At 62.4% G+C, this 113,956-nt stretch carries 103 protein-coding genes (2 of these 103 cut by a window edge); 41 read left to right on the forward strand and 62 right to left on the reverse strand.

Translation table 11 applies throughout. The features are described 5' to 3' along the window. The 4 genes in view from hutI to hutU are tightly spaced (at most 2 nt apart) and all read left to right on the forward strand, a layout consistent with a single transcriptional unit that may run on beyond the window. Positions 1 to 1,112 carry the 3' portion of an imidazolonepropionase gene (gene hutI / locus LPJGGPFB_RS26830; protein ID WP_173422993.1) on the forward strand. Its footprint begins 133 nt before the window's first position, so the window shows 1,112 of its 1,245 coding nt (coding positions 134-1,245); its start codon lies beyond the left edge, outside the window; it ends in the stop codon at positions 1,110 to 1,112. Further along, positions 1,109 to 2,644: a histidine ammonia-lyase gene (gene hutH / locus LPJGGPFB_RS26835; RefSeq protein WP_173422994.1), complete on the forward strand. Its 1,536-nt coding sequence runs from the start codon at positions 1,109 to 1,111 to the stop codon at positions 2,642 to 2,644. Before hutI ends, hutH begins: the two co-directional genes overlap by 4 nt. A gap of 1 nt (position 2,645) precedes the next feature. Continuing rightward, a complete protein-coding gene (gene hutG / locus LPJGGPFB_RS26840) occupies positions 2,646 to 3,464 on the forward strand; it encodes an N-formylglutamate deformylase (RefSeq protein WP_173422995.1) in 819 nt (272 codons plus the stop codon). 2 nt (positions 3,465 to 3,466) lie between these two features. Further along, on the forward strand, positions 3,467 to 5,140 hold the full coding sequence (gene hutU / locus LPJGGPFB_RS26845; protein WP_057218298.1) for a urocanate hydratase: 1,674 nt from the start codon (positions 3,467 to 3,469) through the stop codon (positions 5,138 to 5,140). Between the two features lie 84 nt (positions 5,141 to 5,224). Here the strand turns inward: hutU and LPJGGPFB_RS26850 are convergent, their stop codons facing one another. The 6 genes from LPJGGPFB_RS26850 to LPJGGPFB_RS26875 all read right to left on the reverse strand — a co-directional run bounded on the left by LPJGGPFB_RS26850 (position 5,225) and on the right by LPJGGPFB_RS26875 (position 12,002). Continuing rightward, positions 5,225 to 6,439, reverse strand: coding sequence for an MFS transporter (locus LPJGGPFB_RS26850; protein ID WP_173422996.1), 1,215 nt, complete (start codon positions 6,437 to 6,439; stop codon positions 5,225 to 5,227). 87 nt (positions 6,440 to 6,526) lie between these two features. Continuing rightward, positions 6,527 to 7,969: a M81 family metallopeptidase gene (locus LPJGGPFB_RS26855; RefSeq protein WP_173422997.1), complete on the reverse strand. Its 1,443-nt coding sequence runs from the start codon at positions 7,967 to 7,969 to the stop codon at positions 6,527 to 6,529. Between the two features lie 11 nt (positions 7,970 to 7,980). Next, complete coding sequence (locus tag LPJGGPFB_RS26860; RefSeq protein ID WP_173422998.1) at positions 7,981 to 9,900, reverse strand: beta-N-acetylhexosaminidase; 1,920 nt, start codon at positions 9,898 to 9,900, stop codon at positions 7,981 to 7,983. 25 nt (positions 9,901 to 9,925) lie between these two features. Beyond that, positions 9,926 to 10,702, reverse strand: a complete 777-nt coding sequence (locus LPJGGPFB_RS26865) for an SDR family oxidoreductase (protein ID WP_173422999.1) — start codon at positions 10,700 to 10,702, stop codon at positions 9,926 to 9,928. Positions 10,703 to 10,723: 21 nt separating this feature from the next. After that, complete coding sequence (locus tag LPJGGPFB_RS26870) at positions 10,724 to 11,587, reverse strand: MurR/RpiR family transcriptional regulator (protein ID WP_077501810.1); 864 nt, start codon at positions 11,585 to 11,587, stop codon at positions 10,724 to 10,726. Between the two features lie 25 nt (positions 11,588 to 11,612). Further along, positions 11,613 to 12,002 carry a RidA family protein gene (locus tag LPJGGPFB_RS26875; protein ID WP_173423000.1) on the reverse strand — a complete coding sequence of 130 codons (390 nt, stop codon included), beginning with the start codon at positions 12,000 to 12,002 and terminating at the stop codon, positions 11,613 to 11,615. Between the two features lie 113 nt (positions 12,003 to 12,115). Here LPJGGPFB_RS26875 and LPJGGPFB_RS26880 point away from each other — a divergent pair, with 113 nt between their 5' ends. Next, positions 12,116 to 12,607 carry a hypothetical protein gene (locus tag LPJGGPFB_RS26880; RefSeq protein WP_173423001.1) on the forward strand — a complete coding sequence of 164 codons (492 nt, stop codon included), beginning with the start codon at positions 12,116 to 12,118 and terminating at the stop codon, positions 12,605 to 12,607. A 29-nt stretch (positions 12,608 to 12,636) separates the two neighbouring features. Then, positions 12,637 to 14,112, forward strand: coding sequence for a M81 family metallopeptidase (locus LPJGGPFB_RS26885; RefSeq protein WP_234903101.1), 1,476 nt, complete (start codon positions 12,637 to 12,639; stop codon positions 14,110 to 14,112). A gap of 129 nt (positions 14,113 to 14,241) precedes the next feature. Here LPJGGPFB_RS26885 and LPJGGPFB_RS26890 read toward each other — a convergent pair whose 3' ends face one another. The 9 genes from LPJGGPFB_RS26890 to osmF form a co-directional block, all read right to left on the reverse strand. Beyond that, positions 14,242 to 15,375 carry an ABC transporter ATP-binding protein gene (locus LPJGGPFB_RS26890; protein ID WP_173423003.1) on the reverse strand — a complete coding sequence of 378 codons (1,134 nt, stop codon included), beginning with the start codon at positions 15,373 to 15,375 and terminating at the stop codon, positions 14,242 to 14,244. A gap of 87 nt (positions 15,376 to 15,462) precedes the next feature. Then, positions 15,463 to 16,692: an ABC transporter substrate-binding protein gene (locus tag LPJGGPFB_RS26895; protein WP_173423004.1), complete on the reverse strand. Its 1,230-nt coding sequence runs from the start codon at positions 16,690 to 16,692 to the stop codon at positions 15,463 to 15,465. 35 nt (positions 16,693 to 16,727) lie between these two features. Next, the gene (locus LPJGGPFB_RS26900) at positions 16,728 to 17,585 is read right to left on the reverse strand and encodes a carbohydrate ABC transporter permease (protein WP_173423005.1); all 858 of its coding nucleotides are present in this window, start codon (positions 17,583 to 17,585) and stop codon (positions 16,728 to 16,730) included. After that, complete coding sequence (locus tag LPJGGPFB_RS26905) at positions 17,582 to 18,466, reverse strand: carbohydrate ABC transporter permease (protein ID WP_173423006.1); 885 nt, start codon at positions 18,464 to 18,466, stop codon at positions 17,582 to 17,584. The genes LPJGGPFB_RS26900 and LPJGGPFB_RS26905 overlap by 4 nt, the downstream gene beginning before the upstream one ends. 13 nt (positions 18,467 to 18,479) lie before the next feature. Beyond that, positions 18,480 to 19,637: a Gfo/Idh/MocA family protein gene (locus LPJGGPFB_RS26910; protein ID WP_173423007.1), complete on the reverse strand. Its 1,158-nt coding sequence runs from the start codon at positions 19,635 to 19,637 to the stop codon at positions 18,480 to 18,482. Between the two features lie 524 nt (positions 19,638 to 20,161). Then, on the reverse strand, positions 20,162 to 20,899 hold the full coding sequence (locus tag LPJGGPFB_RS26915) for an ABC transporter permease (RefSeq protein ID WP_173423008.1): 738 nt from the start codon (positions 20,897 to 20,899) through the stop codon (positions 20,162 to 20,164). Next, the gene (locus tag LPJGGPFB_RS26920; RefSeq protein ID WP_173423009.1) at positions 20,899 to 21,837 is read right to left on the reverse strand and encodes an ABC transporter ATP-binding protein; all 939 of its coding nucleotides are present in this window, start codon (positions 21,835 to 21,837) and stop codon (positions 20,899 to 20,901) included. The genes LPJGGPFB_RS26915 and LPJGGPFB_RS26920 overlap by 1 nt, the downstream gene beginning before the upstream one ends. Then, positions 21,834 to 23,000 carry an ABC transporter permease gene (locus LPJGGPFB_RS26925; protein WP_345791088.1) on the reverse strand — a complete coding sequence of 389 codons (1,167 nt, stop codon included), beginning with the start codon at positions 22,998 to 23,000 and terminating at the stop codon, positions 21,834 to 21,836. The genes LPJGGPFB_RS26920 and LPJGGPFB_RS26925 overlap by 4 nt, the downstream gene beginning before the upstream one ends. Before the next feature lie 115 nt (positions 23,001 to 23,115). Further along, positions 23,116 to 24,027: a glycine betaine ABC transporter substrate-binding protein OsmF gene (gene osmF, locus LPJGGPFB_RS26930; RefSeq protein WP_173423011.1), complete on the reverse strand. Its 912-nt coding sequence runs from the start codon at positions 24,025 to 24,027 to the stop codon at positions 23,116 to 23,118. Positions 24,028 to 24,361: 334 nt separating this feature from the next. Between osmF and LPJGGPFB_RS26935 the strand changes: the two genes are divergently transcribed. After that, positions 24,362 to 24,829: a DUF4126 domain-containing protein gene (locus LPJGGPFB_RS26935; protein WP_173423012.1), complete on the forward strand. Its 468-nt coding sequence runs from the start codon at positions 24,362 to 24,364 to the stop codon at positions 24,827 to 24,829. Beyond that, positions 24,826 to 26,202: an FAD-containing oxidoreductase gene (locus LPJGGPFB_RS26940; RefSeq protein WP_173423013.1), complete on the forward strand. Its 1,377-nt coding sequence runs from the start codon at positions 24,826 to 24,828 to the stop codon at positions 26,200 to 26,202. Before LPJGGPFB_RS26935 ends, LPJGGPFB_RS26940 begins: the two co-directional genes overlap by 4 nt. 30 nt (positions 26,203 to 26,232) lie before the next feature. Here LPJGGPFB_RS26940 and LPJGGPFB_RS26945 read toward each other — a convergent pair whose 3' ends face one another. From LPJGGPFB_RS26945 to LPJGGPFB_RS26980, 8 genes are all read right to left on the reverse strand, one after another. Beyond that, positions 26,233 to 27,384 (reverse strand): M20 aminoacylase family protein, encoded by a 1,152-nt coding sequence (locus tag LPJGGPFB_RS26945; RefSeq protein WP_173423014.1) that lies wholly within the window; start codon positions 27,382 to 27,384, stop codon positions 26,233 to 26,235. Positions 27,385 to 27,394: 10 nt separating this feature from the next. Continuing rightward, positions 27,395 to 28,159 (reverse strand): ABC transporter ATP-binding protein, encoded by a 765-nt coding sequence (locus LPJGGPFB_RS26950; protein WP_173423015.1) that lies wholly within the window; start codon positions 28,157 to 28,159, stop codon positions 27,395 to 27,397. Between the two features lie 37 nt (positions 28,160 to 28,196). Then, complete coding sequence (locus LPJGGPFB_RS26955) at positions 28,197 to 28,898, reverse strand: ABC transporter permease (RefSeq protein WP_173423016.1); 702 nt, start codon at positions 28,896 to 28,898, stop codon at positions 28,197 to 28,199. Next, complete coding sequence (locus LPJGGPFB_RS26960) at positions 28,898 to 29,611, reverse strand: ABC transporter permease (protein ID WP_077501832.1); 714 nt, start codon at positions 29,609 to 29,611, stop codon at positions 28,898 to 28,900. Before LPJGGPFB_RS26960 ends, LPJGGPFB_RS26955 begins: the two co-directional genes overlap by 1 nt. 119 nt (positions 29,612 to 29,730) lie before the next feature. Continuing rightward, the gene (locus LPJGGPFB_RS26965) at positions 29,731 to 30,531 is read right to left on the reverse strand and encodes a transporter substrate-binding domain-containing protein (protein WP_173423017.1); all 801 of its coding nucleotides are present in this window, start codon (positions 30,529 to 30,531) and stop codon (positions 29,731 to 29,733) included. Positions 30,532 to 30,560: 29 nt separating this feature from the next. Next, entirely contained in the window at positions 30,561 to 31,364 is an 804-nt protein-coding gene (locus LPJGGPFB_RS26970) for a dimethylarginine dimethylaminohydrolase family protein (protein ID WP_173423018.1), read from the reverse strand. 31 nt (positions 31,365 to 31,395) lie between these two features. Then, on the reverse strand, positions 31,396 to 32,367 hold the full coding sequence (ctlX, locus tag LPJGGPFB_RS26975; protein WP_173423019.1) for a citrulline utilization hydrolase CtlX: 972 nt from the start codon (positions 32,365 to 32,367) through the stop codon (positions 31,396 to 31,398). A gap of 1 nt (position 32,368) precedes the next feature. Next, positions 32,369 to 33,418: an ornithine cyclodeaminase gene (locus tag LPJGGPFB_RS26980; protein WP_209790272.1), complete on the reverse strand. Its 1,050-nt coding sequence runs from the start codon at positions 33,416 to 33,418 to the stop codon at positions 32,369 to 32,371. 124 nt (positions 33,419 to 33,542) lie between these two features. On the opposite strand from LPJGGPFB_RS26980, the gene LPJGGPFB_RS26985 reads away from it, so the two are divergent. Further along, positions 33,543 to 33,968 (forward strand): Lrp/AsnC family transcriptional regulator, encoded by a 426-nt coding sequence (locus LPJGGPFB_RS26985; protein ID WP_025428636.1) that lies wholly within the window; start codon positions 33,543 to 33,545, stop codon positions 33,966 to 33,968. A 40-nt stretch (positions 33,969 to 34,008) separates the two neighbouring features. Then, complete coding sequence (locus LPJGGPFB_RS26990; RefSeq protein WP_173423021.1) at positions 34,009 to 34,530, forward strand: hypothetical protein; 522 nt, start codon at positions 34,009 to 34,011, stop codon at positions 34,528 to 34,530. A gap of 44 nt (positions 34,531 to 34,574) precedes the next feature. On the opposite strand, the gene LPJGGPFB_RS26995 is transcribed toward LPJGGPFB_RS26990, so the two are convergent. The 3 genes from LPJGGPFB_RS26995 to LPJGGPFB_RS27005 all read right to left on the reverse strand — a co-directional run bounded on the left by LPJGGPFB_RS26995 (position 34,575) and on the right by LPJGGPFB_RS27005 (position 37,435). After that, positions 34,575 to 35,003: an OsmC family protein gene (locus LPJGGPFB_RS26995; protein WP_173423022.1), complete on the reverse strand. Its 429-nt coding sequence runs from the start codon at positions 35,001 to 35,003 to the stop codon at positions 34,575 to 34,577. Positions 35,004 to 35,148: 145 nt separating this feature from the next. Further along, positions 35,149 to 36,738 carry an ABC transporter substrate-binding protein gene (locus LPJGGPFB_RS27000; protein WP_173423023.1) on the reverse strand — a complete coding sequence of 530 codons (1,590 nt, stop codon included), beginning with the start codon at positions 36,736 to 36,738 and terminating at the stop codon, positions 35,149 to 35,151. A gap of 10 nt (positions 36,739 to 36,748) precedes the next feature. Further along, positions 36,749 to 37,435, reverse strand: a complete 687-nt coding sequence (locus LPJGGPFB_RS27005; protein ID WP_345791089.1) for a helix-turn-helix domain-containing protein — start codon at positions 37,433 to 37,435, stop codon at positions 36,749 to 36,751. 120 nt (positions 37,436 to 37,555) lie between these two features. On the opposite strand from LPJGGPFB_RS27005, the gene LPJGGPFB_RS27010 reads away from it, so the two are divergent. From LPJGGPFB_RS27010 to LPJGGPFB_RS27030, 5 genes are read left to right on the forward strand one after another with little or no spacing between them, the layout of a single operon-like run. Then, entirely contained in the window at positions 37,556 to 38,632 is a 1,077-nt protein-coding gene (locus LPJGGPFB_RS27010) for an ABC transporter permease (protein WP_173423024.1), read from the forward strand. Between the two features lie 12 nt (positions 38,633 to 38,644). Continuing rightward, entirely contained in the window at positions 38,645 to 39,550 is a 906-nt protein-coding gene (locus LPJGGPFB_RS27015) for an ABC transporter permease (protein WP_077501841.1), read from the forward strand. Then, positions 39,550 to 40,383 (forward strand): ABC transporter ATP-binding protein, encoded by an 834-nt coding sequence (locus LPJGGPFB_RS27020; RefSeq protein ID WP_077501842.1) that lies wholly within the window; start codon positions 39,550 to 39,552, stop codon positions 40,381 to 40,383. The genes LPJGGPFB_RS27015 and LPJGGPFB_RS27020 overlap by 1 nt, the downstream gene beginning before the upstream one ends. Then, the gene (locus LPJGGPFB_RS27025) at positions 40,380 to 41,120 is read left to right on the forward strand and encodes an ABC transporter ATP-binding protein (protein ID WP_173423025.1); all 741 of its coding nucleotides are present in this window, start codon (positions 40,380 to 40,382) and stop codon (positions 41,118 to 41,120) included. Before LPJGGPFB_RS27020 ends, LPJGGPFB_RS27025 begins: the two co-directional genes overlap by 4 nt. A 21-nt stretch (positions 41,121 to 41,141) precedes the next feature. Beyond that, positions 41,142 to 41,648 (forward strand): GAF domain-containing protein, encoded by a 507-nt coding sequence (locus LPJGGPFB_RS27030; RefSeq protein ID WP_173423026.1) that lies wholly within the window; start codon positions 41,142 to 41,144, stop codon positions 41,646 to 41,648. A gap of 47 nt (positions 41,649 to 41,695) precedes the next feature. Here the strand turns inward: LPJGGPFB_RS27030 and LPJGGPFB_RS27035 are convergent, their stop codons facing one another. The 15 genes from LPJGGPFB_RS27035 to LPJGGPFB_RS27105 all read right to left on the reverse strand — a co-directional run bounded on the left by LPJGGPFB_RS27035 (position 41,696) and on the right by LPJGGPFB_RS27105 (position 59,923). Further along, positions 41,696 to 42,787, reverse strand: coding sequence for an ABC transporter ATP-binding protein (locus tag LPJGGPFB_RS27035; RefSeq protein WP_173423430.1), 1,092 nt, complete (start codon positions 42,785 to 42,787; stop codon positions 41,696 to 41,698). A 229-nt stretch (positions 42,788 to 43,016) separates the two neighbouring features. After that, positions 43,017 to 44,471, reverse strand: coding sequence for an ABC transporter substrate-binding protein (locus tag LPJGGPFB_RS27040; RefSeq protein WP_173423027.1), 1,455 nt, complete (start codon positions 44,469 to 44,471; stop codon positions 43,017 to 43,019). Between the two features lie 41 nt (positions 44,472 to 44,512). Continuing rightward, positions 44,513 to 45,541 (reverse strand): carbohydrate ABC transporter permease, encoded by a 1,029-nt coding sequence (locus LPJGGPFB_RS27045; RefSeq protein WP_173423028.1) that lies wholly within the window; start codon positions 45,539 to 45,541, stop codon positions 44,513 to 44,515. Further along, positions 45,538 to 46,416, reverse strand: a complete 879-nt coding sequence (locus LPJGGPFB_RS27050) for a carbohydrate ABC transporter permease (RefSeq protein WP_173423029.1) — start codon at positions 46,414 to 46,416, stop codon at positions 45,538 to 45,540. Before LPJGGPFB_RS27050 ends, LPJGGPFB_RS27045 begins: the two co-directional genes overlap by 4 nt. Beyond that, positions 46,413 to 47,345, reverse strand: coding sequence for a ribokinase (gene rbsK / locus LPJGGPFB_RS27055; RefSeq protein WP_173423030.1), 933 nt, complete (start codon positions 47,343 to 47,345; stop codon positions 46,413 to 46,415). Before rbsK ends, LPJGGPFB_RS27050 begins: the two co-directional genes overlap by 4 nt. Positions 47,346 to 47,466: 121 nt before the next feature. Beyond that, positions 47,467 to 47,922, reverse strand: a complete 456-nt coding sequence (locus LPJGGPFB_RS27060) for an RbsD/FucU family protein (RefSeq protein ID WP_173423031.1) — start codon at positions 47,920 to 47,922, stop codon at positions 47,467 to 47,469. A gap of 154 nt (positions 47,923 to 48,076) precedes the next feature. Next, a complete protein-coding gene (locus LPJGGPFB_RS27065; RefSeq protein WP_173423032.1) occupies positions 48,077 to 50,461 on the reverse strand; it encodes an aldehyde dehydrogenase family protein in 2,385 nt (794 codons plus the stop codon). Positions 50,462 to 50,466: 5 nt separating this feature from the next. Then, positions 50,467 to 51,480, reverse strand: a complete 1,014-nt coding sequence (gene deoC, locus LPJGGPFB_RS27070; protein ID WP_173423033.1) for a deoxyribose-phosphate aldolase — start codon at positions 51,478 to 51,480, stop codon at positions 50,467 to 50,469. A 180-nt stretch (positions 51,481 to 51,660) separates the two neighbouring features. Then, positions 51,661 to 52,392, reverse strand: a complete 732-nt coding sequence (locus LPJGGPFB_RS27075; RefSeq protein ID WP_173423034.1) for a DeoR family transcriptional regulator — start codon at positions 52,390 to 52,392, stop codon at positions 51,661 to 51,663. Positions 52,393 to 52,616: 224 nt separating this feature from the next. Next, entirely contained in the window at positions 52,617 to 54,419 is a 1,803-nt protein-coding gene (locus tag LPJGGPFB_RS27080) for an aminopeptidase P family protein (protein WP_173423035.1), read from the reverse strand. Between the two features lie 28 nt (positions 54,420 to 54,447). Continuing rightward, entirely contained in the window at positions 54,448 to 55,461 is a 1,014-nt protein-coding gene (locus tag LPJGGPFB_RS27085; RefSeq protein WP_173423036.1) for an ABC transporter ATP-binding protein, read from the reverse strand. After that, the gene (locus tag LPJGGPFB_RS27090; RefSeq protein ID WP_173423037.1) at positions 55,458 to 56,471 is read right to left on the reverse strand and encodes an ABC transporter ATP-binding protein; all 1,014 of its coding nucleotides are present in this window, start codon (positions 56,469 to 56,471) and stop codon (positions 55,458 to 55,460) included. The genes LPJGGPFB_RS27085 and LPJGGPFB_RS27090 overlap by 4 nt, the downstream gene beginning before the upstream one ends. Position 56,472: 1 nt before the next feature. Continuing rightward, positions 56,473 to 57,342, reverse strand: coding sequence for an ABC transporter permease (locus LPJGGPFB_RS27095; RefSeq protein WP_173423038.1), 870 nt, complete (start codon positions 57,340 to 57,342; stop codon positions 56,473 to 56,475). After that, complete coding sequence (locus LPJGGPFB_RS27100; RefSeq protein ID WP_173423039.1) at positions 57,339 to 58,280, reverse strand: ABC transporter permease; 942 nt, start codon at positions 58,278 to 58,280, stop codon at positions 57,339 to 57,341. Before LPJGGPFB_RS27100 ends, LPJGGPFB_RS27095 begins: the two co-directional genes overlap by 4 nt. A 65-nt stretch (positions 58,281 to 58,345) precedes the next feature. Continuing rightward, on the reverse strand, positions 58,346 to 59,923 hold the full coding sequence (locus tag LPJGGPFB_RS27105; RefSeq protein WP_173423040.1) for an ABC transporter substrate-binding protein: 1,578 nt from the start codon (positions 59,921 to 59,923) through the stop codon (positions 58,346 to 58,348). 221 nt (positions 59,924 to 60,144) lie between these two features. Here LPJGGPFB_RS27105 and LPJGGPFB_RS27110 point away from each other — a divergent pair, with 221 nt between their 5' ends. Further along, positions 60,145 to 60,762, forward strand: a complete 618-nt coding sequence (locus tag LPJGGPFB_RS27110; RefSeq protein WP_173423041.1) for a helix-turn-helix domain-containing protein — start codon at positions 60,145 to 60,147, stop codon at positions 60,760 to 60,762. A 12-nt stretch (positions 60,763 to 60,774) separates the two neighbouring features. On the opposite strand, the gene LPJGGPFB_RS27115 is transcribed toward LPJGGPFB_RS27110, so the two are convergent. After that, the gene (locus LPJGGPFB_RS27115) at positions 60,775 to 61,806 is read right to left on the reverse strand and encodes a trans-3-hydroxy-L-proline dehydratase (protein WP_173423042.1); all 1,032 of its coding nucleotides are present in this window, start codon (positions 61,804 to 61,806) and stop codon (positions 60,775 to 60,777) included. Positions 61,807 to 62,093: 287 nt separating this feature from the next. On the opposite strand from LPJGGPFB_RS27115, the gene LPJGGPFB_RS27120 reads away from it, so the two are divergent. The 6 genes from LPJGGPFB_RS27120 (at position 62,094) to hpaH (ending at position 73,241) form a co-directional block, all read left to right on the forward strand. Continuing rightward, the gene (locus LPJGGPFB_RS27120) at positions 62,094 to 62,759 is read left to right on the forward strand and encodes a GntR family transcriptional regulator (RefSeq protein ID WP_173423043.1); all 666 of its coding nucleotides are present in this window, start codon (positions 62,094 to 62,096) and stop codon (positions 62,757 to 62,759) included. Positions 62,760 to 62,910: 151 nt separating this feature from the next. Then, the gene (locus tag LPJGGPFB_RS27125; RefSeq protein ID WP_210264620.1) at positions 62,911 to 68,367 is read left to right on the forward strand and encodes an alpha-2-macroglobulin family protein; all 5,457 of its coding nucleotides are present in this window, start codon (positions 62,911 to 62,913) and stop codon (positions 68,365 to 68,367) included. Positions 68,368 to 68,375: 8 nt separating this feature from the next. Beyond that, complete coding sequence (gene pbpC, locus LPJGGPFB_RS27130) at positions 68,376 to 70,457, forward strand: penicillin-binding protein 1C (RefSeq protein ID WP_173423044.1); 2,082 nt, start codon at positions 68,376 to 68,378, stop codon at positions 70,455 to 70,457. 279 nt (positions 70,458 to 70,736) lie between these two features. After that, positions 70,737 to 71,396, forward strand: coding sequence for a response regulator (locus tag LPJGGPFB_RS27135; RefSeq protein WP_173423045.1), 660 nt, complete (start codon positions 70,737 to 70,739; stop codon positions 71,394 to 71,396). Between the two features lie 209 nt (positions 71,397 to 71,605). Next, positions 71,606 to 72,220, forward strand: coding sequence for a LysE family translocator (locus LPJGGPFB_RS27140; protein ID WP_173423046.1), 615 nt, complete (start codon positions 71,606 to 71,608; stop codon positions 72,218 to 72,220). Between the two features lie 181 nt (positions 72,221 to 72,401). Further along, on the forward strand, positions 72,402 to 73,241 hold the full coding sequence (gene hpaH, locus LPJGGPFB_RS27145; protein ID WP_173423047.1) for a 2-oxo-hept-4-ene-1,7-dioate hydratase: 840 nt from the start codon (positions 72,402 to 72,404) through the stop codon (positions 73,239 to 73,241). Positions 73,242 to 73,259: 18 nt separating this feature from the next. Here hpaH and LPJGGPFB_RS27150 read toward each other — a convergent pair whose 3' ends face one another. From LPJGGPFB_RS27150 to gcl, 4 genes are all read right to left on the reverse strand, one after another. Continuing rightward, entirely contained in the window at positions 73,260 to 74,528 is a 1,269-nt protein-coding gene (locus tag LPJGGPFB_RS27150) for a glycerate kinase type-2 family protein (RefSeq protein WP_173423048.1), read from the reverse strand. 126 nt (positions 74,529 to 74,654) lie between these two features. Next, complete coding sequence (gene glxR / locus LPJGGPFB_RS27155; RefSeq protein WP_173423049.1) at positions 74,655 to 75,539, reverse strand: 2-hydroxy-3-oxopropionate reductase; 885 nt, start codon at positions 75,537 to 75,539, stop codon at positions 74,655 to 74,657. Positions 75,540 to 75,544: 5 nt separating this feature from the next. Continuing rightward, entirely contained in the window at positions 75,545 to 76,360 is an 816-nt protein-coding gene (gene hyi / locus LPJGGPFB_RS27160; protein ID WP_173423050.1) for a hydroxypyruvate isomerase, read from the reverse strand. Positions 76,361 to 76,387: 27 nt separating this feature from the next. Continuing rightward, on the reverse strand, positions 76,388 to 78,172 hold the full coding sequence (gene gcl, locus LPJGGPFB_RS27165) for a glyoxylate carboligase (protein WP_173423051.1): 1,785 nt from the start codon (positions 78,170 to 78,172) through the stop codon (positions 76,388 to 76,390). A gap of 172 nt (positions 78,173 to 78,344) precedes the next feature. Here gcl and LPJGGPFB_RS27170 point away from each other — a divergent pair, with 172 nt between their 5' ends. Beyond that, positions 78,345 to 79,166 carry an IclR family transcriptional regulator gene (locus LPJGGPFB_RS27170; protein ID WP_173423052.1) on the forward strand — a complete coding sequence of 274 codons (822 nt, stop codon included), beginning with the start codon at positions 78,345 to 78,347 and terminating at the stop codon, positions 79,164 to 79,166. A gap of 327 nt (positions 79,167 to 79,493) precedes the next feature. On the opposite strand, the gene guaD is transcribed toward LPJGGPFB_RS27170, so the two are convergent. Both guaD and LPJGGPFB_RS27180 read right to left on the reverse strand, forming a co-directional pair. After that, positions 79,494 to 80,849, reverse strand: a complete 1,356-nt coding sequence (gene guaD, locus LPJGGPFB_RS27175) for a guanine deaminase (protein WP_173423053.1) — start codon at positions 80,847 to 80,849, stop codon at positions 79,494 to 79,496. Beyond that, entirely contained in the window at positions 80,846 to 82,084 is a 1,239-nt protein-coding gene (locus LPJGGPFB_RS27180) for a urate hydroxylase PuuD (protein WP_173423054.1), read from the reverse strand. Before LPJGGPFB_RS27180 ends, guaD begins: the two co-directional genes overlap by 4 nt. 147 nt (positions 82,085 to 82,231) lie before the next feature. On the opposite strand from LPJGGPFB_RS27180, the gene LPJGGPFB_RS27185 reads away from it, so the two are divergent. Continuing rightward, complete coding sequence (locus LPJGGPFB_RS27185) at positions 82,232 to 83,146, forward strand: LysR family transcriptional regulator (RefSeq protein ID WP_173423055.1); 915 nt, start codon at positions 82,232 to 82,234, stop codon at positions 83,144 to 83,146. Between the two features lie 37 nt (positions 83,147 to 83,183). Here LPJGGPFB_RS27185 and LPJGGPFB_RS27190 read toward each other — a convergent pair whose 3' ends face one another. Beyond that, complete coding sequence (locus tag LPJGGPFB_RS27190; RefSeq protein WP_173423056.1) at positions 83,184 to 84,164, reverse strand: quinone oxidoreductase family protein; 981 nt, start codon at positions 84,162 to 84,164, stop codon at positions 83,184 to 83,186. Positions 84,165 to 84,263: 99 nt separating this feature from the next. Here LPJGGPFB_RS27190 and LPJGGPFB_RS27195 point away from each other — a divergent pair, with 99 nt between their 5' ends. Continuing rightward, on the forward strand, positions 84,264 to 84,641 hold the full coding sequence (locus tag LPJGGPFB_RS27195) for a winged helix-turn-helix transcriptional regulator (RefSeq protein WP_173423057.1): 378 nt from the start codon (positions 84,264 to 84,266) through the stop codon (positions 84,639 to 84,641). Positions 84,642 to 84,643: 2 nt separating this feature from the next. On the opposite strand, the gene xdhC is transcribed toward LPJGGPFB_RS27195, so the two are convergent. Genes xdhC through uraH form a run of 4 tightly spaced genes read right to left on the reverse strand, consistent with a single transcriptional unit; the run spans position 84,644 to position 89,736 of the window. Then, positions 84,644 to 85,507, reverse strand: coding sequence for a xanthine dehydrogenase accessory protein XdhC (xdhC, locus tag LPJGGPFB_RS27200; RefSeq protein ID WP_234903102.1), 864 nt, complete (start codon positions 85,505 to 85,507; stop codon positions 84,644 to 84,646). A gap of 5 nt (positions 85,508 to 85,512) precedes the next feature. Then, positions 85,513 to 87,864: a xanthine dehydrogenase molybdopterin binding subunit gene (xdhB, locus tag LPJGGPFB_RS27205; RefSeq protein ID WP_173423059.1), complete on the reverse strand. Its 2,352-nt coding sequence runs from the start codon at positions 87,862 to 87,864 to the stop codon at positions 85,513 to 85,515. A 12-nt stretch (positions 87,865 to 87,876) separates the two neighbouring features. Continuing rightward, on the reverse strand, positions 87,877 to 89,358 hold the full coding sequence (gene xdhA / locus LPJGGPFB_RS27210) for a xanthine dehydrogenase small subunit (RefSeq protein ID WP_173423060.1): 1,482 nt from the start codon (positions 89,356 to 89,358) through the stop codon (positions 87,877 to 87,879). 6 nt (positions 89,359 to 89,364) lie between these two features. Continuing rightward, complete coding sequence (gene uraH, locus LPJGGPFB_RS27215) at positions 89,365 to 89,736, reverse strand: hydroxyisourate hydrolase (protein WP_173423061.1); 372 nt, start codon at positions 89,734 to 89,736, stop codon at positions 89,365 to 89,367. Between the two features lie 171 nt (positions 89,737 to 89,907). On the opposite strand from uraH, the gene puuE reads away from it, so the two are divergent. From puuE to LPJGGPFB_RS27230, 3 genes are read left to right on the forward strand one after another with little or no spacing between them, the layout of a single operon-like run. Beyond that, the gene (gene puuE / locus LPJGGPFB_RS27220) at positions 89,908 to 91,323 is read left to right on the forward strand and encodes an allantoinase PuuE (RefSeq protein ID WP_173423062.1); all 1,416 of its coding nucleotides are present in this window, start codon (positions 89,908 to 89,910) and stop codon (positions 91,321 to 91,323) included. An 8-nt stretch (positions 91,324 to 91,331) separates the two neighbouring features. Next, the gene (gene alc / locus LPJGGPFB_RS27225; protein WP_173423063.1) at positions 91,332 to 92,354 is read left to right on the forward strand and encodes an allantoicase; all 1,023 of its coding nucleotides are present in this window, start codon (positions 91,332 to 91,334) and stop codon (positions 92,352 to 92,354) included. A gap of 29 nt (positions 92,355 to 92,383) precedes the next feature. After that, positions 92,384 to 92,869 carry an ureidoglycolate lyase gene (locus LPJGGPFB_RS27230; RefSeq protein ID WP_034799348.1) on the forward strand — a complete coding sequence of 162 codons (486 nt, stop codon included), beginning with the start codon at positions 92,384 to 92,386 and terminating at the stop codon, positions 92,867 to 92,869. An 84-nt stretch (positions 92,870 to 92,953) separates the two neighbouring features. On the opposite strand, the gene LPJGGPFB_RS27235 is transcribed toward LPJGGPFB_RS27230, so the two are convergent. Continuing rightward, positions 92,954 to 93,802 (reverse strand): helix-turn-helix transcriptional regulator, encoded by an 849-nt coding sequence (locus LPJGGPFB_RS27235; RefSeq protein WP_173423064.1) that lies wholly within the window; start codon positions 93,800 to 93,802, stop codon positions 92,954 to 92,956. Between the two features lie 111 nt (positions 93,803 to 93,913). Here LPJGGPFB_RS27235 and LPJGGPFB_RS27240 point away from each other — a divergent pair, with 111 nt between their 5' ends. Together LPJGGPFB_RS27240 and LPJGGPFB_RS27245 are read left to right on the forward strand one after the other, a co-directional pair. Next, positions 93,914 to 95,167 (forward strand): cytochrome P450, encoded by a 1,254-nt coding sequence (locus LPJGGPFB_RS27240; protein ID WP_173423065.1) that lies wholly within the window; start codon positions 93,914 to 93,916, stop codon positions 95,165 to 95,167. A 68-nt stretch (positions 95,168 to 95,235) separates the two neighbouring features. After that, positions 95,236 to 95,556 carry a 2Fe-2S iron-sulfur cluster-binding protein gene (locus LPJGGPFB_RS27245; RefSeq protein WP_173423066.1) on the forward strand — a complete coding sequence of 107 codons (321 nt, stop codon included), beginning with the start codon at positions 95,236 to 95,238 and terminating at the stop codon, positions 95,554 to 95,556. Positions 95,557 to 95,680: 124 nt separating this feature from the next. On the opposite strand, the gene LPJGGPFB_RS27250 is transcribed toward LPJGGPFB_RS27245, so the two are convergent. Next, positions 95,681 to 96,973: an NCS2 family permease gene (locus LPJGGPFB_RS27250; protein WP_173423067.1), complete on the reverse strand. Its 1,293-nt coding sequence runs from the start codon at positions 96,971 to 96,973 to the stop codon at positions 95,681 to 95,683. Between the two features lie 433 nt (positions 96,974 to 97,406). Here LPJGGPFB_RS27250 and LPJGGPFB_RS27255 point away from each other — a divergent pair, with 433 nt between their 5' ends. The 10 genes from LPJGGPFB_RS27255 to LPJGGPFB_RS27300 all read left to right on the forward strand — a co-directional run bounded on the left by LPJGGPFB_RS27255 (position 97,407) and on the right by LPJGGPFB_RS27300 (position 105,873). Beyond that, entirely contained in the window at positions 97,407 to 97,604 is a 198-nt protein-coding gene (locus LPJGGPFB_RS27255; RefSeq protein ID WP_173423068.1) for a heavy-metal-associated domain-containing protein, read from the forward strand. 198 nt (positions 97,605 to 97,802) lie between these two features. Next, positions 97,803 to 100,325, forward strand: coding sequence for a heavy metal translocating P-type ATPase (locus LPJGGPFB_RS27260; RefSeq protein WP_173423069.1), 2,523 nt, complete (start codon positions 97,803 to 97,805; stop codon positions 100,323 to 100,325). Between the two features lie 105 nt (positions 100,326 to 100,430). Further along, complete coding sequence (gene cueR / locus LPJGGPFB_RS27265) at positions 100,431 to 100,901, forward strand: Cu(I)-responsive transcriptional regulator (protein WP_173423070.1); 471 nt, start codon at positions 100,431 to 100,433, stop codon at positions 100,899 to 100,901. Between the two features lie 86 nt (positions 100,902 to 100,987). Then, positions 100,988 to 101,392 carry a hypothetical protein gene (locus tag LPJGGPFB_RS27270; protein ID WP_173423071.1) on the forward strand — a complete coding sequence of 135 codons (405 nt, stop codon included), beginning with the start codon at positions 100,988 to 100,990 and terminating at the stop codon, positions 101,390 to 101,392. 98 nt (positions 101,393 to 101,490) lie between these two features. Beyond that, positions 101,491 to 101,721 carry a hypothetical protein gene (locus LPJGGPFB_RS27275; protein ID WP_173423072.1) on the forward strand — a complete coding sequence of 77 codons (231 nt, stop codon included), beginning with the start codon at positions 101,491 to 101,493 and terminating at the stop codon, positions 101,719 to 101,721. After that, positions 101,718 to 103,142, forward strand: coding sequence for a TolC family protein (locus LPJGGPFB_RS27280; protein ID WP_173423073.1), 1,425 nt, complete (start codon positions 101,718 to 101,720; stop codon positions 103,140 to 103,142). Before LPJGGPFB_RS27275 ends, LPJGGPFB_RS27280 begins: the two co-directional genes overlap by 4 nt. Before the next feature lie 14 nt (positions 103,143 to 103,156). Beyond that, positions 103,157 to 104,506, forward strand: coding sequence for a multicopper oxidase family protein (locus LPJGGPFB_RS27285; protein ID WP_173423074.1), 1,350 nt, complete (start codon positions 103,157 to 103,159; stop codon positions 104,504 to 104,506). 38 nt (positions 104,507 to 104,544) lie between these two features. Continuing rightward, positions 104,545 to 105,030 carry a cupredoxin domain-containing protein gene (locus LPJGGPFB_RS27290; RefSeq protein ID WP_173423075.1) on the forward strand — a complete coding sequence of 162 codons (486 nt, stop codon included), beginning with the start codon at positions 104,545 to 104,547 and terminating at the stop codon, positions 105,028 to 105,030. A gap of 26 nt (positions 105,031 to 105,056) precedes the next feature. Continuing rightward, the gene (locus LPJGGPFB_RS27295; protein ID WP_173423076.1) at positions 105,057 to 105,329 is read left to right on the forward strand and encodes a copper-binding protein; all 273 of its coding nucleotides are present in this window, start codon (positions 105,057 to 105,059) and stop codon (positions 105,327 to 105,329) included. A 76-nt stretch (positions 105,330 to 105,405) separates the two neighbouring features. Continuing rightward, the gene (locus LPJGGPFB_RS27300; RefSeq protein ID WP_173423077.1) at positions 105,406 to 105,873 is read left to right on the forward strand and encodes a DUF411 domain-containing protein; all 468 of its coding nucleotides are present in this window, start codon (positions 105,406 to 105,408) and stop codon (positions 105,871 to 105,873) included. A 28-nt stretch (positions 105,874 to 105,901) separates the two neighbouring features. On the opposite strand, the gene LPJGGPFB_RS27305 is transcribed toward LPJGGPFB_RS27300, so the two are convergent. Continuing rightward, positions 105,902 to 106,582, reverse strand: a complete 681-nt coding sequence (locus tag LPJGGPFB_RS27305) for a phosphoribosyltransferase (RefSeq protein ID WP_173423078.1) — start codon at positions 106,580 to 106,582, stop codon at positions 105,902 to 105,904. 193 nt (positions 106,583 to 106,775) lie between these two features. Between LPJGGPFB_RS27305 and LPJGGPFB_RS27310 the strand changes: the two genes are divergently transcribed. Then, positions 106,776 to 107,957, forward strand: a complete 1,182-nt coding sequence (locus tag LPJGGPFB_RS27310) for a M20 aminoacylase family protein (protein WP_173423079.1) — start codon at positions 106,776 to 106,778, stop codon at positions 107,955 to 107,957. Positions 107,958 to 108,212: 255 nt separating this feature from the next. Here the strand turns inward: LPJGGPFB_RS27310 and LPJGGPFB_RS27315 are convergent, their stop codons facing one another. From LPJGGPFB_RS27315 to LPJGGPFB_RS27340, 6 genes are all read right to left on the reverse strand, one after another. Then, a complete protein-coding gene (locus LPJGGPFB_RS27315; RefSeq protein ID WP_210264635.1) occupies positions 108,213 to 109,973 on the reverse strand; it encodes an adenine deaminase in 1,761 nt (586 codons plus the stop codon). 17 nt (positions 109,974 to 109,990) lie between these two features. Beyond that, positions 109,991 to 110,914, reverse strand: a complete 924-nt coding sequence (locus LPJGGPFB_RS27320; protein ID WP_173423081.1) for a nucleoside hydrolase — start codon at positions 110,912 to 110,914, stop codon at positions 109,991 to 109,993. 6 nt (positions 110,915 to 110,920) lie between these two features. Then, a complete protein-coding gene (locus tag LPJGGPFB_RS27325) occupies positions 110,921 to 111,949 on the reverse strand; it encodes an ABC transporter ATP-binding protein (RefSeq protein ID WP_173423082.1) in 1,029 nt (342 codons plus the stop codon). After that, entirely contained in the window at positions 111,942 to 112,721 is a 780-nt protein-coding gene (locus tag LPJGGPFB_RS27330; RefSeq protein WP_173423083.1) for an ABC transporter permease, read from the reverse strand. Before LPJGGPFB_RS27330 ends, LPJGGPFB_RS27325 begins: the two co-directional genes overlap by 8 nt. After that, positions 112,718 to 113,545, reverse strand: coding sequence for an ABC transporter permease (locus LPJGGPFB_RS27335; protein WP_173423084.1), 828 nt, complete (start codon positions 113,543 to 113,545; stop codon positions 112,718 to 112,720). The genes LPJGGPFB_RS27330 and LPJGGPFB_RS27335 overlap by 4 nt, the downstream gene beginning before the upstream one ends. 107 nt (positions 113,546 to 113,652) lie before the next feature. After that, positions 113,653 to 113,956, reverse strand: partial view of an ABC transporter substrate-binding protein gene (locus LPJGGPFB_RS27340; protein WP_173423085.1) — the 3' portion only. It continues 719 nt past the right edge of the window; 304 of the gene's 1,023 nt are visible here — the last part of the coding sequence; its start codon lies beyond the right edge, outside the window — the gene reads right to left on this strand; it ends in the stop codon at positions 113,653 to 113,655.

A 113,956-nucleotide genomic window follows, 5' to 3' on the forward strand; every position in this document is an offset into this window, starting at 1 on the left:
CTTATGTAGGGCCGGAGAACGCACTGCCCGCCGAACTCGCACACAGCCTTGAAGCGACCGATTGCGAAGGCCGGGTAATGACGCCCGGCCTCATCGACTGCCACACCCATCTCGTCCATGGCGGCAACCGTGCCCGCGAGTTCCAGATGCGGCTCGAAGGCGCTACCTATGAAGATATTGCCCGCGCCGGCGGCGGCATCGTTTCGTCGGTGAAGGCTACCAATGCACTGACCGTCGATCAGCTGGTCGAAAGCGCCCTACCGCGCCTCGACACGCTGCTTGCTGAAGGCGTTTCGACCGTCGAGATCAAATCCGGTTACGGGCTGAACATTACGGCCGAACTCAATATGCTGCGCGCCGCCCGCAAGCTCGAAACGCTTCGACCGGTGCGCGTGGTCACCAGCTACCTCGCCGCCCATGCGACGCCGGCGGAATACAAGGGCTGCAACGGCGACTACATCACAGACGTGGTTCTGCCAGGCCTCGACGCGGCCCATGCCGAAGGTTTGGTCGACGCAGTGGATGGGTTCTGCGAAGGCATCGCGTTCTCGACCGCCGAGATCGCTCGTGTCTTCGATCGCGCCAGAGCACTCAGCCTGCCAGTCAAACTCCACGCCGAACAGCTTTCCAACCTCGGCGGCGCTAAGCTCGCGGCGTCATACGGTGCGATCTCCGCCGACCATCTCGAATATCTCGACGCCGAAGGTGCAGCAGCGCTTGCCAAGGCCGGAACGGTCGCCGTGCTTTTGCCCGGTGCTTTCTATGCGTTGCGTGAAGAGCGTCTGCCGCCGGTTCAGGCACTGCGCGACGCCGGTGCGCGCATCGCAATCGCCACCGACTGCAATCCGGGCACCTCGCCGCTCACCTCGCTGCTCCTCACCATGAACATGTCGGCGACCTTCTTCCGGCTGACCGTTGCCGAATGCCTCGCCGGTGTCACCCGCGAGGCGGCGCGTGCGCTCGGGCTTCTCGGCGAAACCGGCACCATAGAAGTCGGCAAGTCGGCCGACCTCGCACTCTGGAATATCGAAGACCCGGCCGAACTCGTCTACCGCATCGGCTTCAATCCACTTCATACGCGCATCTTTAGGGGCGAAAGGACCGGTCCATGACCATCATTCTGCATCCGGGCTCGGTTCCGCTTGAGGATCTCGAGACCATCTACTGGACCGGCGAACCTGCCCGCCTACATCCATCTTTCGACGCAGGCATCGAAAAGGCCGCCAGGCGCATCGCCGAGATCGTTGCCGGCAATGCGCCGGTCTATGGCATCAACACCGGCTTCGGCAAACTGGCTTCGATCAAGATCGATAGCGCCGACGTTGCCACCCTGCAGCGCAACCTGATCCTGTCGCACTGCTGCGGCGTCGGTCAACCGCTTGCCGAAAACATCGTCCGCCTGATCCTGTCGCTGAAGCTCGTCTCCCTCGGCCGCGGCGCGTCGGGCGTCCGGCTCGAACTGGTGCGTCTGATCGAGGCGATGCTCGAAAAGGGCGTGATCCCGGTGATACCGGAAAAGGGCTCGGTCGGTGCGTCCGGAGACCTGGCGCCGCTCGCCCATATGGCCGCCGTCATGATGGGCCATGGCGAGGCGTTCTTCGCCGGCACCCGCATGCAGGGCGCTGAGGCACTGAAGCAGGCCGGACTGACGCCGGTCGTGCTGGCCGCCAAAGAAGGGCTGGCGCTGATCAACGGCACCCAGACCTCCACCGCTCTGGCGCTTGCCGGCCTCTTCCGCGCCCACCGCGCCGCCCAGGCAGCCCTTGTTACAGGCGCCATGTCGACCGATGCGGCGATGGGATCTTCGGCCCCATTCCATCCCGATATTCACACACTTCGCGGCCATCAGGGCCAGATCGACACGGCCGCCGCCCTTCGCGCGCTCCTGTCGGGCTCGGCCATTCGCGAGAGCCATATCGAAGGCGACGAGCGGGTGCAGGATCCCTATTGCATCCGTTGCCAGCCGCAGGTGGATGGTGCCTGCCTCGACCTGTTGCGCTCGGTCGCGCGCGTGCTCGAAATCGAAGCCAATGCCGTCACCGACAACCCGCTGGTGCTTTCCGACAATTCCGTCGTCTCCGGCGGCAACTTCCATGCGGAGCCGGTGGCGTTTGCGGCAGACCAGATCGCGCTTGCCGTCTGCGAGATCGGCGCGATCTCGCAGCGGCGCATTGCGCTTCTTGTCGATCCGGCTTTGTCTTACGGCCTGCCGGCCTTTCTTGCCAAGAAGCCCGGCCTCAACTCCGGCCTGATGATCGCCGAGGTCACGTCGGCAGCATTGATGTCGGAAAACAAACAGCTGTCGCACCCGGCCTCGGTCGACTCCACGCCGACTTCAGCCAATCAGGAAGACCATGTGTCGATGGCCTGCCATGGCGCGCGCCGTCTGCTGCAGATGACCGACAACCTGTTCTCGATCATCGGCGTCGAGGCGCTGACGGCGGTGCAGGGCGTAGAGTTCCGCGCACCATTGGCGACAAGCCCCGAGCTTCAGAAGGCTGCCGCAGCCCTGCGTGCCGTCTCGGCGACGATCGAGGAAGACCGCTACCTGGCAGACGATCTGCAGGCTGCCGGCGAACTGGTCGCCTCTGGCACGCTGAATGCCGCGATTTCCAGCGGCATTCTGCCGAAACTGGGAGCCTGAGATGAGCGTCTTCGAAGTTCGTCAGGGCACCTCGCCGGTCATTCTCGGCTTTCCGCATACCGGCACGGATGTGCCGGCCGAGATCTGGGAGCGCCTCAACGACACCGGCCGCCTGCTCGCAGACACCGACTGGCACATTCACAAGCTCTACGAAGGGCTGCTGCCTGACGTCACCGTCGTGCGCGCCACCTTCCACCGCTATGTCATCGACGCCAATCGCGATCCAGAGAATGTCAGTCTCTATCCCGGGCAGAATACCACCGGGCTCATTCCCGAGACCGACTTTGACGGGTTGCCGATCTGGAAGGATGGCGCAGCCCCGACCGAGGCCGACACGGCAGAGCGGCTGCGCCAGTTCCATGCGCCCTATCACGCCGCGTTTCTGGCGGAGATCGAGCGGGTGAAGGCCATCCATGGCATCGCCATCGTCTACGACTGCCATTCCATCCGCTCGCATATCCCGTTCCTGTTCGACGGCAAGCTGCCGGACTTGAACATCGGCACGGATATGGGCCTCACTTGCGCGCCTGAAATCGAGAAGGCCGCCGTCGATATCGCCGCTTCGGCCGAGGGCTACACAAGCATTCTCAACGGTCGTTTCAAGGGCGGCTGGACCACCCGGCACTACGGGCGGCCCGAAACCGGCGTGCACGCCATCCAGATGGAACTGGCACAATCGACCCACCTTGCCGCCGAAGAGCCGCCGTTTGCGCTCGACGCGAGCAAAGCAGAACGCCTGCGTGTACCGCTTCGGGCCATCCTTCAACGCATCGAGAACACCGCATTCGACCTTAAAACGCTGACAGGGAGCGAGGCATGAACATGAACAATCCGCGCCACAACATTCGCGACGTGCGCGCTCCGCAGGGCACCACGCTCAACGCCAAGAGCTGGATGACCGAGGCGCCGCTGCGCATGCTGATGAACAACCTCGACCCGAACGTCGCGGAAAACCCGCACGAGCTGGTGGTCTATGGCGGCATCGGCCGCGCCGCCCGTACCTGGGCCGATTTCGACAAGATCGTCGAGACGCTGAAGGACCTGAATGAGGACGAGACACTGTTGGTCCAGTCCGGCAAGCCGGTCGGCGTCTTCCGCACTCACAAGGATGCGCCGCGCGTTCTGATCGCCAACTCCAACCTGGTGCCGCATTGGGCGACTTGGGACCACTTCAACGAGCTGGATAAGAAGGGCCTGGCGATGTATGGCCAGATGACCGCCGGCTCGTGGATCTATATCGGCACGCAGGGCATTGTCCAGGGCACCTATGAAACCTTCGTCGAGGCCGGCCGCCAGCATTATGGCGGCAGCCTGAAGGGCAAGTGGGTGCTGACAGGCGGTCTCGGCGGCATGGGCGGCGCACAGCCGCTGGCAGCCGTCATGGCCGGCGCCTCGTGCCTTGCCGTCGAGTGCAATCCTGATTCGATCGACTTCCGTCTGCGCACCCGCTACGTCGATGAAAAGGCGGAAACGCTCGACGAAGCGATGGAGATGATCGCTCGCTGGACGAAGAACGGCGAAGCCAAGTCCGTCGGCCTGCTCGGCAACACCGCAGAAATCCTGCCGGAAATGGTCCGCCGCGGCATCCGTCCTGACATGGTCACCGACCAGACCTCCGCGCACGATCCAGTTAACGGCTACCTGCCCAAGGGCTGGACCATGGCCGAATGGAAGGCCAAGCGCGAGAGCGATCCGAAGGCTGTCGAAAAAGCTGCGCGCGCTTCCATGCGCGAGCATGTGGAAGCCATGATCGCCTTCCAGGATATGGGCATCCCGACTTTCGACTACGGCAACAACATCCGCCAGGTCGCCAAGGAAGAAGGCCTCGAAAACGCCTTCGCCTTCCCCGGTTTCGTGCCGGCCTATATCCGCCCGCTGTTTTGCCGCGGCATCGGTCCGTTCCGCTGGGCGGCCCTCTCGGGTGACCCGGAAGACATCTACAAGACCGATGCCAAGGTCAAGGAACTGACCCCCGGCAACACCCATCTGCACAACTGGCTCGACATGGCGCGCGAGCGCATCTCGTTCCAGGGCCTGCCCGCGCGCATCTGCTGGGTCGGTCTCGGCGACCGCCATCGCCTCGGCCTCGCCTTCAACGAAATGGTCAGGAACGGCGAACTGAAGGCGCCAGTCGTCATCGGTCGCGACCATCTGGACTCCGGCTCGGTCGCCTCGCCGAACCGCGAAACCGAAGCGATGAAGGACGGCTCGGACGCCGTTTCTGACTGGCCGCTGCTCAACGCACTGCTCAACACTGCGTCGGGTGCCACCTGGGTGTCGCTGCACCATGGCGGCGGCGTCGGCATGGGCTTCTCGCAGCATTCGGGCGTGGTCATCTGCGCCGATGGCACCGACGATGCAGCCAAGCGGCTTGAACGCGTTCTCTGGAACGACCCGGCGACCGGCGTCATGCGCCACGCCGATGCCGGTTACGACATCGCGCTCGACTGCGCCAAGGACAAGGGCCTGCGCCTGCCGGGCATCCTCGGCAACTGACGAACGACAAGGGGCGCCCGAAAGGCGCCCCTTTCTTTTGAGCAAGATGAACTTTCAGCCATAGGCGGCTGAAATTTCGAAATTTTACGCCGCGGCGTTACCGGTCTTACGATTGCCGTCGAGCACCAGCAAAAGCGCCAGGCCGGCAAGTCCGGCGACACCGCCAAGCAGCGCAGTGCCCGAGTAATTGCTGATCCTCGTGCCCAGTGCAAAAAGTCCGGCGCAAAGCCCGCCGCTCAGGAAGATGTTCACAGCGATCAGAGAACTTCCCAGTCCCGGCCGGTCGGCAATCAACTCCTGAAGATAGCTGATCGGGATGGTAATCAATGCGGCGGCGCCGAAGGCGCTGATCAGACTGAGAGCGTAGATGTGCCACGTGGCCGTCGAGAATCCGAGCAACACCATATAGCCGATATAGATAACCGTCCCCAGCGCCAAAGCCTTGAACGGAGCAAGGTCCATCTGGATGCGCGCCCACACGAGGATGAAAACGACTTCGAGTAAGGCGACGATGCCGACGATGATGCCTATGTCGGTGACGCTTCCGCCGATCTCGTCGGTCATGATCAACGGCAGAACGGCGCCATTGACGTGAAGGGTCGATGTGATGGTTGACACGGCGATCACGCGCAGGAAAATGCGCGGCGCCAGGATCTCCCGGAACGACGTCCAATAGGAAAGCCGCTTGCCCAGCGCCGGATCGGCGCCGCCTTCATTGGGGAGCGAAAAGAAGACGATCAGCAGATTAACGGCACAGCCGAGACAGGCGAGCAGATAGGCGGGCAGCATGCTGTCTCCGCCGGCCAGCGCAAAACCGACCAGTCCGGGGACCAAAACCCATGCGAGCGAGATGGCGGCCCGCGCACCCGTCGTCAGTGATGCCGCATCGTGGCCGCTCATCCGCCGGGCGATGCTGCGCACATTGGCGAAAAGCAGCGTATAGACCGCGCCATAGATCGGCAGCAGCAACAGGACGCTGACGACAAAACTCGTCTGGTTCGGCATCGCATAGACAATGCCGTAGCCGACGACGCCGAACAGGATCGCCAACGACATCAGCAGCCGATAGTTGCCGACACGGTCGGCCAGGATGCCGATCGAGACACTGACCACGACATTCACCGTCGAGGCAACGAGGATCAGCAGCGAATAGAGCGCATCGCTGAGGCCAAGCTCGTTGATGCCGACCACCGACTGATAGGGCGAGGTCGCAGCACCGGCGAAACCGAACAGGAAGATCGCCAGCATGCTGACGCGCATGGCCGGGTTGCGCATGGCGCTGAGAAGCGTGGAAGTCATGATGATGCACGTCCGCGAAGGATGCGATTTCTGAAGGAGGGCTTGGCGCCGGCGGATCTCGCCGGCGATTGGATCATGGCAAACCGCTTAGACCGATTCCGCCCACCGCGCCGAGAGCTTTGCCTCGGGCGAAAACGCGAACTCCTCGTCGAAGGGAAAGACGGGGCGCTGACGGTGCAGGCTTGCAAGGCCAGCGATGTCCTGATTGACGACGCCATCGGTCAAGGCCATCAGGTTGGGATTGGCGATCGGGGCCAGTTCCGGTGAAAGATAGCCGGATTTGACCACCAGCAGCCGAACAGTGCCGGGGTCCAGCCCGAGACGGCTGAAATCGGCGATGTTGTGGTAGGGCCGACGTCGCGCTGAAAGCACCACGTCAATCGCGCCGACACGCACCACCGCCTGGCGCTCATTTTCCGGACCGGGGTCGTCAAGCCGCACGACTTCCACCAGCATTTCCGCAACCGGGCTTGCCGGGTCGAGGCTGCCGCCGATCTTCAGCATTAACGTTTCGCCGACACCGGCGGCAAAGCAGGCATCGACTGCGGGACGGTCGGCGATACCGGCGATGAGCGCGCCGCGCCAGCCGCGCGCAAGCAGGGCCTTCAGCACATCCGCCCTGTCACCAACGCCGCCACCGGTCGGGTTGTCGCCGGAGTCGGCAAGGATGATGGGGGTTGTCGTCGCCTTTTCTGCGATATCGAGCATAGCATCCAGCGGCCCCGTGACCGGACCGAAGCGGAAGTTGCGACGTTCCGCCCAGTAGGATGCTGCTATGTCAACGGCTGCCTGCTCCGCGGCGGCGTGGTCGGTCGCGGTAACCACGGCGCAGGCCGTTGCACGCGGCTCGTCCGCCCAGACATAGCCGACCATCAGGTTGGCATCGAGCACACCCGGTCGACCGTCGATGTCGGGCAGCGCTCGATAGAGGCTTTTAGCTGGTTCATCTTCGGTCGACGTGCATTCCCCCGGCAGCAAAACGGGGATCCTTGCCCAGGCCACGCCCGGACGCGAACCGCTGCGCAGCGCCGAAACGAGCATCGTCCAGGCACGGATCATCGTTTCGCGCGTGTCGATGTGCGGCGCCGTGCGGTAGCCGGCAAAGATGTCGATCTGGTCGATGATGCGCTGGCTGACATTGCCGTGCAGATCGTAGCTGGTCGCGATCGGGCAGTCCCGGCCGACGACAGATCTCGCGGCTGAGATCCAGTCTCCCTCGGCATCCTCCATGCCGTCGACCTTGATTGCCCCGTGCATCGCCAGATAGAGCCCGTCGATCGGCAAGGCCTGCTGCAGCCGCTCGAGGAATTGTGCCTTGAAGGCATCATAGGTTGGCCGCGAAACCGGTCCGCCGGGCACGGCACGGGCGTGTATGAGCGGCAGATGCTCGACACCCTCGGCGTCGAGGAAATCGAAATATTCCGCTTCAAGCAGATCAGCGCCGCGCAGGACCCGAAAATCCTCGGGCGCCATCAGGACCGGCGAATAGGTGCTGCACTCCGTGTGGATGCCGCCTACGGCGATGCGCATGAAAGCTCCTGTCACAGTTCTGGGCCCAAGGGGGCGATCGCGGCGAAGCGCTGCCAGTCCTTGGCGGATTTCGGGGTCCATGCGGCCTCGGCAATGGCACAAAGCCTCGGGAAGACCAGGCGGTTGAAATAGCCGCGCGACAGGAAATGCTCCGACCAGATGCAGGCCTGAACGCCCTTCATGCGCGGCTTCAACTCTTCCGGAAACTCCCCTTCGGCCTCGTAGCCATAGGTGTGTGCCGGCGTCGCCGTGCCGGCCCAGCTCGCGCCCGGCTCCTGCCAGGCATCCGCCTGCGCCATATCGAGATAATAGGCCTGCCCGGGCGTCATCACGACATCATAGCCTTCACGTGCAAGCTCGATGCCGACCTCCGGGCGCTCCCAAGCCATCAGAAGCGTGCCCTCGGTCGAAACGCCGCCGCCATGGGCGACCTCGTTCCAGCCGGCAAGCTTGCGGCCGCGGGCCGTCAGCATCTGCTTGACCTTCTTCAGGAAGTAGGACTGCAAGGCGAATGTGCCGGAAAGACCTTCCTTCTCCATCAGCTTCTTGGCCAGCGGCGAGGCAAGCCACGAACCGTTGGCAACTTCGTCACCACCGATATGGACGTACTGGCTCGGAAACAGCTCAACGATTTCGTCGAGCACTTTTTCGAGGAATTCGTAGGTAAAGTCGATTGCGGGATTGAGGGCGTTGTTCGGATAACCTTGAACCGAGTGGTAGCTTTCCGGCGCCTCCTGGCCATCGGTCAGATCCGGCAGGGCAACCAGCGTCGCGGTGCTATGCCCGGGAATGTCGATCTCGGGGACGATCTCGATGTGAAGCGCCGTGGCCTGCGCCACCAATGTCTTCACATCGTCCTGGCTGTAAAACCCGCCGACCGGCTCGGCGCCGTTGCCGAGTTGCGGCAGCAGCGGTTCATCCGGACCACGCAGGACACCGAGCGTCGTCAGGGTCGGGAACGCCTTGATCTCGAGCCGCCAGGCCTCATCATCCGTCAGATGCCAATGGAAGATATTGAGCTTGAACCAGGCGAGAATGTCGATGAGCCGGGAGACATCAGACGTCGGGTAGAATTGCCTGGAGACGTCGAGATGGCAGCCGCGCCAGCCGTAGCGCGGTGCGTCGGAAATCTTGCCCTGCGCCGGAAAGCGAAATTTTTCCGGATGCGTGCGCGCGCCATTCAGCAATTGCGCGAGCGTCGTCAGCGCGTATTGCCGGCCGGCCGCACCACCATAGGCAAGGCCGATCTCCTTTGTAGAAAAGCTGAGATCGTAGGCTTCGGGCGCGAGTGCCACATTCTTTGAAAAGACGATCGCCCGCCCCTGGCCAGAGGCGACTAGGCTAAACGGAGCGTGCCCTTCCGAAAACAGCCTATGAAACAGCGCCAGCACGCTGCCGACTGCCGCAACGTCATCAGGCGTTGCACCGGGTGCCGGGTAGAGCACGACAGGAAAGCTGTCACCGGCCCATGCATCGATCTGCGCCGGCCACGGCTGCATCGAAAACGGCAGGTCAAGCTTGCCTTCGGGCAAACGCGGAGGCGGCGGCTCGCTGATCGCATTTTCAAGTTGCAGATCGGAGACGGCAATCGGTACATGCTTGCCGCTTGCAAGCGTGAGATAGGCCGACTTCGCACCATCAGTGCAATGCTTCGCGTTGCGATGCAGACCGCTCACCGTAAACGTCCAGCTTTCGCCGGGGGCAAGGGTCAAGCCCGCCGGCGGCGCGAACTCGTGAAAATTGGCATTGCGGCGCAGAAACGTCGCGTTTTCGCAGGCCTCAGGAACGATGACGCGCGTCAACGAGGTATAGACCAGACGAAAGCCCGTCAGCGGCGCTTCCGAAAAATTGAAGAGCGTAAAGGTGAACCGGCCAAATGCGCCGCCATCCGGCTGCCAGGACGCTTCGAGACGATAGGAAACCGGCGTCATGTTCTTCCTCCCAGAAGACTTACAGTCAGTAGTGGCTTGATTGCGAGAAGGTTCGCGCGAGCTCCGCCTGGCCGGCGGTCAGCCCGCAATCGACCGGCAGGCATACGCCCGATATCGCCGCGGCCATAGGACCGGCGAGGAAGTGTACGGCGTTGGCGACATCGTCAGGGTTGACGATACGCTGCAACGGATACCAGCGGCGCGCCTCCTCGAAGACCTGAGGATTTGCGGCGGCCCGCACCTCCCATGCCTGCGTTCGCACGGTGCCCGGCGAAACGGCGTTCGAGCGGATACCGAACTTGCCGTATTCCACGGCAATGAGGCGGGTCAGGTGCAGCAGGCCGGCCTTGGCAACGCTGTAGGCCGGATGGCCGAAGACATTCATGCCGTTGACGGAGGCGATGTTGACCACCGACCCGCGGCTTTCCTTCAGCATGTCTTCCACGGCGCGGAAGCACAGGAAGGCTGCCTCGAGGTTTAGAGCATTGTCCATGCGCCAGATATCCGGCGTTGTGTCGTGCAGGCTGACGGCGCGGGCAGCACCGGCATTGTTGACGAGCGTTCGCACGATCCCCTGCTCTCTCGCAGTGGCGGCCAGTTTGTCGACGCTTGTCGCATCCGTCACGTCACAGGCCACCGCGATGAAGCGCTTGCCGTCGCCGATCTCGCGCGCAGCCTTCTCGGCAGCGCCGCTGTCGATGTCTGCAAGCAGTACGACCTCATGATCCTCGCCAAGGCGCTTGGCGATTGCGCGGCCGATATCGCCGGCTGCACCGGTGACGATGGCGATGGAGTGCGTCATGCGGGAACCTTTCGCGGCAGGTCAGTCTCCCAACAGCTGGCGGTCGTCACCGTCGCGGTGGGTCACCAGCTGTTGTTTGATGCGCCGAAGTGTGACAGTCGCCTGCGGCTGAACCCGGTAGGCAACGAGGCTGGAGAGGATATCGAGCAGCGCCAGATAGGCGATGCGTGTGGAGGTGGGGCGATAGATGTTGTTGCCCTCGGGCAAATCGACGGGAACCGTGATCGTCGCTGCAGCCGCGACCGGGCTGTTGCTCTGGGTCAGCGCAATCGTCGGCACCTTCAGCTCGCGCGCCAGCGTAAAGGCGCGCACCAACTCGGCGTTGCGGCCGGAAAAGGAAGAACCGATCAAAAGGTCGGTCGGACGAGCGGCGGCGGCCATCATCAGCTGCATGCTGTGGTCCGAACTGGCGGTCACGCGCAGGCCGTAGCGAAAGAGCCGGTTCTGCAACTCGCTGGCAATCATCGACGAGTTGCCGCCAGAACCGAAGGCATAGATCATTTCAGCCGTTGCGATCCGCTCGACAGCCTGCTCGATCGCCGCGAGATCGAGCGAGCGATGCAGGAGGAACAGCGCATTTTGCGCCTTGGTGATGATGTCCTGAGCGACATCACCGGTTTCGCGGCTCTTCGGCTCCGGCTTCAAATAGCGCATGCCGATATAGGCGGTGCGCGCCAGTTGCACCTTGAAGTCTGAAAAGCTGTCGCAGCCGAGCCGCCGACAGAAGCGCGTGACAGTGGGGGGAGAAACGTCAGCCTTGCCGGCCAACTCGATGATCGACGCATTCACCGCGAACTCGAAGTCATTCAGAAGAATGTCGGCTATCCGGTTCTCAGATTGTGAGAGCCGGCCTTTTTCTTCCTGAAGTGTCGCGAAAATATCCATCGCCTGCTGATGTCCTTAGGGTCTATCAGCCCTCCTTCGGCTTGTAGGCGATGCAGTCGATCTCGACCTTGCAATCAACCATCATCGCCGACTGGACACAGGCCCGGGCCGGTGGATGCGCACCGAAATACTCCTGATAGATCTTGTTGAAAGTCCAGAAGTCACGCGGATCGTCGAGCCAAACGCCGCAACGCACCACATGCTCGGTACCGTATCCGGCCTCTTCCAGAATGGCCAGAAGATTGGCGATCGCCTTGTGCGTCTGCGGAATGATACCGCCCTCGATGATCTCGCCTTTTTCCATCGCGACCTGGCCGGAAACGTGCAGCCAACCGTCCGCTTCCACCGCGCGCGCAAAGGGTAATGGCTTACCGCCCGCACCGACTTGTTCAGTGCCATACCGTTTGATGGTCATGTGTGCCTTCGTGCAAATTATTTTCTTTGATCGTTGACAAATGACCATAGAAAGCTGAATTTGGCCAGAGAAAAACACCATTAATGAAAAGAATTTCAATTTAGGGCGAAAACATGCGGGATCCCTTCCTCAATCCGTTCCCCTCCTCCGACACCGCGCGCCATGCCATCTGGGAGATGCTGGTTCCGCGTGACATCGACGCTTTTCTTTCTGCCGATTGGTCGATGGTATCAGGCGATTTTGTCGAAGAGGGCTTCATCGGCATCGACGGACGTCGCCAGACCAATCCCGACGATTGGCGCCTCACCTTTCCCTCGCTTGTCGCCTATCGCGACGAGTGGTTGCGCCAGGCGAAAGACTTCGCTGGGCTTTCTTTCGCCGAAGACACACGCACCGCAATCTTCACCACGACGACGCTTGAGGACATCGAGGTCAATGGCGACGTCGCGCTCGCGCGCAAGAAGTTTGATGGCGGATTGAAGAAGTTGGACGGCAGCTTCGACGTGATGCAATGGCAGACGGTTTATTACTGCCGCCTGCACGAGGGACGCTGGAAGATTTCCGGCTTCACCGGCTACCTGCCGAACCCGATGGGATCGGCTTGAACCAGCGACGCACGAGAAAGGCAACGGCATTGCGGATCTTCACAGCGGCGCTTGCGACGGAAACCAACACCTTCTCTCCCATCTGCATAGACCGTCGGGCCTTCGAGGCGTCGCTCTATGCACCACCGGGCGAGCATCCGGAGACGCCGACGCTCTGTACGGCCCCGCTCACGGTCGGCCGCCGCATCGCAGCGGAAAAGGGTTGGACGCTGATCGAGGGTACCGCCACGTGGGCGGATCCGGCCGGCCTCGTCAACCGCCAGACCTATGAGGGTCTGCGCGACGAAATTCTCGATCAATTGCGCGCCGCACTGCCTGTCGATGCCGTTGTCATGGGACTGCACGGCGCCATGGTCGCCGACGGCTACGAGGATCCCGAGGGCGATCTTCTGACCCGCATTCGCGCGATCGTCGGTTCCGACGTTCTCGTCTGCGCTGAACTGGACCCGCACAGCCACCTCACCGCAAAGCGCGTTTCGGCGGCGGACTTCTTCGTCTTTTTCAAAGAGTTTCCGCACACCGACTTCGTCGATCGAGCGGAAGATCTCTGGCGGATCGCCATCGATACGCTTGAAGGCCGCGTCACGCCGGTGATGTCCGTTTTCGACTGCCGCATGATCGACGTCTATCCGACGTCGCGTGAGCCCATGCGCTCGTTCGTCGACAAATTGATACGCATCGAGGCAGAGGATCCGGACGTCCTGTCGCTGTCGGTTGTGCACGGTTTCATGGCCGGCGATGTCCCCGAAATGGGGACGAAGGTGCTTGCCGTGACCAACGGCAAGCCGGAGAAAGGCGAAACGCTGGCACGGGAACTCGGGCTCGAACTCTTTTCGAAGCGCGGAACCTTCATCATGCCGCAGATCGATGAGAAGCAGGCAGTTGCCGAGGCCTTGGCGGCCACCGAAGGTCCGGTCGTAATTGCCGATGTATGGGACAATCCGGGCGGAGGAACAGCGGGCGACGCGACCGTGCTGCTCGAAGAATTGCTGGCGCAAGGCGCGACCAACGCCGCTGTCGGAACGATTTGGGATCCGATGGCCGTACAGATCTGCATGGCCGCCGGCGAAGGGGCTGAAATTCCGCTGCGTTTTGGCGCCAAGTCAGCGCCAGGAACGGGTAACCCGGTCGATGGCATCGTCAAGGTCATCAAACTGGTGCGCAATGCCGAGATGCAGTTCGGCGAGAGTTTTGCGCCCTTCGGTGACGCGGCCCTCATCTCCTATCGCGGTATCGACATCATCCTCAACTCGACGCGAGCGCAAAGCTTCGATCCGAGCCTGTTCTCGGTGATGGGCATCGAACCGCAGGCAAAAAGCATCCTGGTCATCAAATCGACCAACCACTTCTACGCCTCGTTCTCCAAGATCGCCGCACAGATCCTCTATTGCTCGGCCGGCACGCCCTACCCGAACAATCCCGCCAAGACCGCCTATCTGCGCGCGCCCCGGAATATCTGGCCAAAGGTTGCTGATCCGCATGGCCTTGAGAAAGGCGCAGCTTAGTCCCGCTCGCGGCCCTGCTACGGTGGCCACTCGGCAGAGGGGCCCCTTCGACCAAGCCTTGTTCAATTGCATATGAAAAGGCCGCCGTCCCCGATCAGGGACGGCGGCCGATTGCATTGGGAGTGATCGTCAGGCCGCAGCCGGATCGAGCAATTCCATGTCGATGTCGGTAAGCTCCACACGCCGCTCGAGCGCGATACCCGCCTCGTCGAAAAGGTGGCAATCGGCGGCACGAATGCCCGTCAGCACCTGTTCTTCGGGGCGAATGGCCACCGTGCCTGGCAGCATTGCGCAGTAGTTCTCGCCTTCGCCACCGATCGCGGCGTAGGCTACGGTGTGGGCGCCGAGACGCTCGATAACCGTTGGCGTGACAGACAGAGACAGGTCGCCGGCTCCGAGCAAGATATGCTCGGGCCGCACGCCCAGCGTCAATGTTCGCCCGACCAGACCGGCATGCGGCCTGACCGGAACAACAACAGCCTGCCCCTTGTAGTCGACCTCCACGCCGGCATCGCTGACGGCCGTGCAGGTTACTGCCAGGAAGTTCATCTTCGGATTGCCGATGAAACCGGCAACGAAGATGTTGGCAGGCTTGTGGTAGAGTTCGAGCGGTGCGCCTGTCTGGGCGATTTCACCGGCATTGAGGACGACGATCCGGTCCGCCATCGTCATCGCTTCGACCTGGTCGTGCGTGACGTAGATCATCGTGGCCTGCAATTGCCGGTGGAGCTTTGCCAGTTCAATGCGCATGTCGGCGCGCAGCGCCGCATCGAGGTTCGAAAGCGGCTCGTCGAACAGAAAGATTTTCGGTTCGCGCACGATCGCCCGACCGATGGCAACGCGCTGGCGTTGGCCGCCAGACAGCATTCCGGGCTTTTGCTGCAGCCGCTGGTCGAGATGGAGGATGCGCGCTGCATGCTCCACCTTGGCCTTCAGTTTCTCTTCCGGCATCTTTTCTACGCGAAGCGGAAAGGCAATGTTCTCGAAGACGGTCATGTGCGGGTAGAGCGCATAGGATTGGAACACCATGGCGATCCCACGTTTGACCGGCGGCAGGTCGTTGACGCGTTTGCCATCGATCAGGATGTCCCCCGAGCTGGTCTCGTCAAGACCGGCTATCATCCTGAGCAATGTCGACTTGCCGCAACCGGAAGGTCCGACGAAAACGACGAACTCACCGTTTTTGACTTCGAGTTCGATGCCCTTCAGCACCTCGAATGTCCCGTAGAATTTCTGAACCGTATTGAGATTGAGCTGTCCCAAGAAACTGTCTCCGGCCGCCGGCTGGAAGCGGCCCGTTCGTAACGGATTGGTCAGGGCCGCGGACCGAAGATCCGCGGCCCGATGAACTTACTTGTACTCTTCGAGTTCACCAGCCGCCTTCTTCAGGGCGTCGGCCGGCTCTGCCTGACCGGTCACGACCGACTGGACCATGGCGATGACGACGTTCTGGAAGCCCTTGTAGTCGGTGAAGAGCGGCTCCGGACCACCAAAGGCGATACCGTCAATGAACGGCTTCCAATAGGGATCCTTCTTGACGAACTCGTCGACCATCGGCGACGGCCGCAACGGCGTCAGGCCGGCAGCGCCCTGAAGTTCATACTCGCCTTGCGGACCGGGCGAGGTGATGAACTTGGCAAATTCGATCGCCTTCTCTTCGACGCCGGACCCCTTGAACACCGCCAGGCTGTCGGTAATCAGCAGCGTGCCCTCGCCCTTGGCCGAGGGGCCGAGCGGCAGCGGCGCGACGCCCCAGTTGACCTTGGTATCCTTCAGGCGCACGGCGGCACCTGAGCCCGACTGGAGCATGCCAACCTTGCCGTCGAGGAAGATGGCCCGCATCTCGTTCTGTTCGTAGGCGGTCGCACCTTCGACGGAATAGGGCGTGATGTCCTTGTAGGCCTGGAGCGCCGCCAGAACTTCCGGGCTGTCGATGACGATCTTGTCGCCGTCGATCACCTTGCCGTTGTTGGTGTATACCCAGTGCATGAACTGGTGCATCGTGTTGTCGAAGGTCTTGGCCGGAAGACCATAGCCGGCGACACCAGTCTTTTCCTTGATCGTCTTGGCAAACTCGATCTCTTCTGCCCAGGTCTTCGGCGGCTTCTCGGGATCAAGGCCCGCCTGCTTGAACAGGTCCTTGTTCCAGTAAAGCGCCTTGGTGGAGAAGGCGACGGGAACGCCCCACTGGTTGCCGTCGAAGGTCACCGTGTCGACGATGTTGGGGTAGTACGTCTTCTTCTCCTCGTCCGTCATCGGCACGGGCACGATCAGATCGTTCTGAGCGAACTCCTTCAGCGTGCGCGAGCCGACATAGGCCATGGCGACCGGCGTGCCGGCGGCGGCGAGCGTCGTCGCCTTGTCCTGGCACTGAGCCCAGCCGACGACTTCCGGCGTGACCTTCCAGCCTGGGTTCTTTTCTTCCCACTGCTTGATGTACTTGGCATGCACCGCATCCATGGTGTCGCCGCAGTAGATCCAGCTGATCTCCTGGTCGGCAGCCTGGGCAGCAACGCCGCCGAGCGCGGTCGAGCCGAGCAGGGCGAGCGCGAATACCCCTGTCTTGAATTGAATTGACACTTTTTATGCTCCCGTTCTCTGGTGGTTGGTTGGTCTTATTGTTTCACCGCGCCCGCGGTCAGCCCGCTGACGAGATACCGTTGTAGGAGGAAGATCACGACGACCGCCGGCGCGATGCCGACGAAGCTTGCAGCCATGAGCTCGTTCCAGATGACTTCCTGGCGTCCGAAATAGGCAAACAACCCGACCGGCAGCGGCATGAACTCGGTCTTGGAGTTGAAGGTCAGCGCGTAGATGAACTGCTGGGCATAGGCGCCGATGAAGGTGGTGATGGCGACGACCGTGATGCCCGGCATGGCGATCGGCAGGATCACGCGACGCAGGGTATAGAAATGGCTCGCGCCATCGACAAAGGCGGCCTCGTCCAGTTCGCGCGGGATGCGCATCATGTAGGTGCGCAAAAGCCAGATCGCCGACGGGATCAGGAAGGCAACGCCCGGCATGATCATCGCGAGATAGGTGTTGAGCACGCCGAAGCTGCGCATCAGCCTGAAGAGCGGGATGAGAAGAACCGCACCCGAGAACATGTTTACGGCCAGAAACGCCCCGAGCAGCAGCCCGCTGCCGCGGAATTTGAAGCGGGCAAAAGCGTAAGCCGCCGGGATGACCAGGATCAGCACGATCGCGGTCACGATGGTGGATATGAAGAAGGAGTTGAAGATGTAGCGCGCAAAGCCTGGCACGCTTTCCCACATGGTGAAGTAGGCCGCAAACGAAGCGTTCTCGGGCCAGAACTTGTAGGGCGATGAAAAAAGCAGGCTCAGCGGCTTCAAGGATACGATAAAGCCTTCGACGAACGGCGCCAGAATGAAGGCGAGGAACACGAAGATACCGACATAGATGGCGACGAGTTCGTACCAGCGATAGCGGTTGATCAGGGCAGGCTGGCTCATTTCTGTTCCCCCGCGGACAGACGGCTGGTAACGCGGAAATAGGCAAAGCAGAAGATCGACAGGAAGATGCAGATCAGCACGGCACGCGCCGCGCCCTCCCCGTATTTCTTCGAGCCGATCGCGGTGCGATAGGTATCGATGATCATCGTGGTGGTCTCGCCGTTGGGGCCGCCCTGCGTGAGGATCCAGATGATGTCGAAGGAATTGAAGGTCGCGATCAGCGACAACATCGACATGGTGATCAGCGACGGAACCAGGAGCGGCAGCGTGATCCTGCGGAAACGGTAGAACCGGCCCGCCCCGTCCGTCCATGCGGCCTCATAGAGGTCCTGCGGGATCGCCTGCATCGCTGCCAGCATGTAGAGCGTGACGAGCGGCACGCCGATCCAGACGTCGGTGACGATCGTCGCCCAGAAGGCGGTCGAACCGCGGGCCAGGAAAGCGATCGGTCCTTCGATGATCCCCCAATTCTGCAACACGCCGGAAATCATGCCGAACTGGCCATTGTACATCCAGCCCCACATGAAGATGCCGATGGCCATCGGCACGATCCACGGCGGCATGGTGAGGAGCCGGAAAAGCGCGCGCCCGGGCACGGCGGCATTCAGCATCGTCGCACCGAAGACCCCGATGATCATCTTGATCGAGACCGAAAAGAAGGTCCACACGAAGGTGCGGAAGATGACCTCGGCGAAGGTTTCGTTGAAGATCTTGTCGTAATTGACCCAGCCGACCCAGTTTGTCGTCTTCTTAAGCGAGGCGTCCGTGAACGACAGGATGAAGGTATCGACGAGAGGATAGGCGACGATGACCGTGACGTAGAGCACGGCGGGCAAAAGCAGGATCCAGGCGAAGATGATCGTGCTGCGTTGAACACTCATCCCGCTTCTCCTCTCACGCCGCCCGTGAATGCAGGGCTTCGTCGAAGCGGTCCCAGATGGGCCTGAGATCGATGACGCTGCGCTTGCGGCGGGCCTCGTCCATCGACAAGGCGAGGATGCCGGCTTCGAGTGCATCAATCGTCGAGACCGGCAGAGGCCTGCCGTCACGAACATGGCCGATGATGTCGGTCGCCATCTGCTCGTCCGCGCCATAGTGCTGCGACAGTTCGGTGGCGGCGTATCTGTTCTCGACGACCTTCTTGCCAGTCAGCATCTCGTGCACGTCGAAATAGCCACGGATGAAATCGCCCTCGGCCATGCCGCGCGACCCCATGATGCAAAAGCGGCGGAACTGATCCGGCACATTGAGGTTGGTGTGGAAGTTCATGCCGACGCCATTGGCATATTCGACAATGGCGACCTGGTAGTCGATGATGTCGCCATCGCTGTCGAACACCTTGTCCGATCCCATCCAGCCGCTTGGCTTGCGATGAAAAAGCTCAAGGTCGTTGATGCCCTCGCGTGCGGGATCGTTTGCTGGAATGAAGCTCTTGCGCCCGCCGAAGCTCGCCACCCGTTCCGGACGGGCGCCGATGACGCCGTTGTAAAGGTCGAGGTCGTGGCAGCATTTCTCCAGCATGAAGCTGCCGGAATAGCGCTCGTAGCGGCGCCAGTCGCGCATGAAGAAGGCGCCATGATAGGGCTCGATGTGTTCGGATGCCTCGATCGAAACGACCTGGCCAAGCTTCCCTTCCGCAAGCGCTGCGCGAAGGTCCCGGTACATCGGCGCGTAGCGCAGCACCAGGCCGACCATCAGGCGCTCGTGGCCGAATTTCGCCATCAGCTGCGCAAGCTCCAGGCTTTCCTGAACGGTCGTCACAATCGGCTTTTCGCTGAAGACCTTGAGACCGGCCTCAAGCCCGATCCGGATATGATCGAGATGCATGTGGTTCGGTGACCCGATCATCAAGAGGTCGAGCTTCTCGTTGGCGATCAGCTCTTCGGGCGTCGCATAGGCCTTGCCGGCGGAGATGCCTTTTTCGACCAGACCCGGAAGCCCGGCAGGCGCGGGATCGACGTAGCCGGCGATCTCGAAATTCTCATCCATGGCTTTGAAAACGTAGCCCAGATATCCCAGACGGAATCCGAGTCCGATTATCCCGACTTTCATGCTCGCACTGTTCCCTTGCCTTATGGCGTAATTTATTTTCGCAGACTGGGACAGTTTTTTGAGGTCGTCAACCCAAATCCGCGTATTTTGTAAAATTGTGAAATTCATTTTCATGGAACGCAGCAAATGCCGCTATGGCAGGCATTTCCCGGACAACCAAAGAGGGTGTGACCTCCGCAACTCTCCGACAGGAGGAAAGCGGTCCAGACCACTATACGTTGCGTGGGTGATTTCTGGTCGGTTCAGGCTTTTGCAAGCTAGCGATCGCGCCAAGTGCAGCAGCCGTGGCAATGGCCCGGCCAGACAATGGTAGCCTTATCTTGGGATGATCACCGACCGTTCCCTTCCGTGTGATCTGCGCATTTGGCGCAGTCAGGAGCGCAACGGCCAGCGCGCTACGAGCGGCAAAGACTTCCTTCTGACGCCCTGATAAAGCACGCGCCATTCCAGCACGCAGTCCTGTGTTCTGACGCGGCGCGCAGCCGATGACCCCAATGGCATGGCAGGCGGTGGGCGGCGCTGCCCTAACGTCCCATTCGAGACCCGAGACTTCGTTCGGCTGCCTGCAGGGCATCGTGGATCAGGACGGCAAGCACCGCAACGATGAGCCCCCCCTGGACGACGAAGGCAAGGTTGTTGGACTGCAGACCGGCGATGATCACTTCGCCGAGCGTCCTTGCCGCAACCGTCGAGCCGATGGTCGCAGTCGCCAGGCTGATGACCACGGAGAGCCGGATTCCGGCGAGGATCACCGGCATCGCCAAGGGCAGTTCGATCTTCATCAACCGTTGACGCCCGGTCATGCCGGTGCCCCGCGCCGCCTCCATGATCGATGGCGGCAGGGTCGTCAGCCCCGTCAGTGCGTTCTCGAAGATTGGCAGCAGACCGTAAAGGAAGAGCGCAATCAGCGTCGGCTTTTCACCAAAACCGAAGATCGGCACGGCGAGTGCCAGGACGGCGACTGGTGGAAAGGTCTGCCCGATATTCACCAGGCTGCGCGAAAGCGGCAGGAACTCTGCCCCCGAACGACGCGTCACCAGGATCGCCAGTGCCAGCGCGACGACGGTCGCGCAGGCCGTTGCGATCGCCACCGTGCGCAGATGCAGCAGCGTCAGTTGCAACAGGCTGCCCTGGTTGTAGATCGCCGGCGCATTCTCCTGAACCAGCGGCCGCAACAGCGGTTCGAACCATTGAGGCTGGATCAGAAAGGCGACGAGGACAGCAAATGCAAACAGCCGAAACAGAGTTGGAAGGCGCAGCATCACGTGGGCCCCGCGGCACGCTGAACCAGGCCATCAAGGCTGACCTTGCCGATCAGGGCACCATCGGGGCCAATGACGGGAAGTGCCTTGCGACCGGTCCAAAGAAGCGTCGACAAGGCCTCGCGCTGGGTGGCCGCGCTCGCAATCGCCTCGCCTTCTGCCGCACCCGGCTCGACGGCATCGGCGACGGTTTCGATCGCCAGCAGCCGGAACGGTCGCTCGCCGGCGCCGATCAGGCTTTCGACGAAGGCTGTCGCCGGTTTGACGAGCATCTCGGCGGGCGTTGCGTATTGCACCACTTCGCCCTTGTCCATGACGGCGATCCGGTCAGCCAGGTGGAAGGCTTCCTCCATGTCATGCGTAACGAGGACGATCGTCGTTTCGAAGTGCTTCTGGATTGCTAGCAGATCGTCCTGCGCCTTGGCCCGAATGATCGGATCGAGCGCGCCGAAGGGCTCGTCCATCAACAGCACCTTTGGCTCTGCCGCCAGCGCGCGGGCGACACCGACACGCTGCTGCTGGCCGCCGGACAGTTCATGCGGATAACGCGGGCCGAACGCCACCGGATCGAGTTGAAAGAGTGTCAGCAGTTCGGTGACCTTGGCCTCGATGCGGGCGCCATCCCAACCGAGCAATGTCGGCACGGTGGCGATGTTTTGCGCAACGGTACGGTGCGGAAACAACCCATGCCCCTGGATCGCATAACCGATCCGCCGGCGCAGTTCGTAGTCCGGAAGCGAACGGTTATCCTCGCCGTCGAGCTTGATCGTGCCTGATGTCGGCTCGACCAGACGATTGATCATCCTGAGCAAGGTCGTCTTGCCGGAGCCGGAAGTCCCGACGATGACAGTGACCGTGCGTGGCGCGATCGTCAGACTGACGTCCCTGACAACAGTGGTCTCGCCATAGCGCTTGGTAATACCTTCGATCTCGATCATGCGCTTTGCACCCGGTTGCGGTTTGGTGTGGCCGTCTCGATCAGGGCATCGAGGACGATAGCGGCGGTGAATGCCAGAAGGACGGTCGGAACTGCCCCGAGCAGGACCAGATCCATTGCCGTCTGCCCGACGCCTTGAAAGACGAAGACGCCGAAGCCGCCACCGCCAATCAATGCCGCGATCGTCGCAAGCCCGATGTTTTGAACGAGAACGATGCGAATGCCGGTGAGAATGACCGGGAAAGCCAAGGGAAATTCGATACCGACAAGGCGCTGGAAGTCCGTCATGCCGATGCCGCGCGCAGCGTCATTGGCTTCCCTCGGCACGCCGGCAAGCCCGACCACGGTGTTGGCGACGACAGGCAGCAGCGAATAGAGGAAAAGCGCGACGAAGGCCGGCGCCGTGCCGATGCCGCGGATGCCGATGGCGGCGGCACCCGGAACATGCACCGCGATCCAGCCAAGCGGTGCAATCAGAATGCCAAAAAGCGCGATCGACGGGATCGTCTGTATCGCATTCAGGACGCCGAGCAAGCCGTCGCGAAGGCGCGCGACACGATGGCAGAGAATGCCGAGCGGAATGCCGACGATGGTCGCGGCGGCAAGCGAACCCAAAGCGAGCGTCACATGCTTGCCGGCCTCGGCCCAGAAAGTGTCTGCGCGGCTGGCATATTCCTTGAGAAGGGACAAACCATCCCACGTTCCGGACGTCAGAACTGCGGCAATGAAGCCGAGGACCGCGGAAAGAAAGAGCACGCGCACCAACGGCGACGGCCGCAGCCGGGTCAATGCGTCGGCGGCCAGCAAACCGAGCGCGAACAACAGGATCCAGAACCCAGAGGCCGGCGAAACGCGAGCGTAGGCGTTTTCAGGTGGCGTCAGATGGCCCGCGGCAGCACCGATGCCCAGCGCCAACGCGGCGATCGCAGCAAATGCGGTGCCGAGGCGCAGCCGGCTAGGCGTTTTCAGAACCGCGACAACCACGGTCGCGGTGACAAGGAGGAGAACAACGACTGTCCATGCCGACGGCAGGGCTTCGCCTATCGATCTCGCCTCGCCGGCGACGATGCGATTGGCGCGAAAGGTCGCGAAAGGCGCCAGCAACGCGCCGTAGGCGGCAAGTGCGGCAATGATCACGCCAAGCTTGTCCACGCGGAACTGCATCAGATCCCTTTTTCTCATCCGACTACCGCTTGACGGACCTTCGTTGTTCCACGCCCATAAAAGAAAACGCTGGTCGGATGCGTGCATCCGACCAGCGTCACGCTTATGCGTCAACCTATTTCAGGAAGCCGTTCTTCTTCAGGAAGTCCTCGGCGACCGCCTTTGCCGGCTCGCCGCCGACCTGGACGCGACCATTCAGTTCCTGCAGCGTTACCAGGTCGAGTTTCTCGAAGACCGGCTTCAACAGCGTCTCGATCTGAGGGTTCTCCTTCAGCACCGCCTCGCGGATGATCGGAGCCGGCTGGTAGACCGGCTGAACCGACTTGTCGTCTTCAAGCACCACGAGGCCGGATGGGGCGATACCACCATCGGTTCCGTAGACCATGGCGGCATTGGCACCGTTCGTCTGGTTGGCCGCCGCCGCGATCGTCGCGGCGGTATCACCACCTGAAAGGGTGATTAGCTGTTCCGGCTTCAGCGTGAAGGCGTAGGTCGTCTGGAATGCGGGAAGAGCCGCCGCCGAGTTGACAAATTCGGACGACGCGGCCAGTACGACACTTCCGCCGCCGGCAACATATTTGCCGAAATCGGACAGCGTCTTCAGCTTGTTGGCCTCAGCCACATCCTTGCGCAGGCCGATCGCCCAGGTATTGTTTGCGGGAGACGGCGTCAGCCAGACGATCTTGTTGGCGTCGTAGTCGAGCTTCCTGGCGTTTTCGTAAGCCTTCGCGGCATCCTTCCAGGCCGGGTCGTCCGCCTTTTCGAAAAAGAACGCGGCATTACCGGTATATTCCGGGTAAATGTCGATCTCACCGGCGGTAATCGCCTTGCGCACCACCGGCGTGGCGCCGAGCTGCACCCGGTCTACCGTCTTGATATTGTTGGCATTCAATACGGCAAGAATGATGTTGCCGAGCACGCCGCCTTCCGTGTCGATCTTGGACGACACGACGACGTCGGCGTTGGCGGCAGCAGCGGTCAGCGTGAAGGCAAAGGCTGTTCCGATAAGCAGTCTGGTCAGGCGCATGGAGTTCTCCCTCGAAATTCGGTTCCGCAGTTTGATCACGGAATATTCCCGTCGTCCGGGCAAGCCATTCCATATATGTCAGCCTTCGACAAAAAATAGAGCTGCAGGCAGACGGCGCGATGGGTGAAAAATCCCTTCATCCATTATCACCATCGAAACTATAGACTACACCCCAAGCCGGCAGGCGATTGGGCGTTGCAATCGGCCGCGTTGTCGGTCACTCTGATTGCGGCCCGCCATAAAGTCCGCTTTCACTCTTGGTTGCGATGCCGCTCGATCCGAACCGCCTGGGGGCTGGCGGCGCGGGCTCGCCCGGCGAACGTTCGGGGAATCAATGTCGATCTACTTTCTCGCGCTTCTTATCGGCGTGGTGGCCGGCCTTCGCGCCATGACCGCGCCTGCCGCCGTCAGCATTGCGGCTGCGGCCGGATGGCTGCCGGTTACCGCGACCTGGGCTGCCTTCATGGGCTTCCGTTTCACACCCTATATCTTCGGGCTTCTCGCGTTGGTCGAGTTCGTCACCGACCAACTTCCAAGCACACCGAGCAGAAAGGTGCCGCAGCAATTCGGCGCACGTATCGTCAGCGGCGGTTTCTGCGGTGCGGTCCTCGGCACGGCCGGCGGCTCGCTGATCGGCGGCCTGATTGCAGGCATCATCGGCGCCGTGATCGGCACGCTTGGCGGCTATGAGGCACGCAAGCGGCTGGTTGCCGCAACAGGAGGCAGGGACCTGCCGATCGCTCTGCTCGAAGACGTCGTTGCCGTGCTGCTCGCGCTCTGGGTGGTGTCCTCGGTGCTATGACGAAACACTTCGATGCCATCATCATCGGCGCTGGCCAGGCGGGGCCGTCATTGGCCGGTCGCCTCGCCGCTGCCGGAAAGACCGTTGCGCTGATTGAGCGCAAGCTGTTCGGCGGCACCTGCGTTAACACCGGCTGCATGCCGACCAAGGCGATGGTCGCCAGCGCCTATGCTGTGCACATGGCCCGCCGCGGTGCGGATTTCGGCGTGACGACCGGTCCTGTTTCCGTGGATTTCAAGCGCGTCATGGCGCGCAAGGACAAGGTGAGAACCGACGCCCGATCGGGCGTCGAAAACTGGCTCAAGGGAATGGAGAACTGTATTATCTTCGAAGGGCACGCCCGCTTCGAGGATCCGCACACCATTCGGGTTGGCGAGGACATTCTCACCGCCGACCAGATCTTTCTCAACACCGGAGGCCGGGCGGCCACGCCAGATTTTCCCGGTGTCGACGACGTGCCCTTTCTCACCAATGTGTCGTTGATGGATCTGGACGTTCTTCCGCGCCACCTGATCATTGTTGGCGGCAGCTATATCGGCCTTGAGTTTGCACAGATGTTCCGGCGTTTCGGCTCCGAGGTGACGGTGATCGAAAAAGGACCGAGGCTGATTGCGCGCGAAGACCCTGACGTTTCCGACGCCGTGCTGGCAATTCTGGAAAAGGAGGGCATCCGGTTCCGGCTCAATGCCGAATGCATCCGCTTTGCCAGACAGGGCGACGATGTCGCCGCCGGCGTCGATTGCACCTCGGGCGCGCCGGAGATCACCGGCTCACATCTGCTGCTCGCAACGGGACGGCGGCCGAACACCGACGATCTTGGCCTCGACAAGGCGGGCGTGAACACCGACGCGCGCGGCTATGTCGAGGTGGATGACATATTGCGCACCAACGTGTCGCACATCTTCGCCATGGGCGACTGCAACGGCCGCGGCGCCTTCACCCACACCGCCTATAACGACTTCGAGATCGTCGCGGCGAACCTGCTCGATGGCGAGCCGCGGCGGGTGAGCGACCGCATCTCCACCTACGCGCTCTATATCGATCCACCGCTCGGGCGCGCCGGAATGAGCGAGACTGAGGCGCGCAAGACTGGCCGCAAGATTGCCGTCGGCAGGCGACCAATGACCCGTGTCGGTCGTGCGGTCGAAAAAGGCGAGACCGAAGGGTTCATGAAGGTGGTTGTCGACGCCGACAGCAAGGAGATCCTCGGAGCATCGATCTTGGGCACCGGCGGCGACGAAGCCGTTCAGAGCATTCTCGACGTGATGTACGCCAGAAAGCCCTACACCACGATCACCCACGCGGTGCACATTCATCCGACCGTTTCGGAACTGATCCCAACGGTCTTCGGCGATGTCGCGCCGGCAAGCTGACGGTCGGCGAACCGACCGTCAGGCGCTCTTTCAGACCAGCGCCGAGCGCGCCAGATGGTAGAAATACATCGCGCCGCGCTCGAGGATGTCGTCGTTGAAGTCGTAGCGCGTGGTGTGGAGCCCGCTCGAATCGCCGTTGCCGATCAGCACGTAAGCGCCCGGCACCTCTTCCAGCAGGAAGGAAAAATCTTCACTGCCCATCAGCGGCTCGGCGAGTTCGACGAAAGCGCCCTCGCCGAACTTTTCATTGATCACCGCGCGCGCATGGTCGACCGCATCGGCGTTGTTGATGGTCGCGGGGTAGCCGACCTGCCAGCCGAATGTGACCTCGGCGTTGAAGCTCTGTGCCTGGAAACGGGCGATCTGCTCGACGCGTTCCTGCAGCTGCTTGCGCACGACCGGGTCGGTGGCGCGCATGCTGATCTCCAGCACGGCCGTATCGGGAATGATGTTCGAGGCCGAGCCCGATTGGAACGAGCCGACGGTCACGACTGAGGGCTGATGCGGCGAGACATTGCGCGACACCAGTGTCTGCAGCGCCATGACGATACTCGAGCCGACGACGACAGGATCGACCGTCAGCTCCGGCTGCGCCCCGTGGCCGCCCTTGCCCTTGATCGTCAAGGTCAGCACGTCGATGGAAGCGGCCATCGCGCCGGCACGGGTCGAGAAGGTGCCGGCAGGCAAGCCCGGCCAGTTATGAAGCGCAAAGACGCGCTCGCAGGGAAAGCTCTCGAACAGACCGTCCTCGATCATCAGCTTCCCTCCGCCGAAATTTTCCTCGGCGGGCTGGAAGATCAGATGCACTGTGCCGTTGAAGCTTGCGTCCTGCGACAGTGCCCAGGCCGCACCGAGCAGCATGCTCGTGTGGCCGTCATGGCCGCAGGCGTGCATGGCGCCGGGATGTTTGCTCTCATAGGCAAGCCCGGTCTCCTCCTGCATCGGCAACGCGTCCATGTCGGCACGAAAGCCGATCGAGCGGTTGCTGTTGCCGCGCTTGAGCGTCGCGACGATACCGGTCGTCGCTAGGCCGCGCGTCACCTCGAAGCCCCAGGACTGCAGCAGTCCGGCGACGAATTCTGAGGTCTTGACCTCGGAGAGGCCGATTTCCGGCATCGCGTGCAGCGTGTGGCGGATATTGATGAGTTCGGGCAGGAACTCCGACAGGGTCGCGTCGCGCATGGGTCTCTCCTCAGGCCATCTGCAGGAACTGGCGCAGTCGCGCCGATTTCGGGTCACGCATGACCTGCGACGGGGCGCCGCGTTCCTCGACGAGCCCCTTGTGCAGGAAGATGACTTCGCTTGAGATGTCGCGCGCCAGCGACATTTCGTGCGTCACCATCACCATGGTGCGCCCCTCCTCCGCCAGCTTCTTGATGACGAGAAGCACCTCGTTCACCAGTTCCGGGTCGAGCGCCGAGGTCGGCTCGTCAAAAAGCATGACGTCGGGCTTCATCGCCAGGGCACGGGCAATTGCCGCGCGCTGCTGCTGGCCGCCCGAAAGCTGGTTCGGGTAATGATCGCGCTTCGGCGTGATGCCGACCTTCTCCATCAGGATCTCAGCTTCGCCAATGGCATCCTTGCGCGTCATGCCGAGCACATGCATCGGCCCTTCGATGATGTTTTCGAGGATCGTCTTGTGAGACCAGAGATTGAAGCTCTGGAACACCATGCCAAGGCGGGTGCGGATATGTTCGAGCTGGCGCTTGTCGGCGGCAACGAGCTTGCCGTCCTTGCCCTTCACCGTCCGGATCACTTCGCCCGAGACGGTGATTTCACCCTCGTCCGGCGTCTCAAGATAGTTGATGCAGCGCAGCAGTGTGCTTTTCCCCGAGCCGCTGCTGCCGATCAGCGAAATGACGTCTCCGGATTTTGCTTCGAACGAAACGCCCTTGAGCACCTCGACCGAGCCGAAGCTCTTGTGGATGTTGTTCACAGACAGTGCGGTTGCGACCATCGTCGTTCCTCCTGTGGCGCGGTTGCGCGCCTTGTCCTTATGCCTTGGCCGTGCGGTAGCGGGTCAGCCGCTTTTCGACGACGTTCATGATCCGCGTCAGGATGAAGACGACGGTGAAATAGATGATGCCGGCCGCAATCAACGGCTCGAAGATCAACAGCGACTGGCGCTGCAGCATCCGGGCGGTGCCCATCACCTCGAGAATGGTGATCGTCGACGCCAGCGAGGTCGTCTTCAAGAGGATGATCAGATCGCCCGTCAGAACCGGCAGGCAAGAACGCAGTGCCTGCGGCAGCGTGATGCGCCGAAGGATCAGCGAGGAGCGCATGCCGATCGATTTTGCCGCCTCGATCTGTCCGCGCGGGATCGCCTTGATCGCGCCGCGGATGACTTCGGCATTGTAGGCCGCCTGATTGAGGCTGAGCGCGAAGATCGCATACCAAAGCCCGTCGCGCAGATAGGGCCACAGGAAGCTGTGGCGAACCCACGTTCCCGGCAGGACCTGTCCGAGGCCATAATAGACGAGATAGATCTGCACGAGCAGTGGCGTGCCGCGAAACGCGAAGGTGAAGACATAGGCCGGCATCGACAGGACGCGGCGGGCCGAAAGCCGGGCAAGGGCCACAAGCGTGCCGATGACCAGACCGAATATGCCGGCAACAGCCGTCAGAAGCAGCGTGAGCGGGGTCGCCTTGATGAGCGCCGGCAGGAAGCCGATAACGTTGGAGATCGTTTCCATCAATGGTGCCCCCGGTTCAGGCGGCGCTCGATCTGGGCGATCACCAAGGCCGAGACGAGCGTGATCAACAGGAACAGGACCGCCGTCAGCCCGTAGAAGAAGATGTATTGCTTGGTGCCTGCGGCAGCGCGATAGCCGGTGTAGAGCAACTCGCTGAACGAGCCGAGAACGCTGATGATGGCGCTTTCCTTGGTGATGGAAAGCCAGAGATTTCCCATGCCGGGAACTGCGTGGCGCATCATCTGCGGCAGCACGATGCGGGTGAAGACCTTGCGCGGCCGCATGCCGATCGAAACCGCGGCCTCGATCTGCCCCGGGGGGACTGCGAGGAAGGCAGACCGCAGCACTTCCGTCATGAAGGCGCCGGAGACGAAGGCAAGCGCGATGATGGCCGCCCAGAACGAGCTGAACTGGAAGGTCTCGGCGACGAGGCCGAAATGTTTCAACAGACGTTCAGCGCCGCTTGCGACCGAGAAGTAAAGAAGCAGGATGACCAGGAGTTCAGGAAGCGAACGCACGACCGTGGTGTAGATATCGGCGAGCAGGCGGGGAAGACGATGCTTCGAAAGCTTCCCAGCAGCGCCCAACAGGCCGAAGACGACCGCGACCGCATAGGCGACCACGGAGACCTGCAGCGTCATCACCAGGCCCCAGGCGAAATCGTCGCCCCAGCCCTCGCCGCCCCAGGCAAGCAATTGCCAGTAATACTCCATCCGTCGCTACCTGTTCCCGATTGGTGTCGTCAGCCAAGGGCTGCGATGATGCCCGGACGCTGCGGTCCGCTCGGCAATCGAGGGCGAAGGGGCTCGGCCCGACGCCCTCGAAAATGCACTTACTTCTGGCCGAAGATCCACTTGTCGACAAGCGTCTTGACCTGTCCGTCCTTTTCGAGGGCGGCAAGACCGGCATTGACCTTCTCGAGTGTCGCGGCATCGCCTTTGCGCACCGCATAAGCGACACCTTCGCCGAGAACGGCGTTCTTCGGAACCTCGACCTTGACTTCATAATCGGCGCCATCAGGCGACTTCAGGAACGTCTGGATGTAAAGGTCCGGGATCAGAACGTAGTCGACGCGGCCGGCAACGAGATCGGCGACGGAGTTGTCGGCGGTATCGTAGCTCTTGGCCTCAGCGCCAGGCAGGTACTTGGCGACATAGGCCGACTGCACGCTCGACGTCTGGACGCCGATGATCTTGCCTTCGACGCTGGCCGGATCAATGATCTGACCGGTACCGTCGGCAGCGTCGACCGTCTTGATCTCGCTGGTGTCGGACTTGGCGCCGACGAAGGACGTGCCTTCGGTGTAGTAAGGCGTCGAGAAATCGACGACCTTGCGGCGTTCATCGGTGATCGAGAAGGCGCCGATGATGAAGTCGACCTTGTTTTCCTTCAGCGACGGGATGAGGCCATCCCACGCCATCTGGTTGATGTCGCACTTCACAGCCATCTTTTCGCAGAGCGCGCGAGACAGGTCGGCCTCGAGGCCTTCCCATTCGCCGCCGGCATTGACCTGCGTGAAAGGCATGTAGGGCTCAGGCGTCATGCCCAGGCGCACAGTGTCCTGAGCGAAAGCAGCGCTTGCCGCCATCGAAAGGGCGATCCCTGCAAACAGGGCCGACTTGAACTTCTTCATGATGTTTCCTCCGCGAAATTATGTCTGGATCAGAGCGTGTTGCTGAACCAACGCAGCGACATGCAGGACAGGCCCGCGTCGATCTTGCCGATTTCAGTCGTCTTCATCGGCACGACCTTGTAGCCGAGCTTGTCGAGCATCTCGATCGTGCGCGGGAAGTCCGAGCCGACCATGACGACGTCGTTGACGCGCAGCGCATTGGCCGCCGGCTCTTCGCCTTCAGGAATGATCACCTGCTTGAAGCGGTCGAACACGCCAGACTTCGCAAGACGGGCGGTCGACAGCACGGTCTCCTCGTCGAGCAGCGAGCAATCGGTCTTGAAATGCAACACACCTTCCGGGGTGGCGACGATTTCGCTCTTGCGGCCGAGCTTGTCGAGGCAGGCCTGGAGCGCTTCGGCGCCGACCTTGTCGGTGCGGGCCGAAAGGCCGATCATCACGCTTTCGCGGGTCGTCAGCACGTCGCCGCCGTCGGCAAGGCCGGTGCCTGGCAGATCGAGAACGGTCTCGAACATGGCGCGGAGCGTCGGCTCGATCTCGATCGTCTCCTTGACGCGCGTGGCCGCACCCGGACGCAGCAGGATCGCGCCTTCGGTGAAGACCAGCGCCGGATCTTCGACAAAGATCGAATCCGGGAAGGCTTCGAGGGCCGGAAGAACGGTGACCTTGACGCCCGCATCCTTCATCGCAGCGATGTAGGTATCGTGCTCGGCCTTCACGCCTTCGTAGGTCGGATTGCCACGATCATCGGCGCGCAGACCGTTGACGACGGTGGTCGAGGGCGTGCGGACGATGATGTTGTTGAAATTGTAGACGGGGCGTGCTTGCGACATTTGTAGTACCTTTGGCTTGGATGAGGTGCTTCTATCGATCGGATGTGGCGGCGTAAAGCTTTTGCGTACCGGCTGGTTCTCTGCGCGACAAATGCACCCCGGCGAGCATGCAGCGCACGGAGCCGCCGGCGAGCTCGATGGTGGGCACGTCGAAGGCGAGCACGCGGGCCGAAGCCTCGATCGCCTTGATCTGGTCCGGCCGAAGCGAGGCAAGCGCCCGCGCCGACATCACGACGACGCGGCCATCGGCGCCATCGAGTTCGATCGCGTTACCGGCAAAGTTTTCGATCTGATCGATCGTGAGATCGATGACCTGCCGGCCCGTTTCCTCCAACCGCTCGCAGATTTCCTGTCGCCTTGCAGCGTCGGGGATCATGCTGGTGCCGATTAGCGCGAAATCCGTGCCGATGCACATCAATACGTTCGTATGGTAGATCGAATTGCCATTGCGGTCGACCGCACCAAACACCATCGGCTCGAAATTGAAGTGGGTGCAGAACCGTTCCAGCGCCACTTCGTTCGTGCGGTTGGACCGAGCGGCGTAGGCGACGCGACCGATATGGTCGAGCACCATCGCACCGGTGCCTTCAAGATAGACGCCATCCTTTTCAAGGCCGGAATAATCGATCACATCCTGGACGCGATACTCGGTCTTGAGCATCTCGACGATGTCGGCGCGGCGCTCGCTCTGACGGCTTTCCGAGTACATCGGATAGATCGCCACGTGCCCACCCGAATGGGTGGAGAACCAGTTGTTCGGGAACACCGAGTCCGGGCGCGTCACCGTCTCGTCCTCGAACAGATGGACGGCAACGCCTGCGGCCGACAGACCGTCGGCCATGCGCGTCACCTCGTCGAAGGCGGCCGTTGCGATCGCCGAAGGCTTGCGCGCCTCGTCGGTCGACTGGAACGCGTTGTCCTTGGCCGTCATCGGGTTCGGGCCGAAATGGTGCGGACGGATCATCACGACGCCCTTCGGCGCCTGTACGGACAGTCTCTTCATGTTATGCAGCGCTCCGCTCGGCAGGGGCCGCCGGCTGCTGCCGGAACAGGCCGTAGAGGTCACGCGGGTGCTCCGGCTGCGTCGTCAGGTCGAGCTCGGTATAGAAGGCAGTGCCCTGGATCTTGTCGCGCAAGAAGCGCAGCGCCGAAAAATCCTCGGTGGCAAAGCCGACGGAATCGAAGATGGTGATCTGTGCGCTCGAGCGACGGCCTTCGGCATCGCCGGTGATAACCTGCCAGAGTTCAGTGACCGGGAAGTCCGGCGCCATCTGCTGGATTTCGCCTTCGATCCGCGTCTGCTCCGGATATTCGACGAAGACGTCGGCGCGACGCAGGATATCACCCTGCAGCTCGGTCTTGCCCGGGCAGTCACCGCCAACGGCGTTGATGTGCACGCCGGCGCCGACCATGTTGTCGGACAGGATCGTCGCGTTGCGCTTGTCGGCCGTCACAGTCGTGATGATGTCGGCGCCAGCAACGGCCTCTTCGGCGGTCTTGGCGACGACGATGTCGAAATCCATGTCGGCGAGGTTCTTCAGGAACTTATCCGCTGCCTCGATGTCGATATCGAAAACCTGCAGGCGTTTGATACCGAGCAGCGCCCGGAATGCCAGAGCCTGGAATTCCGACTGCGCGCCAAGGCCGATGATCGCCATCGAGCGAGCATCAGGACGGGCAAGGTATTTTGCTGCCAGGGCCGAGGTTGCGGCGGTGCGCAGCCCGGTCATGATCGTCATCTCGGACACGAGACAGGGATAACCCGTGCTGACATCCGAAAGCACGCCGAACGCCGTTACCGTCTGCAGGCCGACATTGGGGTTCGTCGGGTGACCGTTGACGTATTTGAAGCCGTAATGCTCGCCGTCCGACGTCGGCATCAACTCGATGACCCCCGTCTTCGAGTGGCTCGCCAGCCGAGGCGTTTTTTCAAAAGCGTTCCATCTGCGGAAATCGTCTTCGATATATTCCGCAAGACCCAACAGGAACGTTTCAATGCCGATCGATTTGACCAGCTCGATTACGTTGCCGACACCGACATACTGAACCACGATTCCAACTCCATCGGGAAATTCGATAAAGCCAGCCTAGGCATGCAAGAAGCGAGTTGAAATTTGAAACTTGCGCAGATTTTTGCAAAAGATTGCGCAAATTGCACAACTCCCTTATATGATTTTTATGCACATCTTCGACGACCTCGACCATCAGCTTATCTCGCTCCTGCGAGAAGACGGCCGTGCGCCATATTCCAAAGTCGCCTCGGTTCTCGGCATATCGCGGGCAACGGTGCAGACGCGCATCGACCGGCTGCTGGAGACCGGTGCGGTCCTGGGTTTCACGCTGCGCGTGCGGCAGGACTATGACCAGCGCGCAATCCGGGCAATCATGATGATCGAGGTCAGCGGGCGAACGACCACAAAGGTGATCAAATTCCTTCGCGGCCTGCCCGAACTCTACGCTCTCCACACCACCAATGGCGCCTGGGACATGGTGGCCGAAATCCGCGCCAACAGCCTTAGCGACTTCGACCGCATCCTGCGCGAGGTCCGCGACGTCGAAGGCGTGCTCAACAGTGAGACGAGCATTCTTCTCAGCACCATCTGAAAGGGCGCATTCCCGCGCCATCACCAATACAGGCATGACCGTGAGCCACATTCCCCAGATCGATTACGATACCGCTTCCGACGCTATCCGCGCCGCCCACGACGAGGAAGTCCAGGCCCGTGGCCGCATGACCAACATGAAGCGCACACTGTTGCATTCGCCGACGGCGCACCGGATCTACGCCGAATGGTTCACGCTGAGGGAAGAATTGCGGCCGGCGCTCGACGATCGGGCGATCTGGCTGCTGTCGCACGCGATCTCCGAGGCGATGGAATCGCCGATCGCGATGGGCTTTTTCCGCCGCGCCTTTGCCAATTCCGGCGTGGACTTTCATTCGCTTGTGCCGACGGCAGACGAACAGCGGCTGATCGACTTCGGCCGGGCGATCGTCGCCGATTCCAATGCTGTGCCTGCAGAGATCTGGGATGGGTTGAAAGCGCGCTATGACAACGCGGCGCTGGTCAACCTCGTGGCGTTTGCCGGAATCATGGTCGCGACCGCGCTGTTCAACAACGTCGTCGAAGTCGAGTTCGACCAGGAATTGGCGCCGTTCATGGATTGAGCGGGCCGTGGCCCGAGACAGTCGGGCCACTCATACAAAGAACGTCAATCTGCGTATCGGGTCACAAATTCCGGGTTGCCGCGCAAGGTGTTGCTGACGGTGCAGATTTCATTCTCTGCCGCCTCGGCAATGGCATGCCGCGTCGCTTCGTCAAAATCGCCCTTGATGTCGAAGACAATCTCGAATTTCCCGATGCGTGACGGTTCATCATGCGCCTTTTCGCCGGTCACCTTGGCGCTGACTTCGGTCAAGCGGTCGAGCACGCCAAAGCGGCTGGCGGCAATGCGGGCACTCAAGACCAGGCAGCTCGCGAGCGAGGCATAAAGCAGGTCGAGCGGTCCGTAGCCCGGCTGCGACGGCCCGGTGACAATATCGAGTTCACCGCCGGTGACCGAAGTCACGTGCGGAAAACCGGTTCTGCCCACCGTGGCCGTGGCGCCTGTTTCCCGCGTTCTTACCTTCACGTCTGCCATTCGATTCGCCTTCTCCAATGTTCACGTACCGGGGTCAGCCATCGTGCAGAAGTCCCGGTCCGGTCGCCATGCCGTGGGCCACGCGTGGCCCACGGCTCTGATATGTCCGCGCTCAGTCGCTGACGCAAGTGAGCGCGCGCAGGAATCAGTTCTTCTTGACGAGGCGGTAGAAAACGAAGTCGGAGGTGGCGCCGTTGACGTAGCCTTCGACCTTGTCCTTCATTGCAACCTGGGTTGCGGCCTGGAACATGATCACGATCGGCGACTTCTCCTGCACCTTGCGCTGCAGGTCGACATAGAGCGCCGAACGCTTGGCCGGATCGGCTTCCTTCAACGCAGCCTTCGTCTCTTCGTTGAGTTCGGCCGGAACCGCCCAGCCGTTACGCCACGTGGTCGTCGACTGATACTTGTCGTCCGCGTTGTCTTCGTTATAGGCGAAGGCCTTGGCGTTCGAATGCGGGTCCATGAAATCAGGGCCCCAATAGAGCAGCATGGCTTCATGGGTACGGGCGCGGTACTTGGTGATGACCTGGCTGCCGGTTCCCGGAATGATGTCGAAGGTGATGCCGGCTTCGGCAAACGAAGCCTGCAGCGACTGCGCCATATCGGTGAACGGCGTCGAGTTGATGACGTCGAGCGTTACCTTGATCGGCGTCTGGATGCCGGCGTCGGCGAGGATCTTCTTCGCCTTTTCGACGTCGTAAGTGTAAGGCGTCTCATCGAGCGAGCCCGGGAAGCCCTTCGGCCAGAAGGCCTGGTGGATGTCCATCTGCCCCTTCAGGAAGCTGTCGGTCATGCCCTTGTAGTCGACGAGGTAGCGGGCAGCTTCCCAGACGGCTGGCGGCTGCAGGGCTGCGGCCTTCTGGTTGAACGACAGGAAGTGAACGGCCGCCTGCGGATAAGATTCGACCTTCATGCCGCCCTTGGCGGCAACGCTTGCCATCTGATCCGGCGTCAGGTTCTTCGCCATGTCGACGTCGCCGGTCTCAAGCATCAGCTGCTGCGTGGCGGCTTCTGCGACGTGGCGGATGATCACGCCCTTGATCGCCGGAGCGCCGGCGAAATAGTTCGGGTTGCTCTGCAGGTTCAGGAGTTCGCCAGCGCGGAACGCCTTCAGCACGAACGGACCGGAACCGGCCGAATTCGCCTTGAGCCAGGCATTGCCGTAGTCACCATCGGCTTCGTTCGCCTTGACCGCTTCCGCGTCAACGACTGAGGCCGGGCGGGCGGCGAGAACGTTGAGCACGAAGGCCGACGAGAAGTCGCCTTCATACTTGATCGTGACCTTGTTGCCGTCAGCGGTCACCATCTTGTCGATGTTCTCAGGCGTCCAGCCGAGCTGCGTCAGGATGAAGGCCGGTGCCTTGTTGAGCACGACGACGCGCTTGAAGGAGTAGACGACGTCTTCGCCGCGCAGCGGGTTGCCGGAAGAGAAGGTGACGCCATCGCGCAGGGTGAAGGTGATCGTCTTTGCCGCATCGTCTGCGGTCCATTCGCTGGCAAGACCAGGAGAAAGCTTCAGAACGTCAGGCGCATCATACTGCACCAGACGGTCATAGGTCTGCGTCACATATTCGCCGGACGAAAACTCATAGGCTTCGGCCGGATCGATGCTGACGATATCGTCGATGTTCTGGGCAACCACCAGCACTTCGGCGGGTGTCTCCGCCAAAGCTGCCGGAGACACGCTCAGCATAAGGGACGCCGCGAAAACCGCGACCTTGAACATTCTCATCATTGCTCTCCTATTTTCGATGAGGTTTGGTTTTTGTTGTCGTCGCCGGCTTGGGGACTGCCTGAGGCATGCCGGTCTCGTTGGGCAAGGATGTGCGGGATCGGAACAGCGGCAGCGTGCCAGTCCAGATCAGCCGAACGGGTCTATCCGTCTTGTTCCACCAATAGTGTGGCTGGATGCCCCGAAAGTGCAGGCCGTCGCCGGAGGTAAGCGTGGTCTCGTCATCATCTAGACCGAACAGGATTTCACCCGCGAGCACGTAGACCAGCTCCTCGCCCTCATGGCTGAACACTTCCGAGCGGTGCCCGGCGGGGATGGTGATGACGAAGCTGGACAGCTGGTTTCCGGCAAAATCCGCGCCGATGCGCTCGTAGGACACGGGCGAGCCACCGACGGAAAAGATCATGCGTTCACTGGCACGCGACAGACCGGTGTCGATCGCCGGCGCCAGGATGAAGTGATTGAGTTCGGCGTTCAGCCCCTGGGCGATCTGCGCCAGCGTGCCGAGCGAGGGCATGGCGAGGTCGCGCTCGATCTGGCTGAGATAGCCGACCGAGACGCCGGCCGCATCGCTGAGCGCCTGCAGCGTCATATGCATCTGCCGCCGCCGCGCACGCACCAGCGCACCGATCCGCGGCTGACCCGCAGTTGCGGCTCTGCCGGATGCGGTCTCTGCATCCTCAGATGGCACGGTCACGATGGATTCTCCTCCCCAGTAAAATTTTTTTGATTTAAGCAAACTTATTTATATACTCCAAGCGAATTCTTGCGCTATCGACAGCCGCGACCGCAAGCGAACGAGGGATGGAATCGCCACGTGGCAGACAACAATACGACTACAGCGCCCGCGCCGACGCGCCGCGCGGGGCTACAAAGCCCGGGCAGACGGCGCCTTTTTTCGGCTCTGGGCTTTCTCGTCACGCTTGGCGTGACCTTCATCGGCTTGCTGGCAATCACCTTCTTCATCGGCCGCATCGTGCCGATCGATCCAGTACTGGCCGTCGTCGGCGACCGCGCACCCGTCGCCGTCTATGAGCGTGTCCGCGAGGAGATGGGGCTTGATCGGCCGCTGGCCGCCCAGTTCGTCAGCTATGTCGGCGACGTGGTAACCGGCAATTTCGGCACGGCGGTTTCCACAGGCAAACCCGTGATTGAGGACCTTGCTCGGGTGTTCCCGGCAACGCTGGAGATGGCAACGCTCGGCATCCTTCTCGGCGTTTTGATCGGCGTCCCGCTCGGCGTTATCGCCGCAAGCCGCCGCGGCTCATGGCTCGATCAGGGCATCCGCGTCGTCGGCCTGCTCGGTTACTCCGTACCGGCCTTCTGGCTCGGCCTTGTCGGGCTTGCGGTCTTCTATGCGAAGCTGAAATGGGTCGGCGGTCCCGGCCGTGTCGACATCTTCTATGACGGCGTCGTCACCCCGGTCACCGGCCTTATCCTCGTCGACAGCGTCATTGCCGGCGACTGGGAGATCTTCCGCAACGCGGTCTGGCACCTCATCCTGCCGGCGTCCTGCCTCGGCTTCTTCTCGCTTGCCTATATCGCCCGCATGACGCGGTCCTTCATGCTCGACCAGCTGAGCCAGGAATATGTGACCACGGCTCGGGTCAAGGGCGTTCCGGAACGGCTTGTCATCTGGCGCCATGCCTTCCGCCCGATCCGCGTACCGCTCATCACGGTCATCGGCCTTTCCTATGCCGGCCTGCTCGAAGGCTCCGTGATGATCGAGACGATCTTTTCGTGGCCCGGCATCGGCAACTACCTGACCGTCGCCCTGCTCAACGCCGACATGGCGGCCGTCCTCGGCTCGACCCTGGTGATCGGCGCGGTCTTCATCGGCATCAACAAGATATCGGACGTGCTCTATCGCGTGCTCGATCCACGTGCGCGCTAGGGAGAAGCGAACATGACAACACTTCGCGACTGGCTGATCGACGACAGCCCCGCCTCGCCGATGCAGGCGCGCCTCGGCCGGTTCTACCGGATTTTCGGCGCGCTGATGCACAACCCGCTCGCAGTGGTCGGCGCGATCATCATCCTGGTGCTCGTGTTGACCGCGCTGTTTGCGCCCTGGATCGCCACGCATGATCCGCTGCGCCAGGCGCTCGGCGAACGGCTGCTGCCGCCAAGTGCGGCGCACTGGATGGGAACCGACGAACTCGGCCGCGATATCTGGTCGCGCGTCGTTTACGGTGCGCGCATCACGCTGGCGATTGTCACCCTGGTTGCTGTGCTCGCGGCTCCCGCCGGCCTGGTGATCGGCGTTGCCGCCGGCTATTTCGGCGGATGGGTCGACCGCATCCTCATGGGCATCACCGACATTTTCCTGTCACTGCCCAAGCTGATCCTGGCGCTTGCCTTTGTCGCAGCACTTGGCCCCGGCATCGAAAACGCGATCATCGCCATCGCCATTACCTCCTGGCCCGGCTACGCCCGCGTCGCCCGCGCCGAGACGATGACGTTCAAGAACTCTGAGTTCATCTCGGCCGTGCGCCTGCTCGGCGCATCGAGCCTCAGGGTCAATCTCGGTCACGTGCTGCCGCTCTGCACCTCGTCGATGATCGTGCGTGTCACGCTCGACATGGCGGGCATCATCCTGACGGCAGCCGGCCTCGGCTTTATCGGCCTGGGTGCACAGCCGCCGCTTCCCGAATGGGGCGCGATGATCTCGCGCGGCCGTTCCTTCATTCTCGACCAGTGGTGGGTGGCAACCATGCCGGGCTTTGCGATCATTCTCGTCAGCCTCGGCTTCTGCTTCCTCGGTGACGGCCTGCGCGACGTACTCGATCCGAAGAGCGGGGAGCAACGCTGATGAACCCGCTTCTCGAAATCGAAAACCTGCGCGTCACCTTCCCGACGCCACGCGGCGACCTTGAAGTCGTGCGAGGCCTCTCCTTCACCCTCGGCCGCGAACGCCTGGGAATCGTCGGCGAAAGCGGTTCCGGCAAGTCGATGACCGGCCGCTCGATCCTGAAACTGGTGCGCGCACCGGGCCGGGTCACGGCCGACAAGCTGACCTTCGACGGCATCGACCTCCTGACGCGCTCCGAACGGCAGATGCGCCCGATCCGCGGCGCCCGTATTTCGATGGTGATGCAGGATCCGAAGTTCTCGCTGAACCCAGTCATGACGATCGGCGAGCAGATCGCCGAGGCGCTTTTGACGCATCAGCGCCTGCCGCGCCGCGAGGTGAACAACCGCGTCCTGACCATGCTGGAATCGGTGCGCATCGCCGATCCGGAACGCGTTGCCAAGCTCTACCCGCATGAAGTGTCCGGCGGCATGGGTCAGCGCGTGATGATCGCGATGATGCTGATCCCGGAGCCGGACCTGCTGATCGCCGACGAGCCGACCTCCGCACTCGACGTCTCGGTGCAGGCCCAGGTGCTCGACATCATCGATGAGCTGGTCAAGCGCAAGGGTATGGGCCTGATCTTCATCAGCCACGACCTCAATCTTGTTTCGAGCTACTGCGACCGCATTCTGGTGATGAACACCGGTGAAGTGGTTGAAGAGTGCAAGGCGGGTGAGTTGATGAACGCCAAGCATCCCTATACGCGCGGCCTCATCGCCTCCATCCCGCGTCTCGACGAAACCCGGACCGAGCTTCCCGTGCTCGACCGCAGCGCATGGGCCAAGAAATGACGGCGCTTTCCCTCAAGAACCTCGATATCTTCTACGGCGAAGCGCATATCACGCACGACGTCAACCTCGAGATTGCCGATGGCGAAAGCTTCGCCCTCGTTGGTGAAAGTGGCTCCGGCAAGTCGACCGTGCTGAAGGCGATCGCAGGCCTGGCGCCTGAGTGGACCGGTGAGATCAACGTTTTCGGCAAGCCGCGCAGCCATGGCATCGACCGTGCCTTCTCCCGTCAGTGTCAGATGGTGTTCCAGGACCCCTACGGCTCGCTGCATCCGCGCAAGACCGTCGACGCCACGCTCGGCGAAGCGCTGACGATTCACGGCATCGGCGATCGCAGCGCCCGCATCGAAGAGGTAATGTCTTCCGTCGGGCTCGACCGGAAATTCCGTTTCCGCTTTCCGCACCAGCTCTCGGGCGGCCAGCGCCAGCGTGTCGCCATCGCGCGCGCGCTGATGCTGAAGCCGAAGGTGCTGTTGCTCGACGAACCGACCTCAGCGCTCGACGTCTCGGTGCAGGCGGAGATCCTGAACCTACTGAAGCGATTGCGGCAGGAACAGAACCTGACTTTCCTGATGGTCACCCACAACTTGCCGGTCGTTTCCTTCCTCTGCGATCGGCTGGCTGTCATGCGGCAGGGCCGCATCGTCGAGGTGGCCGACGTTGCCGACCTCAAGCGTGGCGACCTCAAGGACCCCTATTCGCGCGAACTGATGCACATCAGCGCAGCGCACGCGAATTAATCAACATCCCAAGGACATATGATGAACAGTGAACAGATCGCTGCCGCGTTGGCTGAATTCGACGCGGCGATTGCAAGGGAAACCGACGCGGACGCCATCTTGGGCGCACTGCAGACGCTTTGCCGCCAGGTGATCGGCGCCAAGCTCTTCACCACCATGACCGTCGATATGGTCAACGAAGTTGCCCGTCGCGCCTATACCTCGCACCCGGAAGAATACCCGACGTCCGGCACCAAGCCGATCCGCTATGACAGCTGGTTCGACATCGTGCACAAGGAGCATAAGACCTTCGTAGCCAACACCATCGTAGATATCTCGAAAGTGTTCGGCGATCACGAAACGATCTGGGCGCTGGGCTGCGGCTCTGTCGTCAACATCCCCGTGGTTGTCGGCGGCGAACTTCTCGGAACCGTCAACTGCCTCGACGTCGAACAGCATTACACGCCGGAGCGCGTTGCCCTATCGAAGCACCTGGAACTGCCTGCCAAGCTGGCGTTTCTTGCCGCAGCCCGCGCGGCCAAGATCTGATTTATCGAGGCCGGGGGCATCGATCGCCTCCGGCCTCGACCTTTGCGTCAACGACCGATCGCCATCCCGGTCTGCTTCAGGAAGAAGTGCATTTTCTGCGCTTCGATCGGCACCTCGATCGTATCGTCCGGCCTGACAGGCGACGCCGCATGTATCTGCCCAGTGAAGGTGGCTTGTCCCACCCTTCCGAGCGCCAGCGTATGGGGACCCAGCGGCTCGATATCGCGCACCTGTAGCGTCAGCCTTGGCGCATCGGTTTCCGACGACATCGTATGCTCCGGGCGAATGCCGAGCACGACGGCCTGACCGACAAAAGCGTTCAGCTTGTTGGCGCGAGCATCCGGGACCTTGACCGCGACACCACCATCCGCCCTGAACCAGAGCCCGCCATCACCGCGCTCGAGCAGTCCCTCAACGAAATTCATGCTCGGCGCACCGATGAAAGCGGCGACGAACAGATTGCTCGGCGCCTCGTAGAGCGTGATCGGATCGGCCGCCTGCTCGATGCGTCCCTGGTTCATGACGACAACCCGGTCCGCCATCGTCATGGCCTCGACCTGATCGTGGGTGACGTAGACCGCTGTGGTCTGAAGCCTGCGGTGTAACAGTTTGATTTCCGTGCGCATTTCAATGCGCAGTTTGGCGTCGAGGTTCGACAGCGGTTCGTCGAACAGGAAGACATCCGGTTGGCGGACAATCGCGCGGCCGATCGCGACGCGCTGGCGCTGACCACCGGACAGAGCGCTCGGCTTGCGGCTGAGGTAAGCGCCAAGGTTGAGAATGCGGGCCGCCTCGGCGACCGATTTTTCGATATCGGCCTTGGACGTGCCCCGCACCTTCATGCCGTAACCGATATTCTCCGCCACCGTCATATGCGGGTAGAGCGCGTAGTTCTGGAACACCATCGAACAGTTGCGCAGGCCCGGGCGCAAGTCGGTGACATCACGTTCACCGATCCGGACCGTGCCCGAAGAAGCCGTCTCAAGGCCCGCAATCATGCGCAGGGTGGTCGTCTTGCCGCAACCGGATGGCCCGACGAGCACGACGAACTCCCGGTCGGCAATTTCGAGATCGAGCGGCGGGATAACGGTGACGCTACCGAAGGACTTGGTGATTTGCTCCAACCGGACCTGGGACATGCTGACGCCTTTTCTCATGACGGTAGCCGGCGCGAAAGCGGCCGGGATGCTGCATAATTCCGCAAATCGACATCGATTTGAGCAATTATCCAGCAGGTTTCAAGCGCTACAGCGCCTCGGGCGCGTGATAGCTGACGCATTGCGCTGTCGTGTATCTGCGGCCAGTGTGACCCGGCCGCAGGGACCGCGAAGCTCGCCCCGATCGTTTCGGGGCGAGCACTCGATCATCTCACTTCTGTGGCAGGCCCATCGATGCGCGATAGGCAGCGAGCTGCTTGTCGCGACCGAACTCGTCCGTCAGCTGGTTCCACTGCTCAGCGACGCTGTCGAGCGCCTGTTGCGGCGTGACTTCTCCGGCAAGCGCCTTGGAGAGTTCGATCTCAAGCACTTCCGTGTAGGAGAAATAGCCGGGCAGGCGCATGTCGAGGGCGATGTTCTTCGCGGTGACCGCATCCTTCTGCGCCCCCAGATACTCCTTGGCTTCACGCTCGGAGAAGATCTTCGACCAGAGGTCGAGATTGGTCGTGTGCGAGATGCGATAGGGATTGACGCCTGTGCCACCGGTGATCGCCGCCTGGCCGGAAACGGCAGGGCTCGACAGATACTGGATGTAGTTCCAGGCCGCTTCCTGCTTGGTCGACGATGCGGGCACCGCCGCCTGCCAGCCACCGAAGGCCATGAACGAGGTCTGGACGACGTGGTCGAACTTGTCCCACTTCTTGGTCTTGTAGTTCCAGATCTCGTCCGATCCCGGCAACGGTGCCGAGCCGACACTGCCTGCAACCTTCGACTGCTTCGGATCGGCGCCGATAACGCCGGTATCGCCCCAGCCGATCGATTCCGCCACCTGGCCGCCGGCAAAGGCGGCATTCACTTCACCAAAGGAGAAGTTGAGTGCGTTCGGCGGCGCAAGTTTCGACGCGCGAATGTACTCCTCGAGGCCACGAACCCAGCCCGGATTGTTGACCTGCGCATCCATCGTGTCCGGATCGAAGAACATGCCACCCGGATTGTCGGGATGGCTGGTGTAGCCGGCGACGTGACTGAACAGGAACCAGAACTGCTGACCGCCGCGACGGAAGGCTTCCGCCGTGCCCCACAGGTTGTTGGTCGGCTGGTTGAAGTACTCGGCAATGTCGAGATACTGCTTCCAGGTCTTCGGCGGCGCGAGATCGTAGCCGTACTTGTCCTTGAAGGCCTTCTGGTTGTCGGCGTTTTCGAACAGGTCGATGCGGTAGCTGTAGGTATGGGCGTCACCGTCCATCGTCTGCGACAGGATCTTGCCGTTCCAGACCATCAACTGCTCGCGATAGACCGGCGCGATATCCTCCCAGTCGGCGCCCTTCTGCATGTCAGCCGGCATTTCCGACAGGAAATCGGTAAAGTCCGGCGCCCAGGCCGGCGCAAAGGCGATGACGTCGAAGGCATCTTCACCCGATGTCAGGGACGTGACGATTTTCGGGTAGAGTTCCGACCACGGAAACTCGACGACCTTCACCTTGCCGCAGGTCTTTTCCTCCCACCCCTTGGCCGCAAGTTGCAGCGCGGACGCGATATAGGGCCCGGTCTGCGTGGTCGCCGTCAGTTCGACGCCGGAATAGTCGGGGTCGCATGCGAGTGCCGTGCCAGTGCTTGCCATGGCAAGAACACCCAGCGACGCTGATGTCAGTAGCAGTTTCCTCATTCTTTCCTCCCTTGAATGAATTGTTGCCGAAAAACAGGTCGTTATTTGATCGCCCCCAGCAGCAGACCGGAGCGCATGAGCCGACTGAGAAGCACGGCCATGACCATCATCGGAATGATCGCCACCAGCGCGGCGGCGGAGATTGCCCACCATTCGTCGCCGCGCTGGCTGTTCTGGCCGGCAACGAGGATCGGCAGCGTCTGCCATCTCGAATTGGTCAGGAACAGCGCGAAAAGGAACTCGTTCCACACGAAGGCAAGCGTGATCATGAATGTTGCGATCAACCCCGGCTTCGACATCGGCAGCACGATGCCGAAGAAGATGCGCCATGTGGGAACGTTGTCGACCATGGCGGCCTCTTCGACCTCGACAGGCAGGGCCTCGAAGAAGTCGCGCATCAGCCAGATGACGATAGGCAGCGAGAAGGCGATGTAGGCAAAGGTCAGGCCGATGTAGCTGTCGACCAGCTTGAAGCCGAGCTTGCCCATCTCGGTGTACATCAAGTAGAGCGCGAAGGCGGCCACGATCGGCGGGAACATGCGCTGGCTCACGAACCAGAAGACGATGTCGTTGTTGCCGAGCTCAGGCCCCGGTAACCGGAAGCGGCTGGAGAGCACCGCCAGTGCCAGCGCGGCGATAAAGGCATAGATCAGCGATATCCCCTGCCCGAAGCCGAGAACATTGCGACCAAGCAGGAAGCCGCCGAAGGCGACAACGATGAAGATCAATGCGGACAACAGTCGGAAGCGGAAGGTGAAACGCACCAGCGCATAGGCGGCCATCGCACCGATGCCCGTCGCGAGAACCGATGCCGAAAGGCCGATGATCGTCGAGGCCAGGAACGTGTTGAAGAACTGGCCCCGCTGGCCGGACAAAAGCTCGCGCCATGCCGTCAGGCTCGGCTCGAAATCGACGAAAGGCAGGTAGGTCGGGCCGCCGACCACGGCGATCGGTGTCTTGAACGATGTGATCAGGACCCAATAGAGCGGAAAGAACGTGATGGCGAGCCAGACAAGGCAGCCGCCAAGCGCGATCCATCGCCGTTTTCCCTTGAGAGTGCGCACGCTCATTTGTGCTTCTCCAGATACGGCTTGAGGATGGCGAGATAGACGAGGCCGATCACCGTGATGACGATCAGGAACAGGAACGACAATGCGGAGGTGTAGCCGAGGTTGAACTTCTTGAAGCCCTCCTGATAGGCAAAGAGCGTCAGCGTCTCGGTCGAGATCCCAGGTCCACCGCCCGTCATCACGAAGACGGTATCGATAATCTTGTAGCTTTCGATCAGCCGGATGAAGACGACGGCGACGGAGATCGGCAGCAGCATCGGAAAGGTAATGTCGCGGAACTGTTGCCAGGGCGTGGCATTCTCCAACGCGGCCGCCTCGTAAACATCATCTGGCAGTGTCTGCAACCCGGCCAGCAGCATCAGAATGACAAACGGTGTCCATTGCCAGACTTCGACGGCGATGATCGAGCCGAGCGCCCAGCTCGTCTGCGTCAGGAACGGCAGATTGGGAAAGCCCAGAGCGCTCATCAGTTCGTTGAGCGGACCCATTGTCGGGTTAAGCACCTGTCGGGCAATCAGCGCCACGGCGACGGGCGCAACCAGCATCGGCAGGAGAAAGCTGACGCGAAAGAGGCCCTCGCCCGGCACCCGGGAATTGAGCGCAAGCGCCACGGAAAGGCCGATCACATATTGCAGGCCGACGGAGATGAAGGCGATCAACGTCGTCGTCCCGGCCACGTGCCAGAAGCGTGGATTCTGCAAAAGATCCGCATAATTGCTGAAGCCGACGAAACGCGCCGGCATTGGCGGCACCAGACGCATGCTCATGAAGCTTGTGGTCAGCGAATAGACCAGAGGAAAGATGGAAATCAACAGAACGATGATCAGGGCCGGCCAGATGAAGAAGTGCTTGATCGGGTCGTTGCGCGTCGTCATGCGGCCGCCCCTTGCGCCAGGAGAGCCTCGATCTCCGCAAGCGTCGGCATGGCAGGGGCCGTGCCGCGACGGGTGACCGAGATCCCGGCGGTAGCACAGCCGAACCGCGCGGCATCCGCTGGCGCGAGCCCCCGCGCCAAGGCTGCTGAAAACCCGCCGACGAAAGCATCGCCCGCGCCGGTCGTGTCGATAACCGGGCCGCTTGCCATCGCCGGGACGAATACGGACTGGCTCTGATTGTGGAGAAGAACGCCTCTTTCGCCGAGGGTGATTAGCGCTGACTTTGCGCCCTTCTTCAGAAGCGCGTCACCCGCCCGCCGCGCATCGTCTGCCGTGGCAAGAGAAAATCCCACCAGCGCCGCCGCTTCGGTCTCGTTCGGCACGATGTAATCGCAAAGCGGATAGATCGCATCCGGGAAGGGCTCTGCCGGCGCCGGGTTGAAGACGGTGACCACGCCTGCCGCATGTGCGATTTCCAATGCTCGCTGGGCGGCGGCCGCCGGCTGCTCAAGTTGCGTCACGAAGATGCGCGATGCTTCGATCGTATCCCGCGCTGCCTCGACATCGTCGATGCCGATCGAGCCGGCTGCACCGGGATAGACGATGATGGCGTTCTCGCCATTCTGATCGTTGACGTAGATGAAAGCCGCGCCGGTCGGCAGGTCGTCCATCTGGACGATCTTCGGAGTCACGCCCGCCTCGGCATAGGTGCGAAGCGCCATATCTCCAAAGGTATCGCGTCCGATTTTCGAGATGAAGGACACCGGACTGCCGGCACGTGCCGCCGCGACCGCCTGGTTCGATCCCTTGCCGCCGGGCCCGACCGAGAAGCCGCTTCCGGTAATCGTTTCGCCGACAACCGGCATGCGCCGCGCCAGATAGGCCGTATCGGCCACGAAGATCCCGAGGATCGAAACACCAACCTTCATTCCTGCCTCCCCTGGTCACGCCGCTGCCAAAGGCGAAGCGGCGATCCAAGATAAATTTCACGCGTTCAAGATGTTATGACGACCAGCTCACAGAGCCGATGCGCAGACTAACGTTTGTCAGCTAGGCATTTTCAGGCGGAATGACGCCCTTGGTGAAAAGGAAGCAGCCATAAAAGCGCGTCTCGCCGGTGGTAATGACGCAATAGGCCTTCTTGGCTTGTTCATAGAAGGCGAAGCGTTCGATGCCGTACATCGGCGCGGGTTTGCCCTCGGCACGATCAATTTCGGCCTGGACTTCCTGCTGCACGCCAGGAATTTCCGTCGGCGCACCCATGATCTCCATGCGGCCTGCCGATGGCTGCAGCGGCGTGTCGAGCGGAAGCACCGACAGAACCGCCTTCACGGCGCGCGCTGCAGAGACATTGTCGATCCGCAAAAGTTTGCCGAGTGTGGTCTGCCTGGCAATCGCATCGGACGGGAAATTGGTATCGGAAATGACCAGCGTGTCACCGTGCCCCATGGAGCGAAGCGCGTGCAAAACATCGGCGTTGAGTGCCGGGTCCAGATTCTTCAGCATAGACAACCCTCCTCCAGACGCCGGCTCGCATGCTTTCGAGTGGCGCGAAACTCGGTGACGCGCTGTCGGCGCCACCTCTCCCAAATCTATCCTTGCAATGTTGCAGTCGCTGCATTCCCGGGTCGGCTCCCCCCGGCCCCGGGATCTGGATTCCTTACTCGCCGTAAGGGATCCAGATGTTCTTCACGTCCGTCGCGCGGCGCAGATAGGCTTGCCCTTCTGCTGCGAAGCGATCGAACCAATCGGTCGCCTTGCCATAGTCGACGAAAGTCCGCTTCAAATTGCCAGCCGAAAGCTTCTCGACCACGGTCGAAAGCTCCTGCGTGCCGAAGGCCCAGAGCGCATCGACGTCGTTGTGGCTTGCCAGCGTCTTTGCCAGTTCCATCGCCGAACCGGTGACGATATTGACGACACCTGCCGGAACGTCGGACGTTTCGAGGATCGAATAGAAGTCGGTGGCTGCCAGCGGATGCTGTTCGCTCGGTACCGCGACGACGCGGTTGCCGGTGGCAATCAACGGCGCCACCAGGCTGATGAAGCCGAGCAGCGGCGCTTCCGTCGGGCAGATGACGCCGACGACGCCGATCGCTTCGGGCATCGCGAGTGCGACGCCGCGCAACGGCGGCTGATGGACCACGCCTTCGTACTTGTCAGCCCAGGCGCCGTAGCTGAAAAGCCTGGATATCGACGCCTCGACCTCGGCCTTCGCACCGGCTGCCGATACGCCGGTCATCGCGGAAATGCGGTTGGCAAACTCATCGGCCCGGCCGCTAAGGTTCTCGGCGATGTAGTAGAGGATCTGCGCCCGATTGTGCGATGTCGCCGACGCCCAGCCGGAAGCCGCATGCGCAGCAACCACGGCGTTGCGGATATCCTTGCGGTTGCCCTCTCCGACTTCACCGATGACCTTGCCCTTGGGCGAAAGCACGGGACGCGAATAGTTGCCGTCAGGGCGCGCTTGCTTGCCGCCAATGAAAAGCTTCGCTGTGCGATCGAGCGACGGAGCGGCGAAATCGCCGGCAGCCTGCTTCAAGACCGGTTCGGCTGGCGCTGCGCGCAGCTTGCGGCCCGCCCACGCCTTGGGCTTCAGATACTCGTAGCAGCCTTCGCGGCCGCCCTCGCGGCCGAAGCCGGATTCGCGCTTGCCGCCGAAACCAGCCGCAGCATCGAACAGATTGGTGGCATTCACCCAGACGACGCCCGCTGCGAGCTTGGCAGCGACATTGAGCGCCAGACCGATCGTCTCGCTCCACACACTTGCCGCCAGACCGTAGCGGGAATGATTGGCGAGCTGGATCGCCTCCTCCGGGGTACGGAAGGTCATCGAGACTGCGACGGGACCAAAGATCTCCTCCGTCGCGACAATCGACGTCGGCTGCACATTGGTGAGCAAGGTCGGCGGGTAGAAGCTGCCGCCCTTGGGCAGCTCGATCTTCGGCTGGTGGAGCTTGGCGCCTTCGGCCACGCCCTTGGCGACCAGGCTCTCGATGCGCTGCAATTGAACCGGCGCGACGATCGCCGCCATGTCGATTGCCTTGTCGAGCGGATGGCCAACGCGCAGGCTGTGCATGCGCCGCGTCAGGCGTTCGTAGAAGAGAGGTGCAACACCTTCCTGCACCAGCAGCCGCGAGCCGGCGCAGCAGACCTGGCCCTGGTTGAACCAGATCGCATCGACCACGCCTTCAACGGCGCCATCGATGTCGGCATCGTCAAAGACGATGAACGGCGACTTGCCGCCGAGTTCGAGCGTCAGCGACTTGCCGGTGCCAGCCGTCTTCTCGCGGATCAGGCGGCCGACTTCGGTCGAGCCGGTAAAGGCGATCTTGTCGATGTCGGAATGCTCGACGATCAGCGCACCGGTTTCGCCTTCGCCGGTCACGACGTTCAGCACGCCCGCCGGCAGGCCGGCGGCAGCGGCGAGCTCTGCGAAAAGCAGAGCCGTCAGCGGCGTGAACTCGGCAGGCTTGAGGATGACGGCGTTGCCCAGCGCCAAGGCCGGGGCGACTTTCCAGGCAAGCATCAGGAACGGGAAATTCCATGGGATGACCTGGCCGACGACACCGACCGGCACCTGGTCGGCAAACTCGGTTTCCTGCAGCTGTGCCCAGCCGGCATGATGGTAGAAGTGACGCGCGGCCAGCGGAACGTCGATATCACGCGTTTCGCGGACCGGCTTGCCGTTGTCGATCGCCTCGACCACCGCGATCAGGCGCGCATGGCGCTGGATGGTGCGGGCAAGGGCATAGAGGTGGCGGGCGCGGGCATGGCCCGGCAACTTGGCCCAGGAGCCTTGCGCCTTTCGGGCAGCAGCGACGGCGTCATCCACGTCCTTGGCACTGCCAAGCGCCACCTTCGCCAGCAGCGCACCGGTCGCGGGCTCGAAGGTCTCGAACGTCTTGCCGGACGACGGCGCGACAAAAGCACCGTTGATGAAGTGGCCGAACTCACCCTTGTGACGCGCCAGCCATTGGCGGGCCTCGGTGTCGGCTTCCGGTGCGGGACCATAGGACATTTCGTCAAAATACCTTGCGACTGTCATCGGGATCATCCAATCGGGTGTCGGTTGAGGGCCGAGTAGGCGCCGGTCACGTGATGCTCAAGCTGGCGCTCGATGTCGCCGAGCAGGCTCGATGCACCGATGCGGAACAGATCCGGCTCCAGCCACTCGCGACCGAGTTCGTCCTTCATCAGGAATTGGTAGTTCAGGATATCCTTGGCGGCGGAAATGCCGCCCGCAGGCTTGTACCCAACCTTGATGCCGGTGCGTTCCTGATAGGCGCGGATCATGCGCAGCATCACCAAGGTCACCAAAAGGGTGGCGTTGACGCCCTCCTTGCCGGTCGAGGTCTTGATGAAATCGGCGCCGGCCATCATGCAGACGAGCGAGGCACGCGCCACGTTGCGCAGCGTCTTGAGATCGCCGGTCGCCAGGATCGCCTTGACATGCGCATCGCCGCAGGCGGCGCGGAAATCGCGCATCTCGTCATAGAGCGCCTGCCAGTTGCCGGTCAGAACATGTTCACGGGTGATGACGATATCGATTTCCTTGGCGCCATCGGCAACCGAAGCCTCGATCTCGCGAAGCTTGACGTCGTGCGGAATGAGACCGGCGGGAAAGCCGGTGGAAACGGCAGCGACCGGAATGCCGGAACCTTCAAGCGCCTCGACTGCGGTCGAAACGAAACGGTGGTAGACGCAGACGGCACCGGTGGTGATGTCGCGATTGCCCATGCCAAGTGCATCGAGAATGTCCTGGCGCACCGGCTGGCGCGCCTTGGCGCAGAGCCGCTTGACGCGCTCCGCCGTATCGTCGCCGTTGAGCGTCGTCAGGTCGATGCAGGTTACGGCCTTCAAAAGCCATGCGGCCTGCGCGTCCTTCTTCACGGTCCGGCGACCTGGCAGCGTCGCAACGCGCCGCTCGGCGGCCGACAGATTGACGCGCTGGTCGACCACCCAACCGAGATCGAGCTCCGTGCCGTCGTTGCGCGGCCAGTTGTGGCCGGAAGCCACAGGCGCCACGGTTTTCGCGGCCACATTCTTCACAGCAAGGTCTTCCAAGCGATTGCTCCTCGAACTCCCTGACATCGCAGCACGATACCACGGCTATTATCCGCGTCGGCGGCGATTCTCATTTTGTTATTTTTCTATCGTAATTTTGTTAGCATTCCATCAGATGTGGAATGTGTCAAGCGCCACGATCGCGTTTCGATGGAATCCTACCATTTTCCTGGCGAAGCGTCAGATCGCCGGAAAGACTGCGTCGCCGTCTTCGGTGATCACCGAGCGAAAGACGTTCATCGGCGCAAAGAACGCCGGTTTCAGCTTGCCGATCTTGCTCAGGTCGACAACGAGATGGCTTTCGCGCGCAAGCGAGATCACCTTCTGCTTCACCGCCACCTCGTGAAAATGCACACAGGTTGCGCCACGCCCTGGGTCCACCCCCGCAGCCGAAAGAAATGCGACATTGATCCCAAGTGAATCGAGCGTTTCGAGCCCCGAATTTCCCGAAAACGACGCCGAGGCCGGATGATAGACACCACCGAGCATGACGATGCGCACATTGGGCTTCCGCGTCAGCCTGTCCGCGACATTCAGCGAGTAACATACTGCAGTAATTGAATAACTATCCGGAATGAGATCGACGAGGTATTCGAGAGTCGTACCGCAATCGATGAAGATGGTTTCGTCCGGACGGATGTGTTGGGCCGCATGGATACAGGCTTCGCGCTTTGCCATTGCATGACTGTCGGCTTCCCGCGCCAACTCATACGGCATATCACCATCCATCTCGCCCGCCGGCACAATGTGGCCGCCCAGGAAGGTGAATTGCCCCGGATTGTCGGCGACGTCCCGCCGAACCGTCATCTCAGAGACCCCGAGCAAGGCTGCGGCATCGCGCAGATGAAGAACGCGACGGCCCGACAGCGCGTCGGCGAGTTGAATGATGCGGGATGTCTTGCGGCTGGCCATGATCGTTCCGTGTGTCCGGTCGTCCGAGCCAATGCATTGTATGCTGAAAGGGTCGAACAATATTTGTGACAATTATCACAAATGGTCGCTATTAGGCAAGTAACTTCACACGACCCGGCGAAAGCGGACGACGGAGGTCGCATCGCAAGCCTCCGTCGTCCATATCTTCAAATTGAGAACGCAAAGGGCGGCAGATCCATTGCCCGCCGCCGCAACTCGTCCGGCTAATTGCCGATCGGTGCTGTCCTTGCAGCCAGCCAGGCAGCCGTGGCGGGATCGAGCACCCCTTGCAGGGTCTTGGCAACGCGCCAATGATAGGCGTCGATCCACTGCCTTTCGGTTTCGCTCATGAGCTTGATATCTGCGAGCCGGAGATCGATCGGCACCAGCGTCAGGCTGCGAAAGCTCATGAAACCGTCGCCATCGTCGATCACTTCCACCTGATTCTCGATTCGGATGCCGTATTCTCCGGCCTTGTAGTAGCCGGGCTCGATGGTCGTCACCATGCCCGGCCGCAATTCAACCTCGTTGACGCGGCGGTCGAAGCGTTGGGGCTGCTCATGCACCGACAGGAAATGACCAACGCCGTGACCGGTGCCGTGATCGTAGTCCAGTCCGAGATCCCAAAGCGGACGGCGTGCGAAGGCGTCGAGTTGATGGCCGTAGGTGCCTTTCGGAAATTTGAGCGAAACCATGGAAATCAGGCCCTTGAGGACTGCCGTATAGGCGCGGCGGATGTCATCACGGACCGGCCCGATCGCTGTCGTGCGCGTCGCATCCGTGGTTCCGGTGAAATACTGCCCCCCGGAATCGAGCAGATAGATGCCACGAGAGGTGATCGGCGCATCGCTCTTCGTGGTTGCCGCATAATGGCACATGGCAGCGTGGCCACCGGCAGCCGAGATCGAGCGGAAACTCGGCTCGACGAAGGTTGCCTCCATCCGGCGGAAGGCGAGGATGCGATCCTCCGCCTCCAGTTCGGTTATCGGCCGTCCTTCCTCCTCCCGCGCGGCCGCGTTGGCCTCCAGCCAGGCGAAGAACCTGATCCACGCGGCGCCATCATGGCGATGGCAATCGCGAAAGCCCTGGAGTTCAACGGGGTTCTTCAGCATCTTGGCGAGCGTGATCGGGCTGCGCAAAAGGCGGACATTGCCGCCGGCCTCGCGTGTCGCGTGGGCAACTGCCGACGGAGCGAAGCCGGGATCGACGAGCGCCACCCGCCCGGCGGTCGCCGCGCGAACCCTGTCGAGCAACAGGTCAGGCTCGGACATCGTGACGCCTTCAAGTTCGAAGTCTGTGAGATCGTTCGGCAGCTTGCGGTGATCGACCAGCCATTCGACCCGGCCCTCCCTGTCGGCGATCATGAAGGACTGCGGCATCGGGTTGAATGCCACATCCCGGCCGCGAACATTCAGGAACCAGGCGATATTGTCGGGCTGCGCCTCGATCAAGACATCGGCGCCCTGCTCCGCCAACATCTGGCCGATGCGGCGCTTCTTGTCGGCGACGCTTTCGCCGGCATACTCACGCGACAGCGCGATCACATTGCCAAGCGGCCGTTCGGGCTGGTCCGACCAGATCGCGTCGACGAGATCGTCGGTCACGGCAACCCATTCGGCACCGGCAGCGGCAACGGATTGGCCGCAATCGATATCCCAGGTGGGCGGTAACAGCATGGAATTGAAACCGACGCGTTCGCCCTTGCGGAGGTTCTTCCGCAGCCAGTCCTTCAGCGGTGCATCGTAGAAATGCTCGATGGCGAAGCAGTCGACATCGATCTCTTCGCGCACCTGAACCTGATAGCGACCATCGACAAAGATGGCGGCCCGGTCGCGCATGACGATTGCGACGCCGGCCGATCCGGTGAAGCCGGTCACGAAGGCGAGCCTGTTGTCATGGGGCGCACAATATTCGCCCTGATGTTCGTCGAACCGGGGGATGACGTAGCCGTCGAGCCCCTGCTCGTCGAGTTTGCGCCGCAGGGCCGCGATCCGGCTGGAGGCGCTCGGCGTGTCTTTCGATGTCATATGGTCTTTTCCTATTCGATAATGGTCTTCACGCGCCGCCGATCGTCTCGGCGAAGTGACAGGCAGTCATGCCGTGGCCAACCGGCCGCAGCGCCGGCTTTTCCTGGCGGCAACGCTCCGCGGCATGCGGGCAGCGGACGTGGAAAGGGCAGCCCGGTGGAATGTCGAGCGGGCTCGGCAATTCGCCGGAGAGCGCCGGCGCCCTGCGTCGCGCCGTCGGATCGAGCGAAGGGGCTGCGGCCAACAACGCTTGCGAATAGGGGTGCATCGGCCTGGAAAAGAGCGCCTCCGACGGGCCGACCTCGACGATAGCACCGAGATAGATCACCGCGACACGATGGGAGACGTGGCGCACCAGCCTGAGGTCATGGGCAACGAACAGCACCGTCAGCCCCAGACTGTCCTGCAGCTCCAACAGCAGGTTGACGACCTGCGCCTGGACGGAAACGTCGAGCGCGGACACCAGCTCGTCGGCGACAAGGCAGGTCGGCTCCAGCGAAAGCGCCCGCGCGATACCGATACGCTGTCGCTGGCCGCCGGAGAACTCGTGCGGATACTTGTCCGCGGCGCCATCGGGCAGCCGCACCAGATCAAGCAACTCGTCGACGCGGCGATCGATGCCGGCGCCTTCGCGCATGCGGTGAACCGTGATCGCTTCCCGGAGCGTGTCGCGCACCGTCATGCGCGGATTGAGCGACGTATAGGGATCCTGGAACATCATCTGGACGCGCTTGTTGTAGCCGCGTCGCCTTGCGCCCTTGAGGTCGATGACACTTTCGCCTTCGAAGCGGATATCGCCCGACGTCGGCCGGTTGAGGCCGGCTATGCAGCGCGCGAGCGTCGACTTGCCGCAACCGGACTCACCGACAATCCCCAGCGTTTCGGCCGGCATTACGTCGAGGTCGACGCCGTTCAGGGCCGAGACGACCTGACGCGGCCGGCCGGCCAACGTGTCCGACAGCGAACGGCGCTTTTCAAAGCGCATGAAGAGATCGCGGATCGCAAGCAGCGGCGTGGCCGCCTGATGGATCGATTGGCTCATTGCGCCGCCTCCCGCGCGCTGAAATGAATGAGGGCTTGCTCGCGGTGATGGCAGGCGACCTGACGGTTTTTCCCGGCAGTGCCGAGGTTCGGCCGGACATCGCGGCATTCCGGCCCGGCGACGGGACAGCGCGCCGTAAATGCGCAACCGGCCGGCAAGGCGTTGAGCGACGGCGGCGCACCAGGGATCGAATAGAGCAGCGTGCGCGGCGCGACGTCGCGCGGGATCGAGCGCAGAAGCCCGAGCGAATAGGGATGCCGGGCATCACCGATGACGTCGGCCGTCGGTCCCGTCTCGCAGAGACGGCCTCCATACATCACCGCCACCCGGTCGCAGGTCTCGGCTACCACGCCCATGTCGTGGGTAACGAGGATCACCGCCATGCCGAGGTCGCGGCTAAGCGCCTGGATAAGCCGCAGGATCTGGTCCTGTATGGTCACATCGAGCGCCGTCGTCGGCTCGTCGGCGAGCAGCAGTTGCGGGTTGGAGGCAAGGGCAATCGCGATCATCACCCGTTGCCGCATGCCGCCGGAAAACTCGTGCGGATAATCACCGAGCCGATCGCGCGCCGCAGGAATGCCGACCATGTCGAGCAGTTCGACAGCACGTGCCTTCCTTGCTTTCGCATCCAGATCCGTATGGGCGGCAAGGTTCTCCGATATCTGCAAACCAACGGTCAGGAGCGGGTTCAGCGACGACATCGGCTCCTGAAAGATCATCGCGATCTCGCGTCCGCGCACCCGTCGCAGCGCCGCCTCGTCGAGCGGCACCAGGTCCCTGCCCTTCCAGAGAATTTCGCCTTTGACACGCCCCCTTGGCCTGACGATGCCGAGGATCGAGCGCAAAGTGATGCTCTTGCCCGAACCGGATTCGCCGACGAGCCCGAGGATCTCGCCTGCCTTCACTTGAAACGACACATCGTCGACGGCAACCAGCGGGCGCTCGGTCAGGCCGAACTCTGTGCGCAGGCGCCTGATGTCCAGAACCGTTTCTTTCTCAATCTGGCTCATGTCAGCGGCCTTTCGGTCGAAGCAGATCGGCAAGCGCATCGCCGACGAGGCTGAAGCCGAGGCCGGTGAGCACAATGGCAATGCCGGGCATCAGGCTCATCCACCACGCCGTCAGCAGGAAGTTGCGCCCTTCGGCAATCAACACGCCCCATTCGGCAGCCGGCGGCTGCGCGCCGAGGCCGAGATAGCCGAGCGACGAGCCGAGGAGGATGGCAAGTGCCATGTCCGTCATCCAGTAGACGATGATCGGCGAGATCGCGTTGGGAAGGAGGTGCCGGAAGATGATGCGCCGGTCGGAATAGCCGAGCACGCGGCCGGCTGCGGCATAGTCGTTGGATTTCTGCGCCATGATCTCGGCACGGGTCAGGCGGGCATAGTAGACCCAGTTCACCGCCGTGATCGCGACATACATATTGATGAGGCCGGGCCCGAGCACCGCGACGATGGCGATGACCAGCACCAGGAAGGGAAAGGTGATGATCGCATCGACGCAGCGGCCGAAGATGGTGTCGGCGATACCGCCGTAATAGCCAACGAAGGCGCCAACCGTGACCCCGATCAGCAAAGCGAAGATCGTGGCGAAGAACGCCATCTGCATGTCGACGCGATAGGCCCAGATGACGCGCGAGAGCACGTCGCGTCCGAAATTGTCGGTGCCGAAGGGATGGGCAAGGCTCGGCCCCTGCTGGATGGCGCTGAGGTCGAAGGCGAGCGGATCATAGGGAGCCAGCAACTGCGGGAACAGCGCCAGCGCGATCGACAACGCGAGGATGGCGAAACCGATGACGAAGGACGGCCGCGAGAAGGCCCGGCCGATGAAGGCATTGACGCGGCTCGCCTTGCGGCTGGGAGATTGCAGGACGATGCTCATGATTGGCGAAGCCTCGGATCGAGCCAGGACTGCACGATGTCCGTCAGCAGGAAGACGACGGAGACGAGCACGGCGAAGGTAAGGGTCAGCCCCTGGATCAGCGGGTAGTCCCGCGCGAAAATCGCCTCCAGCATCAGCCGTCCGACGCCCGGGACGGCAAAGACGGTCTCGGTGACCAGCGTTCCGCTCATCAGGTTGCCGATGGAAAGGCCGAGCAGCGTCACGGTCGAGACCAGGGCGTTGCGCAGCACATGCCGCGTCATGACGATGTGCGGCGAAAGTCCCTTGGCACGGGCGAACTGCACGTAGTCGGCATCGAGCACCTCGATCAGCGAGGCCCTGAGATTGCGCAGGATGATGGCCGAGGTGTAGAGCGCGACGCTGAGCGCCGGCAGCATCAGATGGTGAAGATTGTCGAGGAAACTCGTCCCGTAACCGCCGACAGGAAACCAGCGCAGCTGGGCTGCCAGCACCGTCAGCAGCACGAGGCCAATGTAAAAGACCGGCATCGACAGCCCCACCTGGAAGACGCTACGGATGGTAACGTCAAGGGCGCTGTTGACCCGTGCGGCGGCAAGAAACGCCAGCGGACCCGCAAGACAGATCGCTAACAGCACCGAATACAGCGCCAGGAAGATTGTGGTCGGCAACCGTGTGAGGATGATCTCCGTGACCGGTGCCTTCAGCATGATCGAACGGCCGAGATCGCCGGTCAGCGTGTTCGTGACGAAAAGCAGAAACTGGATCGGCAGCGGCTGGTCTAGACCGAGGTTGTGGCGGATTTGCTCGAGCTGCGCGTCCGTTGCCTTGGCCTCGGCCATGGCAATCGCCGGATCCCCGGGCAGCAAGCGAACAAACAGGAAAATGAAGATCATGACCAGAAGAAAGGTCGGGATAATCTGCAGCAACCGAGCCATTAGGTAGGAAAGCGAGGGCATGGATTGAACCTTGTGAACGATGTCGGACGGTCTTCACCGCCCGACATCCTGAATTCAGGCAGTCGTCACTTGGCCCGCCAGGCCTCGGAGAAGTCATTCGCACCGAGAGGCGTCTGCACATAGCCTTCGACCGACTTCGAGACTGCGACAGCGAAGGGCGTTTCGAACAGGAAGAGCAGCGGCGCCCCGTCCGCATAGATCTCCTGCATCTTCTTGTATTCGTCCTTACGCTTGGCCGGATCGACCTCAACGTTCGACTTCTCGAACAGCGCGTTGAACTCTTCGTTGTTCCAGCCGGTGCCAACGGCCTGACGCTGCTTGTAGTAACCGAGCCAGCCGGTCACCTGCGCCGGATCGTTGACGTCGTTCGCCCAACCATAGGTATGGATATCGAAGTCGCCGGACCGGTTCTTCTCGCCGCGGGTGGGATTGTCGACCTGCTCGACCTTGAGGTTGACGCCGAGCGGCGACCACATCTGCTGGAGAGCGGTGAACAGCGTCGCATCATCGGCGCTGCCGGCAAGCGTGGTAAACGTCACCTCGAAGCCGCCGCCAAGACCGGCCTCCTCAAGCAATTGCTTGGCCTTTTCCGGATTGTAGGGGTAGAGCGGCTCCGGGCCATAGTGAAGCTGGGTAGCGGCCGACATGAGCGACGTCATCGGCTTGCCGGTGTCGAAGGTGACGAGCTTGATCAGCACATTCTTGTCGGTGGCGTAGTTCAGCGCCTGGCGCACCTTGGCGTCGGCAAGCGGGTTCTTGGAGCCGTCCTTACGGGTCTCGCGCGTATTGATCGGCGCATAGACGATGCGGGTCGACGGAAAGAGTTCCATCTTCAGCGCCGGATCGGCACCGAGCTCACCCACACGGGCGAAGGGAATGAATTCCGCCGCATCGACTTCGCCGGCCTGAAGCTTGAGAATGCGGGTGGCATCGTCAGGAATGATGACGAAATCGACCTGGTCAAGATAGGGCAGCGGCTTGCCGTCCGTGCCGGGGCGCCAGTAATTGGGATTGCGCTCGAAGGTCATGCTTGAGCCCTGCACCCGGCTCTTCATGGTGAAGGGGCCCGAGGTCACCGGGCCTGCCTCGAAGAAGGCGCGCGCCTTTTCCTGATCGTTGGCGCCAGCCGCCTTCTCGAAGGCCGCCTTGGGCATGATGCCGGTGTTGAACGTTGCAAGAATAGAGACGATGGTCGGGTCCGGGTTCTTGAGCGTCAGCGTCACCTGGTTGCCATCGGCGGAAGCCTTGTCGACGGCACCAAGCAGGCCGGCCCAGGGGCCAAGCTCGGGATTGCGGGCCCGGTCGAGCGAGAAGACCACATCGGCGCCCGTCAAAGCAGAGCCGTCGGAGAATTTTAGTCCATCGCGCAGCTTGAGCTTGATCGAAAGCCCGTCTGCGGCAACGTCGTAGCCCTCAGCCAATCCGGGCACGATCGAGCCGTCAGGGCCGTTGCGCAGCAGAGTTTCGTAGAGACCGGTAACCATCCAGAGATCAGGATTGCGATCGGCGTAGACCGGGTCGATGACGGTGGAATCGTCGTAGCGCGCAAAAGTCATGGCGCCGCCACGCTCGATGGCGAGCGCCGATGTGGCCGCAGCCAGCCCAAGTGCGGCACCCAGTAAGATCGGCAACAAACGTTTCATCTCTCACTCCTCCTGTTTGATCGCCCGGCCATTGCCGGAACACGCCTCCGGCTAATTGGATATTGGATCCAATTTTTTCGAACGTTTTTCTTTGCGTCCGGATTGTCGCGAAGGCATTCTTGTTGTTCCCCTTTATAAGCCGGCCAGCAGCGGAGCTTGCATAGTCGACTTTAGTCGGACTAAAGTACAACAACAGACGCGAGTCAAGCGGAAAGAAAATCATGCCTCTCGATACCGATGAGGCGCCAGTAGCAGATGCCGGCGCCCCTATTACCGACATGCCCGCGGCCGCAACGATCGGCCAGATGCTGCGGGCCCGCCGCAAGGAAATCGGCAAGACGATGAAGCAGGTCGCGCGCGAAGCCGGGCTGACCGAGGGCTTCATCAGCCAGATCGAACGCGGCATTTCCACACCGTCGCTGATCTCGCTCTACAATGTCGCCAATGCGCTCGGCACCAGCGTCGACACGTTCCTGTCGCAGCCGCCGCAGCACGCCCATTCCATGGTGTCGCATGCCGGCGAACGCCGCGGCTACAATGTCGAGACGAAGGAGCGGGTCTATGAACTGCTTGAACGCGGCTTTCCGGGCGCGCAGCTTAACGGCTGCATAACCCATATGCCGGTCGGCTACGCGTCCGAACTGACCAGCCACGAAGGCGAGGATTTCCTCTATCTGATCGAGGGGGAAATGCTCTACGAGATCGACGGCAAGGAATATGTGTTGAAGGCTGGCGACACCCTCCACTTCCCCTCATCGTTGCCGCATCGCGCCCGCAACATCGGCGCGGGGCCGGCCCGCGAACTCTGGGTCGGCACCACGCGCATCATTGCTGAATAGACGTCGGCTGGCCTACTGTTTGCGCGGCCAGGTATCGGCAAGCCGGTAGCCTGACGGCCACGGATCGGCCGGATCCAGCATCACTTGGTGCGTGCCGGTGACCCAGGCACGCCCGGAGATTTCCGGGATGATGGCCGGGCGACCGCCGACCGTCGCATCTGCCACGATACGGCAATCGAACGTCGAATCGATGATCGAGTGGCCGACAAAACGCTGCCCCACCTTCATCTGCCCGCGCGCGTGCAGCACCGCCATGCGCGCCGAGCAGCCGGTGCCGGTTGGCGAACGGTCAAGCTTGGCCGGCTGGATCACCACCGTGTTGCGGCCATGCAGGACGCCGTCGCGTTCCTCGACCGGCAGCGTCAGCTGGCAGAACGAGATATGCGCCCATTCCGGGTTTTCCGGATGCGTGAAGCCAAGTTGCTCATTGGCCGCCCGCGTGATCTTGATGCCGGTTTCGGCCAGTTCGCGCGCTTCGTCCGGCGTCACTGAAAAACCGAGTGTGCGCGCATCGGTGATGACGAAGCTGTCGCCGCCATAGGCGGTGTCGACCGTGAGCGTGCCGAGCCCCTCAACCTCGATCTTCGCGTCGAGCTTGCCGGCAAAGGAAGGAACGTTGGTGACGGTGATGCGCTCTGCCTTGCCGTTGCGGCAGGTGGCGACGACATCGACCAATCCGCCAGGCGCCTCCAGCACCATTCTCGTCTCGGGCTCCTGCATCGGCACGATGCCGCTGTCGAGCAGCACGGTCGAAACGCAGATCGAGTTGGAACCGGACATCGGCGGGGTGTCCTCCGGTTCCATGATGATGAAGCCCATGGTCGCGCGCGGATCCTTCGGTGGCACCAGCAGGTTGATGTGGCGGAAGACGCCGCCGCGTGGCTCGTTGAGCACGAAATTGCGCAGGGTCTGATCTTCGGCAATGAAGCGTCGTTGCTCCCACAGCGTCTTGCCCGGCGGCGGCGCCACGCCGCCGACGATAACATCGCCGACTTCGCCTTCCGCATGGCAGGAAACAATATGAATGACCTTGCTGCTGCGCATTTTTCGCCTCCACGCGATGCATGCGGACCGCATCCACATGCCTATGCCTTGATATCTATACATCGACGCGCGGGAGAAGGGATCTCCCGCGGCGACTGAAGAGCCGCTACCGCCGACGCGCCAACAGTCATAGAAATATTGGATCCAATATACAATGTGAAATATACGAAATTTTCGCGGTTGCCTCGGCCTCTGTTGCCCGTCCGCAGGAATGGACCTATGACCGGAAGGACGGCGGGCTCCGCACTGCCATAGCCAGAGACACAAGCTACCGGGAACTGGACGCGATGAAACTCGATGCCGTTGATATCAGGCAAGCCGCTTCCGCCGCCGATATCGTCTACGAGGCATTGCGCAAGGCGATCATCGAAGGCGCGCTCGCCGAAGGGGAGAACCTGCGGCAGGACCAGATCGCGCAGATGTTCAACACCAGCCGTATCCCGGTACGAGAAGCGCTGTCGCGCCTTGAGCAGCACGGGTTGATTACCACGCAGCGCTACAAGGGCGCCGTCGTCGCCGGTCTTTCCATCGAGGAGATCGAGGAGATCTTCGAGTTTCGCGCCCTGCTCGAAGCCGAGGTCATCCGGCTCGCCGTTCCCAATCTGGATCGAAAGACGCTCGACCTTGCCCGCAGGCACTGTGACGAGTTTGGCAAAGAATCCGATTCGGCCAAGTGGGGCGAAACCAACCGTAATTTCCACTACAGCCTCTATGAGGCCGCGCGCCGGCCCTACTACCTACAGATCGTGCGCGCCTCGCTCGACCGCATCGATCGCTATCTGCGCGCCCAGCTGACGTTGACGGACGGCATGAAGCGCGCGGCGCGCGAGCATGAGGCGATCTTCGACGCCTGTGCCAAGGGGGATGCCGATCTGGCCTCCGCGCTGACGCGCGATCATATCCTCGACGCCGGACGTTCGCTCGTCGTTTTCCTGAGGGAACAGAGAGGTTAAGCGCCTCCTCGAAGGGTCGCGGCCATCTGGGAACGAGTTGTTCATTCCTGCGCAAATCGTCTTTCAACTCTTGGACGTCCAAGGTTGACAAGGCGTCCCGAACCTTGAAAAGGTGAAGCTCTATCGAGACCGGTTGCGTTGGGAGGACTTGATGTCTGTGCGCGCGTTTTTCGGCCTTTCCACTCTCCTTGTTTCTGTTCTGACCGTTGGATATCCAGCTTTTTCGGCCGAGACGGGTCGCCAGGTCGAGATCACTCAGGACGCTGACTACTTCGGCTTCGATCTGCGGACCGAGCAGAATGTTTCCCTGGAGCAGTGCGAGACCGCCTGCATCGCGGATCAATCCTGCCGTGCGTTCACCTACAATCCCAAGGTGAAATGGTGCTTCCTGAAATCCGACTTCAACCAGTTGAACGACTTTGCGGGCGCCATCGCCGGCAAGGTCGTGCAGGCACAGGCCGTGCAGCCTGATCTTGGCGCACCACCACGTCTCTCCTTCCTCTCCGACCAGATCCTGCAGGATGCGCGCGACGCCAAGGCGAACCTTGCACTTGCCGACGACCAGCAGGGCTTTGGCGTCAACGGCCTGATCGAATCGGCGCGTGTTCTGGCGTCGTCGGGGACGATCGACGCCGCGTTGAAGGCATTCCAGGGCGCGCTTGCGATCACTCCCGACGACAGTGAACTGTGGCTCGAGACGGCACGCACGGCAAACCGGATTACCGGCAATACCGATGTGGCGACGCAGGCCGCTCTTGCGGCAATCAACGGCTATCAGTTGACCCGCACCGCCGAAAGCCGCGCCCATGCACTGGCAGTTCTCGCCAAGGCGCTGGAAAATTCCGAGAATTTCCGCGGCTCGCTCAATGCCTACAAGGCCAGCCTTGAGCTGGTGCAATCGAAGACGGTCGAGACCGCCTATCTCGACCTGAAAGAGCGCAAGCGCTTCCGCGTCATTGAAAATACCGTCGACGCCGACAGCGCCTCACCGCGCGCCTGCGTGCAGTTCTCCGAGCAATTGCTGAAGAGCGGCGCCGACTATGCCTCGTTCGTCACGGTCGATGGCGCTGCCGCAAAGGCGGTGGAAGCCAAGGGCGACCAGATCTGCGTCGAGGGTCTGTCGCATGGCCAGCGATATAAGCTGACGCTGCGCACCGGCCTGCCCTCGTCGGTCGACGAAGTGCTGGAAGCACCGGTTACTCTTGAGGTCTACGTCAAGGATCGCGGCCAGGTCGTGCGCTTTACCGGCGACAGCTTCGTGCTGCCGTCGACGGCGCGCCGCGGCATTCCGATTGTTTCCGTCAACACCGACAGCGCCAAGCTCAAGCTCTATCGGATCGGTGACCGCAGCTTGGCGCAGGTGCTGCAGAATTCGCAATTCCTGACACAGATCGACGGTTACAGCGCCCAGCGCATTCAGGACGAAAGCGGCGAACTGGTCTGGGAAGGATCGCTCTCCATCGAGAGCGTGCTCAACAAGGAAGTGGTCACCAGCTTCCCTGTCGATGAAGCCTTGCCGAAGCGCAAGGCCGGCGTCTACGTGCTGACGGCTGCGTCCGAAACCGGCATCAGCCAGGACTGGGATGCCCGTGCCACCCAATGGTTCGTCGTCTCCGACATCGGCGTATCGACCTACGCAGGCACCGATGGGCTGAATGTCTTTGCCCGGTCGCTCGCGACCGCCAAGCCGATCGAGGGCGTCGAGCTGCAGCTCGTCGCCAAGAACAACGAGATCCTCGGAACGGCGACGACCGACGGAGACGGCCGTGCCACCTTTACCGCCGGCCTCATCCGCGGCACGGCCGCGCTGACCCCCGCTGTGATCACCGCCAGGAACGGCGAAGACGATTTCGTCTTCCTGGACATGACCCGGGCCGGCTTCGACCTGTCGGATCGAGGCGTGACCGGCCGCGCCGCCCCCGGTGCGATCGACATTCTTGCCTGGACCGAACGCGGCATCTACCGTGTCGGCGAAACGGTGCATGCGGCAGCGCTCGCCCGTGACGTCAACGGCGAGGCGATCGAAAACCTGCCCCTCACCGTCGTGTTCTTGCGTCCCGATGGCGTCGAATACCGCCGGATGATCAGCGATGGCGGCAAACTCGGCGGTCACACGCTTGACCTTGATGTTCAGGAAAACGCCATGCGCGGCACCTGGACGATGCAGATCTTCACCGACCCCAAGGCCTCACCGATCGGAGAAAAGCAGTTCCTGGTCGACGATTTCGTGCCGGATCGCACCGAGTTCGATCTGACGAGCGAAGCCAAGGAAATTGCCATCGGCGAACCGGTACAGGTCGCCGTCGATGGCCGTTATCTCTATGGCGCACCGGCCGCCGGGCTTGAGCTTGAGGGCGAAGTCGTTCTGAAGCCCACACGCGAAAATGCTGCCTTCAAGGGATACTTCTTCGGCCTTGCCGACGAAGAGGCGAGCGAGGACACGCGCCTGCCGCTCGAAGAGCTCTTACCCCTCGATGACGAGGGCAAATCGACGTTCGACGTCGCGCTCGCCGAAGTCCCATCCACGACACAACTCATCAATGCCAACGTCACCGTCCGCATGCGCGAGGCCGGAGGCCGTGCCATCGAACGCTCGCTGACGCTGCCGGTAAAGCCGGAAGGGCCTGTCATCGGCATCAAGCCGGAATTCTCCGGCGACCTTCAGGAGAACTCGGTCGGCAAGTTCCGCGTGATTGCCATCGACCCCGATGGCAGCAAGGCCGCCATGCCGGGCGCGCTCTGGAAGCTCATCAGCGTCGAGCGCAACTATCAATGGTACCGCGACGGAACCGCCTGGAAGTATGAGCCGGTTGTCACCACCAAGCAGATGGCAAACGGCACGGTCGACGTGACCGCCGATGGCGGCGAGATCTCAGTGCCCGTCGGCTGGGGCCGCTACCGTCTCGAAGTCGAGACCGCCGCCCTCGACGGCCCGACGTCGAGCGTCGAGTTCGATGCCGGCTGGTATGTCGCCTCGACGTCGACCGAAACGCCGGATGGTCTCGAAATCGCGCTCGACAAGGAAAACTACGCCGTCGGCGAGACTGCCAAGCTCAAAGTGTCTCCGCGTTTTGCGGGCGAACTGCTCGTGACCGTCGGAACGGAAGACTTGGTGACGACGAAGAGTGCGACGATTGCGGCCGAAGGCGGTGAGGTCGATCTACCCGTTACCGCCGAATGGGGCGCCGGCGCCTATGTGACCGCGACGCTCTACCGCCCCGGTGACGCGCAGGAAAGCCGCATGCCGATGCGCGCGATCGGCATCAAGTGGCTGACCGTCGATCCGGCCGAGCGCAAGCTCGCCGTCGCCCTCGAAGCGCCCGAAAAAACCGAGCCGCGCAAGCCGCTCGATATCAGCCTGCAGGTGGCAGGCGCCGGCGCAAATGAGGAAGCCTATGTCACGATCGCCGCGGTCGACGTCGGCATCCTGAACCTCACCCGTTACGAAGCGCCGGATCCCGCCGCCTGGTATTTCGGTCAGCGTCAGCTGGGTCTCGAAATGCGCGATCTTTACGGTCGGCTGATTGACGGCTCGCTTGGCGCGACCGGCAAGTTGCGCACCGGCGGCGATGGCGGCCAGGTGGCACTGCAGGGAAGCCCTCCCACCGAAAAGCTCATGGCCTTCTTCGAAGGCCCGGTGAAGCTTGATACCGACGGCAAGGCGACCGTCAGTTTCGACATCCCGCAGTTCAACGGCACCGCACGCGTCATGAGCGTCGCCTGGACGAAGTCCGGCGTCGGCCATGCGGTGCGCGACGTCGTCATCCGCGATCCCATTGTGGTAACCGCGAGCCTGCCGCGGTTCCTGGCACCGGGAGACCGTGCCGAACTCAGGCTCGATATCGCCAACACCGATGCGCCAGCGGGCGACTACCAGGTCCAGTTGACGACCAACGGGCCGGTCACCGTCGAACAGGCTGGTCCAAGTGAAACGGTCCGCCTCGATGCTGGCGGCAAGTCGGTCCTGACGCTGCCGCTGGTCGGCCAGTACCCGGGCGACGGCCAGGTCACGGTCCAGCTCACCGGCGCTTCCGGGCTATCCCTCGAACAGGCGCTCAACATTCCTGTGCGCCCGGCGACCTTGCCGGTGACCCAACGGCAGGTGGTCAATTTGGCGGCGGGCAGCAGCCTGACGATCGACGGCCAACTGCTGGCCGATAGCGTGCTGCAGGGCGCCTCGGTGTCGCTCAGCGTCACCCGCTCGGCCGCCTTCGACATTCCCGCCATCCTGATGTCGCTCGACCGCTATCCCTATGGCTGCGCCGAGCAGACGACGAGCCGCGCGCTGCCGCTGCTCTACATGAGCGAACTTGCCAAGCAGTCGGGCCTTGCAGATGACGACGAAGTGACGAAGCGGGTGCAGGAGGCGATCTATCGCGTGCTCTCCTACCAGTCGTCATCAGGCAGCTTTGGCCTGTGGGGCCCGGGTTACGGTGACCTCTGGCTCGATGCCTATGTCACCGACTTCCTGACGCGCGCACGCGAACTGAAATACGACGTGCCCGAGGCAGCGATGGTGCAGGCTCTCGAGAACCTGCAAAACGGCCTGGGCTACGACACCAACGTCAAGGATCGCGGCAACGAGATCGCCTATTCGCTCTATGTGCTGGCGCGTAATCGCAAGGCTGCGGTCAATGACATCCGCTATTACGCCAACACGTTGATCAACGATTTCCCGACGCCGCTCGCCAAGGCACACGTCGCAGCAGCCCTCGCGCTCTATGGCGATGCCCAGCGGTCGCAGGAGATCTTTGCGTCGTCCGCCAACATGTCGACGGGCCACGTCAATGTCAGCCTGTCGCGGTCCGACTATGGCTCTTCGCTTCGCGACGATGCGGCAGTCTTGGCGCTGGCCGCCGAAAGCCGCCCGGTTCCGCCGATCATCCCGGAACTGTCGAAGATCGTCGCACGGCAATGGGAGCAGAAGAAATACACCAGCACACAGGAACAGGCCTGGATGTTGCTGGCCGCACGCGCCGTTCAGGGCGGTGACGAAGACATGCTGCTGGACGTGAACGGCGCTTCGAAGAACGGCGCTTACGCCGCGCGGATCACCGGCGACGCCCTGCTGTCACACCCGGTCGTGATCAAGAACGAAGGTGCTGACGCCGTCTCTGCCGTGGTGACCACGGTTGCGGCCCCGGCTCAGCCACTGTCGGCCGGCGGCGATGGTTTTGCCATCGAACGCACCTACTACACGCTTGACGGCGCCGAAGCCAATGTGAGCCAGGCAAGGCAAAACGAGCGGTATGTCGTGGTGCTGAAAGTGACCGAAACCAATGACTGGCCGTCGCGGGTTCTCGTGTCGGATCTGCTGCCGGCAGGCTTCCAGATCGACAATCCGAGCCTGGTCGACAGCGCCCAGTTGAGCAACTTCGAATGGCTCGGTGAGATCACCGCGACCCACACGGAGTTCCGCAACGACCGGTTCGTCGCCGCCTTCGACCGGACCTCAGGAGACAGCCGCGAGCTGACGCTCGCCTATGTCGTGCGCGCCGTGAACCCTGGTGTCTACGATCATCCGGCTGCAAGCGTCGAAGACATGTACCGGCCGCAGTTCTCGGCCCGCACCGCGACCGGGCGCATGGAGGTCTTGGCAGCGCGATAGGCCAAACGATGTCGATAGGGCACAAACTGCTGATCGCGATACCCGTCGGCCTGTTGCTGACGGGGCTATCGGCCTTTGCCCTCGATAAGGCCGACCGGGCATTTCCGCCGCCGCTTGAGACGGCCGGCATCGTCTCCCGGGAGGTTCTCGACGCCGACGGCCAATTGCTGCGAGCCTTTGCGACGCCTGACGGTCTCTGGCGGCTGAAGACGACGGTCGATGACGTCGATCCGCAGTTCCTGCGCATGCTGGTCGCCTATGAGGACCAACGCTTCCGGGAACATGCCGGTATCGACATCCTCGCGCTCGGGCGCGCCGCGCTGCAATTCGTCAGCAACGGCCGCATCGTCTCCGGCGCGTCCACGCTTTCGATGCAGGTGGCGCGGCTGATCGAACCGCGCGAGCAGCGAAGCGTGACGGCCAAGCTGCTGCAGATTGCTCGCGCTATTCAGATCGAACGCCGGCTTTCGAAGGACCAAATCCTCGATCTCTATCTCAGCCACGCCCCCTATGGCGGCAATCTCGAAGGCGTGCGCGCAGCCAGCCTTGCATGGTTCGGCAAGGAGCCGAAACGCCTTTCGGTCGGCGAAGCTGCCTTGCTCGTGGCGCTGCCGCAATTGCCGGAAAAGCGCCGGCCCGACAGAAATCAAGCAGCCGCCGAGACTGCTCGCCAGCGCGTCTTGACCCGCATGGCCGTTGCCGACGTGATCGGCGAAGGCGAGGCTGGGCGCGCGGCGATGACCGCCATTCCGACGCGCCGCCTTCAGTTGCCTGCCTATGCCGCGCATCTGGCCGAGCTCGCGCTGCGCAAGCAGCCGACCGCCGTAAAGCATCAAACGACGTTGCGCCGCAGTGTTCAGCGCGGGCTCGAGGCGGTTGCGCGCGATGGCGCCGCCAAGTTGGGGCCGAGGGTGTCCGTCGCCATGATCATGGCCGATGCCCGCACCGGCGAGATCATCGGCGAAGTCGGCTCGGCCGATTACTTCGATGCAAGCCGCTCGGGCTGGATCGACATGACGCGGATCAACCGCTCACCCGGATCGACGCTCAAGCCGTTCATCTACGGCCTCGCCTTCGAGGAAGGCCTGGTCAGCCAGGAAACCATCATCGAGGACCGCCCAGCCGATTTCTTCGGCTACCGCCCGCGCAATTTCGACATGAGCTACCAGGGCGACGTCAGCGTACGCCAGGCGCTGCAATTGTCCTTGAACGTGCCGGCCATCCGGCTGCTCGACGTCGTCGGCCCTGCCCGGCTGATGGTGCGGTTCCGCCGCGCCGACGTGAAGCCGGTGCTGCCGGCCGGCGAGGCTCCGGGTCTCGCAATCGGCCTCGGCGGCGTTGGCATGACGCTGCGCGACCTCGTGCAGCTCTATGCGGGTCTCGCCAATCGCGGCTTCCCCGTGCGCCTCGGTGATGGCATCACGGGCACGACCGGGCTGATCGACGGGGAGCCGCTTCTTTCCCCGGTTTCCGCCTGGCATGTCTCGGATGTGCTGTCCGCCGTTCTGCCGCCGGCGGGAAGCCGCCAGCGGGGCATCGCCTACAAGACCGGCACCAGCTACGGCTACCGCGACGCTTGGTCAGTCGGCTATGACGGCCGGTATGTTCTCGGCGTCTGGGTCGGGCGACCAGACAACGGCGCCGTTCCCGGCCTGACCGGCTATGGCTCCGCCGCGCCCATCCTGTTTGAAGGCTTTGCCAAATCCGGCCTGCCGATCACGCCGCTACCGGATGCGCCGGCCGGTGCCGTACGCATCTCGCAGACCGAGCTGCCGATCAGCCAGCGCCGCTTCTCGATGACGGCAAGCGGGCTGGTCAACGCCTCGGCGCGCGAGCCAGCACCACAGATCGTCTTTCCGCCCGAGGGCGCGCGCGTCGAACTGGGCGCCGGCCTTGAGACGATGTCGCCGCTGACCCTGAAGCTGCAAGGCGGTCGCGCGCCCTTCCGCTGGCTTGCCAATGGCAAACCGCTGCCCGACCCGACCCGCAGACGGACGACGCAGTGGCAACCGGATGGGGCCGGCTATTCCACCCTCACGGTGATCGACGCCATCGGGCGGGCGGCTAGTGTTCGCGTCTTCATCGAATAGCACTCGGCCGCATTCCTCAATTTCAGCACTCCGCTCGACGCGTGGTCGCGTGCGGCGATGCCCACTGGCACGCAGCCCTATCCGACGCCCCCGAACCTCCAACACAGGAGCAACCGGTAGTAGACCGATAATCGGCGAACAGCACCGCGTAAGATTCACGAAGTAGTAAGTTTTGTCGGCAGAGGGTGCGGATGCTTGCGCCGTGCCGCCGCATAACCTCCGCTCGACAGCCTGTCTACGGTCGCCGAACGATGCTGATTTGAATGAAGGATTGCTTGGATGTCGAAGGCCATGACCGTCATCGTTGCCGACGACCACGCCATCGTGCGCGAAGGCTTGAAGATGCTGCTGTCGACGATGGCGGATGTAACCGTGGTTGCCGAGGCCGCCGACGGCGAGGCCGTGCAGGTACTTGCCCGCAGCGAACCGGCAGACCTTCTGGTCCTCGACCTCGGCATGCCGGGTGTTACCGGCATCCAGTTCATCGCCGATATCAGGGCGATGGCGCCAAGAATGAAGATCCTGGTGTTGACGGCCAATGTCGAACCGAGGACGGTTCGCGCTGCCATTGAGGCCGGGGCCAACGGTTATCTCACCAAGAACGGCGACCCCGCCGAACTTGCAGACGCCGTAGATGCGCTCCGTGCCAACGACATCTATCTCGCCCAATCGATCCGCTTTGCCGTCAGCGACCCGGCCCGACAGACGCTGCCGTCGGCGACCGACGAAGCCCTTTCGCCCATTCCGCTCACCCGGCGGGAGATGCAGATCCTCTCGCTCGCAGCCCAGGGGCTGACGGCACGCGAGATCGCCGAACGGCTTGGCATCAGCCCGCTCACCGCCCGCAAGCACCGCGAAAACCTGATGCGCAAGCTCAGCCTGCACAGCGCCGCCGAGATCGCCGCCTACGCGGTTCGCATCGGCCTGCCCATCGGCTGAGATCCGCATGCGGCACCTGCTCCTATTGGTGACGTTCGCTTAACCACCACAATATTAGCAACGGGTTCGAAACGACGAAATACGACACCTGCCGTATGTCGCATCGATACAACCAAGCGTAGTTCTCCCCCTGCTCGAATTCCGGACTGAACGGATCGGGCTGAACGCCACGCTGCTGGAAAGGCAGCCGGCGAACCGGAGGAACCGCCATGCCCTCGATTGACCACTGGATTTCGTTTGCAGTCGCGACCGCGATCTTTGCCTGCATGCCGGGACCGGCCATTCTCTATATGACCGCGCAGACCCTGGCGCATGGGCGTAAGGCCGGTTTCCTCGCGGCGCTCGGCATTCATATCGGCTGCTATGTGCATATCGCCGCAGCAACGCTGGGGCTTGCCGCCCTTCTCGCTCACGCTCCGTTTCTCTATGCCGCAATCAAGCTTGCGGGTGCCATCTATCTGGTCTGGCTTGGCGGCACGATGCTGCTCGGCATCGGCAAACATGACGGGCACAAGACGGACGCCAAGCCGGGTGTGCTGCGCGACAGCATCGTCGTCGAAATTCTCAACCCGAAGACGGCACTGTTCTTCGTAACGTTCCTGCCGCAATTCGTCGATCCGGCAGCGGCGATGCCAGTCACGCTACAGTTCCTGATCTTCGGGATGCTCGTCAACCTGGCGTTGTCTGCGGCAGATGTCGCAGCGGTGCTGCTCGCGTCGCTCACACTTGGTCGTTTCACCGGCGGCCAAAACCGCCTGGTTCCGCGGGCCTGCGGTTCGATCCTCATCGGGCTTGGAATGCTGCTCGCAACGCAATCCGTCTGACGTGCGGACGCCGTGATCAAGTGCCGCCCCATGCCGACGTTCCATAAGCGGCGATCCCCTTTCCTATCGTGGCTGTTTCAGCGATGATATCGGCGCATTGAACGTCAGCGGAATGCTCGAAATCCTTCGGATGCCCATCGCCAAGGCATGGCCGGCGTCTGCGTGAGAGGAAGGCGGTCGCATGCTTAGTCTTGCCGAGATTTCCGAAGCAGCCGAGAGCCTTCAGCGGGCCGAAGTCGATCGCTGCCAGATTGGCCTCTTGTCACTCAAGCACCCGGGTATGACTGTCGATGAAGCCTATGCGGTTCAATCCGCCTGGGTCCGGCGCAAGCGGGACCTCGGTCGACGGATCATCGGCTTCAAGATCGGCTTGACCTCGAAGGCGATGCAGCAGTCGCTCGGCATCGATACGCCGGATTCCGGCGTGCTGTTCGACGACATGCAGTTTGAGGACGGCGCGACCATTCCCGCTGACCGCTTCATCCAGCCTCGGGTGGAGGCGGAGATCGCCTTCGTGATGAAGGCACCGCTCAAAGGGCCGCGCGTCACCGTCTTGAACGTGCTCAACGCCACCGACTTCGTCATCCCAGCCCTGGAGATCCTCGACACCCGCATCCTCAGACGTGATCCCGAGACGCAACAGGCAAGAGGCATCGCCGATACGATCGCCGACAACGCCGCCAATGCCGGACTCCTCCTCGGAGGGCGGCCGATGCGCGCGGACGCGGTCGACATGCGCTGGATGGGTGCGATCCTCTCACGCAATGCCGAGGTCGAAGAAACCGGATTGGGCGCCGGCGTTCTCAATCATCCCGCCCGCGGTATCGCCTGGCTCGCCAACCGGCTGGCACAATACGGCGATGCGATCGAGCCGGGGCAGATCGTGCTTTCCGGCTCGTTCGTGCGGGCAGTGGAAGCGCGCAGTGGCGACACGTTCGTTGCCGATTTCGGCAGCCATGGCACGGTCAGCTGCCATTTCAGCCAGAGCGCGCCGCCTGACCAATCGACGACAACGGGTTAGTGCACTTTCCTCGCAGCGCTACTGCACCAGGATGGCGCGGAAGTCGTTGACGTTGGTCCCGGTTGGTCCCGGCTTGAAGATATCGCCAAGCGCATCGAAAGCGCTCCAACTGTCGTTGCGCTGCAAAAATGCTGCCGCATCAAGCCGCTGGGCGGCGAGCCGGGCGATGGTGGTGCCGTCGGCAAAGGCACCGGCATTGTCCTCGGAGCCGTCGATGCCGTCGGTATCAGCCGCGAGCGCCGATACGCCGCTCGCACCATCTATGCCGAGCGCCAGAGACAGAAGGAATTCGCTGTTGCGTCCGCCCTTGCCTGCACCCTTTATCGTCACTGTCGTCTCGCCGCCGGAGAGAACCACAACCGGTTTGGCGAAGGGCCGACCGCGCCCGGCCACCTCGCGGGCGATTGCCGCGTGGACACTGCCGACATCGCGCGCCTCGCCCTCGATCGCATCCGACAGGATGATCGCCTCGATCCCGGCCTCCCGCGCCTTGGCGGCAGCGGCTTCGAGCGAGACGGAGGCGGAGGCGATCAGGCGCACGTCATTGTCGGCGAAGCGCGGATCGGACGGTGACGGCGCGTCGGCCGCCGGATCTGCGAGCCATGCCAGAACCTTTTCGGGCAGTTGCAAACCGTAGCGCTCGACGATCTTCAGGGCATCGGCGCGCGTGCTTGCATCCGGCAGCGTCGGGCCGGACGCGACCAGCGCCGGGTCGTCACCGGGAATGTCGGAAACGATGAGCGAGACAACCTTGGCAGGATAGGCTGCGGCTGCAAGCCGGCCACCCTTGATCATCGAGACATGCTTGCGCACCGCATTCATGGCACTGATCGGCGCGCCCGAGGCAAGCAATGCCCGGTTGACGGCAACTTCGTCGTCAAGCGAAAGCCCGGGAGGCGGCGCGGGCAACAAGGCAGAACCACCACCGCAGACAAGGGCGACGACCAGATCGTCCGTCGTCAGGCCGCTGACTTCGGCAAGCAGGCGTTGCGCGGCCTGAAGGCCGCTCTCGTCCGGCAGGGGATGCGACGCCTCCAGCACCTCGATGCGCTCGCAAGGGGCTGCGTAGCCATAGCGGGTGACGACAACGCCAGAGAGCGGGCCGTCCCAGTGACGCTCAAAGGCCTGAGCCATCTGGGCTGCACCCTTGCCGGCACCAACGACAACGGTGCGGCCCCTCGGCCGCTCCGGCAAATTGGCGGCGATCACCAATGCCGGATCGGCGGCGGCAACCGCCGAGGTAAACAACGTCTCCAGAAACCTGCGTGGATCGGTGATGGCTGGCATTGGTATCCCCCTGATAACGAAGTCGTCTCGGGCGGCGGTTCCTCCAACCGCCGCCCGGACACATGATCGGTCCGATGCAATGGGTCCACGGACGGATCATGCGCATTTACATGGCCGGCAACGGCCTCACGCGACCTGATGGTTCGCCATGCGCTCGAGAGCACGCACCAGGCCGGAATGGTCGAGCCCGCTGTCGCCATTGGCGGCGCAGTTATTGAACAGTTCCTGCGTCGCTGCCGTGTTCGGCAGCGAAATGCCGAGGGACTTTGCACCCTGCAGCGCGAGGTTCAAGTCCTTCTGGTGCAGCGAGATGCGGAAGCCCGGATCGAAGGTGCGCTTGATCATCCGGTCACCATGGACTTCGAGGATGCGCGAAGAGGCAAAACCGCCCATCAGCGCTTCGCGAACCCGCGCGGGATCGGCGCCGGCCTTCGAGGCGAAGACGAGTGCTTCGGAAACCGCCTCGATGGTGAGCGCAACGATGATCTGATTGGCAACCTTCGTCACCTGGCCGTCACCGCAATCGCCGACGAGCGTGATATTCTTGCCCATCAGCTGAAACAGCGGCAGAGCGCGGTCGAAGCTTTCCTGCGAACCGCCGGCCATAATCGACAGCGAGGCGTTCTTGGCGCCGACTTCACCGCCGGAGACCGGCGCATCGACGTATTCCGCGCCGGTTTCGCGGACCTTCTTGGCGAACTCCTTGGTCTCGATCGGTGAGATCGAGCTCATGTCGATGACAAGCTTGCCCTTGGAGAGGCCGTAGGCGACGCCGTTCTCGCCGAAGAGGACGTCTTTCACTTCAGGCGTATCCGGCAGCATCAGGATGATGGTGTCGACGGTTTCCGCAAGCGCCTTCGGCGTCTCGACGAATTTCAGGCCGTTGTCGAGGAGTTCCTGCCGCGGCGGGATGGCGAATTTCGAGGTGATGACCGTGTGTCCGGCATCCTGCAGATGGCGTGCCATCGGCGTGCCCATGATGCCCAGTCCAATAAAGCCGATCGTTGCCATTGTGCTTAACTCCTGATCTTGATGATATCTGCGGATTGCGTGCGCTTGCGCTCAGTGCCAAGCCAGCCGAGGCCTTCGGCCGTCGTGGTGCGTGGCTTGTATTCGCAGCCGATCCAGCCGTCGTAGCCTGCCTCTTCGAGCGCATCGAAGACGTAGGGGTAGTTGATCTCCCCGGTCCCCGGCTCGTTGCGACCAGGATTGTCGGCGAGCTGAACGTGGGCGATGCGATCGGCAAAGCGCTTGTAGGTGCCGATAAGTTCGCCCTGCGTGCGCTGCTGGTGGTAGAGGTCGTACTGGATGAACAGATTGTCGCTGCCGACCTCGTCGATGATCGAGGCGGCCTGCTCGACCGTGTTGAGATAGAATCCGGGAATATCGAAGTCGTTGATCGGTTCGATCAACAGGCGAATGCCCTGCTTGCCGAGTTCGCTTGCCGCAAGCCTGAGATTGGCGACCAGCGTGCTGCGCAGCACCTCTTCCGAGATGCCCGCAGGTGCGATGCCGACCAAGCAGTTGACCTGTTTGCAATCGAGCGCGGTCGCATAGTCGATGGCGCTCGCCACGCCCTTGCGGAATTCGTCGATCCGATCGGGAAGGATAGCGATGCCGCGCTCGCCACCGGCCCAGTTGCCGGCCGGCAGGTTGTGCAGCACCTGCGTCAGCCCATAACGCTGCAGCTCGCCGCGCAGGCTCACTTTCTCGAATTCATAGGGGAAGAGATACTCGACACCTTCGAAACCGGCCTTGGCCGCAAGGGCAAAACGATCGAGGAACGGCGCCTCGGTAAACAGCATTGTCAGGTTCGCAGCGAACTTCGCCATGCGGTGGTTCCTCCTTGTGATTGTTTTTTAATCGAGCAGCGCTGCGATCGCGGTCGGCACGTCCTCGCCGCGGATCGCCAGTTCCTCGAATTCGACGATCGCATTGATGTCGACGCCCATGGAGATGTTGGTGACGCGCTCGAGGATGAATTCGATGACGACGGGAACCTGATGCTCGTCCATCAATGCGCGCGCACGGGCGAACGCCTCCTGGAACTCGTTGGGACTGCGCACCCGGATCGCCTTGCAGCCGAGCCCTTCGGCGACCGCGACATGGTCGACGCCATAGCCCTTCTCTGCGTCGCCAGAGGCGTTGATGTTGTCGAAGGCGAGGCTGACCTCGAAGTCCATGTTGAAGCCGCGCTGGGCCTGGCGGATGAGGCCGAGATAGGAATTGTTCACGACAACATGCAGGTAGGGCAGCTTGTGCTGGGCGCCGACCGCCAGTTCCTCGATCATGAACTGGAAGTCATAGTCCCCGGAAAGCGCAACGATCGTCCGGTCCGGATCGGCGGCACGCACGCCGAGCGCTGCCGGCAATGTCCAGCCGAGCGGACCGGCCTGGCCGCAATTGATCCAGTTGCGCGGCTTGTAGACGTGCAGGAACTGGGCGCCGGCGATCTGGCTGAGGCCGATCGTCGAGACATAGCAGGTATCGCGGCCGAAGGCCTTGTTCATCTCTTCGTAGACGCGCTGGGGCTTCAGCGGCGTCTGGTCGAAATGGGTCTTGCGCAGCAGTGTCCGCTTGCGTTCGCGGCATTCTTCCGCCCAGCCCGACCAGTCGCGCAGCTTGCCGGCCGTCTTCCACTCGGTTGCGACGTCAAGGAACAGCTTCAGCGCGGCACCCGCATCGGAGACGACGCCGAAATCCGGCGCGAAGACGCGGCCGATCTGGGTCGGCTCGATATCGACGTGGACGAACTTGCGACCCTCCGTATAGGTCGGAACGTTGCCGGTGTGGCGGTTCGCCCAGCGATTGCCGACGCCGAGCACGAAGTCGGAGGCGAGCATGCTGGCGTTGCCGTAGCGATGCGACGTCTGCAGGCCGCACATGCCGGCCATCAGCGGATGGTCGTCAGGGATCGTACCCCAGCCCATCAGCGTCGGGATAACCGGAATGCCGGTGATTTCGGCGAATTCGGTCAACAGGTCCGAGGCGTCGGCGTTGATGATGCCACCACCGGCGACGATCAGGGGCCGTTCGGCCTCGTTCAGCATCGCGATCACCTTCTCGGCCTGAGCACGCGTCGCCTTGGGCTTGTAGGGCTCGAGCGGTTCATATGTTTCGGGATCGAACTCAATCTCGGCGAGCTGAACATCGACGGGCAGGTCGATCAGGACCGGGCCCGGCCGGCCGGAACGCATCAGATGGAACGCCTTCTGGAAGACGAAGGGTACCAGCGCCGGCTCCATCACGGTCACGGCCCATTTGGTGACGGGTGCGGCGATCTTGGCGATATCGACCGCCTGGAAATCTTCCTTGTCGAGACGCGCGCGCGGCGCCTGGCCGGTGATGCAGAGGATCGGGATCGAGTCAGCGGAGGCCGAGTAGAGGCCGGTGATCATGTCGGTGCCGGCAGGGCCCGATGTGCCGATGCAGACGCCGATATTTCCGTGCCTGGCGCGGGTATAGCCTTCAGCCATATGCGAGGCGCCCTCGACATGGCGGGCAAGGATATGGCGGACCGAGCCGCGCGCCCTCAGGGCGGAGTAAAACGGATTGATCGCCGCACCGGGTACGCCGAAGGCACAATCGATGCCCTCTTTTTCGAGAACGTAAACAGCCGCGTCAACGGCGCGCATCTTAGCCATGGGAACTCCTCCTGTTTGATGAGACGATAACCCATAACGATCGATACTCAACATCTAAATGGAATTCATTTCCATCATGCGGAAATAAACATCTTCAAGAATTTCGAAACAATCGATCCCGCTCCTGCTAGAGGATGATGGACATGACTCGGGGATCGCTGGAGGACGAAGGATGGATGCGACAGGCAAGGGAAAACGCGGCAGGAAGGCCGGCGAGAACGCAGCGCCCGGCTCCGTACAGGTGCTCGACCGCAGCCTGACGCTGCTGGCGATCGTTGCCGAAAACGACGGCTCGACCCTGACGCACCTGTCCGATGTGACCGGCATGGCACCATCGACAGTGCACCGGCTGCTGACCTCTCTCGCCAACCACGGCATGGTGATGAACGATCCGGACACCGGCGCCTGGACCATCGGCCTGAAGGCATTCGAGATCGGCAACGCCTATCTGCGCTTCCGCAAGCTCGGCACCATCAGTCGTCCGTTCCTGAAGCAGTTGATGGAGGAAAGCGGCGAAACAGCGAACATCGGCATCGAGGAAGGCGGCGATGTCGTCTTCATCTCGCAGGTGGAAAGCCATGCCCCAATGCGGGCGTTCTTTCGCCCCGGCCGGCGCGGGCCGATCCATGCGTCGGGCATCGGCAAGGCGATCCTGTCGACCTGGGCGGACAAGGATGTGGCGCATCTGCTTGCCGGGCGCGAGCTCGCGCATTTCACCGACAAGACCCGCGACAGCCTGCCGGCGCTGCTGCAGGATATCCAGAACATCCGCCAGCGCGGCTGGTCGGTCGACGATGAGGAACATACGCTCGGCATGCGCTGCGTGGCGGCACCGATCTTCAACGAATATGGCGAGACGATAGCCGGCATCTCGATCTCGGGGCCGTCGGTGCGCGTCAACGACGACAGGTTGGCGCTGCTCGGCCCGGTCGTGCGCGAACGCGCCGACGCGCTGACCCGGGCGATGGGCGGCAAGCGGCCGGAAGATCTCTGACGAAGAAAGCCTGCGCTGTAAGGGGAGACGTGGATTGCTGAAAAGCCCAGTCTTAGGAGACTGAGCGTGCGCCAAGTGCTCCATCATTCCTGTACCTGTCACAGGAATCTAGCTAGCCCCAAGTCCTTGGGCTGGAAGGTCCTTTGACCTGACGGACGTCAGGTCGCTGGTTTCCGGCACAAGGCCGGAATGAGGGAGGCGAACGGGCCTCCCTTCAATAGGCGTTTTCAAGGTTTGCGGCCACGTCTACCTCCCCTTATCGAGCTCCACGACGGGGCGCAGATCGCGTTCGTCCCCGTTTTTGGGAAGGCAACGCGATGAAACGGCTCAGACCGTTTCGAGTTTCCGGCTACCGTCGATCTCTGCCGCAACGGCATCGGCACGCGCACGATGTTTCATCGGCTTGCCGGCGACATAGGTCTCGGCCACCGAGCGGTCGTCCCCCATCGTCTGCAGGATGAACAGCTCTTCGGCCAGCGTCTTGGCCACGCGCATGCGCAGTTCCATCGACGGCTTGGCGCGGCTGTCGAGCACGACGATATCGGCGTCGGCGCCGATATGCAGCGAACCGATACGGTCATCGAGATCGAGCGCCCGGGCATTGCCCAGCGTCATCATGTAGAAGGAGTTGAGCGGCGAGAGCCGCTGGCCCTGCAGATGAAGGACCTTGTAGGCCTCGTCCATGGTTTCCAGCATCGAGAAGCTGGTGCCGGCGCCGACATCGGTTGCCACCGACCAGCGGGCGCCGAGCTTATCGAACCGGTCGCGATCGAAGAGGCCTGAGCCCAGGAACAGGTTCGAGGTCGGACAGAACGTGCCGACGGCGCCCGTCTCTGCAAGAACCGAAATCTCGCGGTCACTCAGATAGATGCAGTGCCCAAGCAGCGTCTTGCGCGTCAGCAGATCGTAGCGGGCATAGATGTCAGTATAGTCCTTCGCGTCCGGATAGAGCGAGGTCGCAAACGCGATCTCATCCTTGTTCTCGGAAAGATGGGTCTGGACGTAACACTCGGGATGTTCGGCAACGAGCGCGCGGCTCATCTCCATCTGTTCCGGCGTCGAGGTAATGGCGAAGCGCGGGCTGATGGCGTAGTGCGCACGGCCACGACCATGCCACTTGCCGATCAGGTGCTTGGTTTCGTCATAGCCCAGCTGCGGCGTATCGCGCAGCGCGTCGGGCGCGTTGCGGTCCATCATCACCTTGCCGCCGATCATCAACATGCCGCGCTCTTCGGCGGCGCCGAAGTAGGCGTCGACGCTTTCCGGATGGACCGAGCAATAGGCGACAGCCGTCGTGGTGCCGTTGGAAAGCAACTCATCCATGAACCTCCCGGCGATGAACTGCGCATGCGCTGGCTCACGGAACTTCTGTTCCTCGACGAAGATGTAGGTGTTCAGCCATTCGAGAAGTTGCGCGCCATAGGAGGCGATCGCCTGCGTCTGCGGGAAATGCAGATGCGTATCGATCAGGCCCGGCAGCACGAGGTTCGGCCGGTGATCGGCAACCTTGACCGCAGGACCGGCACGGCGCGAAACGTCTGCATGCTCGCCGATATCGGCAACCTTGCCGGCCCGCACCAGAACGGCGCCGTCTTCGAAATAGCGATAGGAAGCGATATCGTCGATGCCCTCAGGCTTTTCGACGAAGGTCAGCACGCGGCCGCGGATGAGCAAATCGGTCATTGAACCTTACCTCCATTCACAACGGACTCGTACCAGGCGACGAGCAGTTGTCGCTCTTCGTCCGATACGCCCGTAACATTGGCCGGCGGCATGGCATGCGAACGGCCGGCCTGCAGATAGATTTCGCGGGCGTGATTGGCGATCTCGGTATCGGTCTCAAGCGTCACGCCCTTGGGCGGCACGACGATCCCCTCCCAGCCCGGTTCCTTGGCATGGCACATGGAACAGCGGCCGAGCACGGTATCGCGGACCTTCGGAAAGGCTTTGGCGGTCACGAAAGGCTGCTGGGACGCCGACGCCTTTGCCTCCTCGTCGCCGCTGAGGATCTTCGGCACGGTCGACAGCCACATGATGACGATGAAGAGCAGCGCGGTTGCAAGCCACGTCCAGGTCGGGTTGCCCTTGTCGGCGTGGCGAGTGTTGAAATAGTGGCGGATGGTGACGCCCATCAGGAACACCAGCGACGCAATGATCCAGTTGTACTGGGTGCCGAACGCCAGCGGATAGTGGTTCGACAGCATCAGGAACAACACCGGCAGCGTCAGGTAGTTGTTGTGCGTCGAGCGCTGCTTGGCGATGACGCCGTATTTCGCGTCCGGCGTGCGGCCGGCGATGAGGTCGGCAACGACGATCTTCTGGTTCGGGATGATGATGAAGAAGACGTTCGCCGACATGATCGTCGCGGTGAAGGCGCCGAGGTGCAGGAAGGCGGCGCGGCCGGTGAAGAGCTGCGTATACCCCCAGGCCATTCCGACCAGGATGAAATACAGGAGCACCATCAGCTTTGTGTTGTCGCGCCCGGCCGGAGACTTGCAGATCGTGTCATAGGCAAGCCAGCCGAAACCGATCGAGGCCAGCGAAATGGCGATCGCCGTCGTCTTCGACACGTCGAGCACATTCGGGTCGATCAGGTAGAGGTCGGCGCCCGCATAATAGACCATGCACAGCATGCCGAACCCGGAAAGCCAGGTGACGTAGGATTCCCATTTGAACCAGATCAGGTGCTCGGGCATGTTTGCCGGTGCCACCAGATACTTCTGGATATGATAGAAACCGCCGCCGTGAACCTGCCATTCCTCGCCATAGGCGCCGACGGGCAGATCGGGTCTCTTCTTCAGGCCAAGGTCGAGCGCGACGAAATAGAACGACGAACCGATCCACGCGATACCGGTGATGACGTGCAGCCATCTCATGGCAAAGGTCAGCCAATCCCAGGCTATGGCATACTCGTACATGCAATTCTCCCATTTCTCCGTGCGGTATTATGTGTCATTGCTGGAGTTCGGGGGAACGTCGCTCCGTCACCAACACTTTCAAAAAAATCTATATAATCGCGACGGAATGGATGCGTTACATAACGCCCGGAGGAGAGATCGGGAGGCATGTCATATCTGGACAATGTGCGCGTCTTCGTACGCGTCGTAGAACTTGGAACCCTGTCGGCAGCTGGTCGCGACCAGCGCGTAACGCCGGCGGTTGCCAGCAATAGAATCAAAGAGTTGGAGCGCCACATGGGCGTTCGGCTGTTCAACCGGACGACGCGCAAGCTGACGCCAACGGAGCACGGTCGCGTGTTCTACGACGGTGCCGTCAAGATCCTCGAGGCGGTCAACGAGGCGGAAAACGCCATTGCAGACCTCTCGCACAATCCGAAGGGCGCACTGAAGATTACCGCTCCGTTGGGGATAGGTCGAAGGCTGATTGCCTCGGGCATTCCGGAGTTTCACGACAAGTATCCCGATATCGAAGTGCGGCTCCGGCTCTCCGACCACAATGTCGACATCCTGTCGGAAGGCGTGGACGTCGCCTTCAAGCTCGGCATTCTCGAGGATTCGAACCTGCGCATGCGCGGCATCATGAATTGCGAGCGGGTCGTGTGCGGCGCACCCGCCTATTTCGAAAAACGCGGCATGCCGCAGACCCCGGACGAGCTGATCGCCGACAAGCACGACTGTCTGCTTTTGCGCTACCCTGGCTCCAAGGAGTACTTCTGGACGCTGCAGACGCCGGAAGGCGTGAGGAAATTCGAGGTGACGGGACCTTACGATTCAGATGACGGCGACGTGCTGACCCAATGGGCGCTCGACGGACGCGGCATCATCAACAAGCCACTTTTCGAAGTGAAGAGCCACATCAACGCTGGCGAACTGGTGCCGATCCTGGCATCGACGCCGCCGCTCGGCGTGCAACTGGCGGCGATCTATCCGCACAAGCGTTTTCAGGACCCGAAGGTGCGGCTGATGATCGACTATATGGCGGAGCGCTGTCAGCGGCTGATCGGCAAGATGCTGGCCTGACGGCCAGCATCGGTAAAACTGCGCTTGGGTCCAAAGACTAAGGCACGAGCACGATCTTGCCCATCGTGCTTCGCGCTTCCAGGACGCTATGCGCCTCGGCCGCCTGTGCCAGCGGAAACCGGCCACCCACATGAACTTTCAGCCGCCCATCTTCTACCTGACGGAACAGATGACCGAGATCGACCTTCAGGCCGGAAGGGGTGAGCAAAGGCAACAGGGCAAAGCCGCGTAGCGACTGATTGTTCGACAGCATCCGTTCGACATCGCCTGCCGCGAGTTCGAATCGGCCCATCGCGCCAAAGACAAGCTCACCGCCGGGCGAAAGCAAGCAGAGCGCCGATTTGGTGAAGCCACCACCGACGAAGTCGTAGATCGTCTCGACCGAGCCACCCACCAGATGCCGGCTGAGCGTCTCCTGCCAGTCTGTTGTCCGGTAATCGATGGCAACGTCTGCGCCAAGCGAGCGCGCGAACGTTACCTTCTCGCTGCCGCCGGCAAGCGCGATCACCGTCTTGGCGCCCGCCTCCTTTGCAAGCTGAATGAGCAGCGAGCCGACACCGCCGGCGGCCGCCGTCACCAGCACTGTCTTACCTTGGGGTTTGCTTTGCCGAACGAGATGGAGCGCCGTCAACCCCTGGATCATCAGCGCCGTCGCCACCTCGAACGAGACCGCGTCGGGGATCGGGACAAGTGCGCTGGCGTCAATGGAGACATATTCGGCGCAGCCACCGGAGCCGCGCCCAAAGGCGAACATGGGCACGGCCACCCGCGTACCGACCGCCGGTGCTTTCACGCCCTCGCCCAGCGCCTCGACAACACCAGCCACCTCGACACCCGGCACAAGCGGCAAATCCGGCGTGAGGGCATAGCGGTCCTGCCGCATCAGAACTTCGAAGAAATTGAGCCCGATAGCCCTGACGCGCACCAGCGCATCACCGCGCCCGGGCGCCGGCGTTGGCGCGTCGATGGCATGAAGGACTTCAGGGGCCCCGAAGGATCGGTATTCAATGGCTCTCATGGATCTCGACCTGATTTGATTGGCTTCGATCCGTAACTAGCCCTACTCTCCAATGCGGCTCTACACACCCTTTCGTTTCATACTGACCAGTTGGTAACCATGACCGATATCATCAAGAGACTGCCGTCATTGCCATCCGAACGCGCGCTCAAGGTGATCTCGGGACGCTGGAAAGCCGTGATCCTCTATCATCTGTTCGACGGTCCGCGGCGGCTTTCGCAGTTGCGGCGGCTTGTTCCGGCCATCAGCCAGAAAGTCCTGATCCAGCAGCTTCGCGAGATGGAGGAACATGGCCTGGTTCATCGCGAGATCTTTCGCGAAGTGCCGCCTCGGGTGGAATATTCGGCAACGGCGCTGGGACAAAGCCTGGAGCCGGTTCTGCTTGCCCTATGCGAATGGGGGCAGCGTCACGCGCAGGAGCTGGGCGAATTCGATCAGGTCGGCGATTGCATAATCCGGCCGCGCCAAGGCGCCTGATGTCAGGCGCCGACGTGCTTGCCCCGCTTGATCGACCCGACGGCCGGTGTTTCCCAATGTTGGTTGAGTGCCGCAGTCATGATCTCGGCCGCAGCGAGCGCCGCGATGACAGCTGGCCGCTTGTCTTTCACCGCCGTGCCGCCGATCGGGCAGACGAGCCGGTCGAACAGATCCGGCCGGCCAATTTCGCGTGAAAGCCAGCTCTTGAACGTGGAACGCTTGGTCTTCGAGCCGATCATGCCGACATAGGACGCATCGTCTCGCCTGAGCGCCTCGGCCGCGATCAGGAAATCGAGCGCATGGTCGTGGGTGAGAATGACGAAAGCGCTGCCGCGCGGGGCATCGCGGACAACCGCCTCGGGCATCGCCGTCAGGCAGGTCTCGATGCCGTGAATGTTGGCCGCCTCAAGTTCGTCCTCGCGGGTGTCGACGAGGATTGTGCGCACCGGCACGAGCGACAGTGCCATCGCCAAGGCGTCGCCGACATGACCGGCGCCGAAGACGTAGATATGGGGGCGACTGGCGATTTCCAGGTCGCTGCGGTCAATCAGCATGGCGGCTTTCTCCCGATCGATGCGCGTGAAGGCGAGCGCGACACGCCCGCCGCAACACTGGCCGATCTCGGGGCCGAGCGGGATCGTCATGGCGTCGGCGCGATCGCCGCGCTTCAGGGCGCGCCGGCCGTGATCGATCGCCATATATTCGAGCTGGCCGCCGCCGATGGTGCCGAAAAGACCGTCCGGCGCCACCAGCATCCAGGCGTCGGTGTCGCGCGGCGTAGAGCCGGCAGCTCCGGTTACCTCGACCAGCACGCAGTCCGGTTCGCGGCGCAGGAAGTCCCTGATATCCTCTCGGCTCGCAACCATCGCCATCAACCCTTTGCCACAGTCCCTTGCCTTGCGGCGGCCCGCAGCCGCTCGATCGCCATCAGCACCCGCTCCGGTGTTGCCGGCGCGTCGAGGCGCGGAGCGATACGATACTCCGCAACGCTCGCGGCTGCCATCGACAAGGCCTCCAGTACCGAAATGCCCAGCATGAACGGCGGTTCCCCGACGGCCTTCGACCGCCGGATCGTCTCCTCGCGGTTGACGGACCATTCGGCGAGACGAACGTTGAACACGCGCGGGCGATCGGAGGCAAGCGGGATCTTGTAGGTCGACGGTGCATGCGTGCGCAGCCGCCCCTTGGCATCCCACCAGAGTTCTTCGGTCGTCAGCCAGCCCATGCCCTGAACGAAGGCACCCTCCACCTGGCCGAGGTCCAGTGCCGGGTTCAGCGACCGGCCGACGTCATGCAGGATATCGGTGCGATCGACCTGATATTCGCCGGTCAGCGTGTCGACGCTGACCTCTGAGCAGGACGCGCCATAGGCATAGTAGAAGAACGGACGGCCGCGACCCTCAGAGCGGTTCCAGTGGATCTTCGGCGTCTTGTAGAACCCGGCGGCAGACAGCTGGATGCGGGCGCCATAGGCGAGCTTGATGAACTCGCCGAAGGGCAACCGTTCCGCGCCGATGCGCACCGTGTTCGGCTCGAAAGCAACATCGGCTTCCGCAACGTTCCAGCGTTCGGCAGCAAAGCGCACCAGCCGCGCCTTGATCTGCTGCGCCCCATTGGCGGCGGCCATGCCGTTCAAATCCGCGCCTGAGGATGCGGCCGTCGCCGATGTGTTCGGCACCTTCGCAGTCGTCGTCGCCGTCACCTTGATCCGCCCGAGATCGACCTGGAACTCGTCGGCAACCACCTGCGCGATCTTGGTGTAAAGCCCCTGCCCCATCTCGGTGCCACCATGGTTGAGGTGGATCGACCCGTCGGCATAGACGTGCACCAGTGCGCCGGCCTGATTGTACTCGGTCTTGGTGAAGGAGATGCCGAACTTGACCGGCGTCAGCGCAATGCCGCGCTTGACGATATGATTTTCCCGGTTGAAGGCGATCACGGCTTCTCGACGCGCGGCATAATCGGCCGACGTTTCCAGTTCCTCGATGATGCGGCCGATGATGTTGTCTTCGACCTTCTGGTGATAGGGCGTGAGATTACGACCTTCGCCACCATAGAAGTTGAGTTTGCGGATTTCGAGCGGATCCTTGCCGACCGCGTAGGCGACGTCCTCGATCATACGCTCACCGCCGACCATGCCCTGCGGCCCGCCGAAACCGCGAAACGCGGTGTTGGAAACGGTGTTGGTCTTCAACGGCTTCGAGCGCAGGCGCACATTTGGATAGAAGTAGCAATTGTCGGCGTGAAACAGCGCCCGGTCGGTGACCGGACCGGAGAGATCGGCGGAAAAACCGCAGCGCGCCGCAAACACCGCATCGACCGCCTCGATGCGGCCTTCGTCGTCGAAGCCGACCTTGTAGTCGACATGAAAATCGTGGCGCTTGCCGGTCGCCGACATGTCGTCGTCCCGGTCGGGCCTGACCTTGACGGCGCAGCGGTACTTCTTTGCGGCGAGTGCCGCTACGGCTGCAAAGATGTTGGCCTGCGTTTCCTTGCCGCCAAAGCCGCCGCCCATGCGGCGCACATTCACGGTGACGGCGTTCGACGGCACGCCGAGCACGGTTGCCACCATGTGCTGGGTTTCGCTCGGATGCTGGGTCGAGGAATAGACGAGCACCTCGTCGTCTTCGCCGGGAATGGCGAAAGAAATCTGGCCTTCGAGGTAGAAGTGGTCCTGTCCGCCGATGCGCATCTCGCCCTCGACGATGTTTTTCGCCTCGGCAAAACCGGCTTCGATGTCGCCGCGCTCCAGCTTCAGGGGATCGATGACCAACGGATAGTTGGCGGCGGCCGCCTCCAGCACGTCGGTCACATGCGGCAGGTCGCGGTATTCGACCTTGACCTTCACGGCCGCACGCCGTGCCGCCTCGCGCGACGTGGCGATGACGGCGAAGATCGGCTGGCCGTGAAACTCGACCTTGCCAGTCGCAAACACCGGATCGTCGTGTTTATGGGCAGGACTGATGTCGTTCTCACCGGGGATATCGTCGGCCGTCAGGATGCCGATCACGCCTTCACTGGCGCTGACTGCGTCGAAATCGATCGACAGGATATCGGCATGGGCGCGCTGCGACAGGCCGAGATAACCGTGCAGCGTGCCGGCGGGCTCGGGAATGTCGTCGATGTATTCGGCGGTTCCCGACACATGCTTGTGGCCGGATTCGTGCCGCTCGTTTTCGTGGACGCCACCGCGGATGCGGTCGATGGGCTGCATCACATTCATGGGTCTCACCTCCTAGACTGCAACGGCGATGGTGCGGTCGAGCCGGATGTTTCCGGTCGCCTGCGTTTCCAGATAGAAACGGCGAAGCAGGTTCTTCGCCACCAGCTGGCGGTATTCCGCCGAAGCCCGCCAGTCGGTGAGCGGCGTAAAGTCCTCATCGAAGGCGGAGATCGCTTGCTCGACTGTCGCCTCGCTCCAGACCTTGCCCTTGAGCGTAGCCTCGACATGGTCAGCCCGCTTCGGCGTTCCGGCCATGCCGCCAAAGGCGATCACGGCGTCCGTGACATTGCCGGCACCGTCGAACGTCAGACGGAAGGCGCCGCAGACCGCGGTGATATCCTCATCCAGCCGCTTGGTGATCTTGTAGACGGCAAAGCACGTGTCGGCTTCGAGGAAGGGAATATGGACCGCCTCGACGAATTCGCCGGGCTCGCGATCCTGCTTGCCATAGGCGATGAAGAAATCCTGGAGCGCGACCGTGCGACGGCGCGCGCCCTTGCGCAGCGTCACCGAGGCCCCGAGCGCGATCAGTGCCGGCGGCGTGTCGCCGATCGGCGAACCATTGGCGATGTTACCGCCGATGGTGCCCATATTGCGGACCTGCTGCCCGCCGATCCGGTCCCAGAGTTCGCGCAGTTGCGGGAAATGCTCGGTGATAACTGGATAGGCTTCGGCATAGCTGACACCTGCGCCCAGCGTCACACCGTTCTCGTCGACGGTGATGCGGCGAAGCTCTTCGAGATGCGTCAGGTGCACGACCGGCGCGATATCGCGCATGAACTTCGTGACCCAAAGACCGACATCGGTCGAGCCGGCGACGATCGTCGCCTTCGGATTGGCTTCGAGCACATCGGCAAAATCGTCGACGGAGGCCGGCAACATGAACAGCTCGGATCCCTCGCCGATCACCACGCGGCGACCATCCTGAAGGCTGGCGAGTTCACCGGCGATCCGGTCGCGTTCGGCAAACAGCGGATCCTTGCCGAGATCGCCGATCGTCGAGATCGCTTCTGCGGCGCGGATGATCGCGGCGTAGCCGGTGCAGCGACAGAGGTTGCCCTGCAGCGCCTTTTCGATTTCCGTGATCGACGGCTTCGGGTTCTCCATCCAGAGGCCATAGAGCGACATGACGAAGCCGGGCGTGCAGAAACCGCACTGCGAGGCATGCGTCTCAACCATCGCCTGCTGGACGGGATGAAGCGGGCCGCCCGGCGTTGCCAGCGAATCCACCGTCACAACATGACAGCCGTCGAGCGAGCCGACGAAGCGGATGCAGGCATTGACGGATTCATATTTCAGCTGGCCGCCGAGCAGGCGGCCGACCAGCACCGTGCAGGCGCCGCAGTCTCCCTCGGCGCAGCCTTCCTTGGTGCCACGCAGGTTGCGGTCGATGCGCAGGAAATCGAGCAATGTCTGGACCGCCGAAACGTCGGAAAGCTCGACGAGGCGGTGGTTGAGCAGAAAACGGATGGTGTTGCGGATCTGGATGGTCATAACCGGTCAGCTCCCGCGATAGGTGGAGTAGCCGAAGGGCGAGAGCAGCAGCGGCACGTGATAGTGCGCCGCCTGGTTATCGATGCCGAAGCGGATGGGGATGATATCGAGGAACGGATTGGCGCCGCGCGCCGCTTCGGAGCCGAGATAATCGCCGGCGTGAAACTGCAACTCGTAGGTGCCCGTCTGCATCAGCGGTCCGCTCAGAAGCGGCTGGTCGCAGCGTCCGTCGTCATTGGTGCGTACCGAGCGCAGGTGCGTCTGGCGCTCGCCTTCGATGCGATAAAGCTCGATGCGCAGGTCCTTGGCCGGTTTGCCACTGGCCGTATCCAGCACATGGGTCGTCAGACGGCCGTCGTTTCCACCATGAGATTGCATGCGTATCGCTCCTCCCGAAGTCAGCTTTCCAGTTGGCAGTATCGAGGCGAGCCAGGGGATTGAGAAGCGGGCCGTTCATTCGAGACTTTCAAAATTTTCAGGGGGAATGACGTTGGAAAAATCCCGTTAGGAATCAGGCCGCAGAGACAAATGTCTGGAGGACTGCTTCATATGAGATACCCCCGCGATCTTCACGGCCATGGCCCTGATACCACCACCGTCTGGCCCGACGAGGCGCGGATTGCCGTGCAATTCGTGATCAATTACGAGGAAGGCGGCGAGAATTGCGTGCTGCATGGCGATGCCGCATCGGAGGCCTTCCTGTCGGAAATCGTCGGCGCTCAGGCCTGGCCCGGACAGCGCCACTGGAACATGGAATCGATCTACGAATATGGCGCCCGCGCCGGTTTCTGGCGGCTCCACCGGATGTTTACCGAAAAGGGCGTGCCGGCGACGGTCTATGGCGTTGCAACAGCGCTGAAGCGGTCGCCGGCCCAGGTCGCCGCCATGCAGGATGCCGGCTGGGAGATCGCCTCGCACGGCCTCAAATGGATCGAGCACAAGGATTTCAGCCCCGAGCGCGAGCGGGAGGAGATCGCCGAGGCGATCCGGCTGCATACTGTGGTCACCGGCGAACCGCCGCGCGGCTGGTACACCGGCCGCTGTTCCGACAATACGCTCGATCTGGTGACCGAGACCGGCGGCTTCGACTACGTCTCCGACAGCTATGCCGACGACCTGCCCTACTGGCACGAACATGCAGGTCGCCATCAGCTCGTCATTCCCTACACGCTCGACACCAACGACATGCGCTTTGCGACACCGCAGGGGTTCAACAGCGGCGACCAGTTCTTCAGCTATCTCAAGGACAGCTTCGACGTGCTCTATGCGGAAGGTGCCGCGGGCGCGTCGAAGATGCTCAGCATCGGCCTGCACTGCCGCCTCGTCGGCCGGCCGGGTCGCGCCGCAGCACTTGCCCGTTTCATCGATTATGTGAGGGGACACGAGAAAGTCTGGCTCGCCCGGCGCATCGATATCGCCCGCCACTGGGCGAAAACCTACCCGTTCAAGGCCTGGGACGATCGTCCGTCGCGGCTTTCGGAGGCTGAATTTGTCGCTCGCTTCGGCGGCGTCTTCGAACATTCCGAGTGGATCGCCGAACGCGCCTTTGCCGGTGAACTGTCGGCTGCCAACGACACGGCGATCGGGCTTGCAGCGGCGCTGACCGCAGTGTTCCGCGAGGCGACGGCAGACGAGCGTCTTGCCGTGCTCAACGCCCACCCGGATCTCGCCGGCAAACTGGCGCAGGCAAAGCGGCTGACCGAAAGCTCGACCAGCGAGCAGGCGTCCGCCGGCCTCGATGCCTTGACCGATACCGAACGCGCGCGGTTCACCGAACTCAACAGCGCCTATGTCGCAAAGTTCGGCTTTCCGTTCATCATTGCCGTCAGGGGCCGCAGCAAGGATGACATCCTCGCCGCCTTCGAAACCCGCATCGGCAACGATCGCGACAGCGAGCTGGAGACGGCCTGCCGTCAGGTGGAAAGGATCGCGCTTCTGCGCCTCAAAGACATGCTGCCGAGCTGAGCAAAGCCATGGCGATCGAAGCCGTCGACCTGCCTGACTTCGCGCGAAAGGCGATCAATCTCGCCTCCGCCGGCCTTGGCGCCAGGCCGGTCTTTGCGACGGACGAGTTCTTCGCCCCGCTTGAGCGGCTGCTGCAGGATTGTCCCGCAGTCTTCCATCCCGGTGTCTACGACGACCACGGCAAATGGATGGACGGGTGGGAAACCCGGCGCCGGCGCGGCCCTGGCCATGACCACGCAATCGTCGCCCTTGCCGCAAGCGGCCAGATCGCCGGCTTCGACGTGGACACAGCCCACTTCACCGGCAACTACCCCAGTGCCTGCGCCATTGATGCCTGTCTGGCGCCAGGAGGACCTGATGAAACGACAGTGTGGACCGAGCTTTTGTGCACGAGCCCGCTTGGCCCAAGCGCCCACCATTTCTTCCCGGCGCGGGTCGAAGGGGTTTGGAGTCACGTCAGGCTGCGCATCTATCCTGACGGCGGCATTGCCCGGTTACGGGTCTATGGCACGCCCGAACTCGACCTAAGTAGGTTCGGCGACGAGGCCGTCGACCTCGCATCCTCGCTGCTCGGCGGCCGGATTGTCGCCTTTTCGAACGGCCATTACGGCCATCAACGGCTGCTAGCGCCCGGCCCGGCGATCAACATGGGCGACGGCTGGGAGACGCGGCGGCGGCGCGAACCGGGCAACGACTGGATCATCGTACACCTTGCCGCACGGACGTCGATCGAACGCGTTATCGTCGACACCGCACATTTCAAGGGTAACTACCCGGATGCCTGCTCGGTGCAGGCGGCCGACCTCAGCGAGGCGGAGTGTGCCGTCGACGCTGCAGTGACAGCATCGTCGCTCTACTGGAGGGACGTGCTGCCGCGCCAGCAGCTGAGCCCCGACAGCATCCATGACTATGGCGCAGGCATGATCGAAGACATCGGTCTCGCCACTCATGTCCGTCTCAACATCTACCCCGATGGCGGCGTCAGCCGGCTGCGAGTCTTCGGGCGCATTGCAGGTGCCGGCACCCCTTAAACGACCAACATCAGACGGAGGAGCGTCACATGAAGGAGATCGTCATACAGCCGTTGACCCGGGAGGCTTTTGCGCCTTTCGGCGACGTGATCGAAACGGAGAATGCCAACAACTTCCCCATCAACGGGGGCAATGCAACCCGCTACCACGACCTCGCCAAGATCGATACAACAGGCGAAAAGGCCCGGCCCATGATCAGCCTGGTGCGCGGCGTACCCTATCCGCTGCCGCTGAAACTCACCATGGTCGAGCGCCATCCGCTCGGCAGCCAGGCCTTCATCCCCTTGAGCGACAATCCGTTTCTGATCGTCGTCTCCCGGGAAACCGACGAAGGCCCGAGTGAACCGATCGCCTTCAAGACCACCCCGGGCCAGGGCGTCAACATCGCTCGCAATGTTTGGCACGGCATCCTGACGCCGCTTGATGACGTCTCGGATTTCGCGGTGGTCGATCGCGGCGGCGAAGGCGTCAATCTGGAGGAACACTTCTTCAAGGAGCCGTTCCTGATCGTGTGAGTGAATGCATGACCCGGTCGTCCGGTCGGGTTATCGGTGCGCCAGGGCCTCGCTGGCCGCCGAAATCGGGCGAAGACTGCGGCCTCAATAGCCGCCATCCCGCCGGAATTTTGTCGGCGTGTATCCAGTCACGCGGCGGAAATCGCGCGAGAAATGATAGGGATCCGGATAGCCGCAGACGGCGGCCACCGCCGAGACCTTGGCATCGGGTCCAACCAGCAGGCGCTTTGCCTGGTTGATCCGCTCGTGGCGCAGCCAGTCCATCGGCGTCGTTCCAACCATGTCGCGAAAGCGGCGAAAGAGTTGCGACGGGCTCAGCCGCGCAAGCGACGCAAGATCGTCGATCGTCCAGGGCCTGGCGAGATCGTCGCGCATCACTGACAGAACCTGAAGCAAACGGTCTTCACCGGACCTGTCCTCGGCCGGTTCGGCTCCGATCAGCCGTGGCGCGATCATGTCCGCCATCAGCCCCGCGATGGCGGCGCTCGACAAGGCGTCCGTCGCCGGCGAGCGCTCGGCAAGAAATCCGCTCACACTTTCGAACGCCGCCTGCGCGCTCCGCATGTCTCTCGGCACGAACAATGGCGACTGCTGCACGCCAAGAAACTGATAGAGCGCATCAAGCCCGTGTCCCTCGATCCCCATCCAGAGATAACGCCAGCTTTCGCTGTCGGCAGCGCAGCTATGCGCATAGGCCTGAGCCGTATCGAGCCAGGCAACACTGCCGGTTTCGGCCAGGAACCGTTGACCGCGCACCTCGATCAACCCGCATCCGCCGATCGTGTAGACGAAGACATGCTGGTGGAACCGTTTGCGGATCGGCGCCTCGTCATGGCGTGCCGTCCGGCTTCCGGCCACCAGCGCCAGATAGGGAAACGCATCGGCGAATTTTGCCGGTGTGTGGAAATAGATCTCTTCGCTTTCGGGCAGCATGCCATTTTCTGGCATTCGATGCGAGTTTTGTCCATCATCTTGCGACAGGGCACCATTCACAGAGCTACGGCAGTGACGTTATCATGCAGCTTTATGCACGGAGAATTGCCTATGACCGAAGCCGCGCCGAATGGCGACGCCGCGAATTTTACCTTCGCGCCGCTGTCCCCGGATTTTGCTCGCGATCCCTATCCGACCTACCGCGCGCTGCGCGAAAAAGAGGGGTTGCACTATTTCGCGGATTTCGACATCTGGCTCGCCTCGCGCTTCGAGGATGTCTCGGCGATCGTGATGGACAAGCGGATGGTCCGCTCGCTTGAGGATATCGCCACAGCCGAAGAAATCGCCAGCATTCAGCGCGCCGGCAACTGGCACGACATGCCGAACCATTCACGCTTCGTACAGTTCAGCCTTCTCGACAGCGACGGCGCCGTGCACGACCGGCTGCGCCGGCAGGTGTTCAAGCTTTTCACGCCGGCGATGATCGCCAAGCTGCGCGACCAGATCCAGGCCTATGTCAACAGGCTGATCGACAGTCTTGCCGATCGCGGCCAGATCGATTTCGTCGATGATCTCGCGGCCCATGTGCCCGGCCATATCATCGGCCGCCTGCTCGGCGTTCCCGATGAAGACTGTCCCCAGTTGCGCATCTGGTCGGAAAACATCGTCCAGTTTTTCGACGTCGACCGCTCGGATGAACGCAAGCTGATCGCCGAGACCAACACAACAGAGTTCTACGAATACCTGATAACCCTCAAGCACGAACGCGAGCGCAGCCCAAAGGACGATCTCATTTCCGTTCTGATCGAGGCAGAACGCGCCGGAGCGATGAACGCCGACGAGTTCATCTCCACCTGCATGCTGATCCTGATGGCCGGCCACGGCTCGACGATCGACGTGCTCGGGAGTGGCATGCACGCGCTGTTGCGCTTTCCCGAGCAGATGGCCCGGCTGCGCCAGGACCCGGCCCTGATCCAGACTGCCGTGCAAGAGATGTTCCGCTACGAATCGCCACTGCCGTTCTTCCACCGCCACTGCATCGAGGAGGTGGACATCGGCGGACGAAGTTTTGCCCGCGGCACCAAGTTCGGCGTGCTCTATGGCGCTGCCAACCGCGACCCCAAACAATTCGAGAACGCCGATAGCTTCGACATCGGCCGTACCCCCAACAGGCATCTCGCCTTCGGCGGCGGCGTGCACTTCTGTCTCGGCAACCATCTCGCCCGGCTGGATATGGACATCATCTTCAGCACCCTGCTGCGACGCTTTCCAAAGATCGAGCTTGTCGACGAGAACCCGGAATACAAGCGCGGCCTCTCCGTACGCGGCCCGAAGCGGCTGCAGATCGCCATCAAGGCAGCCTGAACGCCGGCCAGCGCGTGTTGCCGCGAAAAGCAATTCGAACGATTTCAGATTTGAGTGGAGACCATTGAATGCCCAGGATCGTCTTTGTGAGTGCCGAGGGGAAGTCGACCGAAGTTGAGGCCGAAATCGGCCAGTCGGTGATGTCGGCGGCCGTTCAAAACGGCATCGACGCCATTGCGGCCGAATGCGGCGGCTCCTGCGCGTGCGGCACATGCCACTGTTACATCGACGCGGGATGGAGCGAAAAGCTGCCCGCGCCCGACTACCAGGAGCAGGACATGATCGAGTGCGTCGTCAATCCGGATGAACGCAGTCGGCTCAGCTGTCAGATCACTGTTTCCGCCGCGCTCGACGGCCTCGTCGTGCATCTGCCGGCCGGGCAATACTGACCGGGGCTAACGCTCCGTCGTATGTAAAAAGACCGGAGCCGCAAGAGGTCTGCGGTCCGGCCAGCCTTCTCGGGGGAAGTTCTGAGATTACGGTACCGGGGCATTGTCTGCCCCGGTTTTTGTCTTATTCGGCGAAGAAGGCAAAGCGCACGATGAAGAGCGCCGCAACCAACTGCGTTGCCGGGTGGATGACGCTCCACTTGCCGGTGAACACCTTGAGCACGACATAGCTCACGAAGCCGAAGGCAAGGCCGTTGGCGATCGAATAGGTGAAGGGCATGGCGAGTGCCGTGAGTGCTGCCGGTGCCGCTTCCGTCAGGTCGTCCCAGTCGACTTCCGTCAGTTCGCGCATCATAAGGCCCGCGACATAGAGCAGGGCCGGAGCCGTCGCGTAGGATGGGACGGCGGCCGCCAGCGGCGAGAAGAACAGCGCCGCCAGGAAGAGCACGCAGACGGTGAGCGCCGTTAGGCCCGTGCGACCGCCAGCCTGGACGCCGGAGGCGCTTTCGACATAGGCCGTGGTGCTGCTGGTACCGATCAGCGAACCGGCAACGATGGCGGTGCTGTCAGCGAGAAGCGCACGGCCGAGACGGCTTGGCTTTCCTTCTTCCACCAGCTTGGCGCGCTTGGCCACCCCGATCAGCGTTCCCGTGGCATCGAAGACTTCGACGAGCACGAAGACGAGGATCACGTGGACCAGACCGCCATGGAGCGCGCCCATGATATCGAGCTGCATGAAGGTCGGTGCGATACTCGGCGGCGCAGAGACGATACCCTTGAATTCGCTGACACCCAGCAGCATCGACAGAATGGTGACGACGAGGATGCCGATCAGGATCGAGCCGCGCACTTTAAGCGAATCGAGCACCGCAATGACGAAGAAGCCGAGGATCGCCAGCAGCGGACCGGTCTGCTTCAGGTCTCCGAGGCCGACCAGCGTTGCCGGATTGTCGACGACGATGCCGGCATTCTTCAGCGCGATGATGCCGAGGAACAGGCCGATACCGGTGGCAATCGCGCTTCTGAGTGAATGCGGGATGCCGGCGATCAGCCAGCTTCGCACCCCGGTTACAGTCAGGATCAGAAAGATCACGCCGGAGATGAACACGGCGCCCAGCGCCTGCTGCCAGGTGAAGCCGAGCGCTGCAACCACGGTAAAGGCGAAGAAGGCGTTGAGGCCCATGCCCGGCGCCATGCCGATCGGCCAGTTGGCGACGAGCGCCATGACGGCCGAGCCGAGTGCGGCGGCAATACAGGTCGCGACGAAGACGGCATCCCTATCCATGCCCGTGGTCGACAGAATGTCGGGATTGACGAAGATGATGTAGGACATCGTCAGGAATGTCGTGACGCCGGCAATCACCTCGGTGCGCACGGACGTCCCATGCTCATTTAACTTGAATAGTCGTTCAAACATATTTCCTCCCTTGGCGGCGTCGCCACGACGCAGCCGAACGACAGAGATCGGGACACAGTCTCCTCCAGTCCCCGACCAGTGCATTTCGATCGTCGCCGAATGATCCGGCGCAACCGCATCACGGACCGCATGCGGCCCATGCCGGGCGGGCGATCGTCCGCCCCCCTTGAGACGACGCGAATGCCCTTGTGCACAGCCTTCGGATTGTGCGTCTTCCCGCGGCCGACCGCTAGCCGTCCATTCCAGGGTTCGGCGATGAAAGACTTTCAAATTTTTCGGAGCAGTTGCGGCCGATATGACGGCCATTTCTCGGCTTTTTGCCGGCGGATTCGGCGGCCGAAGCACGCGGGAAAAATATCTCCGACCGGCCTCTTGACCTTCCAACGATGGGAAGCCCCATCTTTGTCTCACATCGAAAACAAGGAGACAAGCGATGCAGAACTACAAGATCGACAACATGACCTGCGGACACTGTGCCGGCAACGTCCAGAAGGCGATCCTGAGCGTCGATCCGCAGGCATCGGTCAAGGTCGATCTCGGCGCGCGTGAGATCAGCGTGGAGACCGTCGCCGCAGCCGTCTCGATTACGGAAGCGCTGAAGGCGGCAGGCTACGACAGTCGCCAACTCTGAACTGGAAGCTCGACGGTGCCTCCCGGTCACCGGTTGACGCCTCGGCTCCGCGCCGGGGCGTTTGCCGTTTGATGGCAGCGGACCGAAGCAGAAGATCGTGGTGCGCATTATCAGAAGAAATCTTTGACACCGCCCTTGACCTTCCCATCGTTGGAAGCCCCATCTTCCGATAAAAGAACAGGATAAAGGAGCACGATCATGGGATCTGTGACCACCATCGAAGCCAAGAACGCGACGGCAATTCGCGGTGCTGCGCTCACCGCCAGCATACCGGTCGAAGGCATGACTTGCGCATCCTGCGTGGCGCGCGTCGAAAAAGCCATCCGCGCGGTCCCAGGTGTGACATCCGCCTCCGTCAACCTTGCAACGGAACGGGCCGACGTCCGGTTCGATGGTACGACCAAGACCGCCGACATCGTCAAGGCGATCGAAAACAGCGGTTATGGCGCCGCTGAAGAATCGATTGAGCTGGCAATCGAAGGCATGACCTGCGCCTCCTGCGTCGCTCGCATCGAGAAGGCGCTGAAGGCGGTGCCCGGTGTCACGGGGGCCAGTGTCAATCTGGCGACCGAGCGCGCTTCCGTGCGTCTCACAAAGGGCATTGCGACATCAGCCAGTCTCGAACAGGCCGTGCGCGCGGCCGGCTACGACGCCAGGCGCATCACCGGCGACGAGAGCACCGACGACGAAGCAGAAAAGCGCGAGCGCGAAGCGAGGCGCCTCAGCCGATCGCTGCTGATCGCCGCTGCCATGACGCTGCCGATCTTCGTCCTGGAGATGGGGTCGCATTTCATCCCGGCCGTGCACGACTTTGTCATGATCAACATCGGCATGCAGGAGAGCTGGTACCTGCAGTTTGTGCTGACGACGCTCGTCCTTTTCGGTCCGGGCCTGCGCTTCTACCAGAAGGGCATCCCGGCGCTCCTGCGTCTCGCGCCTGACATGAATTCGCTGGTCGCCATCGGCACCGCCGCCGCCTGGGGTTATTCGGTCGTCGCCACCTTCGCATCCGGACTTCTGCCCGAGGGCACGGCCAACGTCTATTATGAGGCCGCAGCCGTCATCGTCACGCTGATCCTGCTCGGCCGGGTGCTGGAAGCCCGCGCCAAGGGCCGCACCTCCGAGGCGATCAAGCATTTGATGGGCCTGCAGGCAAAGACGGCCCGTGTCGTTCGCGACGGCGAGACGATCGAGATCGCGCTTGCCGACGTTCATGCCGGCGACACCGTGCTGGTGCGGCCCGGCGACCGCGTGCCGGTCGACGGTACCGTCGTCGAGGGCAATTCCTATGTCGACGAATCGATGATCACCGGCGAGCCGGTTCCCGTCGAGAAAATCGCCGGTGCCGACGTGGTCGGCGGCACGATCAACAAGACCGGCTCCTTCACCTTCCGCGCCACCAAGGTCGGTGCCGACACGGTGCTGGCGCAGATCATCCGCATGGTCGAACAGGCCCAGGGCGCCAAGCTGCCGATCCAGTCGCTGGTCGACAAGGTGACCGCCTGGTTCGTGCCGGCCGTTATCGCGATTGCAGCCATCACCTTTGCGATCTGGCTGATCTTCGGCCCCGATCCGGCCCTGAGCTTTGCGCTCGTCAATGGCGTGGCGGTGCTGATCATTGCCTGCCCCTGCGCCATGGGCCTTGCGACCCCGACCTCGATCATGGTCGGGACCGGCAGGGCGGCGGAAATGGGCGTCCTGTTCCGCAAGGGCGAAGCGCTGCAGACCCTGCGCAATGCCGAGATCATCGCCGTCGACAAGACCGGCACGCTGACCAAGGGGCGCCCGGAACTGACCGATCTCGACACCGCTCCCGGTTTTGAGCGCGGCGACGTGCTGGCGCTCGTGGCGGCCGTCGAAACCCGGTCCGAGCACCCGATCGCCGAGGCGATCGTCGAGGCCGCCAAGGCCGAAGGCATCGCCATCGCGGCGCCCTCGAATTTCGAAGCCGTGCCCGGCTTCGGCGCCAGCGCCACGGTCAGCGGACGCAGCGTTCATGTCGGCGCCGACCGGCTCATGGCCAAGCTTGATCTCGACGTCTCGGCCTTCGCCGACCAGGCGGCCCGCCTCGGCTCGGAAGGCAAGAGCCCGCTCTATGCCGCAATCGACGGCAGGCTTGCGGCCATCATCGCCGTTGCCGACCCGATCAAGGAAACGACACCGCAGGCGATCCGCATGCTGCACGATCTCGGCCTCAAGGTGGCGATGATCACCGGCGACAACCGTCGCACCGCAGAAGCGATCGCCGCCAAGCTCGGCATCGACGAAGTCATCGCCGAGGTGCTGCCCGACGGCAAGGTTGCCGCCCTGAAGCGGCTGAAAGCCGGCGGCCGTGCCGTCGCCTTCGTCGGTGACGGCATCAACGATGCGCCAGCGCTTGCCGAGGCCGATGTCGGGTTGGCAATCGGTACTGGCACGGATGTCGCGATCGAAAGCGCCGATGTGGTGCTGATGTCCGGAGATCTCCTGGGCGTGCCGAACGCGATCGCCCTGTCGAAGGCAACGATCCGCAACATCAAGGAAAACCTGTTCTGGGCCTTCGCCTACAACGCGGTCCTCATCCCGGTTGCTGCGGGCGCTCTCTACCCCGCCTATGGCCTGTTGCTGTCACCGATCTTCGCCGCCGGTGCGATGGCGCTGTCGAGCGTCTTCGTGCTCGGCAATGCGCTTCGCCTGAGGAGTTTCCGCGGCGTCGTCGTGCAAACGCCCGCGACGCGATAACAGCACACCTCTCCCCGGCGGCTTGCCCACATGGTGCCTGCCGGGGAGAGTTCCTATATTCGATACGAATACAAGCGCTCCGCGCACCGCTCGAAAGGTGAAGTCATGAACATCGGCGAAGTCGCACGCGCCTCCGGCGTTTCGACGAAGATGATCCGCTACTACGAAACGATCGGCCTCATTCCGCCGGCCGACCGCAGCGAGGCCGGCTATCGCAACTACGGTGACAACGACGTCCACACCCTGCGCTTCATCCGCCGATCCCGCGATCTCGGTTTCACCGTCGAGCAGATGGCCGATCTGTTGACGCTGTGGCGCGACCGCTCGCGCGCCAGCAGCGAGGTCAAGAAGATCGCGCTCGAGCACGTCGAAATCCTCGAGCGCAAAGCCGAGGAATTGAAGGCGATGAGCCGTACGCTGAAGCACCTGGCCGCCAATTGCCACGGCGACGGCCGGCCGGATTGCCCGATCCTCGACGATCTCGCCGCCATGGCGACCGAACCGGGCAAAGCTCCCGAGCCGGCACGCTTCGGTCCGGCCGGCCTCGAGCCGGTCCGCAACCGCCGACGGGCCTAAGAACTTGGGCCAAGGCTCACGCATTCGTGAGCCTGAGCTACGCCGGTAGCATTGACAGGAATCGAGAGCGTTTCTACGGATTGATGATGGAAAAGGCACGACATGCATATCAGCGTCTGCTGACGATGCTCAAGCTGGTGACGATGCTGTCGCTGGCCGTGTTGCCCTTTTCCACGGCTGCCGGCATGACCCACGTTGCCTCGCATGCGGCGATGCAAATGCACGCAGCAACGCAGCCGGATGCCTCGGTCGATACAGCGACCCTAAGCGAGCATTGCCCGAGCGCCGACAGCAACAAGACGAAACCGATCAGCGACAGCGGCAAGGCCGACAAGAAGGACTGCTGCAAGACGTTCTGTGCGTCCGTCGCCGTTCTTGCCGATGCCGGCGAAACCCGCTTCGGCCTGCCACGCTCCACATTGAACGCCGGGCTGCAGTCGCATCTGAGCCCCGGCGACCGTGCCGGTCTGCACCGCCCTCCAAGAACCTGATTTCGTGAACAGCTGACCGCATCTGCGGTCAAGGTCTTGGCCTGCCCGGCTTTGCCGGTCGGACGCCGATATCCGTCATTCACATTTCAGGTCGTACCATGAAACGTCTGTTTCCCATGGCGCTCCTGCCCATTCTTCTGGGCGGATGCGCAACCACGATGCCTGCCGAGGTCACAAGCCTCGCCGATCCCGCGGAAAGCTCCGCGAATACCAATAACCAGACCTACAGAAGCCCTGTCGCCGGTTACGTCCACCGTGAGCCGGTCGGCCCGAAGCGCTGGGTTCCGCTCAACGATGCGCAATCTCCCGTCAAGGGAGACGCCTCATGACCATGCGGAAGTTCAAGCTTGCAGCGATCATCGGCCTGCCGCTGGTCCTTGCCGGCTGCGCCACAAACGCCGAATATTCGGCTGGGGATGCCGGGTTCACGACCGTCGAGGCCAAGGTCGGTGCCGGAACTGCAAAGCGAAGCGTCTGGATTCAGAACCGCGAACAGGCCGCGAAGGCGGAATCGCAGGTGAAGGCACTGCTGGCGCGCAAATCGATCGATGCCGATACCGCCGTGCAGATCGCACTGCTCAACAACAAGGGCCTGCAGGCGGCCTATGCGGATCTCGGCGAAGCCTCGGCAGATGCCTGGCAGGCAACCATGCTGCTCAACCCGACGATCTCGATCGGCACCACCGGGATCGGAGCGCCGGAGCTTCAAGCTTACCGCGCCATCGAAGGGCTGATCACGACCAATATCCTGGCGCTGATGACGCGGGAGAAGACCATCGCTGTTGCCGACGCCCGCTTTCGCCAGGCACAGCTCGCCTCAGCCCTGCAGACGCTTGCGCTTGCCGGCGAAACCCGGCGCGCCTGGGTTGAGACGGTCTCGGCGTGGGAAACTGTGGCACAGCTCAACCGGGCGCAGGCAGCCGCCGACGCAGCTTCCGAACTCGCAGCCAAGCTCGGCGAGACCGGCGCCATGGGCAAGGCCGACCAGGCCCGCGAGCATGTGTTCAATGCGGAACTCGCCGGCCAGGTGGCAGAGGCGCGTCTCGCCGCCCGCCTTGCGAAGGAAAACCTCACTCGGAAGATGGGACTTTGGGGAGCGAATGCCGACTACCAGGTACCCAACCGGCTGCCCGACCTGCCGAAGGCGCTCTCCCGCCGGGACAGCATCGAGGCTGAAGCGCTCAAGCGCCGTGTCGATTTGCAGATGGCGCGCCTGGATCTCGAGGCGGTGGCAAAGTCCTATCGGCTGACCGAGGCGACACGCTTCGTCAGCGATCTGACGCTCGTTGCCGGTGCGGAAGCCGAACGCGAGCGCGAAGACGGCGACACAAAGTTCGAGACAACAGGCCAGGTGGAGCTGGAGTTCACCATCCCGATCTTCGACACAGGCAAGGCCAGTCTGCGCAAGGCGGAGCTGGCGCACATGCGCGCAGCAAACCAACTTGCCGAGAAGGCGGTCAACATCCGGTCTGAAGCGCGGTCTGCCTACCAGGCCTATCGATCGCGCTACGACATCGCCCGACACTATCGCAACACCGTCGTACCGTTGCGCACGAAGATCGAGGAGGAAGCCACTCTCAGCTACAACGGTATGATCACCAGCACCTTCGAACTGCTCGCCGACAACAGGTCTAAGGTGGACTCAGTGATCCTCACCATCAATGCCAAACGCGATTTCTGGCTCGCCGACGCCGATCTGATGACGACCATTCATGGCGGCGGCGCAGCGGACGACGCAGGCGCGGATTGAAAGGGACGATGACCATGTTCAACAGACGACAAATCCTTGGCGCAGGCGCGGCACTCGTTTCCACCACAGCCTGGGCACAGACCTCGAATTCCGGCCTGCCGGAAGCGGAAGGCATGGACAATGCCGCAACGCAGAAGCCGCTCGTGCCGACGAGCGGACCGGACTACAACCCGGTCGTCACCCTCAACGGCTGGACCTTGCCGCACCGGATGAACAATGGTGTCAAGGAATTCCACCTCGTCGCCGAACCGGTGGAACGCGAGATGGCCGAAGGCATGACCGCCTATCTCTGGGGCTACAACGGCCAGTCCCCCGGCCCGACCATTGAGGCGGTCGAGGGTGACCGGGTGCGCATCTTCGTCACCAACAAGCTGCCGGAGCACACGACGATCCATTGGCACGGCATGATCCTGCCATCGGGCATGGATGGCGTCGGTGGCCTGTCGCAACCGCATATCCCGGCAGGCAAGACGTTCGTCTACGAGTTCGATCTCGTTAAGTCTGGGACCTTCATGTACCACCCGCACGCCGACGAGATGGTGCAGATGGCCATGGGCATGATGGGCTTCTTCGTCATCCATCCGAAGGACCCGGCCTTCATGCGGGTCGACCGCGACTTCGTCTTCCTGCTCAACGCCTATGACATCGACCCCGGCACCTATGTCCCGCGCATCATGGAGATGACGGACTTCAACATGTGGTGCTGGAACAGCCGCATCTTCCCGGACATCGATCCGCTGGTCGTTGCCAAGAACGACCGGGTGCGGGTGCGCGTCGGCAACCTGACGATGACCAACCATCCGGTGCACATGCATGGCTACGATTTCGAGGTGACCTGCACCGATGGCGGCTGGGTTCGACCCGAGGCCCGCTGGCCGGAGGTCTCGATCGACATTCCGGTCGGCGCCATGCGCGCCTACGAGTTCGACGCCAAGTATGAAGGCGACTGGGCAATTCATTGCCACAAGTCGCACCATACGATGAATGCGATGGGCCACGATGTGCCGACCTTCATCGGCGCCGACAAGACTGAGGTCGCGGCCAAGATCCGCAAGATCAAGCCCGACTACATGCCCATGGGGACGGCTGGCATGGCCGACATGGGCGAAATGGAAATGCCGCTTCCCGACAACACGATCCCAATGATGACCGGCTGGGGTCCGCACGGCGCGTTGGAGATGGGCGGCATGTTCTCGGTGGTGAAGGTGCGCGAAGGCATCTCCGCCGGCGATTACAGCGACCCCGGCTGGTACGAAAACCCGCCGGGAACACAGGCCTGGGAATGGACCGGCGCGCTGCCGGAAGCCACCCGCGCAACCGACGCCAAGACGGTGATCACCGCACCTCCCGCGAAAAAGGGCTGACCGCAATGACCTCTTCCAATGCAAACAAGGAAACCAAGATGAAGACGACACTTTTCGCACTGGCGTTCATCGCCGCTTCCTCGCTCGCCTCGCCGATGCTGGCCAGCGGTTCGCACGCCGGCGGACATGACGCCATGTCGATCGGAGAGCCCGGCGACGCCAAGAAGGCGACCCAGACCGTGCGCGTGACGATGAAGGAAACTGACGACGGCAAGATGATCTTCACACCGGCAACCATCAAGGTCCGCCAGGGGCAGACCGTGCGTTTCGCGATCAAGAATGTCGGCGAACTCGAACATGAATTCGTCCTCGACGACAAGGCGCAGATCCAGGAGCACAAGGTGGCGATGGAGAAGTTCCCGGACATGGAACACGCCGATGCGAATGCCATTCGGCTTGAGCCTGGCGAATCCGGCGAGATCGTCTGGACCTTCACCAACACCGGCACCTTCGAATTCGCCTGCCTGGTGCCCGGCCACTATGACGCCGGCATGCACGGGCCGCTCGAAGTCGTGAAGAAGTGACTGTAACCAGTTGAAAGGATGATACCATGAAAACGCTTATCACATTGTTTGCAGTCCTCGCGCTCGCCGCGTCTGCCCAGGCAGCCGAGTTCACCAAGGGAACGGTCAAGAAACTGGATGCCTCCGCCAAGAAGGTGACGATCGCCCACGAGGACCTGAAGAACCTCGACATGCCGGCCATGACCATGGTGTTTCGTGTCAAGGATGAGGCCATCCTGGCAAAGCTCAAGGAAGGGGCCGCAATCGAATTCGTCGCCGACCGCGTCGATGGCAAGCTGACAGTGACCGAGATCAAGTAATCAGACGCCCAAGGCCCGGTATAAGGAATTCCGGGCCTTGGGCGACCAGGCAGAACAGACAGGAAAGGAGCGTTCGATGTTGAACCTCAAACGCAGACATTTCATCGCCGGTACGATCATGAGCATGTCGATGCTGATATCAGGCATGGCGATCGCAGCCGGACCGATGACGGTCTACAAGGATCCGCAATGCGGCTGCTGCGAACAATGGGCCGAAGCGATGGAAGCGGCCGGCTTCAAGGTCGACATCCGCGACGAAGCCGACATGACGCCGATCAAGACCCGGTTTGGCGTTCCGGCCGACATGGAGGGCTGCCACACTGCCGTCATCGACGGTTATGTCGTCGAAGGGCATGTGCCGCTGGAGGCCGTGCAGAAGCTTCTGACCGAAAAGCCGGATGTGGCAGGCATTGCCGTGCCGGGCATGCCGGCAGGCTCGCTCGGCATGGGCGACGACCCCAAAGCGTCCTATGACGTCTACACTATCGCCAAGACCTCGGGCGCAGCCGCGACCGTCTATTACAAGGTGCGACCGGCGCAATAGCGCCGGTTTGACTGGGCAGATTGAACCGTCAGGCGGCGCGCCAGGCGCCGTCTTCTTCTTTGGTCAGCAACGGCGTGCGGAACACACCGACGACGCGGTCCGGCCAATGCGGCGCGAGGTCGGCCAGGGGCTGTCGCCACCGCTCGGTCTGCAGCATGGCGGCGCCGATCGCGACCGGCTCGACGCCACAGGCCTGCATTAGCGTCAAACCCGCCACGATCGACGTGCCGCTGGAGATGACGTCGTCGACGAGCACGACGCGCTTGCCCTCCAGTAGCGGCAGCATGCGCGGATCAACATAGAGCCGCTTCTTCTGGTCGGGCGTGGTGATCGACGACAGCGGCACGGAGAGATCGTCGACGTACCAGAATTTGCGCGACGTGCCGAGCGGCACGTAGCGGGCATGGCCGAGCTTGCGGGCGACGGCAGCCGCGAGCGTCAGTCCCAGCGTCGGCAGGCCGGCTATCACATCCGGATTGAACGGCGCCAGCCTTAGGGCAAGTTCCGTTGCTAGCGTCTCCTCGACGGCAAAACTCGCCTGGTTGACGATCAGCGAAGCCAGCGCGTGCCTGCCATCGGAGAGCTGCCGGATCGGCAACTGGATCTGGCGACCGTCATCAAGCGTTGCCGGGAAGAAATCCCGATAACCGCTTCCAGTCTCGAAACTTTTCGGCGGAAACACATCCTGCCAAAATTCATGCGGCTGCATCGATACGGTCCTCTTCTGCGCCACAAAGGCATCGAACGAAAGGCGATGAAAACGCCGGCGCACTGTTCTGGTTCCGGCGGTTTTCGTCTATACCGTTTACCACTTCGATCAAACCGAAAGGGCGCCCCGGCCGACGCAAATCTGGGGAATTCGACGGCCCTTCTCCGACAGACATGCAAGGAACTGCCTGACAATGCGCGTGCCAGATGGGATCACCAACGACCTGCCCTTCCTCACCGAATTCCGCCGTGATCTGCACGCCCATCCCGAACTTGGCTTCGAGGAAGTCCGCACCAGCGATCTGGTGGCCAAAATACTTGAAGAGGCAGGACTTAAAGTCCACCGTGGGCTCGGAAAAACCGGCGTCGTCGGCACGCTGCAGATCGGCAACGGCACGCGCTCGATCGGCCTGCGCGCCGATATGGATGCACTGGCCATGCCGGAGCTGGCCGACCGACCCTACAAATCCAAGGAAGCCGGCAAGATGCATGCCTGCGGCCATGACGGCCACACGGCCATGCTGCTGGGGGCCGCCCGCCATCTCGCCAAGACGCGCAGTTTTTCCGGCACGGTGCACTTCATCTTCCAGCCGGCCGAGGAAGGGCGTGGCGGTGCCAGGCGCATGGTCGAGGACGGCCTCTTCCAGCTTTTCCCCTGTGATGCCGTTTACGGCCTTCACAACATGCCCGGTCTCGACCCGGACGAAATGGCCGTCGTGGCAGGACCGCAGCTCGCCTCGTCCGACAGCTGGCGGCTGACCTTCCGCGGTGTCGGTACCCATGGCGCCAAGCCGCATCTGGGCCGCGACCCGGTAACGGCGGCCGGCACCTTCCTCGCCTCGCTGCAATCGATTGTCGGTCGCGTCGTCGATCCGCTGCAGCCGGCCGTTGTCAGCGCCTGCTCGGTGCGCGCCGGCGACCCGAAGGCGCTAAACGTCATTCCCGATACGGTCGAGATCGGTGGCACAGCCCGCGCCTACACACCCCACGTCCGCGATCAACTCGAGGAAGAGATCGGCCGTCTGGCGCGCGGTACCGCAGAGATGTACGGCATCAATGTCGACTACGCATTCGAGCGTCGTATCCCGCCGGTCGTCAACGATGCAGATGCGAGCGAACGGGCGCTGTCGGCAGCCCGCGCCGTCTTCGGAGAAAAGACGCGGACACAGTTTCCGCCATCGACCGCCGGCGACGATTTTGCCTTCTTCGGCCTGGAAGCCCCCGGCTGCTACGTCTGGCTTGGCAACGGCCCAGCCGTCGACGGCGCGCTTCACCACAACACCGCCTATGATTTCAACGACGACGCGATCGGTCCCGGTGTCACCTTCTGGTCGACATTGGTGGAACAGGAATTGAGCGCTTCGGCGGATCTCTAAACTTCGAACGCAACCCGCTCAGCGCGTATCCGCACGCGTGATTGCTCTGAGCGGATTGCGCCCCGGGAAAAGGCTATGCCAGAAACGGTGGCTACCGGCCTGCCGCACCGCCGAGAGGTTTTGGCCGCCGGCACTGACAAAGACTGTCGGACTGTTGGACTGGGCACACGGGATTTCGCCAATGCGGCGAACGGATAAATTGCCGTGATCAATTGTGTGCGTGGCAGGGCGACAAACGTCGCCCCGCTTGATGCCTCAAAGAACTTCGAGAACCGGGCTTTCGAGAAGCTTTCCCGTCAGTGCATCGGCTATGCCGCGATCGGTCTGGTGCGGGCCGGCGTTGCAGGCAAGCGTCGCTCCGAAACAGGCCTTGAAGACGAGATAGGGCGGCTGCCAATCGACGATCCGCCCGACAGCGTCGCGCAGGCGCGCAAAGCCGGCCGATACTTCGGCCAGTGGCGCATCGGAAACCAGGCCGCACAGCGGCAGCGGCAGGATCGCATCGACCTTGCCGGCAGATGCCACGGCCATGCCGCCGCCGGCGGCAATGACGGCATTGGCAGCCACCATCATGTCGTGGGCGTTGCCGCCGAAGACCGTGAGGTTGTGGCTGTCGTGGGAGACGGTTGTCGCAAAGGCGCCGCGCCATTCGCCCCAGCCGGTGAGCAGTCCGACGCGTGGCCTGCTATCGGCGCGGCCGTGGCGGTGGGCAACGGCAATCAGTGTCGTGCCTTGCGGCGGAACGACGAGGCCGTTTTCAACGTCGGCAACGACCTCGCCCCACTGGGTAAAGCGCGGACGATCGATGGTGGCGACACGCGCCTTCGAACCCGTCGATGCGATAGCGAAATCGGTATCGCGCAACGGCTCGATCTTCATCGTATCGACGAGCGCCTGGACCGCGGCCTTGGGCGCGCCGTCGATCATTCGTCCGTCCAGGGCCACCTGCCTGCCGGCGGCGATGACGGTACGGGCACGAAACTCCTGGAGATCGTCGAAGATCGCGATATCCGCCCGCCGTCCCGGCGCAACGAGACCTAGGTCATTACGCCCGAGGCGCTGAGCGGCGTTCAACGTTGCAGCGCGCAACGCCCATTCCGGCTTGAGCCCGTAGCGCACAAGCCGCCGCACCACATCGTCTAGACCGCCGAAACGATCGAGATCATCGGGGAAGACATCGTCGGTGCACAGCGTCACGGTCTGCGGCAGGTGGCCGAGCACGTTCAGCGCCTCGACGAATTCCGGCAGCAGGTGATCGTGCGAGCCGCGCAGCTCGATCGTCAGCCCGGCGCGGAGCTTGGCCGTCAGATCATCGGCGGAAACCAGTTCGTGATCCGAGCTGACGCCCGCGGTCACGAAGGCCTGCAGGTCGGAACCGGCAAGCCCGCGTGCATGGCCGTTGACCGGCTTGGCCGCTGCCAGTCCCGCCTGGACGATCGCGTGCATGCGGGGATCGCCCTCGATCACCCCGCGCATGTTCATCATCTCGGCGATGCCGCCAATCTCGGGCCAGGCGAGCATGCGGGCAATGGCATCGGCGTCGAAGTCGGCACCGGCGAGTTCAAGGCCAGGCGCCGACGGCACGCTGGACGGCGCCAGCAGCACGCAGCGCAGCGGCAGGTCCGTGATCGCATCCGCCGCCCAGCGCACGCCGGCGATGCCGCTGACATTGCCGAACTCGTGTGGATCCCAGACAACAGTCGTGACACCGCGTGGCAGCACCGCATCAGCATAGGTCGCAGGCGTTACCATCGAGCTTTCGACATGCATGTGCGTGTCGATCAGCCCCGGCGACAGGAAGGCGCCGGAAGCATCGACGATAGCTGCGGCATCGCTGCGGCTAGCCGGCGCATGCACGCTGGCAATCAGCGAACCGACGATGCCAACGTCAGCTGCGCGCCGTTCGCCAGTGACCATGTCGACCACTGTGCCGCCGGTGATCAACAGGTCGAATGGCTCTGCCCCTCGCGCAGCGGCAATGGCGCGCGCGCGCAACGTCGCATCCATCAGGTCCATCGGCTCCTGCGGGCGCGTCACTTCGCGGCTTCCTTCATCAGGGCGCCGAGGATCTGGGCACGGGCCGTTTCCGCATGTACATCCGTCGCATATTCGGCATTGAAGGCGGCGTGGCTCTCACGGGTCTCGACCACGGTGCGCCCACGCGTGAGCGTGCCTGCAAGCTCCGCATCAATGCGCGCCTTGCGGAAGGAAATCGCGCCTGGATTGACGAAGGCGACGGCGGCGCAGGGATCGTAGATCGCCATGCCCGGTCGCCCGCGGCTGGTGCCGATCGAGACGTAGCCGGACAGGAGATCGGCAATGAGAGCGGCATTGGTGCCGCCGGCCGCACGAATGGGCGCGATATCATCGGGATAGGCGAAGACCTTGCGGCAGAGGTCGAGGTCGACCATGCGCAGCGGCAGGTCGTGCGAAAGCACGATCGCCAGCGCTTCCGGATCGGCGAAGGCGTTGAATTCGGCCGAGGCCGTGTGGTTGCCGCTCGTCACGCCACCACCCATCCAGGTCAGGTCGGTGATCTTGCCCGCCAGATCCGGCCGGGCAAGGCAGAGGGCTGCAAGGTTCGTCAGCGGCCCGAGCGCCAGGATCCGGCGCGGTCCGTCGCCCTGCTCCAGCCAACGGCAGAGCGCATCGAACGCGTCACTCGCCGGCAGCGGTTCGGCCGTCGGCAACGACAGGCCGGCGGTCGGCATGCCGCTCTCGCCCAGAATCCGTTCCGCGGTTTCGAGTTTGCCGAGCACGGGCAAGGCGCGGCCCTCGTGGATGGGAAACGTCCAGCCGAAGGCCATAGCCGCACTGGCGGCGTTGCGTCGCACCTGCTCCATCGGCGTATTGCCGAAGACGAGCGAGATGCCGTCAATCACCTCATTGGCGTGGAGAACGACGAGCACCGCAGCGATGTCGTCGAACCCCATGTCGGTATCGATCCAGATGCCCATTGCCGGTTATCCGAACCGCTCGAGCCGCGCCGCCTTGGCAACCGGGAGGTCGAAGGTGAGCTCGGTGCCCGGCTGATGCGCGGCGAGGCCCGCATCCTCCTCGGCCTTGATGGCGCCGAGCGGCGTATCGAGCAGATATTCGCGGGTGCTTCCGGAGAAAGAGGCTCCGCGCACAGTGCCTTGGAAAGGACCTGAACCAAGGGTCACCATGCGCGGACGCCACGCAAGCCCTGCCGTGTCAGGCGGCAGGGATTCGGAAAGGGCGATGGGGCCGTTTGCGGCCCTGAGCTTGCCGCCTTCGACGGCAAAGATGTTCTCGAAGCCGACGAAATCGGCAACGAAGCGGGAAACCGGCCGATTGTAGATGTCTTCCGGCGTGCCGATCTGCTCGATCGCGCCGTTCAGCATCACCACGATCCGGTCAGCAAGCGACAGCGCCTCGCCCTGATCGTGGGTGACGAAGATCATCGTCACGCCGGTTTCCTTCTGCACGCGCTGCAGCTCGGTGCGCATCTCCAGACGAAGACGGGCGTCGAGGTTCGACAGCGGCTCGTCGAGTAGCAGGACCTTCGGCTCCATCACCATCGAGCGGGCAAGAGCCACGCGCTGTTGCTGGCCACCCGAAAGCTCGGCCGGCTTACGCGAAGCGAACTTGGACAGGCCAACGGATTTGAGGCCGGCGGTGACGCGCGTCTCGATATCGCTTGCCGGCATTTTCTTCAGGCGCAGGCCGAAGGCGACGTTCTCGAACACCGAGAGATGCGGAAACAGCGCATAGGACTGGAAGACCAGGCCGACCGACCGTTTGTTGGCGGAAACCCGAGTGATGTCGATGCCGTCGAGGCTGATGCGGCCGGACGCCGGCGTCAGCAGCCCGGCGATCGAGCGCATCGTCGTCGTCTTGCCGCAGCCGGACGGACCGAGGAAGGCCATCAGTTCGCCCTTGCGGATCGACAGGTCGAGGTCCTTCACCGCAACGGTATCGCCATAGGCGAGCGTGAGTTTTTCGAGGCTGAGGAAGGAAGCGTCAGACATAGCGGGAAAATCCTAGGAAGCGTTCGGCAAGGAAGACGATGCCGATGGACATGAAGGCGAGCAGCGCAGACAAGGCCGCGACCGACGGGTCATAGGTGATCTCCATGTAGGAGAGCATGTCGATCGGCAGCGTGCGCACGCCCGGCCCGGACAGGAACAGCGAGACCGGCACCTGGTTGAAACTCGTCACAAAGCCGAGGATGAAGGCGGCCAGGATGCCGCTGCGGATATTCGGCATCACCACCCGGAAGAAGGCGCCTGCCCGCGAGGAGCCGAGCAGCACCGCCGCTTCCTCGATGTCGGAGCGCAGGTTGTTGAGGCTGGCCGAGACGACGCGTACGGCATAGGGCAGCACCAGCGCCGTATGCGCCAGGAACAACGCCAGCGTGATGTTGAAGCCGAACGGTACGACGATGTAGCGCAAGAGCGCCAGGCCGACGATGATACCGGGCACGATGATCGGCAACGACACGATGGTGCGGATGGTTTCGCCGAACGGCAGCTTGTAGCGCGACAGCGCATAGGACGCGGGAATGCCGAGCACCAGCGCCATGGCGGTGCCGCCGATCGCAAGGAACATCGATACGGCAAAGCTCTCGCGGAAGCTTTCGACGGTGAAGACCTTGGCGACCCATTTCAGCGAGAAGCCCTGCGGTGGAAAGGCCAGGGTCTCGCCACCCGACAGCGATGCCGCGACAATGATGAAGAACGGCCCGATCAGGAAGGCGACGACCAGAAACAGGACGAGAGGCGAAAAGATGCGAGGGGTCATCGTTTGTTCCTCGCGGTGGCGAGCCGTTTCAGGAGGAGATTGGCGGCAAAGCTCATGACGATCAGGATGAACGCGATCACGCTTGCCGAGACGAAATCATTGGCGACGGTGACGCGCTGGTAGAGCAGCGTCTCGAGCATCAGCACCTTGGAGCCGCCGAGGATCGCAGGCGTAATGTAAGCCGTCAGTGAGCCGGTGAAGACTAGCGTTCCGCCGATGACGAGACCTTCCTTGGTCAGCGGAAGAATGACTTTCCAGAACACCTGGAACCAGTTGGCGCCGAGCACGCGCGCCGCCGGGATCGCATCCTTCGGCATGTTCTCGAGCGCGCTGATCAGCGACAGGATCATCAGTGGCAAAAACAGCTGCAACAGGCCGATGAACACGGCCGTCTCGGTGAAGAGAAAGCGGATCGGTTCATCCGAAAGACCAATGAGTTGCAGCGCCTGGTTGACGATGCCGGTGCGGCCGAGAATGACGATCCAGGCATAGGTTCGCGCGACCGACGAGATCATCAGCGGCAGCACCACGAGGCCGATCATCTGCCCCTTGTTGCGCGGCGAAAGATTGACGATCGCAAACGCTGCGGCATAGCCGATCACGGCGGAGACGACTGTGACCATCAGCCCGAGGCGGAACGTGCGCAGGAAAACGGTGCGGTTCAGCGGATTGGTGAAGAAATCGACATAGGCGGACAGCGACCAGCTGTCGGCGCTGCGAAAGCCTTCGGCGAGCAGAATGACGACGGGCGCCAGAAAGACGATCGCCGCAAACACCGCAGCCGGCAATGCGAGCGCCAATGCCTCGGCGCGGTTCTGAAACATCCCTCGTCTTCCTTTCGTCACGTTCATTTTTGCGTGCGCGGCTCAGCTGGCCGCACGTCCCGCAGAACTGCCCCCACCCTTGGGGATGGGGGCTTCTCTAGGTGTTGTTACTGGCCGACCTGGGCGTTCCACTCGGAAAGCCAGGCTTCGCGGTTGTCGAGCGCGACATCGGACGGAATGAGCTTGAGGTTCTTCACGGTTTCTTCGCCATAGGTGAGGTTTTCGGCGACTTCCGGCGCGACCTTCACCTCCTTGTTGGAGGGGCTGTCGACCAGCTTTTCGGCAAGCGCCGTCTGGATTTCCGTCGAGAGCCAGAAGTCCATGAATTCCAGCGCCAGGTCCTGGTTCTTGCCGCCCTTGGTCAGGACCATGACGTTCATGCCGCCGGTCTGGCCTTCCTTCGGCGTTGCC

Origin of the sequence: Ensifer adhaerens, from assembly GCF_013283195.1 — a bacterium.
GTDB classification, from domain to species: Bacteria; Pseudomonadota; Alphaproteobacteria; order Rhizobiales; family Rhizobiaceae; genus Ensifer; species Ensifer adhaerens_G.

Bases quoted from the DNA above. Each gene is read 5' to 3' on its own strand.
- hutH (WP_173422994.1), top strand. From the start codon at position 1,109: ATGACCATCATTCTGCATCCGGGCTCGGTTCCGCTTGAGGATCTCGAG.
- hutG (WP_173422995.1), top strand. From the start codon at position 2,646: ATGAGCGTCTTCGAAGTTCGTCAGGGCACCTCGCCGGTCATTCTCGGC.
- hutU (WP_057218298.1), top strand. From the start codon at position 3,467: ATGAACAATCCGCGCCACAACATTCGCGACGTGCGCGCTCCGCAGGGC.
- LPJGGPFB_RS26850 (WP_173422996.1), bottom strand. From the start codon at position 6,439: ATGACTTCCACGCTTCTCAGCGCCATGCGCAACCCGGCCATGCGCGTC.
- LPJGGPFB_RS26855 (WP_173422997.1), bottom strand. From the start codon at position 7,969: ATGCGCATCGCCGTAGGCGGCATCCACACGGAGTGCAGCACCTATTCG.
- LPJGGPFB_RS26860 (WP_173422998.1), bottom strand. From the start codon at position 9,900: ATGACGCCGGTTTCCTATCGTCTCGAAGCGTCCTGGCAGCCGGATGGC.
- LPJGGPFB_RS26865 (WP_173422999.1), bottom strand. From the start codon at position 10,702: ATGACGCACTCCATCGCCATCGTCACCGGTGCAGCCGGCGATATCGGC.
- LPJGGPFB_RS26870 (WP_077501810.1), bottom strand. From the start codon at position 11,587: ATGGATATTTTCGCGACACTTCAGGAAGAAAAAGGCCGGCTCTCACAA.
- LPJGGPFB_RS26875 (WP_173423000.1), bottom strand. From the start codon at position 12,002: ATGACCATCAAACGGTATGGCACTGAACAAGTCGGTGCGGGCGGTAAG.
- LPJGGPFB_RS26880 (WP_173423001.1), top strand. From the start codon at position 12,116: ATGCGGGATCCCTTCCTCAATCCGTTCCCCTCCTCCGACACCGCGCGC.
- LPJGGPFB_RS26900 (WP_173423005.1), bottom strand. From the start codon at position 17,585: ATGAGCCAGCCTGCCCTGATCAACCGCTATCGCTGGTACGAACTCGTC.
- LPJGGPFB_RS26905 (WP_173423006.1), bottom strand. From the start codon at position 18,466: ATGAGTGTTCAACGCAGCACGATCATCTTCGCCTGGATCCTGCTTTTG.
- LPJGGPFB_RS26910 (WP_173423007.1), bottom strand. From the start codon at position 19,637: ATGAAAGTCGGGATAATCGGACTCGGATTCCGTCTGGGATATCTGGGC.
- LPJGGPFB_RS26915 (WP_173423008.1), bottom strand. From the start codon at position 20,899: ATGCTGCGCCTTCCAACTCTGTTTCGGCTGTTTGCATTTGCTGTCCTC.
- LPJGGPFB_RS26920 (WP_173423009.1), bottom strand. From the start codon at position 21,837: ATGATCGAGATCGAAGGTATTACCAAGCGCTATGGCGAGACCACTGTT.
- LPJGGPFB_RS26925 (WP_345791088.1), bottom strand. From the start codon at position 23,000: ATGCAGTTCCGCGTGGACAAGCTTGGCGTGATCATTGCCGCACTTGCC.
- osmF (WP_173423011.1), bottom strand. From the start codon at position 24,027: ATGCGCCTGACCAGACTGCTTATCGGAACAGCCTTTGCCTTCACGCTG.
- LPJGGPFB_RS26935 (WP_173423012.1), top strand. From the start codon at position 24,362: ATGTCGATCTACTTTCTCGCGCTTCTTATCGGCGTGGTGGCCGGCCTT.
- LPJGGPFB_RS26940 (WP_173423013.1), top strand. From the start codon at position 24,826: ATGACGAAACACTTCGATGCCATCATCATCGGCGCTGGCCAGGCGGGG.
- LPJGGPFB_RS26945 (WP_173423014.1), bottom strand. From the start codon at position 27,384: ATGCGCGACGCGACCCTGTCGGAGTTCCTGCCCGAACTCATCAATATC.
- LPJGGPFB_RS26950 (WP_173423015.1), bottom strand. From the start codon at position 28,159: ATGGTCGCAACCGCACTGTCTGTGAACAACATCCACAAGAGCTTCGGC.
- LPJGGPFB_RS26955 (WP_173423016.1), bottom strand. From the start codon at position 28,898: ATGGAAACGATCTCCAACGTTATCGGCTTCCTGCCGGCGCTCATCAAG.
- LPJGGPFB_RS26960 (WP_077501832.1), bottom strand. From the start codon at position 29,611: ATGGAGTATTACTGGCAATTGCTTGCCTGGGGCGGCGAGGGCTGGGGC.
- LPJGGPFB_RS26965 (WP_173423017.1), bottom strand. From the start codon at position 30,531: ATGAAGAAGTTCAAGTCGGCCCTGTTTGCAGGGATCGCCCTTTCGATG.
- LPJGGPFB_RS26970 (WP_173423018.1), bottom strand. From the start codon at position 31,364: ATGTCGCAAGCACGCCCCGTCTACAATTTCAACAACATCATCGTCCGC.
- ctlX (WP_173423019.1), bottom strand. From the start codon at position 32,367: ATGAAGAGACTGTCCGTACAGGCGCCGAAGGGCGTCGTGATGATCCGT.
- LPJGGPFB_RS26985 (WP_025428636.1), top strand. From the start codon at position 33,543: ATGCACATCTTCGACGACCTCGACCATCAGCTTATCTCGCTCCTGCGA.
- LPJGGPFB_RS26995 (WP_173423022.1), bottom strand. From the start codon at position 35,003: ATGGCAGACGTGAAGGTAAGAACGCGGGAAACAGGCGCCACGGCCACG.
- LPJGGPFB_RS27000 (WP_173423023.1), bottom strand. From the start codon at position 36,738: ATGAGAATGTTCAAGGTCGCGGTTTTCGCGGCGTCCCTTATGCTGAGC.
- LPJGGPFB_RS27015 (WP_077501841.1), top strand. From the start codon at position 38,645: ATGACAACACTTCGCGACTGGCTGATCGACGACAGCCCCGCCTCGCCG.
- LPJGGPFB_RS27020 (WP_077501842.1), top strand. From the start codon at position 39,550: ATGAACCCGCTTCTCGAAATCGAAAACCTGCGCGTCACCTTCCCGACG.
- LPJGGPFB_RS27025 (WP_173423025.1), top strand. From the start codon at position 40,380: ATGACGGCGCTTTCCCTCAAGAACCTCGATATCTTCTACGGCGAAGCG.
- LPJGGPFB_RS27030 (WP_173423026.1), top strand. From the start codon at position 41,142: ATGAACAGTGAACAGATCGCTGCCGCGTTGGCTGAATTCGACGCGGCG.
- LPJGGPFB_RS27035 (WP_173423430.1), bottom strand. From the start codon at position 42,787: ATGTCCCAGGTCCGGTTGGAGCAAATCACCAAGTCCTTCGGTAGCGTC.
- LPJGGPFB_RS27040 (WP_173423027.1), bottom strand. From the start codon at position 44,471: ATGAGGAAACTGCTACTGACATCAGCGTCGCTGGGTGTTCTTGCCATG.
- LPJGGPFB_RS27045 (WP_173423028.1), bottom strand. From the start codon at position 45,541: ATGAGCGTGCGCACTCTCAAGGGAAAACGGCGATGGATCGCGCTTGGC.
- LPJGGPFB_RS27050 (WP_173423029.1), bottom strand. From the start codon at position 46,416: ATGACGACGCGCAACGACCCGATCAAGCACTTCTTCATCTGGCCGGCC.
- rbsK (WP_173423030.1), bottom strand. From the start codon at position 47,345: ATGAAGGTTGGTGTTTCGATCCTCGGGATCTTCGTGGCCGATACGGCC.
- LPJGGPFB_RS27060 (WP_173423031.1), bottom strand. From the start codon at position 47,922: ATGCTGAAGAATCTGGACCCGGCACTCAACGCCGATGTTTTGCACGCG.
- LPJGGPFB_RS27065 (WP_173423032.1), bottom strand. From the start codon at position 50,461: ATGACAGTCGCAAGGTATTTTGACGAAATGTCCTATGGTCCCGCACCG.
- LPJGGPFB_RS27075 (WP_173423034.1), bottom strand. From the start codon at position 52,392: ATGGCCAGCCGCAAGACATCCCGCATCATTCAACTCGCCGACGCGCTG.
- LPJGGPFB_RS27080 (WP_173423035.1), bottom strand. From the start codon at position 54,419: ATGACATCGAAAGACACGCCGAGCGCCTCCAGCCGGATCGCGGCCCTG.
- LPJGGPFB_RS27085 (WP_173423036.1), bottom strand. From the start codon at position 55,461: ATGAGCCAATCGATCCATCAGGCGGCCACGCCGCTGCTTGCGATCCGC.
- LPJGGPFB_RS27090 (WP_173423037.1), bottom strand. From the start codon at position 56,471: ATGAGCCAGATTGAGAAAGAAACGGTTCTGGACATCAGGCGCCTGCGC.
- LPJGGPFB_RS27095 (WP_173423038.1), bottom strand. From the start codon at position 57,342: ATGAGCATCGTCCTGCAATCTCCCAGCCGCAAGGCGAGCCGCGTCAAT.
- LPJGGPFB_RS27100 (WP_173423039.1), bottom strand. From the start codon at position 58,280: ATGCCCTCGCTTTCCTACCTAATGGCTCGGTTGCTGCAGATTATCCCG.
- LPJGGPFB_RS27105 (WP_173423040.1), bottom strand. From the start codon at position 59,923: ATGAAACGTTTGTTGCCGATCTTACTGGGTGCCGCACTTGGGCTGGCT.
- LPJGGPFB_RS27110 (WP_173423041.1), top strand. From the start codon at position 60,145: ATGCCTCTCGATACCGATGAGGCGCCAGTAGCAGATGCCGGCGCCCCT.
- LPJGGPFB_RS27115 (WP_173423042.1), bottom strand. From the start codon at position 61,806: ATGCGCAGCAGCAAGGTCATTCATATTGTTTCCTGCCATGCGGAAGGC.
- LPJGGPFB_RS27120 (WP_173423043.1), top strand. From the start codon at position 62,094: ATGAAACTCGATGCCGTTGATATCAGGCAAGCCGCTTCCGCCGCCGAT.
- LPJGGPFB_RS27125 (WP_210264620.1), top strand. From the start codon at position 62,911: ATGTCTGTGCGCGCGTTTTTCGGCCTTTCCACTCTCCTTGTTTCTGTT.
- pbpC (WP_173423044.1), top strand. From the start codon at position 68,376: ATGTCGATAGGGCACAAACTGCTGATCGCGATACCCGTCGGCCTGTTG.
- LPJGGPFB_RS27135 (WP_173423045.1), top strand. From the start codon at position 70,737: ATGTCGAAGGCCATGACCGTCATCGTTGCCGACGACCACGCCATCGTG.
- LPJGGPFB_RS27140 (WP_173423046.1), top strand. From the start codon at position 71,606: ATGCCCTCGATTGACCACTGGATTTCGTTTGCAGTCGCGACCGCGATC.
- hpaH (WP_173423047.1), top strand. From the start codon at position 72,402: ATGCTTAGTCTTGCCGAGATTTCCGAAGCAGCCGAGAGCCTTCAGCGG.
- LPJGGPFB_RS27150 (WP_173423048.1), bottom strand. From the start codon at position 74,528: ATGCCAGCCATCACCGATCCACGCAGGTTTCTGGAGACGTTGTTTACC.
- glxR (WP_173423049.1), bottom strand. From the start codon at position 75,539: ATGGCAACGATCGGCTTTATTGGACTGGGCATCATGGGCACGCCGATG.
- hyi (WP_173423050.1), bottom strand. From the start codon at position 76,360: ATGGCGAAGTTCGCTGCGAACCTGACAATGCTGTTTACCGAGGCGCCG.
- gcl (WP_173423051.1), bottom strand. From the start codon at position 78,172: ATGGCTAAGATGCGCGCCGTTGACGCGGCTGTTTACGTTCTCGAAAAA.
- LPJGGPFB_RS27170 (WP_173423052.1), top strand. From the start codon at position 78,345: ATGGATGCGACAGGCAAGGGAAAACGCGGCAGGAAGGCCGGCGAGAAC.
- guaD (WP_173423053.1), bottom strand. From the start codon at position 80,849: ATGACCGATTTGCTCATCCGCGGCCGCGTGCTGACCTTCGTCGAAAAG.
- LPJGGPFB_RS27180 (WP_173423054.1), bottom strand. From the start codon at position 82,084: ATGTACGAGTATGCCATAGCCTGGGATTGGCTGACCTTTGCCATGAGA.
- LPJGGPFB_RS27185 (WP_173423055.1), top strand. From the start codon at position 82,232: ATGTCATATCTGGACAATGTGCGCGTCTTCGTACGCGTCGTAGAACTT.
- LPJGGPFB_RS27190 (WP_173423056.1), bottom strand. From the start codon at position 84,164: ATGAGAGCCATTGAATACCGATCCTTCGGGGCCCCTGAAGTCCTTCAT.
- LPJGGPFB_RS27195 (WP_173423057.1), top strand. From the start codon at position 84,264: ATGACCGATATCATCAAGAGACTGCCGTCATTGCCATCCGAACGCGCG.
- xdhC (WP_234903102.1), bottom strand. From the start codon at position 85,507: ATGGTTGCGAGCCGAGAGGATATCAGGGACTTCCTGCGCCGCGAACCG.
- xdhB (WP_173423059.1), bottom strand. From the start codon at position 87,864: ATGAATGTGATGCAGCCCATCGACCGCATCCGCGGTGGCGTCCACGAA.
- xdhA (WP_173423060.1), bottom strand. From the start codon at position 89,358: ATGACCATCCAGATCCGCAACACCATCCGTTTTCTGCTCAACCACCGC.
- uraH (WP_173423061.1), bottom strand. From the start codon at position 89,736: ATGCAATCTCATGGTGGAAACGACGGCCGTCTGACGACCCATGTGCTG.
- puuE (WP_173423062.1), top strand. From the start codon at position 89,908: ATGAGATACCCCCGCGATCTTCACGGCCATGGCCCTGATACCACCACC.
- alc (WP_173423063.1), top strand. From the start codon at position 91,332: ATGGCGATCGAAGCCGTCGACCTGCCTGACTTCGCGCGAAAGGCGATC.
- LPJGGPFB_RS27230 (WP_034799348.1), top strand. From the start codon at position 92,384: ATGAAGGAGATCGTCATACAGCCGTTGACCCGGGAGGCTTTTGCGCCT.
- LPJGGPFB_RS27235 (WP_173423064.1), bottom strand. From the start codon at position 93,802: ATGCTGCCCGAAAGCGAAGAGATCTATTTCCACACACCGGCAAAATTC.
- LPJGGPFB_RS27240 (WP_173423065.1), top strand. From the start codon at position 93,914: ATGACCGAAGCCGCGCCGAATGGCGACGCCGCGAATTTTACCTTCGCG.
- LPJGGPFB_RS27245 (WP_173423066.1), top strand. From the start codon at position 95,236: ATGCCCAGGATCGTCTTTGTGAGTGCCGAGGGGAAGTCGACCGAAGTT.
- LPJGGPFB_RS27250 (WP_173423067.1), bottom strand. From the start codon at position 96,973: ATGTTTGAACGACTATTCAAGTTAAATGAGCATGGGACGTCCGTGCGC.
- LPJGGPFB_RS27255 (WP_173423068.1), top strand. From the start codon at position 97,407: ATGCAGAACTACAAGATCGACAACATGACCTGCGGACACTGTGCCGGC.
- LPJGGPFB_RS27260 (WP_173423069.1), top strand. From the start codon at position 97,803: ATGGGATCTGTGACCACCATCGAAGCCAAGAACGCGACGGCAATTCGC.
- cueR (WP_173423070.1), top strand. From the start codon at position 100,431: ATGAACATCGGCGAAGTCGCACGCGCCTCCGGCGTTTCGACGAAGATG.
- LPJGGPFB_RS27270 (WP_173423071.1), top strand. From the start codon at position 100,988: ATGGAAAAGGCACGACATGCATATCAGCGTCTGCTGACGATGCTCAAG.
- LPJGGPFB_RS27275 (WP_173423072.1), top strand. From the start codon at position 101,491: ATGAAACGTCTGTTTCCCATGGCGCTCCTGCCCATTCTTCTGGGCGGA.
- LPJGGPFB_RS27280 (WP_173423073.1), top strand. From the start codon at position 101,718: ATGACCATGCGGAAGTTCAAGCTTGCAGCGATCATCGGCCTGCCGCTG.
- LPJGGPFB_RS27285 (WP_173423074.1), top strand. From the start codon at position 103,157: ATGTTCAACAGACGACAAATCCTTGGCGCAGGCGCGGCACTCGTTTCC.
- LPJGGPFB_RS27290 (WP_173423075.1), top strand. From the start codon at position 104,545: ATGAAGACGACACTTTTCGCACTGGCGTTCATCGCCGCTTCCTCGCTC.
- LPJGGPFB_RS27295 (WP_173423076.1), top strand. From the start codon at position 105,057: ATGAAAACGCTTATCACATTGTTTGCAGTCCTCGCGCTCGCCGCGTCT.
- LPJGGPFB_RS27300 (WP_173423077.1), top strand. From the start codon at position 105,406: ATGTTGAACCTCAAACGCAGACATTTCATCGCCGGTACGATCATGAGC.
- LPJGGPFB_RS27305 (WP_173423078.1), bottom strand. From the start codon at position 106,582: ATGCAGCCGCATGAATTTTGGCAGGATGTGTTTCCGCCGAAAAGTTTC.
- LPJGGPFB_RS27310 (WP_173423079.1), top strand. From the start codon at position 106,776: ATGCGCGTGCCAGATGGGATCACCAACGACCTGCCCTTCCTCACCGAA.
- LPJGGPFB_RS27315 (WP_210264635.1), bottom strand. From the start codon at position 109,973: ATGGACCTGATGGATGCGACGTTGCGCGCGCGCGCCATTGCCGCTGCG.
- LPJGGPFB_RS27320 (WP_173423081.1), bottom strand. From the start codon at position 110,914: ATGGGCATCTGGATCGATACCGACATGGGGTTCGACGACATCGCTGCG.
- LPJGGPFB_RS27325 (WP_173423082.1), bottom strand. From the start codon at position 111,949: ATGTCTGACGCTTCCTTCCTCAGCCTCGAAAAACTCACGCTCGCCTAT.
- LPJGGPFB_RS27330 (WP_173423083.1), bottom strand. From the start codon at position 112,721: ATGACCCCTCGCATCTTTTCGCCTCTCGTCCTGTTTCTGGTCGTCGCC.
- LPJGGPFB_RS27335 (WP_173423084.1), bottom strand. From the start codon at position 113,545: ATGTTTCAGAACCGCGCCGAGGCATTGGCGCTCGCATTGCCGGCTGCG.